Below are 115,343 nucleotides of genomic sequence, written 5' to 3' on the forward strand. Positions count from 1 at the left end.
TATCAACATAGAGACTTATTTTTTATTCAATATAATATATTCTTACAAGAAATGTACATAAAAATTATTCCAATACTCAAGGGAATCTTTCAAATTGTTTGAAAATAATTTAGACACCATAAAAGAATATTTCATTATTTTTTCGATTTTATTTTTTTTTGTTGTATAATTTGGAAATCAAATTATAATGAGAGGATTGGTTTTATGTTTTCTATGTTTTCAATTTATAAACGCATGACTAGAATTGGCTATAAAAAGCATAAAGGTCGAATGAGAGAAGAGATTTTAAGGATTATTGATAATGATAGTTTTCTTTTAAGTGAAAGCTCCTTAAGAACATTGGGGGGGGGGGGTGAAACATTAAAAACACGTATATTAGAACTAACAACACCCATCAGTGATATACAAAAGCAAAAGGATATTTTAAAGCGAAATCTCATGCTAGTAGAAATAGAAATTGCTTCATTTTGTAATAGGAAGTGTTATTTTTGTCCTAATTCTTTTGTTGATAGAAGCAATAACATCGAGCTAGATGAGGGAATTTATCTTAAGATTTTAGGAAATCTAAAAGAGATTGATTATGACAAGGGGCTAAATTTTCATCGCTTTAATGAGCCTTTAGCTAATAAAGAATTGATTTTAAAACGAGTGAAACAAGCAAGGAGTTACCTGCCAAAAGCTCGATTTACTATCTTTACAAATGGTGATTATCTGACAAGGGAATATTTAGATTTACTAGCAGATGCCGGGATAAACAACATGATAATGTCATATTATTTTCCTAAGACACAGGAGTTTGATAGATTGTCTTTAAAAGATTCTATGCAGAAGATGGGTAAAAAGTTAGGTTTAGAATCTACGATAATACAAGATGATAATGCAAGGTATGCGTTACGACTTATATATGAAAGTATCAATATAACCTATCAGGCATGGAATCCAAAAGAAATTGCCTGTTCACGTGCTTCATCAGTAAAAGTGCGGAGTAGCAGAGCAAAACCAAACCTAGAATCTAGTTGCTATCAATCAAGTTTAGCTTTATATATAGATTATAATGGATTAATGATGCCTTGTTGCAACACACGAAGTGATGTAGATTTGCATAAAGACATGATATTGGGTGATTTACAAAAGGGCGATGTATTTAGTTTATTTTTTAGTGAGCATTATACAAATATGCGCAGACAGCTACTTTTTCAAACACCGCAAATATGCAATGATTGCAGTGATAGATGGAAAAATCTCTTTAACGATACCATGACATCAATATACTTAAACGATTGAGGTTGCATTGATAACAATCTCAACTACTTTAGATTTTTTTTGATTTTAATCAATATAGTCTTTTATTTTTTATAAAATATAAATTGAAAAATAAAGATTAAAAAATTTTAAAAGATATTTGAAATAAATAATAGTTTGCATAAGTTCTTTAATGTTTAATTGTTACTTGCAAAACCACGACAAAAAAATCCATAATGATTCATTCAATCCAAATACTTTTTACGATACATTTCTATTTGTATTTTAAAATTAAAACCATATTAAAATATCTTGATAGAACAAATACCATAAAGATAAAATCAAAAAAATACCAGTAAATTATGGAATCTAGAATCAAATCCCTTAAAATTAAAAAAGATTCCATAAACAAACCAAAAATACCTTTTAAAAACACATTAAAATATTATTTTGTGGTTTTAATCTTACCATATAATTCAAAGTTCAAACAATCATCATATAATTATAAAAATTATCACATGGACAACCTTTAAAGATTCTTTTGTAGTATCATATTTATCTTAATAGCAATGAATATAAAAAATAGTCAATATTGAAGTGAAATTACAATTTATTTTTTAAACTACAATAAAAATCAACTTTCTAAAAGAAACTCTAAAGCTTATCAATTAGCCTTTGCCATTTTAAAAACAGACAACAAATCCTCAAGTAGCCAATTTGGACATAATAAAAATTAAGTATAATAATCCTACAAAGAATTACTAAATTTACTAAGAAATAACTGAAGTGTTTCATTCTACTTTTATGCCTCTTCAATTGGAATTAAACGTGATTCCATATTATTATTTTTTTCAAAATCTATAATTATTTCACGTACGCGTTCACCTTCGATTACTTCTTTGTCTAAAAGCTCATTTGCCATAGCTTCGATTGCACCTTTGTAATCTCTTAAGGTTTGTTTAACATGAGTATAATGCTCTTCAAGTTTATTTTGAATATATGCATCAATCTTTTGTGCAGTCTCATTGCTATATTCTCGTGTATTACCACCACCTCCTAAAAATCTATTGCGTGCAGTAAAATCTTCTAATACCATAAGTCCAGACACATCTGTCATACCATAATAAACAATCATGTTTTTGAGAATGCCTGTAGCACGACGCAAATCATCTGAAGCACCATTTGATACCTCCTCCAAGAACACTTCTTCTGCTCCTCTTCCTCCTAAAAGGACATCAATTGTTGCCAACATTTCATGCTTTTGTTCTAAATGACGATTTTCCTCTGGAGTATGGAGCGTATATCCCAAAGCTCCCATACCGCGCGGAATGATAGAAACCTTATTTACACGATGTGCACCTTTTGTAACTTCACCCATAAGTGCATGTCCACTTTCATGATACGCCACAATACGTTTTTCTTTCATTGATAATCGACGCGATTTCTTCTCCAAACCAATCATTGTTCTTTCCATTGCTTCCTTAAAGTGTTTGTGAGAAACTTCTTTTTGATTCTCGCGTCCAGCAAGAAGAGCTGCTTCATTAATGATATTTGCTAAATCTGCCCCAGCCAATCCCGCAGTAAATTTTGCAATTTCATTTAAATCCACATCTTTTGCCAACTTGACACCTTTAATATGAACTTTTAGAATCTCGATTCGCCCTTTGAAATCTGGAGCATCAACTAAAACTTGCCTGTCAAATCTACCCGGTCTAAGCAGAGCTGGATCAAGCACCTCAGGTCTATTTGTTGCAGCCAACACAATAACAGGTGCATTACTCCCAAACCCATCCATTTCTGCTAAAAGTTGATTGAGTGTTTGCTCTCTTTCATCATTTCCACCAACCATAGAACCTGCTGCACGACTTTTTCCAATTGCATCAATTTCGTCAATAAATATAATACTTGGTGCCTCTTTCTTAGCCTTGTCAAAAAGATCACGCACACGACTTGCACCAAGCCCCACAAACATTTCAATAAAACTACTCCCACTCATTGAAAAAAATGGAACATTTGCTTCACCAGCCACTGCTTTTGCAAGGAGTGTTTTACCAGTTCCAGGAGGACCTACAAGCAAAACACCTTTTGGAATCTTTGCGCCAATAGCAGCATATCGTTCAGGATATTTTAAAAAATCCACCACCTCAACAACTTCTTCTTTTGCCTCTTTATTCCCAGCCATATCATCAAAACGCACATTAGGTCTTTCTGCGTTGATTAATTTGCTTGCATTACCTAATCCAAACATGCCACCACTCATATTTTTTTGCATACGACTTGTTAAGAAAATCCAAATTGCCATGATAATAAATACTGGCATAAGCCAACCAATCATATCTGTAAAGAAATTTTGTTCACTGAAACCACTATATTTCACTCGTTGCTCTTCTAAGAGCGGAATTAGTGTTTGATCTTGCACTTTTCTTGTTGTATAATAAATTATGGGTGTTGTATTTTTACTCACACCCTTAATGAGAGTTTGTCCGATAGAAACATTTTGAATTTGACCACTTTTTATAAGTTGTTTGAACTCAGAATACTCAATTGTTTGACTTATGCTATTGCCTCCCAAACGCCCAAAAAGACTTGAATCATCAGGAGAAAAAAGCTTAAATAAAAATATTCCCGCAATTCCTAAAGCTAAAAAAATAAGGATAGGATTTCTTGGATTTGGAGTAGGTTTTTTATTATTTGTATTATTATTGTTAATCATATTGCCCTCTTTAAAAAAATACTAAATTCTCAATTATATTATTTTTTTATAAACTTAAAGCTTATCCATTCATCAATTTGTTGTTTTTCCATCAATTTTAAACTAGAAAAACTTTCAATAATATCTTCCGAATATTCCTGCAAAATTCCAGAAAGAATAAGGATACCACCTGCATTAAGATACTTTATGAAATCATTTTTCAAAATCAGAATTATAGAACTTACAATATTTGCACAAATACAATCATATTTTATGATATTTGTTTCTTTTTCACAATTCCCTATACTTCCACACCAGATATGTTGATATGTTAAATGATTATTCTGAAAATTTATTCTGCTTTGCTGACACGCATAAGAATCTGTATCACATGCATAAACATTTGCCTCTAAACTCGCGGCTACAAGAGATAAAATTCCACTTCCACAACCAACATCAAGAAAATTTTTATTCTTGAGTTCTAAATCACTAAGAAAATGGATGCACATTGCTGTTGTTGCATGATGTCCACTACCAAAGCTTAGAGAAGGGTCAATCACAAGATTAGAGAAATTAGGATTCGTTCCATACCAACTTGGACGAATATAGAAACCACCGCATACAATGGGCTGGATACTTTGTTTATAGTCTTCAATCCAGTCTTTGTTTTGACAAACAAAGACATTTGTATTCATGAAAATATATACTGATTTTTGTGGATTTTTTTCTATTATTGTAGTGCAATCATCTTGTCGTTGTATTTTTTTTGTTTGCGATTGAATCGCACAAAAACGTTTTAAGCGATTAGAAATAAAACGCATTTTTTTAAGATTTTGTTGCAACTTTTTGTGTGTAAGAAAATGAAATTTTCGTTGCATAAGTTGCTTTGTTGCTAATTTATCCTGATACGAATACATATAAGGAATAGAATGTATAGAATCTTCAATAATGGAACAATTATAGTGGTGCATATTGGATAGAAAACTATCGGAACTACAATTCGCTTGTTCTATTTCCTGAATACTTTTAGAAGATTTCTGTTGTAGAGATTCTCCATATATAGATGGTATTGTAGAATATGAGAAACTCCTACCAGAATTATTAGATTCTAAACAATCAGAATCTTGCAAAGAATGAATTGTATATGTATTGTGCAAAATATTGGGATTTTCCGTATTATATATATGAGAATTATCATTACTGAAGGGTAATTGGATATGCAAAGATTCTTTTGAAATTTCAAGATTTTTTGCAAGAGTAATTATATGATTTTTGATTTGTTCGCAAATTATTGCAATCTCATCAAATGATTTATTGGTACGCCAAAGAATGTTGTGATCTTGTGGCAAAATTTTATTTTTATCAATTTTTCTCCCTTGTATTCTATAAGCAAGTTTTGATTTTTCCATAAAAAACCTTTCTATAAATAATGTCTTAATTGATTGAACTATGTCTATCCAAATTGAAGAGTAAAATAAAATCTGTCGTGATTAGAACACTATAAATTCTTAAATTTATATAAAATTATAATTCTTTTGGTTTCTTCCAAATACCACTTTTAAAAATCCAATAAAAAATTACTGCACGAATATAAGTCTCTAAAAAAATAATTAAAAAAAGTATATATAAACTCATCGCAAAACTTGAACAAATCCACATTGGCACAAGACGAAAAACTGAAATGCTTATTATATTGATTAATAATGGGATTTGCGTATAACCTGCACCACGTAACGCACCATCATATACAAAACAAAGAATTAATGGGGTTTGTGAAAGTCCAACAGCAAGGAGATAAACAATAGAAATCTGCACTGCTACAAAATCTTGCTGAATAAAAATATCTGATAAAGGTTTAGCAAAGACAGCTAATATTATGCCACATATTCCGAGCAATATGCTTGCTATTGTAGCAGAAAGTTTAGTATATTCATCTGCTAGTTTATAATTTTTTGCCCCAATGCTTTGTCCAACAAGACTCATAACTGCCACCATAAATCCAAAACCAGGAACGAACGAGAATCCTTCGATTTTTGTCCCCGCTTGGAATCCTGTCATTGCACTATCACCATACATATTTGCATATTGTCCAACAAAAATAAGCACCACATTGAGTGCAAGAATACTAAATGTGCGTTCAATTCCAGTTGGAATCCCAACTTTTAAAGCACTTATGAGAAATTTCCACTGAAATTGTATAATTAATTTTAGTTGAGTTTTTACAAAATAAGGCAAAAGTGATAGAATAAAAAGTTCAAGGTATGAAATTATAAGTGTTACATACGCTGCACCTCTTAATTCAAGTGCTGGAAAGCCAAATTTACCATCAATAAATATAAAATAACCAAGGATACTAAAACAAGTAAGCACTATTTTGATATAAAAAGGTCTTTTAGTATCTCCTGTGGCAGCAAAACCCGATATAAGAACATTTTTAATCATAATTGCTGGAATAGCAAAAAGAGTTAATGATACATACGAATAAGTAAGGGAGTAAAGCTCCTCGCTTAAATTAAATGTGTGTAGGTAAAAAGACAAACAAGCGAAAGCAAGAAATAAAACTGGTAGTGAAAAAATACTTGCAGCATAACTCATGGTAGAATACACAATATTCATTTCAGTATAATTTGTTGCCCCATATCGCCGTGACATAAGCACATTTGTGCCAATTCCAAAAATCGCACTAAGTGGGTAAAAAACGATAATATAATTTGCCCCTACTCCAAGTGCTGTAAAATTGAGTGGTGAAATATTACCTAGAAAAAAGAGTGCGATACCCATGCTAAGCATATCAAATGCAGATTGTAATCCACTAGGAATAGCAATATTTAATATTCGCTTGATTTTTATTCGTTGATGCAGTCGTAGAACAAACATTTTAATCCTTATTCTCTATTCTCTTAAAGCAAATATATGCTAAGTGTAGATTAAAAATATCTTGATATTGTAATATAAATGATTAAAAATTTGGTTTTTATAGAATCTGGTTGCAAGGTAAAACAAGAAACCAAATTGTATTTCAAGTAGTTAACTTAAAAGTTACACATAATTTGATTGTGAAAAGATTTTAAATATCGGTTATATTCTATACAAAGAGAAATTAATTACTTCCTTACTAACAATCATATAAATAATGATAATACTTGAATACCATTAAACAAAAGTAAGAATTTTCTATTTTCATGTTATTATTGCATATCTTAATCTTACAATAGAATCTCGTATGAATAATTTTTTATCAAAAAATATTCTTAAAAAAATGTTTTATTTTTTTAAGAATATTTATTATATTAATATTAGACAACAAAAAAATAATTATTTTTCTATACAAATACCATTTATACACTATTGTATTTCTTTATTGATATTGGGCTTGACACTATGCGGAAATCTTTATTATAAATACACTATTTTTATAGATCTTAAACAAGGCAGAAGTTTTGAAGCAACAATCATAAATCACTATCCAAAAAGTAAAGTGAGCGAAAGATTTAAATTTCAAGATTCTAACAGCAATGTATTTTATGGCACTTATCGTGGAAAATTTAAAAATATTATTGGAAAAAAGGCACAAGTATATGGAAAGATTTATCATTGTAGTTTTTTACAATTTTTAAAAAGTTGTAATATTTATAACTCTACTTTTTCTCTTCTCCCTATAGATAATGTAAAAAGAACCGCAACAAATTTTATTATGCAACAACACGAATATTTTTATGCGGCAAATCTTTATAATGCACTCTTTTTTTCACAACAACTTGCTAAACCAGTTCGTGACACATCAGTAGCGCTTGGTTTGGCACATTTAATAGCAATTAGTGGTTTTCATCTTGCTGCTTTAATGATAATATTTTATGCTCTTATTTCTCCGATTTATTTCTTTTTTCATCGTTTTTTTTGCTATCGTAATGCAATATTTGACTTGGGTTTTTTAGGACTTCTCTTTGCATTTTTCTATCTTGCATTAATTGATTTTGAACCAAGTTTTTTACGAGCATTTATTATGGCTTGTGTAGCATATTTTATAGTATTTAGTGGATTGAAAATTTTTAGTTTTATGAATCTTTTTCTTTGCGTTTTTCTCGCTTGTGCAAATAATCCGAGTCTTATTTTTCATATAGGATTTTTGCTTTCTGTAAGCGGTGTTTTTTATATTTTTCTTTTCGTGCAACATATAGAACCATATCTACGCTTACAAGGAATAATAAAAAGGATATGTATTGGTATTTTACTCTTTAATTGCATTATTTTTTTACAAATGATGCCTATCGTGCATTATGTTTTTCCATATTTCTCTCCTTATCAACTTATTTCAATTCCCTTAAGTATTGCATTTTTTCTACTCTTTCCATGTTTAATTTTCCTACATATTATTGGGCAAGGTTCATTATTTGATTCTCTTATTCTTTTAGTAGTAGAACATAAGTTTTTATTGTCTGAAGTTTATACACCGCTCTGGTTACTTCTCATATATATTTTTCTTACTTTATTATCTATTCGTTACAAAACTATATATTATATGACTATTATTCTTTCATTATTATTTTATTTTTGGAATCTTAAAATATTTTTTTATTATTTATTTGAATGATTTAAAAATCCTTTTGGTAACGATATAGAATTTACATTATGTGAAAAATCTCTAAAAATAAAACTATTTTTACCTATGCTGTTATTCTATAAAATAAACAAAAAAACATAATTTATACGCCATTTATACACTCTTGCTACTATTTCATGACAATTAGACTAAAAATGTATTATAACTACCACATTTTTTTTTGCTTAATTAACTTAAAGATAGAAACCATAAAGTATGATAAATATATCATACTTCAATATCATGATGTTAAGGAAGAATATGGAATCATACAACAATCAATATCTTCAAGACAATAAAGATTCTATACAATCAGAGGTTGTTACCAACACTAAATCTCAAGAAAAACTTAAAGAAAGGTTATTTTCATATTTACCAATCTCGCTTTTTGGTTCTGTCATGGGGCTAAGTGCTATGTCTATTGCATGGTATCTTGCAAAAGAAACTTTCAGCTTTCCAGAATCTCACCTCAAACCTTTTATTGAGAATTTTAGTATTTTTGCTTCTTCATTTTTTGGAATCCTAGCTATTCTTGCTTTTATAGTATTATTTATTGCTTATGGATTAAAGATTCTAACAAGCTTTCAATCCTTTAAGCAAGAATTTCAAAATCCTATTACGCGTCCATTTTTTGGCACTTTCGCTATTGCATGTTTATTGTTACCTATTGTATTATTACAAATTTGCAAGATTTTTCTTCAATACTTTTCAGTTACTGAAGTAGATAATATAGATCTTTTTGTTACCTCAGTGCTTACTTTTAGTATTCCATCGTTAGTATTGTGGGGATTTGGTATAATTCTTATGTTAAGCTTTGCCATTCATATATCAAGTTTTTGGATTTGTCATAAACATGAGATTACCCATATTACACCAGCATGGATTGTTCCTGTTGTTGGATTACTTGATATTCCTTTGGCTTTACCTTTTTTATTCAAGTCTGAATTTTTAGCATTTCAAGAGAATCTCACGATGTTGTGTCTTGCTGTTGGATTATTTTTTGCGATAATTTTAATTCCATTAATTTTAGCAAGAATTATATTTTTTGAAAAGCTACCTGACAAACTCATGCCGACACTTTTTATCTTACTTGCTCCATTTGGTGTGGGCATAAGTACTTATGCCATAGCATTTGGAATAGATAAGTTTGCTACAATGCTTTTCTATATAGGTTTATTCCTATTTTTTGCACTTTTACCTCAAATTTTTAAAGCTTATAAATGTTGCCCATTTAGAGTTACTTGGTGGGCTATTAGCTTCCCTTTTGCAGCTATGAGTATCGCCGCCTTAAAACTTACAAATCAAGCAAGAATAGAATATATCAATGGCTTATGTAAAACTCATACTCACGAAACATGCAACATAGTTCTAAACTATTCCAACATTAATTTTAATACAGCACTTTATAGTATCTTATCTCTATTTTTTATAATATCTTGTACTCTTGTGTTTCTATGGCTTATTTTTAGAACATTGCGTGGTATATTAAATGGAGAATTGCAAAATATGAGTTAAAAAGAGAGTTTTTATTTCATATATTCCACACAAACGAATAATTCCAAAAGATTTTTAGAAATTAAAGTTCATTTTAGTATTATTTCGATACAATTTATACCTGAGTATAATTATTGAAGTTTTTTAATCTTAAGAATATAAAGATTCTAAGGGAAAATATGGAAACCCTAAAATATAAAGATTTTGGTGTAGATATTGATTCTGGCAACGATTTTGTCAAAATATTAAAGCCACTTGTGCAAAATACTTTTAATCCCAATGTGTTGGGTGGACTTGGTGGATTTTCTGGTTGTTTTGAGATTCCAAAAGGTTATAAAAATCCGATTTTATGTGCAGCAACAGATGGTGTGGGGTCAAAACTAAGTTTAGCAATTGAATACAATAAATTAGAATCCATTGGTATTGACTTAGTTGCAATGTGTGTGAATGATTTAATCTGTGATTTTGCAAAACCAATGTTTTTCCTTGATTATTATGCAACACACAAGCTTATTCATACTGATGCTATTAAAGTATTAAATGGCATTGTTCAAGGTTGTAAAATGGCGGATTGTGCCCTTATAGGTGGTGAAACTGCGGAAATGCCAAGTATTTACCAAAAAGGAGATTTTGATCTTGCTGGGTTTGCTGTGGGCATCGCAGAAAAATCCGATATACTAAAACGTCAGAATATTCAATCTGGAGATATTATCTTGGGATTTGCTAGCAGTGGATTCCATAGCAATGGTTTTTCTCTTTTACGAGGCATTATTCAGAAAAAAAGTATCAATATGTTACAAAAAATTGGAGGTCAAACACTCATTGATTTAATTTTAAATCCTACAAAAATTTATGTAAAGGATTTTTTGCAACACAAAACAAAAATAAATGCTCTAGCACATATTACTGGTGGTGGAATACAAGAAAATCTCATTCGCATATTACCTGAGAATATGTGTGCTATTATAGATTCTGCGAGTATCCAAACGCCTGATTTTTTTAATATTTTTCTGCCTTATGTTCAACAAGACGAAGCTTTCCGTGTATTTAATATGGGGATTGGTATGGTAATTATTACTCCAAAAGAATATGTAGATTCTATTCTTCAAAACTCTATAACAGATAAATCACAACCATATATTATTGGACATATAGAAGAAGGCAAAAAAGAAGTTATTATAAAGCGATAAACATGAATTTCAGAATAGATTATAAACTTTATTTGTTCCTTATTGTTGTGATCTTTATAAGTTGTATCTTATATTTTTTGGTTTTTGATTCAATTAATCAATATCAACCAAATCGATTTACAACAATCATAGAAGATGGTAGTCTGCAAGCTGATAAGGATTTTGAAAACTTGGTAGAACAAATGCGTATGCAAGAAGAGTTAGAAAACATTAAAAATAGTGCCACTCAAGACTTTATTTTAGAAGCTTTTTCTAAAAATTTAAAAAGAATTGAAAATATTGAAAATAAAAAACAAGAACAAAAATATAATTCTCAGCCAAAAAGAAAAGAAGTAGAAGTAAAGGTTACAAATACAATACCCAATATAACACCAAAGACAGTTCCTTATCGTATGATACATACACACGAAATTAAAAATTAAATAGAATAGATTTAAATATACTCTTTCAACAGAGAAACTATTCCGCAAATAGAATCCAATTTCCATAAAGGCTTAACTTTGATTGATAATTGTTCGCATGAAGAGTAAAAATCAAATAAACCTTAAAACATTCTCTATTTATCTAAGCCCTTTTTTATCTTGTTTAAGGTTTTTGATTTGCCTCATTCACTTTCAGAATTCGACCCAAAAATGTTTCACCATTTAATGTGGCAATTGCTGTATTAGCATTTTCATCTTCCATTTCAATAAATGCATACCCCTTAAATTTTTTTGTAACTTTATCATTAATCATTACACTTGATAAAACTTCTCCAAATTGAGCAAATAAATCACGTATTTCCTCTTGTGTCGCCCTGTAAGGTAGATTACCAACATAAATACTTTTCATAGGATTCCTTCCAAAATAATAAATATAAATACACTAATTTCAACCAATATGAAACATTTTAGTTATATTCAATAAGTATTATACATTAAGTTTCCCACTTTATTCCTTTTTCTTTGATAAGAATCTTATATTCTTAATGTAGTAATTGTATTTATATTAATTTATGCCACTGATTATACGATATTCACATTTGCATTAAAGTAACATAATAATAAATAGAGGATACTGAATTCTTGTATAGCCCTATAAAATTAAAAAATTCGGAAATAGTGATACAATAAAACAAGATTGAACAAAGAACTAAAACCTATATAAAATTGAAATATCACTCTGCACATTCACTTCATAATATGAAAGCATATAAGAAATATTAGTTTTTGCTAAAATATGGAAGTTTTTATATTGTAGAATACCAATATTAATTTCAGCAAAGATTCCATTACTCATGCCCCCTTTATCATAAACAATTGTGCTATTACCAAGTATACCAACACTCGAACCAGAAACATTCAAATCACTTAATGCTCCAAGCAATAATCCACACTCAATCCATGGTATGTCCCAGATATTTTTTACTCCAATAATAGCATTCATGCCACCATCTATATAAGAATCTATACGATTTACGACAGGAAAAAATACATAGCTTTCAACACCAATGTATGGCATAAAAGAAAATTCACCATACTTAAGACTTCGTTTCCAACTATAACCATATTCAAAATTTAAAAGCAATGAATGCTCATTAAATTCACTATTCTTTTTACGTGGGATTCCAGCTCCATAGCCAATGTCTATGCCAATAGTATGATAACCTTTCAAAGTCTGACCAAATAAAATATCAAAATGCACAAATGTTCCAATACTAGCACCTTTGTCAATAGCACCAGAATTTTTACGCATTGTAACATCTGCAAAATTTATTTGGTAAGTAAAAATTGTATCAATTGTCTTTGCATTTTGCAAGATTCTATTATATTCAATACTTGCACCATGCAACAAAATATTAAAATTAGAATGACTCAGAAAAGAGTTAAGATAATGAAGAGAAAATCCAGATTTTGCACGTTCTTTATTGTTGGTATTTTGTTTTAAATTATTCAAAGCTTTGTCTATTCTTTGTAAAATCGGAGATTCTATAGAATCTACATCAAATGCCTCATCATGTAATGGCACAATAATATCAGCCCCCATAATGAAAGAAAAAGAGAAATATGTCATCATTGTCCCATTTATCAATTTATAAGAAACATTTGACTTCAAAAATAATCCTTACAATAAAATGACCAAAACTACATTCTAATAAAACATTATTGCATAACTTCAGAGATAACTTGATAAAAAATTAGAATCACAGCCTATATTCCTGTATTGCGAGAATATACTGAATTATTTTTTTTAAATTATTGGAATCTAAATTATTTGTAAAATTTTCATCAATTTATGGTTTATCCCAAAATCCCAATATAATTGATTTTACATTATTTCTTCTTATCCATTAAAACCATTCTTTGAAAAAGTTTTTTCCAAAAATTCCTCCAAATTATATTTATTGCGATGATTCTCTGTAAAGATATGCACAATAATTTCTCCAAAATCTACAATAATCCAATCTTCATTGTCTTCATCTATAGCATAGAATCTTACTCCCTTTGGCTTTAAATCATCTTTTAAATAATTTAATAACGATAAACCATGCTTTCCTGCCATTGATGTCGCAATCACTACAAATTGGGACAAATAGCCTTTATTTTGCAAATCTATAATTTCAATATGAGTTGCTTTCTTAGAGTCTAAAATTTCTACAATTATATTCACTAAATTTTGCCCTGATATTTCCTGTTTTTTTTCCATTATTATCTTCCTTTTTTTAATGGCTATTTGCTTTAAAATTATTCATTACCTCATCGCGAATTTCTTTGGGAATATTTTGTAAATACATATTTATATTTTGCATAATATGCGTTGATGAAATATGTTGGTTAAAATAAAAATATTGCATAATAATACCATGTTTGTTTGCAAAATCATAATACTTATCAGAATCTTTGTGTAGTGAATTTTGCAAACTAGATTCACTACATTGCACACATTGTTCCTTATATTTATGCTGTATTGCTTGTAATTCTTTATTATATTCGCAATCGCATATTTCTCTCTGAAAAACAAGAAATTCGACCATATTCTTTAATGCTTCAAACTCTTGCCATTGTGGTAATAAAAACAAATTATCAGCACCAATCACAAAAAAAATCCTCTCTGGACTATAATACTTCTGAAAATATCGAACACTTTGAATGCTTGGAGTTGATTTACCTTGCAAAATCTCATAATCACTACACAAAACTTTTGTATTATTTTTAAAAATCTTTTTAAGCCATTCTAAACGCTTTGAAGCTTGGAATCTATAAACTCTTTTAAAAGGATTGAGGTATGCTACAAGAATAATAAGTTGGTCTATATATGATTGTTTCAACAAAAACTCAACAATCTCTATATGGGCATTATGTGGAGGATCAAAGCTTCCACCAAAGATAGCAAGATTCACTTATTTTGTTCCTTTTGTTTAAGATTCTTTGCTTTTTTTGAAAGATAAAGAAAAATAAAAAATGAAATTCCAACAACGATGATAATTGTGCTAAAAGCTTCAAAATATGAAAATGGTTGGCTGAAATCAAATATTTTTTTTCCAAATACATCAAGATTCATCATTACTCCTTTGTTTTAAGATTTTTTGATTTTTGAGAGATTTTTGTTTAATATTATCTATTTTTGGCAAAGATGTTGATTTTTTTTGAATGATAAAAAATAAAACCAAACCAACAAGCATCATAACAAAACTAAGAATCTGCCCCATACTTAAATGTAGAAAATAATATCCCATTTGCGAATCTGCTTCTCTAAAATACTCCGCAACAAACCTCGCAACTCCATAACCAAAAGCATATACAACGATTAATAAACCATCTTTATGCAGTTTTTTTGATGCGTAAAGCACTATAAAAAACACAACAAAACCCTCTAAAAATGCCTCAATAAGTTGGCTTGGGTAACGCAATGCTCCATCAACAAAGATTCCCATAAAATGCAAAGATTCTTCTTCAATCGCACGACCAACAAGTTCTTTATTTAAAAAATTACCAATTCTACCAAAAATATATGCTAAAGGCACACTTAATGCAACTAAATCAAGTAAAATAAAAATATTCACTTTTTTAACATAACTAAAAATAAATGAAGCAAGTAAAAAACCAAAAACACCGCCATGATAACTCATGCCCGCAATACCTATAAATTCTCCATCAATATAAGGATTAAATGCTTCCCATGGATGTGTTAAATAATACAATGCAGAATCTGTATAAATAAAAAGATAACCAAAACGTGCACCAAGTATAATACCCAATTCAACCCACAAAAAATAACTGTCAATCATACTTGATTCTAAATTTTTAAAACGAGGTATTCTCCTTGCAAAATATTTTGCAAGAAAAAATGCAATTAAAAGTGCAGAAACATAAGCTAGAGCATACCAATGTATACTAAAACTACCAATTTGAAACGCTATTGGGCTAAAATGGGAATAGATTTCATTCCAAAAATTCATAATGCTATCCTAAAACTTCAAATATCAACTTCATATCAATATAAAAATCTTGTGTTTAATAAAAAATAGGAATCTCTCTTGTAATAGAAATTTCAATAGTAAATTTGCAACTAAATTTTAAGTTAAAATTATACAAAATATTCCAATATCTTTAGCAAATACCATAATCAATTCCGTAGAGTTTCATATTTTTTTAATTTTAATTCATTGCACTGATACAATCACTCCGTGAAATAAATCAAAAATCCTTGCAAACCTTAACTTGCATACTTATCAAAATTTTATTTGCTATCTATCCATTTATGGCATAACAAATATTTTAGAATCCATCATTGGTAATTCTATAATTCCCTCCAAGACGCACTATTACAGGCTGTGGTGGACGTTTGAGATTCTTTGCTGATAATTCAACAACCTCTCGCATAGAATCATCTAATGCTTCAAAACCAGTTGAGGTAATAATTCGTATTGCATCAATATGTCCATCTGGATGTAAACGAAACTCAATGATGCCCTTGCCTTGCTGTTTGAGATACATTGCTAGTTTTGGATACCCCATTCTATCAGCAGTTTGCTGGAACACTTCACCATTAATAAAATAACTTTCAGCAAGATAGTCTTTTTGCTCTTTACTCATGTTGTTTAATTCTGTGCCATAAAGTTTTTGTAGCTCACTTTGAATACGATGTGGTAAATTATTTAATTTTTTATTATCAGCCTCTTGTTGAAGGCTTTGTGTAAGGCTTGGTTGTCGCATAGTTGCCAAAGGATCAAAACGAATATCTTCCTGCGGTATGTTTAAAGATTGCAAATCAATATCTGTACTTGGAGCAGTCTGTAATGTTGATTGTGGTTTTGGGATAGCCTGTTGTGGGTTATGTTTAATTTGTGGAGTTTGTGTTGGTATATTATGTGATTTAGTTGGTCTAGCTTGTGAGCTTGATTGAGATTGTTGTTCTTGTTTCATAAAAGATTCTATACTTTTATTTTGTGATTGCAATACACCCACAGAAATTGGACGCAATGCAACATGTTTTTCTGGATTTGGAAGTAAATAAAAAAAAAATAAAACAAGAATGTGAACAAAGATAGAAACACTTAATGAAAGAAAAAATCTATCTTTATAGATTCGATAAGCCATAGTCATTGTAGCCATTATATTGTCAGGACTCTTTCTTAGATTCTGCAATATTACATAATTTTATATCTGTTTGATGCTGTTTAACAGTATCTTTATTTTGCGACTTGAAATGCGATGTTTTAACATTTAAATCTTTTTGCTTATGTTTTGATTGTAAAAGAAGTTGGAAAAAATTTGTGTGAGAATCTTGTTTTGTAAAAATATCATCTTGAGAATCATATTGCGAAGAAGAATTTTTACTCTCAACAGATTCTAATTGTATCCTATCAAGAAGTGCTATACCATTAGGATTTAAACCAATCACATAACGCGTATTACCATAACGAATTACCGCGACTTTATTTTTAGAATCAAGAATCTTTGCCTGCTCAAGTATGATATTTGAAATTTGCTGACCTTTATTCTGCCGAATACGGACAATATATAAAATGGCTAACACTGCGAACATAACAATGATAACAACAAAATACCGCCAAGAGCTTATTTCGTATGGTATATTCAAGTTTGTATCATATTGAGATAGGGAATCTCCAAGAACATTATCAGATTCATGATTCGATTCCTGTAACACACCTTTTGTTGCAGTATTTTCGCTAGAAATATTGTGACTAGAGATTTTATCGTTTATATTTGCAATATAAAAACTTTTTTCTAAAGAATCTTTTTGAATAATTTGATCATTATATTCCATTACACATGCAGTGTTAAGAATAAAGTCTATATTTGCATTGCAATTCTCTCTTCCATCTCCCACCAGGATAGAATAAGCAGAGCATATAAAACTATTAAAAATAAAAATTAATGTAACAAGGAACACAAATACTACATGTTTTTGATTACATAATGTCATGATTACCTCATAATTACATTTTATTTTTTCTTTTAAAAATTATGACAAGAAATAATGCTTAAATAATCTAATCTTGATCAGAAACCTCTCGTGCAATATAATATACAATCGCATTAGAATCTAAAATCTCATTAATACGAATCGCAAGATTTCGTTCATATACCATAACTTCTCCCTTGCCTACAACACGATCATTTACGAAAATCTCCACACTTGCACCAGCAGGTTTTTGCAAATCAATAATAGAACCTTTTTCATAACGCAAAATATCTGATAGTGGTATCTGTGTTGTCCCCAAGTCTGCACTAAAAAGAATCTTCATATCAAGTAAATCTTCATAATTACTCATCATATCTTCAAGATATGATGCAAGTTCAATCTCACGAGGAGTATGCACTTGTTTTTTATCTAGTATATCATATCGACTTTCCTTGTTTTGTGTTGCAGCATTTGAATTATCTAGTGCCATTTCTCACTCCAAAAAGATAATGTATGTATTATATACTATTTTCATAAACCCTTTACACAGATTTTACCTAACAATACGGAAAAACTATAAAAAATAATAAACTTACCTCATTGTATTATATTTTCCTAATAATTACCCAAAAAAATCAGTTTTACACACAATCATGACATTTATGAGATATAATTCAAACAATATATTGTTGTGCAATTTACTTTAACTTAAATTTTTTCTTAAATAATTATAAAATACAAACTATCTTAAGGATATCACTAATGTTCTATTTTCAATTTTATAGAATCCAAATATTCTTTATATTCTTGACATTCATATATATATTCCTCTTGGTTAGTTGTGCTTCTTCTACCCAAAGCATTCAAGATAGAGATAATCAGATACTTGCTATTGAAGATAAACTACAAAATTGGGAATTAAGCAACACATTTCTTGCATGCGATGATTGTAATTTTTACATACAAGAGGGGATTTCAAAACGTTCAGAAAAAGTACACGAGGGACATACAGGCGTTACTCGCACAGAATCTGGTGTTAAAGTATATCGTTTCGAAAATACCAATCTTGATAACGCATTCTTAACACTCCTCAATTCTAATATCTTTGCGGAACGTATGAATAGGCAACTTAAAACACTTTTAATAGAATCAATACAAACAAATAAAGTAGATTTTAATGAAAAAAATGGCACTGATGAGATAAACTTTAAAGCTTTTTATTCACTCTCTTATGCAAAACGATTAAAAAATAATTCTTCACTGCCACGAGCCATGCTCGATTCTGTATCAATGACACAAAAAAGAGCTCACACACAGAGATTTAGCGATTCATTAGAAGGCTATATTGTGGGAGATCAAATTGTAATTTTGCATTTTTATAGTGAAGGGCAAGTGTGGAAACGCGAATAATTTGAGTAGTTACAAAAATTTTAAATTATTGAATCCCAAAAACCTCAAGACTACTAAACTCTTAATAGTTTTTAAACATAAAAAACTCAAAAGTATTATAAAAACATTTAAATCTTTTTATTAAAATCAAATTATGTCATTTTACTAAAAATCATAAAAATTTATTATAATGATAAATTTTTATGATTGCTTTAAACAAATTTTACAAAATACCATCATGAAGAGGAATAAAATGTATTTTGCACAATATTTTATAATTTATCCGATTTTTATCTTAGGTATATTTGTAATGGTTGGTTGCAATCAAGGAATAACTCACATAAAAACACAAAATCATACACCAATAAATAGTGAAAAAGTAAATTATAATAACCAATCCCAAAATTTTCAAATTTCACAAATGGAACCAGTCAGAGAATCTTTTGACACAAATACAACGCCAGAAACACCTCATGATACAACAAATAAAAATCAAAATACTATTAGCGTAAATAAAGATTCAAAACAATTTTCCCAAGCAACACAACTCGTAAATACAAAACAAGATTCTAAAATACATTCAAAAAATACAAAAAATCAAATACAAAATAGCCAGCAAGAAATCATGTTCTCATATATATCTCAATCAAAAAATCAAAAAGAGCAAAAGATAGCACAGCAACAGATAAAAAAACAGAAGCAAAATGACAAAAAAAATGAAAAAAATCAGTCTTCAAAAATTTTAAAACAAAATAAGAATGAATCAACAAAGAAACAACATACTCCACAAGAATCATCGCTACTTACGACACAAAATAAACCACAAAATTCTCAAGCACAACAAAGAAATAATATTACAACAAAAGTAGATTCGCAAAAACAAACAAATATGAATCCCATAATTAATGAATTTTTTAAAAATCAAGAATATATAAAATACATAACACAATTTATACAAAATAATACCCTTACAGAAATCCTTACGCAAAAAAATACAAATCTTGATAAAAATCAAGCCAAAGAAACCAAACCTACACAAAACTCCAAGAAAAAAGATAAACAAGAAAACACAATTTCTAAACAACCTTTAGAATCTACTCCGACACAAAATCTTCAAATGGCTAAAAATACACATCAAATACTTATAGGTCAAAAAGAAAATACAGAATCTAATGTGCATAATGCAACACAGAATGAAATCAACATGAAATCCCCCAAAAATTTAAATGAATCAAATAATACAACAACGCAACAAGATTCTGGGACCACAAAATCAGACAATCAACAAGCTACACAGATTCAAAAAAAATCAACTACTTCTACTAAAAAAGACATAAAAATTTATTTTCCAAAAAGCAAAAATGAACTTAAAAAACTTGTTGATGACGCAAAAATTACCTTGGGACACATTGACACAAGCCTAATTACTGATATGAGTGGGCTTTTTAAAAATACAACAAGGGAAGACTTTAGTGGTATAGAATCTTGGGATGTCAGCAAGGTTGAGAATATGTATAGTATGTTTGATAAAGCAAAACACTTTAATCACCCAATTCATACTTGGAATGTTGGGAAAGTGAAAAATATGGATTTTATGTTTGCTGATGCGATTAGCTTTAATCAAAATATTAATAGCTGGGATGTGCGAAATGTCGAATCAATGAACGGTATGTTTTCTCATGCATTTGAATTTAATCAACCATTAAATAATTGGGATATGAAAAATGTCAAATATGTCAATGCAATGTTTTGGGGAGCAGAGTACTTTAATCAATCATTAAATGAATGGAACACACAAAGTATTGTAAGTATGCGAGAAATGTTCTGGGAGGCAAAATCATTCAATCAACCTCTTGATAAATGGGATACTTCTAATGTTGAAAATATGAGCTATATGTTTCATGATGCGATTAGCTTTAATCAAAATATTAATAGCTGGGATGTGCAGAGAGTAAAAAATATGCAGAGTATGTTTGAAAATGCACAAAATTTTAATCAACCATTAAGTGATTGGAATGTTGGGAAAGTTGAAAATATGAAAAATATGTTTAAAAATGCACAAAATTTTAATCAACCATTAAGTGATTGGAATGTTGGGAAAGTGAAAGAAATGAAAGCTATGTTTGAAAATGCAAAGAATTTTAATCAACCTATCAATTCATGGGATGTGAGACGTGTAAGCAGTATGAATGCGATGTTTAAAAATGCAACTGCATTCAATCAACCTCTTGATAAATGGGATACTGAAAATGTATGGAATATGAGTGAAATGTTTGCTAATGCACAAAATTTTAATCAACCTTTGCGTTTTTGGCGTGTAAGTGATGTGCAATACATGGATAATATGTTCGAGAATGCAAAGAATTTTAATCAATCTCTTGATTACTGGGCTGTTGGGAGCGTAAAAAGCATGCGAAATATCTTTAAAAATTCTGGTATGCACAATCTTCCAAATTGGGCAAAAGGTAAAAATAACCCATATCTTGATTCAAAATAACCACAACAATTTAGTTCCTTATTCATAAAATAATCATTTGAAATCTGAAAATATAAAGATACATGTTTTAAGAGTTATACACAATAATAAAGTATATTTTGTAACATTATAGTTGATATATATAGAATTAAACTACAATTAGTTTTTATATTGTTATAATCTTGTATTTTTTAATGAAAAGAGGTGCAGATGATAAAGCTTTATAAATCGTTGTTCTATCTTGGTTTATTCATATTCTTTTTAAGCTTTATTGCTAGTGATTTAGGACAACAAGCTAACTTTTGGGGTGTTGCTGCATTCTTTATACTTGTATCTACTTTCTTAGAATTTTCAATCAAAAGACAAAGTAAAAAAGTAAGAATAGTTTTATTCTCTTTAGGAATATTCTTTTTCTTTGGAATCCTTTATGATATATATATATATATATATATACCAAATTCAGAAAACTTCTTTCTAGGTATCTCTTTTTTATCATTACTACCTTGTTTGTTGTATAAAGTAAGGGGTGTTTGGAAGTCAAGACAAAAGAACAATGATTATAATATCGTATCAGCACATTATATCTCTCATACAATAAAAAGTAAGCGTGATAAAATAAAGCTAGCTATGCAGTGTATAAAAACAAAAACATATCTTGATAATATAGATAAATTTTATCTTTATGAATTAGTCATAAAAGATTGTTATACAAAAAAAGATACAACACTTTTGCAACATTATTTCAATGAATATAGAAATGATTTAGATAGTTATGTAGAATCTTTTAAAAATGTTGAAATTTATAAACAAATGATTCTTAAACTTCAAAACAAAGAATTAGATAATACAGCAATAGCAAGATTTTCACATTTTAACGATTTAGAGAATTGGGATTTATCTAAATTTAAAGAGTTTGAAACATATTGTGATATGTCTAAATTCTCATTACAAGACTTTGAAGCAATAGATATATATTTAAAATTTTTAGGCAATACACAAGAAGCTATACATATATGTGAGTTAGCAAAAAGTATCTATAAAAATAATAGTAACTTTGGAGATTTAGAATCACAAAGACTTAGTAAATACAATAAAAAAATACAAGATATTGAGAAAAAAATAAATGAAAACTCTTAGCCTTTTTCTGCTTCTCTCCTCTCTCTTATATGCTAATCCTACTAACTTTGAAGAGTCTAAAAAACTCTTAAAGATAGCATGGAAACAACATAACTTCAACACTGAATTTTAAAAACTATCAAATCAGTAATAAATTATGTATTTATGCGGTATATAAAGACAAAAACATATTCTCGATAATATAAAATCATACTATGACAATATCAGAACTACCTTAAAACTTTTAAAATAGTTCTCAAAGAATATAAATGTTCACAAAATTTTTACTTGCCAACATATACTTGTCTTGGACGAGTAATTCTTACTGATGGATTTTTTACATGCTCTATTAAGTTAGCACACCAACCAGGCATTCTACCCAAAACAAATATTGGGGTAAAAAGCTCTGTTGGAATCTTTAATGCAGTAAGAATAATGCCACTATAAAAATCAACATTTGGATAAAGTTTGCGTTCAATGAAATAACTATCGTTTAATGCAACTTCTTCTACTTTTTCCGCTATTTCACTCAAACGCATGTCCATTTTGATACCTCGTTTGTTCAAATCATCTTTGAGTGCCTTAAGTGTTTTTGCACGTGGATCATAATTCTTATACACACGATGCCCAAATCCCATCAATCTAAAAGGATCATTTTTATCTTTTACCTTTGCAATATACTTATCAACATTTTTAACATCGCCTATTTCATTTAGTTGCTTTAACACAGCTTCATTTGCACCTCCATGTGCGGGTCCCCAGAGTGCAGCGATGCCAGCGGAAATAGCAGCATACGGATGCACACCAGTCGAAGCAACATTACGAACAGTTGTTGTTGAAGCATTCTGCCCATGCTCTGCATGAAGAGTTAGAATCTTATCAAGTGCTTCAATTTCTACTGCTTGGATTCCCTGTTCTCCATGTAGAGTTTGTTTAAATTTGCCATGAGGATAACCACGCAACATATATAAAAAATTCTCAACATAACTCTTTGAAATATCGGGTTCAATAAAAGGTGCACCAACACTATGTCGATAGCAAAAAGCTACCATTGTAGAAGTTTTAGCAATAATCCTTCTTGCCATTGTTTGATAATCATCTTCATCGCCCATTTCTTTGTGGTCATAATATAAAGTTGCTAATATGCTCACAAGTGCCGATAAAGTTGCCATTGGATGCGATTTATCTGGAAAAGCATTAAAAACACTTTTTAATCTTTCATGCAAAAAACCCCTATGTCGCAGTTCGAGATCAAATTCATTAGATTCTTTGTCGTTCTTTGGTAGTCCTTCTTCTGCAATAAGTAATCGACATACATCTGTAAATTTATATTTCGCTACCAAATCTTGGATTGGATACCCTTTATACAACAGTTCTCCATCTTTTCCATTAACAAAACTAATTGTAGATTCACAACCAGCAGTGCTACCATAACCGGGATCATAAGAAAAAATCTTTGCGGTGTCAAAAAGTTTACTAAAATTAACCGCCTTTGGTCCTCTTGTGCAAGGTATCAAATCAAACTCAAAACTCTCATTTGTGCTATTGTTTATTAGCGTAACAGATTCTTTTGCCACATTATATCCTTTAAAAGTAGTCAATCTAGTGTTATAATATTACAAGAAATTCACTAGAATATACTCATTTTATCTTGTTATTTTGATTTTGTCTAGTTATTATGTATTATTTTTGTGCAATTCCTATTATGTTACAAAAATTCTAGCAAAGAAATAGACTTAGCGATTGGTAATTTTTTATGATAAAAAATTGTCGCACAATACAGAACAGCATAAAACATTGTAGCGACAAGAAAGGAGGTTAAAACATCAATTTAAAATTTAATACTATAAAGGAAAGAAAAATAAAAAGTGGCTCCGGATGCAGGATTCGAACCTGCGACCAAGTGGTTAACAGCCACCTACTCTACCGCTGAGCTAATCCGGAATACAATTACTAATATGTTGTATATTGTAACTTATGGCTACAATAAAAATAGAACTATATCGTTATTTTTTTTAAAAGTCAATACTTTTTAGTAAAAATCATAGTTTTATGCTTTTATTTCAAAATTTCTCCTATAATTCTACTTAATACAAAACCTTATGGGAGATTAAAAATGTTTTATTTCAGGTTGTTGAAATAACCTTTGACACCTCTACAAACAAAATAATATACCTTATAGTAACTGCTTTTGCTTTTCTTATGAAGAGGAATCGTGGGATATTGTATGAGGATTTTTTTGATTTTCCTTTTTGATAGAATCTGGCAAGCAAAGATTCTGCATTAAAGGTTGCATTATCTCTTCATCTCCTTGTGTGTATAATTTTGACATTAAATTATCAAGATTACGCACATAGCTCGCCATTGATCCCTTACCACGCAGTTGAGTATTCGCATCACTATAGGCACTTTTTGCACTCTCCAATGCTCTCTCTATTTTGTCCATATTTTTTGTAAAATTATCAAATTTCCTTATGAGTTTCATGCATTCATCAAGAATTCTATAAATATTTTTATCTTTCGCTTCATTGCTCCAAATATGATGAATGAGACGTAAAATTACCATAAGTGTAGCAGGTGAAGAAAGAATAATACCTTTTTGATACGCTTCTAAAAAAAGATTCATATTTTCTTTTAACAGCAAATTATATGCACCCTCGATTGGCATAAACATAATCACGAAATCAAGCTTACCACCAACGATATAATTTTGATACTGCTTGCTTGCAAGAGACTTAATATGATTTTTCACACTTTCAATATGTTCATTAAGAAATATATCAGAATCTGTTTCATTCACAAGTTTTTCGTATGCACTCAAACTTACTTTGGAATCCACAACAACAAAGCGATCATTAGGAAGTTGTATGACTATGTCTGGACGCAGATTCTGTTGTAATTCATTCTTAATATTGAATTGAGTAAAATATTCACGATTCTTTTGTAATCCACTCTTTTCAAGCAATCTCTCCAAAATCACTTCGCCCCATTGCCCCTGCATTTTAGAATCTCCACGCATAGCATTTGCAAGATTACTTGCATCTTGCGAAACCTGCAAACTCATATCACGCAAATGTTTAATCTCTTCTTTTAATGCAATCTGTTTTTCACTATGCTCTTTTGTATTTTGTGCTATTTCATGTTTAAAACGAATAATCTCCTCATGCAGTGGCTTAAGGCTTGTGTGTTGCTGTTCTTGGAATTGCTTACTTTTTTCCTCTAAAAGCTCGTTACTTAAATTACGAAAAGCCTCTTTCATTAAAACTTCTTGCTTCTCTCTCTCTGTGCGTAATATTTCTTGAATCTCTTGTTGTTTTTGAATTATTTGGAATTGAAATTTTTGCTCTTGTTCATTTAGTGATTCTTGTATTTTTTTTTCATACTCATTTTTTAGTATTGTTATTTGAGAATCTTTTGCAAGAGATAAAGATTCTAACTCTTTTATCTTGTCTTGCAATGTTGTTTCAAAATATTCATTTTTCAATCGAAGCTCTTGAATCTTAAGATTATATTCATTCTCTTGCTTTGTGCATTGAAACTGAATATCATGGAATTGCTGTTGAAGTGCGTTAATATATCTTTTTTGCATTATAACCCGCAGGAAAAAAAATCCTGCAAGGATACCAAAGATTCCAAGTAAGGCATAGAGAATCATTGACGATTTTCCTTTTCTTTATTCATTACGTAAAACTTGTAAAACATCAATTTTACTTGCTTTTTTTGCTGGATAATATGATGAAATACACACGATTACACATGCTCCAATAATTGTCCATAACAAATCACTCCATAATAACTCCACAGGAAGCTTTGATGTGCCATACACATCAGCTGGAATTGAGATAATATCAAAAGTTTTGAGAATCCAAATAACAATAAATGCACCAACAACACCAAAAACAATACCACCTCCACCAATCACACTCCCAAGACGAAAAAATATTGTTTGGACATGCTTCTTGCTCGCACCAAGAGAAATGAGTAATGCAATTTCCTTTCTTCTATTCATTACAACCATTAGTAAAGAACTAATAATATTTAAACTTGCCATTAGGATAATGAGCATAAGCACAAGAAATAAAGCTTTTTTCTCTAATTCCATTGCAGAAAAGAAATTCCCATTTTGTTCCCACCAACCTTCTGCACTTGCGTATATTTCTTCTTTGGTTATATCTGTATATTCTTGTAAAGCTTCTCGAATAGATACAATATCTTTCATTGGACTTTGTGAAAAAATATGGAATCCATCATATACGATCTTTTGCAACCCTCGTATTGCACGTATTGCCTCAAAAGAAGTATAAATGATGGAATTATCATAATTTCTCAAACCACTTGAGAAAGTGCCATCAATACTAAATTTTTTCATCTTTGGTGTGAGTGCTAAGCCGGTAGGTGCAAGATCAGTAAAAATCAATGTGATTTTTTCATCTTTTGCAAGGTGAAGCGTATAGTAAAGTGCCTCGCCTAAAACTGCACCAAATGGATTATTGATATCTTGAATTGCTTTACTCTTTTCTAATACAGAATTTACTAACTTTTCCCTTTCAAGATCAACACCATAAATGACAAGCGGAAACATTTCTGAGTTCATACGCACGACAGCTTGAGTTTGCATGTATGGACTTATTTTCAGGTTTGGAAATTTTTTCTCTAGAAATTCATAAAGATTTGGATTTAAACCACGACTAGAAGTTGAAAAAATCGTAATAGGATAGTTCATAATGAAAAGCTTATGCTCAAATTCTTTTATCATACCATTCATAATGCTCATAGCCACCAAAAGCACCATAACACCGACACCGACACCTAAAAATGCTAAAATGGCTGTAATAGAGATAAAAGGTTGTGTTTTATCAAATTTCAAATAATGCCGCAAAATAAAGGAAGTAAGACTTCTCTTTTTCATAAAAATCCTTTTAAAGAATAATTTTATATTGTTGAGTGTTTGTTCCCTTGGGAAATAAAATTTTTATGTAAAAATACTCTAAAAATAATATTATACCCAAAATAAAGGAATGAAATAGTAAGATTCCAAAAACAGCATACCTTGATGACTGATTTTAAAGTAGTTGTTTAGAAATATAGAATCTAAGTCTTTATTAGATTGAGATTCTGATAGCTTACAATAACTACAACACTAACCATGGGTAAGAATAGATTTATATAATTTGCTATAAAAAATATTAATAAAGTAATGGGCAAAGCATAAATTGATGATTTATTGATTTATATTGTTAAAAACTAACAATTATAGAATGTTATACCACGACATAGAAAAATAATAATCATAGCAACAACAAAGTTTCTTTAGTAACCAAATTAACACACAGAATCTTTCTATGCAATAAACTATATTCTGGTAATAATAAATCCATAATTTAGAATTAGGATTTTAGGATAGATAATGAGATTTTTGCAAAAAATATTCAAGAAATTAGCCGTTAGAAAATATTTTTACACTTAATTTAAAAAATATAAATTCAGAAAAATTTATTATCTTAGCTCTATCTCAATACACTGTGCCTCACCTCTTCTTAAAGCTATTTGTGTGCCATATACACTAATACTATATGTATTATGCATTGCGGAAATATGCTCAAGCGTAATCATATTACCCTCATAGATTCCCATGGAATAGAATCTTTGTAATAAATCCTCATCTTGACAACAAATTCCTTTAATATAATATTGATTTCCTTTTGCAGAATCGATTAAAGTCATTTTCTTAACTCCATTATAAATTTGATAAAAAATTACAAAATAGTAACAGAAAAATATAAATTCTCAATCTTATATGCTACAATACCTAATTTATTCTCAATACTTAAGAAAATCTTAATAGGATTACAAATGAAATTTCATCAATATATACACGATTTACCTACTTATGAGGTTGGTAAGCCTCTTGAGCTTGTTATGCGTGAATATGGTATCCAGCCAGATAGAATTATTAAATTAGGAAGTAATGAGAATCCGCTAGGTGTATCTCCTAGTGCAAAGCAAGTCCTTATGGAATCCGCAAGTCTCGCTAGTATTTACCCTGATGATTCTTACCATGAGTTAAAAAATTCCCTTTCTGACCTTTATGGAATTCAACCTTCAAATATCATTATAGGAAGCGGAAGCGATCAAATTATAGAGTTTTGTGTGCATGCAATATGTGATAATACAACAAAAATTTTAATGGCAAAAACAACTTTTGCAATGTATGAAATCTACGCAAAACATTTTGGTGCTAAAGTTATCCGAACAAAAGATTTTTTACATAATTTGGATTCTATGCTAAGCCTCTATAAAAAGCATAAACCATCTATGATTTTTTTATGCACTCCAAATAATCCTTTGGGCGAAGCCCTACCAAAAAAGGAGGTAATGGATTTTATAACACAAATCGATAAAGAATGTTGTATTGTATTAGATTGTGCATACATGGAGTATTGCCGATATAAAAATGAAGAATACGCAATCTATCCAAAAGATATTATAAATTTCCCGAATGTTATCTACCTAGGAACTTTTTCAAAGATTTATGGATTAGGAGGTATGCGTATAGGATATGGCATCGCTCATGAAAAAACAATTTCCATGTTGCATAAATTACGACCACCATTTAATATTACAACACTTAGCCTTAAAGCTGCTACTGCGAGTTTAAAAGATAAAGATTTCTTAGAACAAACACTTGCTAATAATTTTACTGAAATGCAAAGATATATTTCATTTGCAAAGCAAAAATCTTTACAAATTCTAGAATCTTATGCAAATTTTATCACTTTTTTATTGCATAATAAGCTAAATTCTACTAAAATAGGGATTTTACTCTTACAAGAGGGTATTGTTGTAAGAAATTTGGAGAGTTACGGCTTAAATGCACTACGTATTACAATTGGGACTCCTGAACAAAATCAAATTGTGTTAGAAAAATTATCAACAATTATAGAAAAATAAAAAAATATAATAAAGAAAACATTAAGGAAGGTGAATTTTGGATTTTAAGGCAATATTTTCTCAACTGCAAAATCTAATAACCAAATTAAATAGAAAACAGCAAATAGTCATACTTGTAACCGTGATTATTATTGTTGCTTTTTTGTCTTATCTACTTGTGTCGTCTCTGGGTTCAAAAACCAATGAAACCAACGATGGCTATGGTATATTATTTTCAGCAGAAAGCCCAAATGACGCTGGAAGTGCTGTTACATATTTAAAACAGCAAAATATCCCTTATAAAATGGTCAATGAAAATACAATTGCAGTGCCTCAAAATCAAGTTTTTGCCCTACGCAATGAACTAGCCTCCCAAGGAATTATTAAAGGTAGAGTAGATTATAGCATCTTTGATGATAACTCATTTGGACAAACTTCAGAAGAGCTAAAAATTAAACAGCTTCGTGCGAGGCGAGGACAATTAGAAAAAACTCTTATGGCACTCGCACCAATAAAAGACGCTCGTGTTGAGATTGCTGAACCAAAAGATGATGTTTTTGTTTCAAAACAAGAAGTTTCGCGTGCAAGTGTCGCTTTAACTCTACATGAAAACATGGGACTTACACCAAAACAGATTTTTGGTATCAAAAATCTTGTTGCAAACTCTTTTAATGGATTAACACCTGATAATGTATTTATTGTAGATCAAAATGGTAGTCCTCTTGGGACACAAAGCCAAGAAGATATTGAAAATGAACAAGCATTTAAAAACCAACAATATAAAAATAGAGCTGAGCAAGACATGGCAGACAAGATACGACATTCACTAGGAAAGCTTGTTGGTGGTTCAGATAGAATGACTGTCAGTGTTACCATGGAATATGACTTTGGTAAACAAGAAAGTGTTGAAACGATTCATAGCAAAGAGTCTGCAGTTGCAAGTGAAACAGGTGAAGAAATCCTACGAGAAGGAAGAGCTGAAAAGGACCCGGGTGGTGTTCCGGGCGTTATTAATAATATTTCAGAAACCCCTGACCTTGATTCCAAGAATAAAGAAAAATATCAAAAAAGTGCATTTGTAAAGAATTATTTGCCAGATAAAAAGGAAACTACTACAAAATTGCAAACCCCACAATTAAAAAGAATGAGTGTTGCTGTGATTGTTGATGGAAACTATGCGGAAGAGCTTGATGAGAAAACTGGACTAATCACAATGAAATATTCTCCAAGAAGTCCAGAGGAACTTGAAGGAATTAGAAAAATTGTAGAAGCAGCATCAGGCTATCAGCCAGATAGACAAGATGTTGTTAATATAATGGCTGGACAGCTAAATGCGATTGGTGCTGGTGTACCTCCATTGTCAAATTTTGAAAAAGTGGCGAAAGCTGTTGAAAAATACCTTGGTCCATTTATGCCACTCTTGCGTTATGTTTTAGTTGTGATTGTTCTCTTTTTCTTCTACAAAAAAGTTATTGCTCCATTTGCAGAAAGAATGCTTGAGGTACATGATGACGAAGAGACGGATCAACAACCACTCTTTGACTTCGATGATGATGATGATACACTGAACCGTGCAAATGAAATGCGTAAAAAAGTCGAGGAACAGCTCGGAATTGGTAGCGGATTTAACGAAGATGCTGTAAAATATGATGTATTGCTTGAAAAAATTAAAGAAGCAATTAAAACAAAACCCGATGAAGTAGCAGGCTTGTTTCAAGCCCTTATTCGTGATGAAATAGAAATGAAATAGTTATTGTAAGGAGTATTGTATGGCAGCAGTATTAACGCAAAAACAAAGAGCACAATACGATGAACTCTCTATGTCCGAGAAAGTCGCGATTTTACTTATACAAGTAGGTGAAGAAATTACAAGTGAAGTATTTCATCATCTTGATATAGAATCTATCACTGAAATTAGTAAGCATATTATGCAACTTGGTGGAACTGATAAGGCGGTTGGAGCAGCAGTATTAGAAGAATTCTATACTATTTTACAATCTAATCAATATATCAATTCTGGTGGTGTAGATTTTGCAAGAGAATTGCTCATTAAAACTCTTGGTCCTGATGTCGCGAAAAGAGTGCTTGATAAGCTTGCAAAAACAATGCAATCAACCAAAAACTTTGGTTACTTGGATAAAGTTAAACCACAACAGCTTGCAGATTTTATTGTAAATGAACATCCTCAAACTATTGCATTGATTTTAGCACATATGGATTCTGGTGGTGCAGCAGAGACTTTAGGCTTTTTTACTGATGAATTGCGTGCGGAAATCTCTATTCGTATGGCAAACTTGGGCGACATTTCACCTTCGGTTGTAAAACGTGTTTCTGCTGTGCTAGAACAACAAGTAGAATCTCTTACAAGCTATAAAGTTGAAGTTGGTGGTCCTCGTGCGGTTGCTGAAATGTTTAACCGCATGGGACAAAAAACAGCAAAAGCAACACTTGCTCAAATCGAACAAAGAGATGAGCAACTTGCAAATGAAATTAAAGAAATGATGTTTACATTTGAAGATATGATCAAGCTTGATAAATCTGCTATTATTGAAATTTTAAAAGTAGCAGACAAAAAAGATTTGGCACTCGCATTAAAATCAAGTGCTGATGAGCTCAAACAGAAATTTATGAGCAATATGAGTTCAAGAGCAAGTGAGCAGTTTGCTGAAGAGATTCAATTTCTCGGTGCTGTAAAAGTGCGTGATATAGAAGCAGCACAACGCAAAATTATTGAAATTGTTCAGAATCTATCCGAACAAGGTTTAATCCAACTAGGAGAACAAGACGATGTTGTCTCGTAACCATAATTTAATTCAAGAAGAACAGATTGGGGATCATATTGTAAATAAATATGAATTTAAATCAATTGAGCAAATGAATACCCAGCCCTTACGTCAAAAAATGGAAATTTCAGCATCTGAAGAAGCTACAACTGAAATCACTCAAAATGGTCAAACTACCACTCTTGTCAATTCTCTAGAAAAAGAATTAATAGAAAAATTACTACATAAAAGTGATGAATTATCTGGAAATCTTGCAAAACTTGAAATGCAAGTTGAAAAGTCTCAAACAGCCATGCAAGAAGCAGTTGAAAAAGCTAGAGAAGAATCTTATAAACTTGGGGTTGAAGAAGGAAAAAATGAACTTCGTGAGACTTTAGAAACCGAAATCAATCAGGAACGCGATAAAATCATTCAATCCCTCATCACACTCGAAAATACACTCAAACAATCACAAACTCATTTAGAAGCATTAGAAAAAGAGTTAAGCTCCATAGCAATTGACATGGCAAAAGAAGTCATTGTGAAAGAAATCGAAGAAAATTCACAAAAAGTTGCACTTGAGCTTACAAAGGCATTACTCTCTAATATTATGGACGCGACACAAGTTTCAATCAAAGTAAATCCAATTGATTATGTATATTTAAAAGAGAATCTTAAAAACAGAGAAAAAATTCAAATTGAAGCAGACAATGCAGTTTCTCGTGGCGGTGTTGTGATTACTTCAAACCTTGGTAATCTTGATGGCAATGTCATGTCGCGCTATAAGATGCTAAAACAATCAGTTTTAGATAATTTACAAGACTGAAATAGGGGATAATTATGGAAATTTTTCCCGCCATTGACTTGTTAGATTCTAAAGCTGTAAGATTAACAAAAGGGGACAAATCAAGTGCAAAAATTTACGGAAATGCACTTGATTTTGCAAAATATTTTGAAGATTGTGGTGCAAAATGGTTGCATGTTATTGATTTAGATGGGGCATTTGAAGGTAGTCCTAGAAATCTCAATACTATAGAATCTATTGTAAATAATACTTCATTAAGAGTCCAAGTGGGCGGTGGTATTCGAACAGAAGAAACCATTATTAACTATATGCGGACGGGTGCAACTCGAACCATACTTGGTTCTATTGCCGTTCAAGATAGTGAATGGTGTAAGAATATGGCATTACAATACCCTATTGCAATTAGTATAGATTCTAAACATGGAAAGGTTGCAACACATGGTTGGGTAGAAGTAAGCCAAATTGATGCACTGAGTTTTGTAAAACGGTTTGCAAACTCACAAATTGAAGCTATCATTTGCACAGATATTAATCAAGATGGACTACTCTCTGGAATGAATCTCAGATTAACCCAAGAAATTGCATGTGCGAGTAACATTTTTACAATCGCAAGTGGCGGTTTCTCAAATATCAAAGAGTTAGATGAAATAAAAAAATACTCACAAATTGGTGGTGTCATTATAGGGAAAGCTTTTTACGAAGGAATAGTTGATTTTAAAAACATAAAATTTTAATTTTAGTTATTAAAAATATGCTATAATACCAAATACGATAAAATTAAGTTAATTATAAGGAGTAGCAATTGAAATTGATGGTAGTTGATGATAGTTCTACAATGAGAAGAATTATAAAAAATACACTTCAAAGATTAGGTTATGAAGATATTTTAGAGGCAGAACACGGTTTAGATGCATGGAATCAGATGAGTACAATAGAAGGTATAAATGTTTTAATAACAGATTGGAATATGCCAGAAATGAATGGCTTAGAATTAGTCAAAAAAGTTCGTGCTGAGGAAAAATACAAAGACATACCAATTATTATGGTAACAACTGAAGGAGGAAAAACAGAGGTTATTACGGCTCTCAAAGCTGGTGTTAATAACTATATTGTAAAACCTTTTACTCCCCAGGTTCTAAAAGAAAAACTTGAGGTAGTGCTTGGATTAAATGAGTAATGTTCTTGTAGTTTTTTATTTATTTCATTTTGTTCTGTGTTATTTTATCTGTAAATATAAAAACTTCTGTCAATATTATTATATAAAATTATTGGTATCCCAACCATCTTAAATTTTTAAAACTCATTTTAATCATCGTAATTTAGTAGATAAAAAATAAACAAAAAAATATAGATACAGAGTAAAAACATTCCTAGAAAACGAATTTCTATGTCTTTAACTTCCCCTTGGATTTTATATTTATAACATATACTCTGATATATTCTTGTTTGTATTGCTTTAGAGTACAACTGCATTAAAGTTTTACAAGAGATTTGCCAACACAAAGCTTAGTTTCTGTTATAACTCATTTTATTTCTATAACGAGCATTATCAATATAAGTGACTTTGATATTATTCACTTTTTATTACTGCAAGGACTTTGAATTTATCGTTGCCAATAAAGCAATACTCTTTCTTTATTGCCCATCATTCGTCTTATAAAATTCCGGAGTTTTGGACTCTTCATCAAGTTGCGTGAGTTTAAAAATCACAGGACGCACCCCATCATTACACGAATTTATTGCAACCTTTGGCTTTGTAATCCAATCTTTGAAATAAAAAATCTCATTTTCCCCCATGTGTGCTAGGGCAAAAACATATTGATAAATCGCTTTCCAAGCCTCATCGCAAAAATTTTCAGGCTTATCAAAACCATTACTGATAAAAACTTCACCTACCTTGTGTGCGGGGCAAGGACTTTTGACACCATATTCTTTAGCCAAATCCTCATCAAAATGTGTCTTAATAACTTCAATTTGAATTTTTTTCATCAATCTTCCTTTTTAAGCATTTGCAACATAATGCAAAATTATAGCACTTATTGCTCCAAAATCTCGCACCACCGCTTCACATTCCTGCGATAATGGGGATAAGTGAAGTCATACTTGCATAGTTTTTTTGCATTTTTATGGAAGATTCTATCAAGGCATTTGAGAGATTTTTTTGCTTCTTTTTTTGCTCCTAAATGAAAACTTTTGTAGAGATTTTTGCGCGACTTTTTAGAGAGATGTTGCGGGAGAAACTTAGAATGTTTCCCGAGTGAAAAATGAAAATGATAGGCGAGTGAGTTTTTGGGATTATGAGAATGAGGATTCTTAGAATCTAGCGTATCTTGCAAGGTTTTTATAGAATCTAGCGTCTGATGAGCAATATTTCTATGTTTTAAACATTTCTTATTTTTCATCGTTTTTAGTCCTACGCGCCATGAGAGCAGGATTAGCAGAGTTTCCCTCATCGCGTTGAGATAGAAATTCGCACTTAGAATCTCATCTCTTATTATCTCCTTAAAGGCATTGTGATAGAGCCAATAAAATTCATTACAACAATCCTCAAAACTCCTCTGCGTAAGTGGCGGTATCCAAAAGTCGCTATCACTCGCCACAAGCCCATTAGGAGCGAGATTATCCTTATCAAGCAAGACGCACACAAGCTTATCGTGAGTAAAATAAAATCCCACATCATCAAGCGGAATAAGCGTCAAATCAATTCGCACCCCATCGCTAAAAAGCATGAGATAACTCAACCAACCCTCACGCAAATCAGGCGGGAAAAGCTCCATAGATTCGGGCTTTTGCATCATAACACATTCGCCAAAATGCTTAAGCCACCCCTCATCAGTTTTGAGCATTTCTATATCACTAGGAGTGGCAAAAAACGAAATATCATAATCTTGGAATCTATCTTTTTTGATATGGCTATTAACACGCGAACCCTCTAGGGTAACGAGCCGAACTGCTTTTGTCGCATTTGCAAATTCTAAAATCATATAAAAAACTTCTTCTTCACTTCGCAAGATTTTTGCTCCTTATCATCATAAATTATTGATATTGTAGCTGGAATATTTATACTATCTACTGGATATATAGAATCCAAAATCAAAACACTCTATCTTTGATAAATCATACTCGATTGTTGGCTTTGCTCTTCTCAACTTTGGCAATATAATAATCAGAATGCACACAATCCCAACAATTATAGCTAATAATTCTTCCATTAATGAATCCTGATAATTTTATTAAAATTAAAACATTTCTACCTATCAGTGATGACAATTATTGGTAATTAAAAGTTTTTATAATTTTTAAGTCTTATGGTGAGCTACAATTCTTAGATTCAAGAGGCTTTAGCCACTAGGAATCGAGCAAGTATAAATCTTAATGTATAAACTACTCATTATGATTGTGTCTCGTTTGCAATACAAGCAATTATAGAGTTTCTATCCCCAATCACTCAAACAAATGCGAAAGCACACTATCTTTCTTTGCAAATTCACGCAACTCTACAAAGCCAAACTCAAGCTCTATCGCCCCCATTACATACGGGGCTATTTCATAGACATTATAGATAAATGTAATGCCTTTTGGACTTATGCGAAAGCTTGAGGGCAAGACATTGAGAGGCTCATTAGGTTTGAAAAGCATACTTGTATCTACCTCCTTATCCTTGAGCCTTGCTTCAAGCAATCCTAAAAGCTCCTTTGGCTCGATAAATACATCGCTTAAGCTAAGCTCTACATCTCTTTGCCCTGCTATATCATAGAATCTGCTTGTATAAAAAGGCACGCCATGCGCCCCACCCATAAAGGTGTAAAGAAATCTATCAAAGGCGATGATTTGAGAATCGATATAGCCGATATTCATCTCATCGATAAACTGCGAGCTAAAGTCTATCTCATTGCGAGCGGCATATATCTCTGCATTTGGTAACACATCTATGCTTTTGCCTCCGCATACACTCTCATGACAAATCCCTTTGATAAAATCTGTTTGTGTGTAAAATATAGAATCTATACTCATATCGCCATTATAGGAGAGAGGGAGCAAGAAAGCGTTGAACTTCTCCGCCTCCTCGAGGCTTAGCATACTATCATATTCCATTTCTGCTCTCATTTTGTCATGAGAGAGGGCAAGGTCATCAAATATCTTTCGATAATCTACAAAAGGCACACTGAATCGATGAATAAACTCTGTGGGATAGGATTCTCTATTATCTTTTACATCACTTTCATTTGAATGCGTAGCATCTGTTGCATTTTGGGGCAAATTATTTGGCAAACGTTTTTCTTGCAGGTCCAAATGAGCAAAGTAAATATGACTAAAGGGCGTATTGCTCTCACAAAAATAAAATCGCTTGCCATTGAGAGAGGAGGTGAGATTCTGAAATGTTGGACTTTCTTGTATGTCCTGTTCTACACCTTCTTCTACATATCGTGAATCTTGAGTATTGATAAGCTCATTGCTCTGCCATATCCCTTGTGCTTCAAAGCCCCTGCAAGTATCCAAACCAAAGAAATGCACTTCAAGTTCGCTGATAGAATCAAGCTTGTGTTTTTGCTCTTCTTTTGTGAGTGTGCTACGCGATTTGCTTTCTTTGTCTATCTGGCTTAGCGGAGTAAGTCCAAAAGGAAGCTCCAAACGCACGACTTTCGTGCCATTGATCAGCTCATAATACGCCCATACTCGCACTTCGTTGATTGTCTTTTCGCCTGTTTTGCTTTCGCCCTCTATGAAGCCATCAAGCTGAAAAAAGCTACTCACATAGCCCTTTTCTTTGACTTGTGTCTTTGCGATGACTTTATTTCTTGCGGCGATATTTTCTTTGCTGTAATATTCCTCCTCATTTTCTTCACTCTCATTGTAGCTCCCATCAAGCCTTGTGCGCTCTATATCGCCATAAGTTATCTTATCATCGTATCGCTTCTCATGCATATCCATACCCTCGACTTGCTCGTATCGAGTGGCTTTTGTATGCTCACCTACCAAAGCAGACATTGAAGCGACTTTAGAATCAATATGTGCAATAGCGTGAGAATCAGCCTTTGAGGTTGCTTGAGAATCCTTGAGAATGGGGGCTTGAGATGAGCTTTGCAAAGCTTGAGATTCTATATCCTTAGAATCTTGGAGATTTTGGGCTTGTGAATCTCGCGTGGCAGGATTAGAATCTGATAAGTGAGATTCTCTATTGTGTTGAGAATTTGCTTGAGATTCTATCATCTTTGATTGCTCACTTGCTTCTTTTGTATCTTGTGAGTTTGTTTGTGTGCGGGGCTTTGCAGATTCTGTATTTTCTTTGATTTGTGCTTCATCTTTGGTATTTTGAGTTGCTTGATTTATTGAAGAATCTGATTGATTGTCTCTATCGCCACACGCATTGAATAATAAAGCCATACAAACGCCTAAAAACAATCTTTTCATCTTTTCTCCTTTTTTGTCTTTTTGTGCTATTGTGTTATCCTCATCAGCCCTCAAAGCTCCACAAATCCCCCATCTCAAAGAGTCATAAAATACCTTGACTTGTTTTTTTTTTGTAAAATCACTTGTGCGGTTAAGATACTTTTGAGTTCCAATAGCACTTAAGCACTTCGCATTACATCTTTGTTTGAGAGAATGTAGAGATAGAGAATGCCATATTGCTATGGCAATTATACACTCTTTAAGAGAGTGCGAAGAAAAAAGAAGGATAAAAATATGGAATCTCACAAAGCACATAGAGATTCTCAACATTTGACATTTCCTTGCACGAGCTGTGGGGAATGCTGCAAACATATCACGCATATTGAAGCATTAAGTGATTTTGATATGGGTAATGGAATCTGTAAATTCTTAGATATGCACACAAATCAATGTCTCATTTATGAGACTAGACCTGAAATATGTAAGATAGATACAATGTATGAAAATTATTTTCGTGCAACATATACTAAAAAAAGATTCTATACACTCAATGCAAATGCTTGCAATCTCATGCAAGAAAAAGCAAATATACATTCTCAATATAGGGTGCATATACAATAAGGCAAAATGAAGGACTTTGAGAATCATAAAGCAAAAGAGTCTTTCATTTGCCTTAGGCATATATTTTAACTTAAAGGAGGCATTATGCCATTACCATGGATTGTAGGGGGAATAGCAGTAGCTGGAGGACTAGCTGCATTATACTCGTGGTTATCAGATGACGATGACAAAAACACAGACCAAAACACAACTCGAAAACCAACAAAAGATACACTACTTTTATTGGGTGAAACAGCAGCGGGGAAAGATACATTGATACATATCTTAGCTGGAAAAGTGTTTGCTAATGACTATACCGCAACAGCTACACATGATAGAACAGGTGTCCATATAAATAATTTACTTGTGCATAACACTAGTGGTTCGACTATGGAAGCAGTATTAAGAAGTAAAGAGGAACTCAAAGATGAGTTACAAAGGTACAAAGACAAAGTATTCCTTGCGTATGTATTTAATGCCGATGAATACAAAACAAATAAAAAGATTCATTATGGGATAGGAAATTGTATAAATGAAACAAAAGGTAGGGGGTTTAAGAGATGTCTTGCTATTGGGACAAGAGGTGATAAAATATTAGCAGGAGAAAAAACAAAAATTGAAAATGAAATAAGACAAAGAGGATTAGAGTGTAGCATATTTGATATGACAAAAAGTCCAAAAAATGAAATTAAAGATTTTATACAAAAGGTCGTTAAGCAATGATAGTAATAACAATACAGGGTCAAGAAAAGGGTGGTAAGCATGTAACTGCCCTAAATGGTAGAATCGTGCAAGAAGAAAACGAAGAAAATAGTATCATCACACAAATACTCAAAGCCATCGAAACCATCAATGTGCAAGATGAGCTATATACAACGCTTGATAATGGGCAACTTTTTTGTGCTATAAAACATCCAGAGCTAGATATATATGGACGCAAACGAATCGCACTCATACTTTTAGATAATAATGAAAGTGAAGAAAATATCAAAGCAACATGTGATGTTATGGGATTGTCATATAAGAGATTCTTAGAGTTTAAAGAAGAGTTTAAAGAAGAGTTTAAAGAAGAGTTTAAAGCTCAATCAAATAATGGTAAGATGTGCAATAATGCGATATATATTGGGATAGGCATAGTTGTTATTATCGCATTAGGCATATATTTTGCATTAAAAGGAGAAAAATAATGGGTAATAAAATATTAGCAATACTCGATCCGCAAACTGCATATAATTTAGAACAAAATCCAAGTCAGAGAGATAAATTGTTCCCCAAAAATAAGTATGAAATAATTGCAAACGATGAATTAGAAAATTCAGGATATAAGTTTAAGAATGGCAATAAAGTGCTAACTATACAGGAAATACAAAAAAATGGTAATCAAGTGGCATTACCACTTGAGCCACATGATAATATGTATGACTTTGGTAATATAGATATATATGATTATAAGCTTCAAATTATAAGAGAGTTGCTGTTTTTTATGGGGGCTACAGACATTAAGGAAGTTCATGCAATGAGTTCTTCATCTAGTTCTAAGAGTAAAAGTAATATAGGAGGAAAATTGGATGTTAGTTATCGTCTACATGGTGGAGGCATCAGTGCAAACAGGGAGTCTCAGGTGAGCAACAAAGAAGCCAATAGTATGCAACAAACAGGAAGTTTTTCTGTTGAGCCTAATAGTGCAAAAAAATCTCCACAAGATTTACAAAAATGGATAGAAGCAGAACATATCAATACGGGTATGCTACCCAATCAAATACGGAGTGCTTTGACGACATACAGAGAAGGTGGGACACTACAAGCATTTGAATTTGAAGTAAGTATTTCCAAAAGTATAGAGGAATACCAATCTACGCTATCACATTTAAAAGGTAATTTAAGTGTAGCGGGAGGATTGTTTAAGGCAGAACTAGAAGGGATGTTGGAGCAAACAACACAATATCAAAAACAAGAAAATAAACACATGAAATATATTGTGAAATTTTAGTATTCTAAAGGCTTATGAGTCTAGAATCCTCGTTTGCAGATTATAAAAAAGCCATAGCAAACAACGATAATAACAGAATCTATCATGCGTTAAATAGTATCAGTTTGCTTTATGGAAAAGAACTTGAGATAAAAACAATAGATAATGTCAAAACTCTATTGCAAAAGCCAAATCGCACAGGCAAGTTGCAGTGGTAAGAAAGTATATATTTAAGGCATTCCTTGATTCTATGCTCTGTGTCTAATTCTCTATTCTTTGATATGAGCAATATGTTTGTAGCATTTCTCATGGCTTTGCAAAGAAAAGATTCTTTAGCCTAGATTCTCATCTCTCATCGCATACTGCAGTATCCTCTCCCATTCCAAGTGTCTTTAGCATAGAGGGTAATAGTAACTTCCCATTCGCACATCGACCATTTGCTGCCGTGCCTACACCATAGAGAATCTCATAGCGGTATTCGCCCTCTTCATTATAATACTTCAGCACACCTTCTCGCTCATCATTTGTGTATGGCACTTCCATTTTGAGTTTGCCATTTTCGTGATAGTGCTTCTCTACACCCTCTATCTTGCCATTTTTACCATTAGTTTCTAGCATGAGCTTCCCATTTGGATAGTATGCTTTCATTACGGCATTATCATACGCATCAATCAATAGCTCATCTTTTAAGTTACCATTTTTATAATAACCCCTCCCCCCCTCGTAATTTCTCATTTTTGTAGTATGTTTCTTCTTTTAGTGTGTCATCGCCATAATATTCTTTATGCACACAATCTTTTATCTCCTCTACATCTTCCTTACACTCGGGGAGAGAAGCAAAATCTGTATGAGAAACTCCTTGATTTACTTCTTTAGAATCTGCTCTATTTTTAGAATTCACATTTGTTTGTTTGCCACCTTTGTTGCCCCCACTTTTGTTACACGCATTCATACCTATCATCACACTCGCTATAACAAACGCTCTTATGATCCATTTGAGATTCATTGCCCCTCCTTGATATAAATTTTCGTTTCTTTGGTGTGCTACATTGCTTTTGCAATAAAAAATAATCGCTTAAATTGCAGTAAAACACTATTAGTTAGTAATGGATTCTGTAATGTGGAGTCTCCTTCCCGACTACCCACAAAAGACATATTGATAGGGATATAAAAAGGTGCAATAGCCGCTAAAAGCTCACTTTCAAACTCTGCTTTTGCTTCATCATTTAAGGCATTGAAATAAGGGCGGAGTTTGGTGGATTTGACCCATTCAACCAAAGAATAATGTGAGGGCATAGGGTGATAATAAATACTTTCCCAAACCTCAAACTTACTTGTAAATTGTGAAAGAATCTCAAAGTATCGTTGAAATGGGAGTGTCTCATTTGTCTCGATTTCTAAGTGATTAAAGCCCCATTTAGGATTTGCTATCATCATCTCAATCACACGATAAAGTGGCTCATTGCTATTATTTGGCATTTGCACCGCAAGTGTGCCATTGCTATTAAGTCTCTCAAGTAAAAAAGGGAGCAATATGTGGTAATTAGGAATCCATTGCAATGAAGCATTTGCGAATATCAAATCATATTTACCATCTATCTCATACACATCACAAAGGTAAAAGAAAATATGCGGGTAATGTGTCTTTGCTGAATCTATCATTTCTTGCGAACTATCAATTCCCATAATCTTCGTATTTGGGAATAAAGAATATAAAATTGCTGTGCTATTACCCGGTCCACAACCAATATCAATGATATTTTGTGGATGAGAATCTTTGAGGCGATTTGCCAAATCAAGTGCGGGTTGACTTCTTTGTGCTTCAAAAGTAAGATAGAGATTTGCGTTCCATTTACCCAAATTAATGCTCCTTAGAAAAATAATGAGGGAAGTTGTTTATAGAAAACATGATAGCATAAAAATTGTATAACAAGACTTTTCATACTAAAATTCATTTTAGAATCCAAAAAGTGGCTTATTCTTGGAAGTCTTAGTAGAATATAATGTATTTGAAGATAATTATTTTTATTTGAGTATAGAAACAAAGCAGATTCATTACAAAATTTTAAAAATGAACAATTAAAACATGTATTTTAATGAAATTTTGTTACAATGCACAATATTCTATAAATTTTGAGGAGAAACTATGGTAAATAAAAATATTGTAAATATAGCTGTATCGGGAATAGCTGTATCGGGAATATTAAGCATTTTTATGTTTAGCAATATCGCACTAAGTGCAGAACTTGATACTTCTAAAACAAAGACAACTTGGACCGCATATAAATTCTATGATAAAACTCCGGTCAGTGGAACATTTGGAGATATTCAATACACTTGGAACAAAAGTGGTGAAAATCTGACAGATGTGCTTCTTGGAGCAAAAGCTGTTGTTAATGTAAAAAGCGTTGATTTGCAAGATGAAGTAAAAAATGCAAATGTACGCGATGGGTTTTTTGCTTTATTTAAAAAACAAACCATCGTTGCTACAATAAATAAAATTGTGCCAGATTCTGTGGATAAAAATAAAGGAAGACTTGAACTGACCATTGAAATGAATGGTGTAAAGCCTATCCCAGTATGGATGCCCTACGCAATCAAAGGGGGAAATTTCGTTGCAAATGGTGTTATTGATTTTTATGATTTCAAATTAAACTCTGCTTTAAAAAAGCTAAGTGAAGTATGTGAGAGTGTTCATAATGGTAAAACATGGTCTGAAGCTATGTTAACCCTTGAAATACCAATAAAGAAAAATTGATATTTTATAACTAAGGATAGAAAATGATTCAGATTTTTTCTATACAAGATAGTGATTTTACAAAAAAATTTAATGTTTTATTAAGTCGTGCAAACACTGATATGCACACAATTATCCCACAAGTTTTAACAACTTTAGAAGATATTAAAACAAGAGGTATTGATAGTCTTTTGGAACTTGTAAGGCAATATGATAGATGGAATCCAAAGTGTTTTGGTTGTTTAAAAATTGATAATAACCAAGCTGAAGAGGCATATCGCAAACTTACTCCTAAGCTACGAGATTCCTTACAAATAGCTTATGATAGAATCTATGCTTTTCATGACCTGACAAAACCAAAAGGCTTTCTTCACACAGATAGTTTAAATAATATTTTAGGGCAACATGTTTTACCTGTGCAACGTGCAGGGATATATGTACCTGGCGGGAAGGCTTTTTATCCTAGTTCATTACTCATGAATGCAATACCAGCAAAGGTTGCTGGGGTAAAAGAAATTATCATGACAACCCCTACTCCAGATAACCATATCAATGAACTTTTACTTGCGGCAATGCATCTTTGTGGTATTACAGAAGGATATAAAATTGGTGGCGTAGGTGCAATTGGTATGTTAGCCTATGGTATCGGTAGTAATTTATGGCATAAAAAGAATCAAGAAATAGCCAACGAAGATTCTGATGTGCTTTTTAAAAAAGTAGATGTTATTACAGGACCGGGAAACATTTTTGTAGCAACTGCAAAAAAACTTGTTTTTGGTGAAGTAAATATTGATATGATTGCAGGACCAAGTGAAATCGGAATTATTGCTGATACAAGTGCAAAAAGCAACTTACTGGCTATTGATATGCTTGCACAAGCAGAACATGATGAAATGGCAAGTTCTATCCTTATTACCGACAATATAGATTTAGCACGAGAAGTAGCCATTAAAATTGATGAGAAACTAGCAACTCTTTCACGGAAAACTATCGCAGAAAAAAGCATTAATAATCGTGGTGCAATTATCATAGTAGAGAATCTAATCCAAGCAAGTATGCTTATGAATGAAATTGCTCCAGAACATTTAGAAATTGTAACAAAAGAGCCTTTGAATCTCCTTCCTCAAATTAAAGCTGCTGGTGCTATTTTTCTAGGACATTACACTCCTGAAGCAATTGGTGACTATCTTGCAGGACCTAATCACACTCTCCCAACAGGAGGAAGTGCAAAATTCTTTTCACCATTAGGCGTAGAGAATTTTTGCACAAAAAGCTCTATTATAGCATTTTCACAAGAGGGCTTACAAAATCTTAGTGAAGCATGTGCAACACTTGCAGATACAGAAAGTCTAGAAGCACATAAACTTTCAGTTTTAGCGAGATAGCTTTAATGTAGAATTACAATAAAGACAGAAGTAAATATATTCTAAATAAGTTTTGTATTACAAAACTTATTTTTGCTTTTTTTCTTTCCAGGCATGATAAATAATTTTTATAAAAATAGTAAAAAAGATTCCTTCAAATATTGCGGCAATGATTAATGAATAATATTGCGACTGATTGATGGCTTCAATTTTTAAACCAAGTGTCGCAATAGCAACCAAAAAAGTCAGAGGCATACAATCACTAAGAGCAAATAAGCTTGTATTTTTTAGGCTTTTGAAATATGATCCAAAAGCTATACTTGCGGAAATTAAACGCACCAAAAGCATAGCACAAGAAATATAGATTCCATGTAAAACAATATTAATATCATGCAAAATTTCTTGTAAATTGAGTGTAGAGCCAACATAAATAAAAAATAAAGGCACAAAAAATCCAAAGCCAATATCGTTAAGTTTATGCACCATACCGTATTTATACGCAAAAAAGGTTGCTACAACCATACCCGCTAAAAATGCTCCTAAAACATCCTCTATGCCCATAAGTGTAGCTACCCCAATTAATACAAAAAATAGCATAAAACTAAAACGAATATCTTGATTATTGCTATCATCATTGGGCATAAACCATAACTTAATCGTTGGCTTCCACCAAAAAATTACTTTACCTATTCGGAAAAGTAGGACAAATGCTAAGACAAAAATACCAAGTAAAACCAAAGCTTTATAAAAGCTCCATGTATATTGACTTCCTTGTGCATACCCATTCTGGACAACAACAAGTGCGGTAATACTTACCAGCTCTCCTACAATGCCAATTTTCAAAGCAATATTTAACCACTCCTGATTCTTCCCATAATCACGCAAAAGGGTAACAATCATTCCAAGACTCATAACGGGAAATACAGCAATATATATCCATTCAAGATCGAATACTAAAACAAGCAACACGGCGAGTCCATAGAGACTAATAAAATACAATACCGCTTTTCTATAAAATACCTTACCTAATTTACTAAATCCTCTTAAATCTACTTCCATTCCCGCTAATAGCATAAGATATAAGAAACTTACATGGGCAACAACTTCTAAACTTGTTGTCCTCTGAAATAACCCTGAATAACATGCAATTGCACCCAATATAATTTCAATTACAGCAACAGGAATGCGTGTAATACGACTACAACTTGGTGCAATGACAATTAAGACTGCAACAATACTAAAAGAAATTAAATCTGCATCATGCATATTTTACCTTTATCTTAAAATCTAATTATAATACACTTGGAATTATTACAATATAAAATCTTTAAAAAATTAATTTATTTTTTATATTCAATCATTTTTAAGAATAAGCTTGAGTAAAAATATCAAGAAATGTTGGTAAAAACCATCATTGCAACCTAAAAAAGAATGTTTTTGATTTGTGTTTCAAAAGATTCTAAATATATTAAATTCCATTAAGATTTATATCATCAATTCCTTTTTCATTGAACTCATTCACGATATTTTATTGAAATACCTTTATGCAATCTTGCCAATCCATCATGCAGAGAGGATTCTGGACAAGCAATATTCATTCTAAAAAATGTTTTTGCATTTTTACCAAATGCTAATCCACTTGAAAGATAAAGTCCTGTATCTTTACGTAATGTAGAACAAAAAATATCTGCATTATCTATAATCTTTGAGCAATCCACCCATAAAAGATAAGTTGCATTAGAAGGGATTAAGAAAAGTTCCTGTAAATGTGTTGTAAAGAAATCTTGAGCGATTGCTCGATTATTTGCAAGATATTTTAAAAGAGATTCTAGCCACATTTCACCCATACTATATGCTAGAATGCTTGCTTTAATCCCAAAGACATTGGGATTATTTACATATTCAATTTTATAAACTCGTTCTATTTCATCGTGCAATTCTTTATTTGCAATCACAACAAAAGCTGTATGTAAATCAGCAATATTAAAAGTTTTGCTAGGAGAAAATGTGCTAATGCTATTTTGTGCACAGATTGTATCAATACTTGCAAATGGTGTGTAACGCTCATTATAGGTAACATCACAATGAATCTCATCTGCTATTACCAAAACATTATATTTTGCACATAAATGCCCAATCTTTTGCAATACTTCTTTTTCCCAAATTTTCCCAATTGGATTATGAGGATTGCAAAGAATCATAATTTTTGTTTTCGGATCACTTAGCTTTTGTTCCAAATCATCAAAATTAATGCTATATACACCATTTTCAAAGCATAATTCATTCACAATAACTTGTCTATTATTCTCTTCTATACAACGATAAAAAACATGATATACTGGTGATTGGATAAGAATCTTATCTCCAATATCACTTTTTGTGCGAAGAATTGCACCAATAGCTGGCACAACGCCTGTGGCATAAAGTATCCATTCTTTCTGCATACAAAAATTATAACGTTTTTTCCACCAATCAATAATGCTTGTATAATATTCCTCTGGAATCACACTATATCCAAAGATTCCATGTTGAAGAACTTCTTGTAATCCACTATGAATTTCTGGTGCTATTTTGAAATCCATATCCGCAACCCACATAGGCAATTCATTCTCACTAACATGCCATTTTAGCGAATATGAATCTCTGCGATTAATATAAGTGGAAAAATCATATTGCATATCCAATCCTTTCTACAATCTATAAAATATTTCTAATTCTACGACATATTTTATAGAATTTTTATAGATTCTTGATTAAAAATTAAAATTTTATGCTATCAGAAATAAATAGTAATATAAATTCTTTTTATAGGATTTCTCTTTATTTGATAAAAAAGATTGTGAATAAAATTTTAATGTTTTAAAAACTGAATCAGCTTTTCTGTATCAAGTGTGATAGTTAGCATCTGTTGATTAGAAAAGAGATTCTGTGTTGCATGAAAAATAATGCTAAATCGTGCTTTCAAATACACATTCTTATATTCCCAATACAACTCTGTGCGATTATAAAGATTTGATTGATAAAATGGCAAACCCCAATACAGATTCTCGCCATATTCATTAAAATATTTCATTTGTCTCTGACCATAATATAAGCTATTAAAAATGCCAAATCCTTTAAATTGTGCTTGTATATCAAATTGCCCACCAAGACTATGCGAGAATGGATCTACCCCTGTGGATTCTCTTCGTTTTCTCTCCACACTAGCAAGAATACCAAGTCTTAGATTCATTGCATCCATATAGGGCATCAGGGTTTGAAAATCTCCGCCTATAAAGACATTATAATAGAATCTATCAAGTAAAAATACATCGAGATTAGTAGCATTAGGATTTAAAATTTCTGGATTTTTTGTATGAAAAAGTAAGGCGGAACCACCAAGAAAAAATTTTTCACCAAAAAAATCTTTTCGTAAAAATGTTTGGACTAGAAACTCATCAATACGTTTTTGTAGATTCCCACCATACCAATCAAGCAAAAATTCTGCCTTAAAGCCCTGTTCCTTTGAATCATACTGGAAAAGCATACCGTTCATAACAGGATTAAAAAATTTAAAGTCTTGGCGATAATACAATGCGGGATATTTACCGAGCCAATATTTTCGTGGCAAGATTCCAAAATATCCCTTAAAATTTTTATAACTTGTATCATAATAAAGAGTAATTCCCATACGATTATCTTTTGGATTAGGAAATTTCTCTCCCATATTTGCTAAGAAATATCCCCCTACACGCACTTTATGCCCATAAAAACTCGCACCAATTTCTGGAAATACTCCGGCAGTAAGAAGAGTTCTTGTAGCCCAATATAACGCCGAATCTTCAAGGTTATCAGCAAAAAAATCAAAATCAAAACCATAAATAAACTTGATTTGTTCATCCTTTGTTTGTTGTATCTTTGTGATTTCTTGTATAGAATCTACTTGTTGTAGCGATTGTGCCTCATGGGAATTTATGGCATAAATATATCCACAAATTATCCAACATAATAAAAAAACTCTCTTCATAATTTTGCCTTGATAATATTTATAGTATTAACAATAAATGGTATATCTCATTATTTAAGTAAGAATAAAAATTTCTTAATTGTAGCAAGAATTTTTGCAAATTTTTGGAGAAAGTATCAAAATAAGATTCTACTTTTTTGATTATGAAAATTTTATTCCTTTCACTCGAAAGAATTCATATCTCTTTTTTACTACATTGTAAAATATCTTTCCAAAACTATCATATGAATTATAGAAATGTATTTTTTATAGAATCTTGCAATAAAGAATATAAGTTATACTGAATATTTTTGCTATAATTCTAGCTTCCATACAACCAAAATACTATCTAATATCAATAAAAATTATAAGATTCTAGTAACCATTTTTAGGGTTATTTCTCTCATTACAATCCTTATAAATACAGAATCTTACAATAAAGGAACAATATGGTTATTGCAATCACTGGCGGAGGCACAGGAGGACATTTATCAATAGCAAAAGCATTTGGACAAGAATGTAAAAAAATGGGAATCCACACACTTTACATCGGTGGCACAACAGGACAAGACAAACAATGGTTTGAAAACGACACACAAACATTTGATGACATTATTTTTTTAGAATCTACTCCCGTTGTTAATAAAAAATTTATAAAAAAATTTAGTGCATTTTTTCAGAATATTAAAGAATCTTTTAAAGCACGAAAGAAAATGAAAGCACTAGGAGTGCAAGCATGTATTAGTGTTGGTGGTTTTAGTGCAGCAACAGGTGGATTTGGTGCGATTTTTGGTGGCATACCACTTTTTATTCATGAACAAAACGCATGTATGGGCTCACTTAATATGCTCTTAAAACCTCTTGCAAAAGCATTCTTTTCAGGTTTTGAGTTTCGCAATGCACACATCATGCCCTACCCTACCAATGAAATATTTTTTGAAAAACAACGCATACGAAAAAAACTACGATACATTCTTTTTCTAGGTGGATCACAAGGTGCAAAGGCAATCAATGAATTTGCATTAAAAATTGCCCCAATCTTACGAGAAAATAATATTATAATTTTACACCAAACAGGGAGGCTTGATTATGAAAATACTACTATGCAATATAAGAACATGGGATTTGAAATCACCGAAAAATTAGAAGATATAACCATACAGCAAAATTTACACAGCGAATCATGCCTCGATAAAGATTCTTATAAAATCTTAGTATTTGCCTTTAGTAAAGATATGCCAAATATTATGCAAACAGCAGATTTTTGCATTAGCCGATCTGGCGCTTCAAGTCTATGGGAAGGGGCGAGCAATGGTTTACCAACACTTTTTATCCCATACCCTTTTGCTACCAAAAATCACCAGTATTTTAATGCTAAGATTCTAAGCGATAAAGATTATGCACTGCTTTACACACAAAAAGAAATCGAGGAATACCAGCCACTTCCTTCACATCGCTATTCTAGATATAATATTCCCAAAGACACAACACAGCAAGATTTAGAATACAACAATATATATATGTCAAATGACAACCAAAAAAGAGAAAGTGATGATATTTTGGAGAGAATCTTTACACTCAATCTCACACAAATTTCTCAAGAATTAATCCAATATACACAAAAAAATGGTGCAAAAATGATACTTGATAAAATCATTACCATCTGTGAAAAGAAATGATATATCTTGTTATATGACTTCAAACCACCCTCACAAATCAGTCTCTTTTTCACTCAATATAATCTTATGCAAATACTTTTTATTTTTATAGCATAACCATAATTGAGTTTATTTTTGATTACAAGAGAGCAACATACATAAAAGACATATTGAATTGCAAAAATGCGAACTTTGAACGTTAATAGGAATCTCAATGCTGATATTATATTGGTTAAAAAATGATTTTTATAAGTATTTGTCTTGAAAGAATTTCTATAAAACAAAGATACTTTATCATAATGAAATAGTAAGTATAAATGTAATATTTTATTAAAAAGTAATTTCAATAAAATTGAGAATAAAGAGTAGAATATGCAAACAACTCTCAAAGCATTCGCATATCTTAGTTAGGCTACAATCCTGTAACCTAGCAATGAAAATTTCGTTTTCTTGAATGATAAATTCTATTTAATATATCATCAAAAAACTAACTATTTCCCACGCACTTCCACCGTTTTGCTTGAATAAATCAAGATATTAAAGTATTTATAATCAACTGATTGAATCTGTGAAAGCTTCCCATTTTCTGCTGCTTTTCCAATTGTGCATTTCCCAAATGGGATAAAAAATATTGAACGACAAGCTGCTTTTCCAATTTTTGCTTCCTCTGGCTTTACATCAACGCTACTAATAAGACCAGGACCATAAGAACACCCAGCCATAAATGCCAATGAAGCAACGCTGACACCAACCAACAATACTTTCTTAAGAATATTCATTCTTGCTCCTTAATTAATAATTATGCAAATAATTGCACGGAAATTTTACCAAAAAAAAAAAAAAACAAGTCAAGGTATTTTATCTTTTTTAGACTAAATTATCTATCAGTAATAGTTATTAATGAAGCAATATTTTTTATGTATCTCTATGTATCTTATTAGATTCAATAAAAAGTAATTACAATAAAACGATGCCAAGGAGTCTCTTTTGGATATATGAAAATCCTCTTTATTAATATACAAATATATAATTTTAAAAAACTTTTCTAATTTTTCTCAATGTTTGTAAATTCTTAGCTTAAAAGAATAATCCGGCATATTAAGACAATTAACAATCAAAGTTTCTAAAAGATTCCGTTCTGATTTACAGAGTGTCATTGAAGTTTTGCTAAAATTATTCTTATCTTTTAATCTTTCATCAACACTATGAGAAATAAAATACACTGCTTGAAATAATTAAGAGAATCTTCATTTAATATGGAGTCTCTTGTTTTATTCGGATTTCGCAATGAACATTTGTATTGAGAAAAAAGCTTTAGGGAAATTTCATAGACTTGGCAATAGATGAAGCATTAAGAGATTAGAATTCCAAATTTTTAAATCCTTATGATATGTTGTTATCAATATAAAAAATTACACAAGCAGGAATTATCTTGAGATTCACTACGATTATTTGTTCATATCTTTTTTTTGCACTTTTAACATTCAATGCTTTTGCACTTTTAAGTTCAGAGTTCTTCCCTCTTTTCTCGCAAGTTTTTATGTTGCTTACACAAGATGGGCGAATATATAATGTATTTTCGCTGATTCTACTAGGACTTGCTATCTTTATGGTATTAATCAATCCAATTAAAATCTATAGGAGCAAAAATATATTTGGGAAAACCGCACCTTTTGTAGTTTCACTTTTTGGTATCATAACTCTAAGTATTTTAATTATCTTATTTTATTGGATATTCAATAAATTCAATCAAGATCTTCCTCTTTTTTCAAAAACAGATCAAAGCATAATAATGCTCACACATGAAAACTACTATCTTTCTATTGAATTTTTTATTACATTACTATGTTGGATATTCTTTGTTTTTATTCCATTACTTTACAGAATATTATCATTAAATTTTAATATTGACAATCGCCTAGCAAAATCTCTCTTTATCCTTGAACCTAGCCTTACTACAATCATTATAACAATGAGTGCAACCGCATTTCATCCATATTTTTCTGATTTACCAAGCCGTCCTTTTAACTTTTTACTTTTCTATACATCATGTGGATTATTAATTTATCTTTTACTGAAACGAGAGAATAAATTAGGATTCTATGAATACGCAAATATGATATTTTTATCATTCATTATTCTCTGTTACATATTGTGTAGTGAGAGTATATTACGAGGTATTTTTTTTAATGCACAAATCACACTTTATATGCTTGCTCTTTTATCATGGTGTAGTGAATGGATGCAAAATAAAGATGAGTTGCAAAATAAAATTATTTAGCTATAATATTAGGAATTTACAAATCTTATTTCTTAGCAAGGGAGAAGTTATGAAAAAGAGTTTTGTCATAATATTATTATGTTGCATCTTTCAAATTCTTTATGCAAAACAAGAAATCTATGAGGATCTTATAGGTTATGTTTATCGACATGCAAATCCTGAACTAGCACGCGAATACTATGCAAATGCAACAACACAATGGGAATATAATCAACCAGAAGCAGCTGTGCAACGTTATAAAATGTCATGCGATCTTGGATTGGGAACTGCATGTGCAAAGTTAGCCGATATTTATGAAAATGGATTAAAAGGGATTCCGACTAATGTCAAATATGCTGAAACTTTTTCGGCACTCGCATGTGCGTTGGGTGATTTACCTTCATGTGAAAAACTGAAATAACTAAAAGTTCTGTTTTATTAAAAAATACCTCATAAATTACTTAATATTTTTTGAGGCAATATCACACAAAAAATAATTGTTCCATAAATTATTATCTATGATTTTATGTTTTTAATCGTTTTTCTAAGTAATTTCCTAAATATGCAAATGGATAACATAAGCAAAAATAAATAACTAAAATCCCACCATATACAATAAAACTTATATTGTGATCATTTTTGCCAAAGACTTCTATAAGCTGATGTCCAACTTTAAGCAACTCCACAACACCAATAAGTGATAACAATGAGGTTGTTTTAATAATTCTACCAAAAAGATTAACTGCCGAAGGAATGAGAGCTTTAAGAGCTTGTGGTAAGATTACAAATATCTCAATTTGGAATGCGTTAAAACCAAGTGCTAAAGCAGATTCTCTTTGATGTTTTGGGATACTTAAAATGCTTGCACGAACAAGATCACCCATTTCAGCGGTCCCCCACATACTAAAGACAATAATTGCACTCATAAAAGCGTTTATATGAATATTAAATGTGCTTGGAATACCATAAAATATAATAAAAAGCCACGCAATCAGAGGAATCACACGCACAATTTCAAGGAACAATTTACAAATTACATATAATAGTATATTTTTGACAATCATTACTCGCCCCATAATCAATCCGCAAAAAGTTGCAATAAAAATACTTAAAAATGCAACAAAAAGAAGAACAAACACACCATCAAAAATACGAGAAATTGTTGTAAAATTTAATAGCTCTATCATATTAAACCTGATTTGATATAAATTTCTATTCATATTATAACAATGTTTCTCATGAGAATAGAATAACAAAAGAGATTCCAAGAAGAAAATTCTCTAAGATAATGAATATATAAAATTAAGTTACATACCAAACTATTTAATATAGGGAATATGATATTATTTGAAATGAAAATGAAAAAACCAAAATTAACTTTGAGATTTCACTAAGAGATAAAATAAAGAGAAAAAGAGAGTAAAACATATTGATAGTTTCCTAGATTTTTGATAAGTTTTGCTATTATATAAAGTATTCTATTTGGAAGAGAAAGAGGAAAAATGAATATCACTTCACTAGATTGTCTTTTGCAATCTTGCAAGAAAATAATAAAACAACATATATTTTTTTGTATTATTTGGGGGATTTTACCTTTTTGCATGGGTTTCTTAGCTTATAGTATTTTTTTTCATAGTATTCCTACAAATCTACCAATTGGTATCGTCGATAATGATAAAACTACACTGAGCAATAACCTTGTATTTAACATAGAATCTTCTCCAGCACTCTCTATTTCTCAATATTATACTTCACTTCATGAAGCAAAACTTGATTTAAATGATGGAAAAATTTATGGTGTTGCTGTAATTCCGCATAATTTTCAAGCGAATATACGAAAAGGTATTGGGGCAGATATTGGAGTATATTATAATGCACAATTTGTGCTAATTGGTAAGGCAATAAATAGTGCTTTTTTACAAGTTTTAGCAGTATTTAATGCTATAAGTGATGTTGGTAAAAATCTTGCAAAAGATGCAAATATAAATATTGCAAAGGCAAAAGCAATGCCTATTCTACCTAAGATTCAAGCACTTTTCAACCCACAAAATGATTACGCACAATTTCTTTTGACTATCATTTTACCTTGTATGTGGCAAATTCTTGTTGCACTTGGTATGCTCAATCTCATCAATACGACCCCCAAAAGTCTTAAAGAATTACTTTTAAAATTCTTTTTCAATGTTGGGATTGCTGTTGTATGGGGTAGTATTATGTTGGCTGTTTTTGGTACTCTTGGCTATCCACATGAAGGAAGTATGGGGATTGTTTTACTAGGAATGTTTGTTTTTGCTGGAGCAATGTCCGGGCTTGTAATATGTTTCCAATCAATCTTTCAACATTCAAGTAAATCAATTAGCATAATAGCTGCTTATAGTGCACCATCTCTTGCATTTGCTGGGATTACTTATCCACAAAATAGTATGGAAGTTTTTGCATCATTCTGGAGTCAAATTCTTCCCATTTCATATTTTATGAAATTGTATTTACAGCAGGCAAATTATGGTTTAGATGTATCATATAGCTTAGGAATTATTGTGCAAATGTTGCCATTTTGGCTTTTTTTATTGCTTGGATTAGTTATTTATTCTCTAAGAATCTCCTCCTTTCAACACCATAAAGCATTCATAGATAATTGACTAAAAATATTTTTTATGGTAATATTCCAAAAATAAAAAATAAGATTTTTACTTATAAATTTAGATTCTTGATACTACAATCAGAGACTAAAACATATATCCATATTGGCAAGGTTATCGATGCTTACAAAAATAAAAAAATCAAAAGGAATGAGAATCTTTTGGGAACAAGGATTTTGCAAGGGTATAAAATACCATATCAATAGAGGTATCAAATCAGTGAATAAAAGGATGTATCACATTAAAATATATAGAAATATTATAAATCATCTTTTTCCTTTCTTGATCCTTAACCGAAAAGATTATGAAACTTTTTTACTCTTGCGAATGAAATTTAAAGAAAATTATGAAAATATAATTTACACAGATCTTTTCTTTTTTATGAAGAATCTCAATGCCCATATTGCATGGGTTACTTCGGATAAATTTCAACAAGAATATGGGGATTTTTTATCATTGTGCAGTCAAGAAAATATCAATTCTCCTGTAAATACTATCCACTTTACCCCCCCCCCCCCCATTATATCTCAAAATAAAAATGTAGATTCTAAAACACAAGATAGCCTAGATTCCTACTTACTAAATCAAAATATTGCTCCCTATCCACCGCTCTTAAATCCAAAAGAGATTGATTATGAGAGGATTAATCCTGAAATAGCATGGGAGATCAATCTTCCACTCAAAGATGAATATCTTTTTTATTTTCGCTCACAAGCCGTTTCCGCTCATGATGCTGTTCTTGATATGTTTCGATCATGTGGTATTGAAAGTGCAATGCACCATAACTTTAGTATAAAAGATTTTTTTGTGCAAAATTTTAAGCTTATACAAAATAAAGATATAGCTTCACAAAATAAATTGGTCTTTTATATCTTATATCATAATTTATTATCGGTTGATAAAATACAGAATGTACAAAAGTTTTTTTCTCTAACATATCATAAACATAAAAAAGTAATTTATCTAGTAAGAGACCCTATTGCAAGAATGAGATCACTAATTAATGATAGCTGGAGTAAGGGACTCCTTAAGATTTCCCTAGAATGTAGTATCATAGAAGCTTTAAAGGATGGTATAAAATATGGTGGTTGGGGTAGAGAATTTAACTTTATGTCAAAAATTGATAATCTTGGTTTTCCTCATTATGCAATGGATTCTTTAGTGCAAATGATGGATTACAATGCCAATATACATTATTTAGATTTTGAAGAAATATTACCAAAAAATGCTTTCTCTACTTTTGAAAAATTATCCAAAAAATTTCATTTTGATCCCCCATGTCATGAAACTTTTCCAAATAGTGTTAAACATGATACACAGCTTAAAAAAATTTTACCTATAGAACTTGTAGTTAATGAAAAAATAAAAATTCTTATTTATACAACTTACTATCAAGATGATCAAATCAATATAACAAATCTTTTACTTGAAAATTGTGAATATGAAAATTTAGGATGCTTTGTAGAGAATGAAAGTATATATGAAACAATAATAAACAACAAAGAATTGTTAATACAACTAAAAGAATATTTTAAAGTATTTATGCAACATTTTAAAAAGAAAGTTGAAATCGAGAAGGATAGAGATATAAATGAGCGAGATATACTTCAATATTTACAACAAAATCCAGATACTAGGAAAAAAGTCAAAGAAATGTATGATAAAGAACTCGTGCATATTAAGACACATCGTCCAGACATCGTCGCTTCGTGGAAATATTATCAAGAGTTTGAGAAAATCTGCACAGAGGAGGGGATAGGATAGGATTATTTCTCAAGGTATTGTGGGTGGATTCTATGCGTTGTATCGTGATGGCAAACACTTTGTGAATCTAGTAATTCATTATTGTGAGCTTCATTGAGAGGTGTGGCAATCCACTTTACAATATTCGTCATACTGAAGCGAAGCTGAAGTATCTATCAAGATAGATCTAGGAAATTTCAAGATATAGATACTTCAGGTTAAAGTCCTTAGTATGACACTTTGCTTTATTGCTTCACAGAGAGTAAAAGCAAAAACTTTAATCGAAAAGGAAAAACAATGAAACAAGGTAATTTTACAGAAATCGCAAAACATTATCACAATCGTCCTGCATATAGCCCAATGTTATTGCAAAAGCTTATTGCATGTATCAATGACAATCATAAGTCATTAAAGGATTTGAAAGTGGTTGAAGTTGGTGCAGGGACAGGAAAGCTAACCAAAATGCTAAGTGATGATTTTGGATTAAATGTCATAGCAGTTGAGCCAAATGATGCAATGAGGGCAGAGGGCAGGAAATACACAAAAGATTCTAACATAGTATGGAAAAATGGTAGTGGAGAAAACACGGGAGTAGAATCTAACTATGCAGATTGGGTAATTATGGCAAGTTCATTTCATTGGACAGATCCAACCAAATCATTGCCCGAATTTTCTAGAATCTTAAGTAATGAAGCTTCTCACACATCTCCCACAACAACATATACGGGGGGGGGGGGGGAAAGCCTCCTACTTCACTGCAATATGGAATCCGCGTCATATAGTTGATGGTTCGATATTTTATGAGATTGAAGAAGAGATTAAGAATATTGTTCCAGAGCTTAATCGTGTGAGTAGTGGTGTGCAAAATACAAAGAAATGGGAGGAAATTCTCATTTCAACAGGACATTTTAGAGATTGTGTATTTATGGAATGCGATTATATCGAGGTGATGAGTAAGGAACGATACCTTGGTGCGTGGCATTCTGTAAATGATATACAAGCACAAGCAGGAAGCAGATGGCAAAAAATCCTTGCGATGATAGAATCTAAAATTGGGCATTTACAAAGTATAGAAATTCCCTACAAGATTCGTGCATGGAGTGTGCGAAAAGCGTAAGTTTTTAAGCCTTTTGTGTATGCTTGTTGCATTTTATGAAAGGCTTAAAAATATGGAAAAAATAGTAGAACAAGTATGGGATTATACAAAACATGCAAAATTTTATAGTTATCGACCAAATTATGCACCAAAGAGTATCGATATGCTAACTTTTTTAGCAAAAAATAGTAGTCATCAGGACAGAGTTCGTGTTGCAGATATTGGTGCAGGAAGTGGCAATCTAAGCATTATGCTCCTAGATCGTGGTTGCGAAGTCGTGGCTGTCGAGCCAAACGACGCTATGCGTGAGATAGGTATCGAGTGCACCAAAGGAGAAAAAATAGAATGGGTTCGTGCCACAGGGATAGATTCTACACTGAAAAGTGAGGATTTTAATTATGTAACTTTTGGGAGTAGCTTTAATGTAATGGATAGAAATTTTGCTATGCAAGAAGCACATAGACTTTTGAAAAAAGATTGCTATTTTTCATGTATGTGGAATCATAGGGATTTGGACGACCCAATCCAGAAGTGTGCCGAAGAAGCAATAATCCGCTTCATTCCACACTATGATAGAGGTGTGAGGCGAGAGGACCAAAGAGGGGTAATAGAATCTCGCAAAGATTTGTTTGATAATATTATCTATCTTGAGGAGGATTTTTATTTTCATCAAACACTTGAAAATTATCTTAACGCATGGAAAAGTGTGAAAAACCCCTATTGGGACCTGGAAACTCAAGAGGGTAATGAATTGTTTGAAAATATTAGCAATGCAATGCGGAAAGTCTTACCAAACGAGTTTGGCATAAAATATACGACGCGTTGTTGGAGTGCAAAAAAGATTTAAATCAAAAGATAGAGAGAGAATATGGAACAATTAAGTTTTCAAAGTAAAGCACAGAATCTTGCTCAACTGAGAGGAAGACTAAAAAGTGCAAAAGTGCTTGAGCTTTGCATTGTGAAAAAAAATGAGCTTGATTTCAACATAGATACTATCATTACGCAAATTTTAAACTTGAATGCGACTTCTTTCATCGTGCGTAGTTCCTCTCTTAACGAAGATTCTATCACGCAATCAAATGCAGGGGCATTCCTTAGTCTCTTTAATATAAAAAGAGAACCTGAAGCAATTACTTCAGCATTATTAGAAGTTGCACAATCTTTGCCAAACGATAATGATGAGATTCTAATCCAGCCATATTTGGAGAATATCACGCTTTGTGGTGTTGCCTTTAGTGTGGATAAGGATAATTTTTCACCATATTACTGCATCGAGTGCGATGCGAGTGGTTCAAATAATGCAATAACTGATGGAAGTGCTAAGAATAAAATTAGCTATTTTTCACATAGAAATTATGAGGCAGATCATAGCGATGAACATTTTGCAAAAATTATTGCATTAGTAAAAGAGCTAGAGATTCTTTTTGACTATACTTTCCTGGATGTTGAATTTGCTTTTACTAAAGTTGATAATACTTTAGAATTATATTGTCTGCAAGTGCGACCTTTAGTAAGAGGCAACATTAATTTATTCCATTCTCTTCCATATGAGGCACTTTATAGATTTAATAAACGTTTTGATAGCTTTTGTAAAAAGACTCCAAATATCTTAGGTAATAGGACTATTTTTGGCGTAATGCCTGATTGGAATCCTGCTGAAATCATTGGACTTCGCCCTAAACGATTGGCTTTGAGTTTATATAAAGAAATTATCACTGATAATATCTGGGCATATCAAAGAGATAATTATGGATACAAAAGTATGCACTCCCACCCGCTTATGCATTCATTTCTTGGGATACCTTATATCGATGTACGCGTGTCATTTAACTCATTTATTCCAAAAAATCTTAACAATATGATTGCTGAAAAGCTCGTGAATTACTATCTCAATAGGCTAATAAAACACCCTGAATTTCACGATAAAGTTGAGTTTGAAATTGTGTTTTCATGCTATGATTTTACCATGCCAAGTAAGCTTAATCGCCTACTAGATTCTGGTTTTAATGCTAATGAAATAAAACGTATTGAATATTCTTTGCTTGAGCTTACAAATTCAATTATCAATGCAGAAAATGGCTATTATACAAGAGATTTAAAAAAGGTAGAAAAGCTAAAAGAATCTTATGAAAAGATTTTGCACTCTAATTACTCGCTCATTGATAAAATATATTGGAGTTTGCAAGAGTGTAAAAGGCTTGGGACTTTGCCATTTGCAGGAATCGCAAGAGCTGGATTTATTGCAATGCTTATGCTGAACTCTTTGGTTAAAATTGGATTCTTCAGCAAAGGAGAAAGGCAAAACTTTCTCAATTCATTAAATACTATTAGCAAACATTTAAGTTATGCGACAACAAATCTTACCGCGGAAAATAAAAATAAATTTTTAAAGCAATACGGACATCTACGTGCGGGAAGTTATGATATATTATCGCCCAGATATGATGAGGACTTTGAAGCATATTTTAGTCTTAATTCCACACATAGTCCATCACAGGCATGTAATTTTGCCTTAAGCGATGACAAAATGGCACAGCTAGATTTACTCCTTGAAGAACATGGATTGCATATCAATTCTAAGCAATTTTTAGAGTTTTTGAAAATTGCTATTGAGGGCAGGGAATATGCTAAATTTGAATTTAGCAAACTACTTTCTTATACGCTTGTGTTAATCGGTGAGTTGGGTGTGCATTATGGAATCTCCAAAGAAGATATGGCACATTTAGATATTAGCGACATTCTCTCACTTTATTCTACACTATATTCAAAAAGCCCAAAGCAAAAGTTACTTGATGAGATAGCACGACATAAAGAAGAATATGCACTTACTCTTGCTATAAAACTCCCTGCTCTTATTAGCGATAGAAGTCAAATTTTTGCTTTTAAAAGCGAACAAATTATGCCAAATTTTATCACACAAAAGAGTGTTAAGGCACAGATTGCACAAAAAGATGATGAAATTTTAAAAAATAAAATTGTATTAATCTATGCTGCTGACCCAGGATATGACTATCTTTTTAGTAAAGGTATTGCGGGATTTATTACTTGCTATGGAGGAGCAAATTCACATATGGCAATCCGTGCTTCTGAACTAGAACTTCCTGCTGTAATCGGTGTAGGTGAAGAGAATTTTAAAAAATATTGCAAGGCAAAATACCTCCACATAGATTGTGAAAGCGAACAAATAATATGTTTTTAGAATCTGAAAAAAAATTTATTGCCATCACTCAAAGACTTGATAATACAAACACCTATAATGAGGAACGGGAAGTATTGAGCACAGATTGGGGTATATTTTTTAGAGAATATTTAAGTGATTTTCTTATGCTTCCATTGAGTTATGCTTGTGATATTACAGAGTATCTTCCTAACATTAGCGGGGTAATTTTTAGTGGTGGGAATGATTTATCTCTCTTTAGCGATAATCCACTCTCACAAAAAAGAGATAAATTTGAACAAGAACTTATAGAATCTTGTATGAGAGATTCTATCCCTATACTAGGGATTTGCAGAGGAGCACAAATGATAGGAAGTTATTTTGGCTCACAACTTACACATTGCATGAATCACACAAAGCCACATGTTGTATTCCAAAATAGTATGACTAAAGATTCTAATAAACGAGATTCTACACACTCTACCATACCAAAAAAGACAAGCTTTATGGTAAATTCCTTCCATAACTATGGTATAAAGAAATTAGGAGATGCACTTATTGGACTTGCAACAAGTCATGATGGGTTCATAGAGGCATTTAAACACAAAAAGTATCCTCTATTTGGGATTATGTGGCATATCGAGCGAAAGGGAGGTTTAGAAAATACAGAAATTTTTGATAATTTCCTCACAAATATAAAGGAGAAAAAATGAGAGCACTTATCCTTGCAGCAGGTTTTGGTTCACGACTTATGCCACTCACAAAAGATATGCCAAAATGTATGGTAGTATATCAAGGTAGAAAGATTATTGATTATATTCTAATAGCATTGGAAGAAAATGATATAAAGGAAATCAGCATTGTTGGTGGATATAAGATTGATGTGCTAAAAGAGTATCTAAAAGGTAAAACAAATCTCACATTTTATGAAAACAAGATTTATGAGAAAAGTAATATGCTTTACACACTTTTTTGTGCAAAAGAATTTTTGCGTGAATGCGTAAGAGATAAAAAGGATTTACTTATATCATATGCAGATATTGTATATTTTAAAGAAAGTGTAGAAAAATTAAAAAATTGTGGCTATGATTTGGGTATTATTGTTGATAGGAGATGGAAAGAACTGTGGGAAAGACGATTTAGTAACCCATTAAGTGATGCGGAAACACTTAAACTACATGGAAATACCATTATTGAACTTGGGAAAAAACCAAAGAGTTATAATGAGATAGAGGGACAATATATCGGGCTTTTTAAAATATCATCTGAATTTCTCTCTAAAGTAATTGATTTTTATGAAAATCTTAGTTGTGATATACTCTATGATGGCAAGGATTTTCAAAATATGTATATGACCAGTTTTTTGCAACTTTTAATTGAAAGATTCAATAATGCGACTATGGTAGAAATTTTCGGGAATTGGTGTGAGATAGATTTCAAAAGTGATTTAGATGTAGAATATATAAAGGGATAAAATGCAAGGATTAATCTTTATCACAGGACTTAGTGGGAGTGGGAAAAGCACACTTTCGTATGCACTTATAGAGAGATTATATAAGAATCTTGGTATCAAAGCAATTTTGCTTGATGGTGATTCTTTGCGTGAATGCGTGGGGAACACGGATTATAGTAAAGAAGGCAGAGAAAGAATGTCAATGTATTATATGAAAACAGCACAAATGCTTGTAAATCAAGGATTTATCGTTGTGCTTGCAAGTATATCTATGTTCGAAAATACTCGTCAATTTGGAAGGCACAATATCCCTAATTATCTTGAAATATACTTGGAAGTTTCAAAAGAGATTCTCGCTTCTCGCGATAGCAAGGGTTTATACAAAAATAATGAAGCAAATATTGCAGGAATAAATCAAAATATAGAGTTACCTACTTCAAGTGATATTGTGCTAAAAGATAAATTTGATAGGGAGAATGTACTTAAGATAATTCTTGCAAAAATTAAGAAATTTAAATAGAAAGGAATTATAAAGGCAACACAATGATATATAATCAATTTAAAAATATGCTCTATGAGGTGCTCTCTATTGCTATTAATGCAGGAAGAATTATTATGCGTCTTTATGGACAAAGTGATTTTAGCACTAAAGATGATAATAGCCCACTCACACAAGCGGATTTAGAATCTCACACATTCATCATACGCGAATTAAGCAAGCACTATCCGTACAAAATATGTTCCGAAGAAGCAACACTAACACATAATGAACGTAAAGATTTAGAGTATTACTGGCTTATTGACCCACTTGATGGGACGAAAGATTTTCTTGCACAAAATGGTAACTTTACGATTAATATCGCTTTAATCCACCGCAATATCCCGATACTTGGTGTTATCTATGCACCAGCATTACATGAAGCATATATGGCTTTGAAAGGATTTGGGAGTTATGGTTATAATATTACAGATTTGAAAGAAGCAATTAGGTGTGAAAAACTAGATACAATATGGCTTGATTCACATAAGATACCATTACGGCGAAAGAATCTAATCCATATTTATGGAGAAAATCTCCACCTTTTCCAAAATATGGATTCCAAAATACATGAAATTATCCTAAAGAATTACAATAACATGTTCGCAAGTGAAAAACAAAAAAGTATTCTCATTGCCTGCGATTCTATGTTTCATAGCACCAAAGAAACAAGAGATTTTATAGAATCTTTGCAAGCTACTACATTAAAAAGAGGTTCATCACTGAAGCTTTGTGCTCTTGCCAGTGGTTTAGCAGACTTGTATCCGCGTTTTAATGGCACAAGTGAATGGGACACTGCCGCCGGACATATAATTTTGCACGAAACAGGAGGAGATATTATTAACATTGAGACAAAAAAGTCTTTGTCTTACAATAAAGCAAATTTCCGCAATAGTCATTTTATCGCACTAAGCAAAAAACTTATTGATGAGAAATTTATTGGCAGAATCTTTGAACATAACAATACATGATAATACATCACAAAATACTAATGGTTATTATCAATAAATAAGAGATTGAAACCCTCTTAGATGGCAATTATTGATGTGTGAAAAATGACAAGGTAAGACAAAAGTAGTATCAATCGCTAAGAATAGTGAAACAAGTGAGAAAGATTTTAAGCAAAATAGGATGTTAAAAAAGTGCTAAATTTAGACAAAAAGATTCAATAATAAACAACTTGAAGCAAACATAAAAACCTCATCTCTATCAATAGATAGTATATAAAAAATTGTATCATCTCTCAACTACATTATTTTAAAAAGAGAATCTGAATATACTAAACTACTTGAATAATACCAAATGAAACAATATTGACTACTTGAAGATAAAAATATTAGACCCCTATCAAGACTTTATTACTTCAAATAAAAGTAGATATTTTCTTTCTGCATTCAAGTCTCAGCAAGACAGCAACTATTATTCCTGTAAAAAATATTATAGATAATAAATTTTATATAGTATTAATTTTTTATTAATAAAAATTGTTTATATTGTCATTATATTTTAATTTTAAAGGATACAATATGGCATTTAAGTCATTAACAACGACAACTGGTAAATTAGTTGCAGATAATCAAAATGTAATGAGTGTAGGACCACGAGGACCATTACTCTTGCAAGATACTTGGTTTTTAGAAAAACTCGCAGCATTTGATAGAGAGCGAATCCCAGAACGTGTCGTGCATGCTAGAGGTAGTGGTGCACATGGGGTATTTGAAGCAACAGCAGATATTAGTCACTTCACAAAAGCAGCAATATTTAAAAAAGGCACAAAAACTCCATTATTTATTCGCTTCTCTACGGTTGCACCAGAGCAGGGAAGTGCTGATGCAGTAAGGGACCCTAGAGGATTTGCAGTAAAATTCTATACAACAGAGGGGAACTGGGATTTAGTAGGTAACAATACACCGATATTTTTTATCCGTGACCCATACAAATTCCCAGACTTTATCCATAGCCAAAAGAGGGACCCAAAGACACATGTCCAAGAACCACAATCATGGTGGGACTTTTGGTGTCAAACCCCAGAATCTCTTCACCAAGTAACCTACCTTATGGGTGATAGAGGTATTCCAGCAAGCTATCGTAATATGAATGGATATGGAAGCCATACTTTTAGCCTCATTAATGCAAAAAATCAGAGATTTTGGGTGAAATTTCACTTTCATACATTACAGGGGATTAAGAATCTTACCAACGAAGAAGCAGCGAAAATTAAAAGTGTAAATATGGATTCTCATCAACGAGACTTATATGATTCTATTGCAAGAGGAGATTATCCGCGATGGAGGCTATCTATCCAAGTTATGCCAGAATCTGATGCTAAAAAATACAAGTTCCACCCATTTGATGTTACAAAAGTATGGAGTCATAAAGATTATCCACTTATCGAAGTGGGAATAATGACCTTAAATAAGAATCCAGAAAATTATTTTGCCGAAGTTGAGCAAGCTGCATTCAATCCTGCAAGTATCGTGCCAGGCATTGGATTTAGCCCTGATAGATTATTACAAGGCAGACTTTTCTCCTATGGTGATACACAAAGGTATCGTTTAGGTGCAAATCACCACCAACTCCCTATTAATGCACCAAAAATTCCCATGAATAGCTCTGTGCGAGATGGTTATATGACAAATGGTGCATATGGTAGCACAAGAAATTATCAACCAAGCGTGTTAGATGGTTACACTGATACTTGGAATCTCAAAGAACCTATCCTTGATCCAATGCACTTTGAATCTGAAACAAGATTAGGGCAATGGGATTATCGTGAAGATGACAAAGATTATTACACACAGCCTGGCGACCTCTATCGTCTTATGAAAACTGATGAGAAAGAAAGACTATGCCAAACTATCGCAGACACAATGAAAGGAATAGATTCTAGAATTATCAAGATTCAACTTGAACACTTTACTAAAGCAGACCCAAATTATGGCAAAAGAGTAGCAGAACTTTTGAAGTAATAATAAAGGATTAAGTATATGGAAAATATTAATGCAAAAAGAAGAACCTTTTTAAAACAAGGTTGCATAGGTGCTGGCTTACTTCTAAGTCAACCTGTGTTTGCAAGCATAACAAGCAAAAATTTGAATGTGAAAAAAGCATCACTTTATCTTGCTCATAATGTGAACTTTGCAACACAAACAGAGCTTAATCTCTATATCCCAATAGCACTAAAGAATGAATTTCAAAAACCTTATAATATTAAAGTAAACGGGAATTACAAAACTTATACCTTAAATGATAGGAGAAATATACATTTTTTACAAGCTTTATGGGAAAATAAATCACACTCAAATAACAATATAGAAGTATCATTTGATGTTGATATATCTCCCATTAAAGATGTAATAAATATCAAAGAGAGTGAAATATCTCTTGAAAGTGAAAGTAATATTCTTATCGGTGAATCTCTCTATAAAGTCGCTAATAATTTAAGTGGTAAATTTCATAATCAAGAATCCCTAGCAAAAAGTCTTTTTATATGGGTAGCACATAATCTTCATACGAAAGAAGCACAATATGTCGATGGCATTAGAAGTCTATTTTCCAAAGATGGTGATATGCTTTTACGTGGGCAAAATCTCAGTGCCTCATCGGTATTTGTTGAGCTTTGCAAACTTGTAGGGATTCCCGCCATAGAAGCATTTGGGATTATTGTCGATAATGATGGGTATAATTTCATTGCAAATGAGCGACAAAATTATACGCGAAGTGTTATTAAAATTGGCAATAAATGGATTCCAAATGATATAATTTTAGCTATCGAAGCAAAGAAATCTCATAAACCAAAAGTAATAGAAAATGCATTTAAAGAATGGGGGAATAATTGGGTATTACTCAATTTTGCTCGAAGCGTAGAGGTAGATTCTACATATTTAAGCACATTTAACATTGCTTATGGTGAGGTGAATGGTATCAAACTCAGTAGTTACAATGCCAATCATTTCTCCCAAAAAATATTTGCATGATAAGATAAGGATAAGTTATGAAACTAAGCGAACAAGAGTATCAAAAGCTGGAAGAATTTGTCAAAATGTCTTTTGACTTTGCACGCAATAATGATGTAGATTCACTGCAAATTATGCTTGATAATGGATTAAATCCCAATATTGCAAATCATAAGGGAGACACTCTCCTTATGCTCGCAAGTTATCATGACTCTCGTGATGTTGTCAAACTTCTTTTGGAAAAAAATGCTGATATTGACAAGCCCAATGATAGAGGACATACACCGCTTGCAGGAGTGTGTTTCAAGGGTTATTTTGAGGTCGCAAAGCTCTTGCTTGAAGCCGGAGCAAATCCCAATGGAGGTAATGGCTTATTAAGCCCGATAAATACAGCTCTTATGTTTCGACGCAAAGAGATTCTCAAACTTTTACTCTCATATAACAAAAAGAAACTTAATTTTTGGCAAAAAATTATGAAAATATTTTAATTTTTTACTTTAAAACATCACGATTGTAAAAAATTGATATTATAAAAGTTTTTGCGTATTGTAAATTGTGGATAACTTTAGAAAAAACTATCTCTTATCTAAAACTTCAAATGCAGGAAGGATATTCCCTTCTAAAAGCTCGAGACTTGCCCCACCACCTGTTGAAATAAAACTCATATTATCTCTTTGTCCGGCTTTATCAATCGCATCAGCAGTATCACCACCACCAATAAAGCTGAACGCATAAGTATTTGCAATCGCATTTGCAATATTAAATGTCCCTCTTGAGAATTGATGAATCTCATAAACACCTAATGGACCATTCCAAATAATCGTTTGTGAAGCAGTTACAACCTCACTAAAAAGTTTTACACTTGCAGGACCAATATCAACCGCAATGAGATTATCTGGTATATCTTGTGATGGTGTAATCTTAATATCTTTTGGCATATCAATACTATCGGTGCTTACAATATCAACAGGAAGGTAAATTTTTACTTTTTTCTCCTTTGCCAATTCCAAAATTCTAATTGCATCATGAATCAAATTGTCTTCTACAAGACTTTTTTGCATATCATAGCCCAATGCCTTTAAAAAAGTATTGCTCATTGCACCGCCTATAATAATTTTATCTACAACATCAAGAACATTTTGCAATAGACTTAACTTAGAACTCACTTTACTTCCACCAACAATTAGAAGTAATGGACGTAATGGATTATGCATAACTTTTGCAAAAGAGTCAATTTCTTTTTTTAATAAAATTCCAGCAACTTTTTGAGAAGCAAACTTTGCTACTCCGTAAGTACTTGCATGTGCTCTATGACTTGTCCCAAATGCATCATTTACATATACATCACATAAATCTGCAAGTTTTTTACTTAGTAATTCATCGTTATTTGTTTCCCCCTCATAGAATCGAATGTTTTCTAAAAGAATAATTTGATTTTGATTGGAATCTTGTTGTGCTTTTGCAGATTCTATAGAATCTGCAAAATATATGCTTTTATTTAATAACCGTTCTAATCGTTTTATGACATGTTTGAGAGAAAAATCTGTACTTCTACTTTTTGGTCGCCCCAAATGACTTACCAAAACAACACTTTTTGCTTCAGAATCAATACAGTAGTTAATTGTAGGGAGTGCTTCACGCATACGAGTATCATCACTAATATTAAAATCTCTATCCATAGGAACATTAAAATCAACTCGTATAAGAATTCGCTTATTTCGTATATCAACATCTCTTATGCTCTTTGCTTCTTGCATAAGAATAATGCTTGTGGCTTTTACCATAAATTACCCCTTAAATTTGAATTAAAGTTAAAATATTGTAACATAAATAATTTAACTACAAATTAATACATAAAGAAGTAAGAATTATAATAAATGAAACACTCTGAATTAGGTAATTAATAAATTTTGCTCAAGGAAAAAACTATTTCTTAACTTTAATTTTCGCAATCTCATCTTTGAGTGCTTTACCTGGTTTAAATTTAGGGACCATTTTATCTGATGTCTTATATTTTTTATCGCTTCCTGGAACTTTCCCTTCTTTCCCCTTTTGTAAAGCATTTTCAAACTTACCAAAACCAACAAGCTCAACTGTGCCATTAGTTTTTAATACTTTATATATTGCTGCAACTACAGAATCAAGTGCTTTTTCGGCTTCTTTTTTTTCTGAATATCCACCAACTTCTTTGATGGTTTTAACAAAATCATTCTTATTCATAACTGAACTCCTAAAATCAAAAAGAATATCTTTATCACAAGACGATAAAGTTAAAACGCATTTTATTTGATTTTTCTATGAAAATCAAGACTAAAAACAAAAAAACTAAAAGTTTTTGATACAATTTTATTATTTAGAACAAGAATCGATAAAAAAGGAAAAAATATGAGCATAAAGCTAGCTATTAATGGGACGGGTAGGATTGGACTTTGTGCAACAAGAATTGCAGCTCAAAGAGATGATATTGAATTGGTTGCAATTAATACAACAACCGATATAGATACCCTTATTCACTTACTTAGATATGATTCTGTTCACGGAGTAAGTGATGTTAAAAAAGTAGATTCTCAAACACTTTGTATTGGTAAAAGTCATCAAATCAGAATCTTGAGCGATAGAGATCCTACAAAGTTGGATTTTGGTGAAGCCATCTGTGTTGTTGAATGCACAGGGAAATTTAATTCTCTTGAAAAGTCGAGTATCCATATAAAAAATAATGTAAAAAAAGTTATTATTTCAGCACCAGCAGAGAATGCACCAACTTTTGTTTATGGGGTAAATCATAAGAATTATGATGGTGAAAGCATTATTTCAAATGCATCTTGCACAACAAATTGCCTTGCTCCTCTTGTAAAAGTTATTGATGAGGCATTTGGCGTTGAAAATGGTCTTATGACCACCATTCATAGTTATACTAATGACCAAAATCTCCTTGATGTAAAACATAAAGATTTAAGACGAGCAAGAGCTGCAACACTTAATATGATTCCAACAAGCACAGGGGCAGCAAAAGCAATAGGACTTGTGCTACCACACTTAAGTGGCAAACTTAGTGGAATATCTGTTCGTGTGCCAACGCCAGATGTGAGTTTGGTAGATTTTAATATAAATTTAAAAAGCTATGCTACTACCGAACGCATAAATGAAGCATTTTATAAAGCACAAGATTCTAATATGAAAGGACTTATTTTAGTTGATGATAATCAGAGGGTTTCAAGTGATTTTATTGGGTCAAGTTATAGTGCAATTCTTGTGCCAGATAAAACTATTGTTGTTGGAGAGAAGAATGCGAAAATATTAGCATGGTACGATAATGAAATGGGATATACTCATCGTTTAATAGATATGAGTACATATATTTGCAAACATTAAAATAATTTTTTGGTTTTAGGATAAGCTAGAAATTCGATCATCTTTGAACGATTCTTTAACGATAAATGAGCATTCAAACATAAAATTATTCATCCATAAAAGTTTATTATAAAAAATAATTATGTCGCGAAATATATGAATCAATATTTTATAATTTTTATATTTTAATTATCAGATGAAGCTTTATATGTTACTCAACTTCTTATTATTGCAAAAAGTTATCTCTATAAATCTCAATCTCATCAATCCCCGTTTTCATACCTTAGTGCATTAAGCCCATGGATTTCTTTTTCTCTAACTACAAACAAGGTGTGTGAGGATAAAAATAAAATTTGTTTATCTCAAACTTAAGTTTTCCACAAAAAAGAAATAGGAAATCTAAAATATAAAATCTTAAATTCTAGTAAGTTACTATGAAAAATATGAAATTGTTATGATACACAAAAAATTAATATTATAGAAATTGTTTCTATCCTATTTTCCCTTAGCCCTTTTGCGCTGATTTGGCTCTAGGATTTTCTTGCGGATTCTAATATTTTTGGGTGTAACTTCTAATATCTCATCATCTTCAAGCCACTCTAGTGCGCGCTCTAGCGTCAAATCACGCGGTGGAACAAGCTTAATTGCATCATCACTCCCACTAGCACGCATATTGGTAAGATGCTTAGCTTTTATAGGATTGACATCTAAATCATTATCGCGACTATGCTCACCGATAATCATTCCCACATATACTTTGGTTTGTGGGGTGATAAAAAGCACTCCTCGCTCTTGAATATTAAAAAGTGAAAACCCTGTTGCTTCGCCGTTTTCCATACTTATCAAAGCCCCATTTTTACGAGATTCTACACTCCCGCTAAATGCACGAAACTCTAAAAAACTATGATTCATCACACCCTCACCTTTGGTATCAGTCAAAAACTCACTGCGATAGCCGATAAGCCCACGCGCTGGAATCTCAAACTCCAAACGCGTATAGCCATCATTCATCGGATTCATCGCTTTCATCTCCGCCTTGCGTTTGCCAAGTTTTTCAATAATCGCCCCGCTAAAATCCTGTGGTGTATCAATCACTAAATGCTCAAAAGGCTCTGTTTTCACGCCATTTTCTTCTTTGACAATCACTTCAGGGCGAGAAATGCTAAACTCAAAATCCTCTCGCCTTAGATTCTCTGCTAAGATAGTGATTTGCAGCTCTCCGCGTCCGCTCACTTTGAACTTGCCCTCACCCATTTCCTCACATCTCATAGCAATATTAGTTTGCATTTCTTTAAGCAATCTGTCTTTAAGTTTATTCGCTGTTACATGCTTACCCTCTAGCCCTGCAAGCGGACTATCATTCACCGCGAAATACACGCTCATTGTAGGCTCTTCTAGGTGCATAGGGTCAAGCGGCATAGGATTATTAGGATCAACAATAGAATCTCCAACATCAACAGCATTGAATCCTGCGATAGCAACAATATCCCCTGCTTCTGCAGATTCTATCTCTGTGCGAGCTAAGCCTAAGAATCCAATAAGCTTAGTAATCCTTCCGCTTTCTTTTTCGCCATCAGACTTTGCCAAAAGCACATTTTCACCTTTTTTGACCTTGCCATTAAACACGCGTGCGATACCGATTTTGCCCACATAATTATCATAATCGAGCGTAAAAACCTGCATTTGCAAGGGATTCTCACTGCTTCCACTTGGTTCTGGGACATGCTCAATAATTGCCTCAAAAAGTGGCTCTAAACTCTTTTTCTCATCTTCTAATTCTTTTATCGCGTAGCCATCTCGTGCCGCCGCATAAATCACAGGAAAATCAAGTTGAGAATCTGAAGCACCCATTGCGACAAACAAATCAAAGACTTCATCGACCACTCTATCTGGTTCGGCAGCTGGTTTGTCAATTTTATTCACCACAACAATAGGGCGGATTCCAAAGCCTAATGCTTTTTTGACGACAAATTTTGTTTGGGGCATAACGCCTTCTTGCGCATCAACAAGCAAAAGCACGCCATCAACCATTTTTAGCACTCGCTCGACTTCACCGCCAAAGTCTGCGTGTCCGGGCGTATCGATGATATTAATCTTTGTGCCTTTATAGTTTATGGCTGTATTTTTGGATAAAATTGTGATTCCGCGTTCGCGCTCCAAATCATTGCTATCCATAACGCGTTCATCGATTTGGTCGCGCTCACTAAAAGTGCCAGACTGCGTTAATAATCCATCGACTAAAGTCGTTTTACCATGATCGACATGGGCGATAACAGCGATATTTCGTATTTTTTGCATTTCTTTCCTTACAATATTTAGGTAAACTTTTTGACTTTCAAGCGTGGATTCTAACACATACAAATTAATATTTTACAACTTTGATATTATTTTAAAGTTAAAAAACATGGATGAGTTAAAAATTTTTTGAATGCAGCAATCTTGATTCTGTTGGTTATTTTTTATAACTAGATTATTTAAGTTCGTGTACCAATTAAAAATTAACTATATAATTTATCAATAAAAAGGTTGAGATGAAACTTCGAAAACATCTATAATGTTATACTTGATACTTTTAAAAAGATTGTGGATTATTGTTTCATTTTTAATTTAGCAAAAATTATTTGTTAGAACTTAATTACTATTGTAGAAATACAATTTTAAAGATATAATAGTAAAAAATATTTTAATTAGAGTTATTTTGATTTTATTTTACTGTAAATAATGTAAATGCAAAATTTCTCAATTCATATACTTTTGGTAGGATTGCTATGGTAAAAAAGATTTTTTTTGTAATTTTTCTATTTTTGTATGGATTTTTACCAATTTTAGCAGATTCTACAAATAATATTTTACTAAAACAAAATAAAATTAATAATACACAAAGCTTCATTACAAGTGGAGATTTTATTACAGAGAAGGAATATGGTAAATATTTATATCAAAATCCGCGTGGCATTAGTTGCAAATCATGTCATGGAGAATATGGGGAAGGTTCGCTTTTAGCAACTTATATAGATAGAAATCAAGAAAAGCAGTTATATGCTCCAAATATCACTAATCATACCATTCAAGATTTTAGTAAAGCAGTGAAATATCCAAAAGGGGTTATGCCAACATATTATTTAACAGATATAGAAATTCAAGCTATTTATCAGTTTATTACTACCCAATAAATCTTTTATACTATAAAATATTAAAAATTCATTGTTACAATTTCATATAAAGATTCTGAAATAATCTCATAAATAAACAAATTTAAAGTTAAAATAATGCAAAAAGAAATACAATCACATAAAGACAATAATCAAAAATACCTTATACACAAAGAAGGATATTATTATACTTTCAATCCCTCAAAATGCAGTGAGTGTGGTGGGAAATGTTGCTATGGAGAAAGCGGTTATATTTTTGTAACAATACATGAAATGAAAACTATAGCAAAATTTTTAAATATAAGTTTAGAAGAATTAGCTCTAAAATATGTAAAAAAAGTAGGTTATAGATTTTCTTTTATCGAAAAGGATTGTCAGGAACAATTCAATGGAGTAAGTTGTATTTTTTTTAATGAGACAACAAAAGAATGTAATATTTATTCTGTCCGCCCAAAACAATGTAGAACATTCCCCTTTTGGAATATATATCAAAAAAATAATCGAGATCTATTACAAAGATGTATTGGTGTAATATTATTACAAAGCGATCGCAAGGAGACATAATGCATAAGAAATTTTTACGAACATTATTTGTGAGTGTAACCCTCAACATAATGAATCTTGTCTGTGCAGAATCTTTAAATGATGATTTACGTGTTGATGACATAAATGCAAATATCCAAAATAATAAAGTATCAAATGAAGATATGAAAATGATTGAAGCAGCCAGTTTCATGACACAAGGAGATTTTGCGAAAGCAAGTGAAACCTATCAATATCTCTATAATACAACAAAAGATCCATATTTTTTAAAACAGATTGCACTCGCACAAAGTCAAGGTGGAAACTTTGATACTGCCGTGCAATATGCAATGCAATATCAAGAACTAAGCAAAGATAATGAAGACTCTGAAACAAATCTTATTATTGCTGAAAATCATGTTCGCAACAGAGAATATAACCTTGCTATTATTTTACTTGAAAAGAATCTTAGTATCAATCCAACATTACAAACACATTATATTTTAAGTAATCTCTACATGCGAGAAAAAATGCCAGAAAAAGCACTTGAACATTTTATTGTTGTCTATAATGATGAAATGAGTGTAGGAACAAAATTTCGACTTGAAGCATTCAATCAGATTGTAACAATTTATCTTGAACAAAACCAGATAGACAAAGCACTTGAATATTTGAATAGTTTTATTGCGAGCAATGAATATGAAATTAATATACAAAATTTTGTTATACTCTATGCAAAAATGAATAAACTTGAAATTTTAAAAGATAATTTACAAAAAAGATTTCTAGAATCTCAAAATATTGAAAATGCGAGAATGTTGGTTGGTATTCTTGTGGAACTCAAACAATATGGGGAAGCAATTGGTATTTTACTTGACAATCAGTCTTTGTTGGGGACCGATGGACAAGAAATACTTATGTATGTATATGCAGAAATTAGTGAATTTAAAAATGCAAATAATATTGCAAAATATCTTTATAAAGAAACAAATCAAATCCAGTATTTAGGGCTAAGTGCTGTTTATGAATTCGAACTACTTCCAGTTAAAGATAATGCAACACTACAACCAACAATTACAACATTAAAATTTGTGATTGATGAACGCAATAAACAATTAAAAACACAAAATAAAAAACTTGGTCAAGATGAAGCATTTTATTATAATTTCTTAGGTTATCTTCTAATTGATTATGATATTGATATTAATGCTGGATTGGAATACGTAAGCACCGCACTTGCCATTACTCCAAATTCTGTCGAGTATTTAGATAGTCTTGCTTGGGGATTCTATAAAAGCAAAAATTGTAAAAAAGCACAAGAAACAATAAGACTCATTCCTGTGGAGAAAATACAGAATCTTCAAGAAGTGCAAGAACACTACAACCTTATCCAGCAATGCTCATAATAATTAATAATACAAAATATTTCACTTGATAAAATGTTTATTCCAAAAGAAACGAAAGATTCCAATAATTTCTATTTATTTCAAGAGTTTAAACTTTTCATTTTAATAATCTTAAAACCTGTGGTTTGTTTCGCACTATGATTTATTTTGAACATCGTTGCATATACATATTACAAAAAAATATCAATCTTAAGCTATTTAAAATCTTTTAGTAAAAGCTTTTGAGTATCCATAACACCAATTCCTTTGTCTAATGTATCAGTAGCAATTTTTTGTGCATTTGAAAGTGAATGCATTTTAGCAGTTCCACATTGATAGATATTTAACTCTGGAATCTGATTTTCATTCTTGAGACGCAAAATATCACGCATACTTGCCTCCCATGCTTCCTTCACTTGATATTCACAAGGATTTCCGATTACGCTCATATAAAAACCCGTCCGACACCCCATTGGTGAAATATCGATAATTTCAGTTTTTGAATCATTTAAATGATCTCGCATAAAACCAGCAAATAAATGTTCTAAAGTGTGGATTCCTTTTTCATCGAGAATCTCTGCATTTGGCTTACAAAATCGTAAATCAAATACACTAATTTTATCTCCATGTGGTGTTTCCATACTCTTTGCCAATCGCACTGCTGGTGCAGGCATAATTGTATGATCGACTTTAAAGCTATCAAGTAATGGCATAATAATCTCCCTAAAATAAAAATTTTGCAAATTATAGCAAATTTATTGTAAAATACTGGAACATTTTTATTTTTTAAGGAGCATGAAATGTTAAGTATAAAAAAAAGCATTATGGGTGTTGCGATATTAAGTTACATTTTTGTTGGATGTGCTGATAAATCAGAAGTTGAGCAAAGTAACTCTATGCAATGCAATACATACAAAGATTATGCAAGTGCAACTTTTGAAGTTGAGGGTGATCTTGCAGAACAAATTGAAAAAATTGCTAAAAAGGCATTAACAAAAACTTGTTTCAAAAAAGCAGAAAATAGCACAACAAATATACGCGTAAAAATACAATCCAAACAAACTCTTCATACTGAAAGTGGTTTTATTAAAGATAAACATGATAATACACTTACGCTTACTATCACAGCAATTATGCTTATTCCTACAAATGAAGGTGGTTTGACAACATTAACAAGCAAACAAAATGCAACCTTAAATTTAAAATCTTCCCCAATCGCAGATTTTGGAAGTAAGTCTGAACTCTCTGAAAAAGAAGTTGTTCCATTTGTAGAGCAAAATGTAGGAGTTGCATTAAATAATTTATTTAAAGAAATGCCTTAATGCTACTAAATTATATGTAAAAAATATAAATAAAGAATCTATGATTTTCAAAATGATTTAATCAAACAGAAAGTTTGTTGAATATTCTTCATTTTGGAATATTTTATAGAATCTTGCGAAAGTGGCATCAACTTTAAAGCAATAAATTTTTCAACATAATAGTTAAAAAATGTAAAATTCCTATCTAATTCTTAGAAAGATTACCAAAAGAAAAAGAAATCTTTTGATACAATTCTCAAATTCATTATGATGTCATTCACAAGGAAACTAGATGCAATATACTATCAACAAGCAATTATTGAATCAATTTACAAACACTCACAATTCAGATTCTGATATTAAAGCATTTCGAACATATACGAAAACATGTCAAGATTTTAATATCTTGCCACATTATCAAATCATAGAATCTTCTACCCCATTTTACAACCTTTCCAAACAATATGATATTCTCATCGCGACCACACGGGAGGAATTGCACAATGCAATCGCATATAAAAAAAATCAATACTATATGTTTTTGCATAAGAAAAGAGATTCTGAAATATCAAAATCTTGCCACATAATAGAATCAAACAATGAAGCCTTATCTTTACTAAATAAAGCACAACAACCATCCCCAACCATTGGCTTCACACCAACTATGGGAGCGTTACATAATGGACATAAAAGCTTAATTACTGCAAATGTTGCACAAAATCACATTTCTATTGTCTCAATCTTTGTGAATCCAACCCAATTTGCACCAACAGAAGATTTAGATAAATATCCTCGCACAATAGAAAAAGACATTGAATTATGTGGAAATAATGATGTAGATATTCTTTTTATCCCAACAAATGAAACAATATATCAAGAAAATGATGAAATTACTCTCAATCCACCAAAAAAAATGGGATATATCCTAGAGGGATATTATCGACCAACACATTTTGCTGGAGTATTGCAAGTCGTTTTAAAACTTTTTAATCTCATCATGCCTACACACGCATATTTTGGACAAAAAGATGCACAACAGCTTTTAATCATACAAAAAATGGTGCAACATTTATGTCTTCCTATAAAAATTATTGGTATGCCCATTGTCCGAGATAGTGATAATCTAGCCCTTAGTTCGCGTAATGTATATCTTAACACACAAGAACGAAAAAAAGCTCTTGCAATCCCTACAACAATCTTTCATCTGCAAACACGAATTGTAAATGATGGTATGAGAAATAGAAAGATACTAAAACAAGAAGCAAAAGAGATTCTTAAAGATTTGGAAATTGATTATATGGACTTTTACACATATGATTTACAATTTGCAAAAGAAGCAAGAGAATGTATTTTTCTCCTCGCTATCCGAATGGGGGCAATACGATTGCTTGATAACCTCTGGATACAATAGTAGTTTTCTGTGATTGAAGTAGTATGCATTTGGGATGTAAAAAGCTTAACAACTTCCGAAATAATATCCTTAAAAGATTCTCAGAGTAAAATAAATATTTAAAGCGAAAGGAATCTCATAAAAAAGTTTATCATTACACTATTTATCACTATTATTTGTATGGAATCCGCAGAATCCACAAAGTCAAACGAAGAGATAAAGCCTAGTTTTGATTGTGACAAAGCTGCAAGTATCGTAGAAAAAACAATTTGTGCTGATGAAGAACTTGCGAGTGAAGATAAGTATATGACAAGTGTGTATCGTGGCAAAATGGGGCTTATTAATGATGAGGGCAAAAAAGAGCTTTTGCACACAAAGAGCATTTTTAAAGAATCTTAATAAATGTGGTGATAATAAAGAATGTATCAAAGAGATCCTCAATAAGCGAACTTTTGCAATACGAGGGCTCAAAAGTAGTGATAAAAACAATCCAAATCCCTATTTTATGACGGAAGAAATTATTTCACTTAAGAATGGCGAGGGCAAATGCTTGGGTGGGACAATCTGTGAAATAAGTATCATTGGCTTTGGGAATGGAGCTTCTCAAGGGTGCAATATCGGTGTGCAAGGCTCATTTGGCTATATTGATAAGTTTGGAATAGCCTTATATGGTGGATTTGAAGGGCTTAATGTCAAAAAAATCTCAAAGTCTCAAGCGATGAGAGAAATACCCTTTGTAGATTCGATAGAAGAATTTGAGAGTGGCGATTTTCATGGAGCAAGTAGCGCAATTAAAGTGCTAAAATTTGATGATGATTTTATTTTGTTTGGTATCGAAGGAGAGGGTTGTGGTGCGTATTGCACACAATTTTCAAGCGAAAAGTATTTTGAGATTGAGACATTGCAAGTGGCAAACCTAGATTCTAAAAAACTCCTTGCGAAATTCATCAATGATGATTTTTGCTCCAAAGGATTCGATAAAAAAGATAATTATAGTGCAAATGACAACCCGAAGCAGTGCTACAAGAGTATCAAAGAGGCGGAACAATACTTTTTCTCATCACAATTTCGCAATGCTTTTGGCAGTAAGCCCATTTATCTTAAGAGCGTTGATTTGTGGTTTGATACGCATAAGGGAAAATTACTTACAAGCGAAGAGTTTGAGAATCTTATCACAGATACGCCAGCACTAAGAGCTATGCTGACAAAGGCGATGGAGAGAGAATTTTGCCCTGAAAATAAAGAAGATTATAATGATGATGAGTATCCTATCTGTAAGATGGGCGATGAGGCACAGGAATGCTATTTTGGTCATGATGATTTTAATGAGGTATGTGGATTATTGAAAAAACAAGTGAATTTTGAAAAAAATAGTTTAGCAATGGAATTTAATTTTCCCCATGTGATTCGCTCACAGAATACAATAATATATTTTGATTATGAGATACTTAAGCCGTATGCAAAAGGAACTTTGAAACAAATCATTGAAAGCAATGGTGGATAAAAACTCCTCAAAATGAAGAGGTTTAATAAAATTTTGCTATAATTGAATGACTTTACATTCAAGAATCTTAAAGGAAAATCATGAAACAAAAATCACAAATTACATTAAAACAAGCTATGAGTCTCAAACAAGGAGAAATGGAAGAAATAAAACTTGATTTGCTTAAAAAAATAGAATCTACAAAAGAACTCAACGCATATATTCAAACACCAATAATGCAAGAAAAAGACAAAGGTAAGATTCCTATTCTTATTAAAGATAATATTTGCGTAAAAGATTCTGAAGTAACATGTGCAAGCAAAATTTTACATGGTTTCACTTCCCCATATAATGCTACGGTAGTAGAAAAGCTTTTAGATTCCAATATGTGTGCATTTGGTAGAGCAAATATGGATGAATTTGGTATGGGTAGCACAACGGAAAAAAGTTGTTATGGTAGAACGAAGAATCCATGTGATACAAGTCGTGTACCCGGTGGTTCGAGTGGTGGTAGTGCTGCTGCAATAGCCGCTGGAATAGCCATTGCAAGTCTTGGTAGTGATACAGGAGGAAGTATTCGCCAACCTGCGAGCTATTGTGGTGTTGTTGGGCTTAAACCAACCTATGGAAGAGTAAGTCGTTATGGTCTTGTTGCATATAGTTCAAGTCTTGAACAAATTGGTCCAATCACGCAAAATGTTGAAGATGCAAGTTTGTTGCTTGATATAATCAGTGGTAAATGCAATAAAGATTCTACTTGCATGTCATTAGAATCTACTTGCACTTTTTCGCAATTAAATCCTGATAAGAGTTTTAAAATAGCCATTTTAGAGGATTTTATCCAAGAAGCTTCAGAATCTGTGCAAAATGCCTATTCTCAAACTATAAAAATTTTAGAATCTATGGGACATACGCTTATCCCTAAAAAAATGCTTAATCTTGATTATCATATTACTACCTACTATATTATCGCCATGGCTGAAGCAAGTGCCAATCTTGCACGATTTGATGGAGTGCGTTATGGTAGTCGTCTTGAAGGAAAAAATCTTGCTGATTTATATTTTAATTCGCGTTCTCAATTTGGTGATGAAGTGAAAAAGAGAATCTTGCTTGGTTCTTTCGTTCTAAGTAGCGGTTACTATGATGCTTATTACCTTCAAGCACAAAAAGTTCGAACACTCATTAAACAACAATATAATGAGATTTTTCAAGACTGCGATATGATATTTCTACCTGTTGCACCAGATGTTGCACCAACATTTGATTCTACAAAAAGTTCACTTGAAATGTATTTGAGTGATATTTATACAATTGGAGTAAATCTTGCAGGATTGCCTGCTATTAGCATACCAGTGCAAAAAGATCCACTTCCTATTGGTATGCAATTTATCACAAAGAGTTTTGAGGAACAAAACATATTAGATATTGCTTTTGGATTAGAAAGAGAGCTTGGATTATAAAAATAATCCTAAGAAGACAATTTAAGAATACTCTAAATATATCATTTCATAAATCTCATCAAACAATAAAAATGGGTAAGAATATAAAGTAAATGTTAATACTTTTGACAAGTCTCATTATTACTAAAATATAAACTTTTATTTATTCATAACGCAATGCTTCAATGGGATCTAGTCTTGATGCCCTCATTGCAGGTAAATAGCCAAATACAATACCAACAATGGCAGAAAAACTAAACGCCCCTAATGCTACCCATAAATCAAATATAAATGGAATCTCCATATACATAGTTGCCCACCATGAAATAAAAAATGCCAATATGATTCCAATAATTCCTCCCAATGCACTTACCACAACAGATTCTATCAAAAATTGTAACAAAACATCACTCTCAAGTGCACCAATTGCAAGACGTGTGCCAATTTCTTTTGTCCGTTCTGTGACAGAGACAAGCATGATATTCATGATTCCAATCCCTCCAACAATCAAACTCACACCAGCAACAGCACTTAAAAAAATAGTGAGAATCTTGGTTGTTTGTGTAAGTCTTTGTTCTATCTCTTTTGTATCCATAACCTCAAAAGTATCTATTTGACCGGGCTTAATATGGCGATAATCCCGTAAAATCTCTTTTACTTTTGTAACCGCAACACTAGAATCTACCCCATCTTTTAGACTAATCATAATGCGATTAATGTTAAAAAGACTACTTATTCCAACAATATCCCGCAAAAAAGTTTTAAAAGGCAATAAAATAACATCATCTTGATCGTTCCCCATACCACCCTGCCCTTTAGATTTTAATACACCAATAACTTCACACATACTTTTACCAATACGCACTTTTTCCCCTAAAGGATTCTCTTTTTTAAAAAGTACACTCCGCACACTTTCACCCAAGATACAAACATTCGCGCTCATTTCATCATCTTTAAATACTCTTCCTAAAGACATTTCCCAGCTAGACACTTCAAAATACTCTTCTGTTATGCCATTGGCAGTTGTTTGTGTATTTAATCCAGCATATTGCACCGTAAGACTCGTGCTTGATATTGGAGCTATTTTATTGGCATATTGTAATCTTGTGTGCAACATCTCAACTTCTTGTTTTGTAAATTTTTTACTCATAGAACCACCACCCGTATTAAATCCACGAGCAGGAAAAACTATCAATAAATTACTGCCGAGACTAGCAATTTGCATTCGCACCATTTGTGTTGTGCCATTCCCCAATGCAAGCATAACAATAACAGATCCAACACCGATTATAATTCCTAGCATAGTTAAAAATGCACGTAGATAATTTCGTGAAATTTGCCTAAATGCAAGCAATACAGCATTCCAAATCATTGATATATCCTGAATTTATTTTGCTTTGATTATTTTAATCTCTTTTATAATTCTACCATGTTTATGAATACAATTAAAGTAAATAGTATTTAAAAGATTAAATACTATACTTTGGAATCAAAAGATTCTAAAAATCTCTAATAACTTTATTACATAGAATACAAATAGAAATTCTCCTCATAAATACAGATAGAATATGAAAAACTCAATAAATTATATTTTTAAAATCAAAGAATAATTCTTAAAGAATATAAAAAATATAATTAAAAATTTTGAAAAATTCTATTTTAAAACAATTTTATTGTAAAATAAATAAAAATTATTTCTTAAGGGTTTATATGTCATTTGCTGTAATTCTGATGGGTAGTAAAAGTGATTGGAGCATTATGAGAGAATGTGTTCTCACTTTGGAAAAATTTAGAATTCCCTATGAAATTCATATATCATCAGCACATCGTTCAGCACATCGCACGATTGAAATTATAAAAGATTCAGAATCTCGTGGTGCAAAAGTGTTTATAGGTGCTGCTGGTATGGCTGCACACCTTGCTGGTGTGATTGCTGCACACACAGTCAAACCTGTGATTGCTGTTCCACTTACTGGAGGGATGCTTGATGGACTTGATTCTCTTCTTTCTAGTGTGCAAATGCCAAAGGGTATCCCAGTTGCTACAATGAGTGTAGGAAAGGCAGGGGCAATCAATGCAGGATATTTTGTAGCACAATTATTTTCATTTTTACCACAATATTCACACCTTGCACAAAAATTGCAAGAAGAACGGGAAAATGAAGCAAAAAAACTTTTAAATGACACAGAACTTATCCAAGAAGAGATAAATCAGTCTATTAATAGAATTAATAGGTAAATAATGATATAATATCTTTAAAATAGCGAGGAAATCATAATACTCTTAAGGAAAAACAATGGCAGAACAAGACATTCAGTTGGAGAGATTAAAAACAATCCGAGAAATGCAAGAAAGTTTAGAATCTCGAAGTGCAAATATTGATAAAGATACATTGCAATCACAAATTGAAGAAACACAAAAGATTCTTGATGGAAAAGCTGATTTGGAAACAAAACAAATAGAAAAATCCCTTAATGAAACAAATGAAAATCAAGATTTTCCGAATCTTAGAAAGGCAAAAACCATTAAGGAAAGTATGGCGGATTGGATTGATGATGCGGAACAAAAAAATGAAGTAATCCCCACACAAACTTCTAATATTACATCGCAAAGTATAGTTAATAATACTCCACAAACAATAAATACAACTGAAGCAAACATTCCAAAACAACCGAATACATTAAGACAAAAGGACTCTAAACTACAGGGCGAATTACCAAAAGATATTGAATCTGGGCTTCATGCAATTGCAAATAAAAAAGTAGAAAGCGATATTGCAGAACTCAAACAAGAAAAATATCAACAGATTGTAAAAGCAAATCCTGTTGGGAGACAAGAAACTTGGCTTTTACTTGATGAATTTTTAAAGTTATCTGGACTAGAGAAAGAAAAGGTTGAAGAATTAATTAAAGATAAAACAATCAAAAGCAAACAAGAAGGTGGAAGAATTTATATTGAAGCCAGCACAGGAACATCTGCATTGATTAAAAAAGTAGAGAATAGACTCGTATCACTTGATATGAGCGGAAATGCTCTTGATCCGGTTTTTGTTGAAAAAACAATAGCTACAATCTTGGGATTACATGACAAAGTAATTAGCTCCAAAGATGAAACAATTTCTGCATTTAAAAGTGAAAACAGTTTTTTAAAAGAAGCATTAGTCTCTATGCAAGAAATTTATGATGATGACAAAAAAACTATTGAACTTTTGCGCCAACAATTACAAAAAACACAAGAAGAAGTTGAATTTGTAAAACGAAAATATAAACTTATGTGGGGGAGAGTAAGTAATAGTGCCACTTAAACAAAAGGTTGAAATTTTAAGACTATTAACTGTTCTCTTTTTGTGTCTTTGATTCCATAATTACAAAAAATTTCTATTAATTTTCCTCCTCTCTTTTATATCTCATTTTTTAATATTTTGAGTGTTAATTTTGCCGCTTCTTGTTGTGCATTCTTTTTACTATTACCTTTTGCCGTTGCATAAAACTTGTCTTGTATTTTTACTTGCATAACAAAATATTTATTATGATCTGGTCCTTCTTGACTTATCAACTCATAGGTTGGAATACAAGCAAAAACCTCTTGAGTATATTCTTGCAAAGCAGATTTATAATCTTGCAATAAAGAATCTTCATTAATATGAAATTCATTTTCCATTAACGGATAAAAAACTTTTTTGACTTCAAGAAGTCCAGATTCTAGATATATTACTGCCATAACCGCCTCAAGTGCATTACTCAAGATACTGGGTTTTAACCTTCCTCCATTATTTTCTTCTGACACAGAAAGATTTAAATAATTACCAAGTTTAATTGCATTTGCAAGTTTACAAAAAGAAACTTCATTAACAAGAGAAGCACGCATTTTTGAAAGTGAACCTTCTTTTTTATTTTTAAATTTCATAAAGAGAAACTCTGCTACGACAATATCCAACACAGCATCACCCAAGAATTCCAATCGTTCATTATTATAAGGTTTTTTAAATGACTTGTGCGTCAGTGCTTCTGTCAATAATTCTCTATCTTTAAATATATAGTTCAAGTCCTCTTCTAAAAACTTTATATGTTGTGCCTGTTGCAAAATAATACCTTTTCAAAAATAGTATTTTATATTTTACCAAAAAACTATGAAATTATTTTTATATTATTAAGTCGTATATTAAAATCATATATAATTTTATTATTACATTTTTATAAAGGCTATAATATGCAAATGCAAATTCAAGAACAGCATAAAAGAAGAGTTTTAATAAAATTTTCAGGTGAAGCTCTAGCAGGTAAAGGTGGATTTGGAATTGATTTAGAAATATTAAAATTTATCGCACAAGAAATCAAAAATCTTTATGAACAAAACTTAGAAATAGGTATCGTTGTTGGCGGAGGAAATATTATTCGCGGTGTAACTGCAGCACAGGGAGGATTAATCAAACGCACAAGTGGAGATTATATGGGAATGTTAGCAACCGTGATCAATGCTGTTGCATTGCAAGAAGCATTAGAAACATTAGGGCTTGATGTGCGTGTGCAAAGCGGTATTGATATTACTGAAGTTTGTGAAAGTTATATTCATAGACGAGCAATTCGACATTTAGAAAAAGGAAGGATAGTAATCTTTGGGGCTGGAACGGGTAATCCATATTTTACTACCGACACGGCAGCAACATTGCGTGCAATCGAGATTGAAGCAGAATTAATTGTGAAAGCAACAAAAGTAAATGGTGTATATAATAAAGACCCCAACAAATTTCCTGACGCCAAGCTCTTATCATTAATTAGCTATGATCAAGCATTGCACGATCATATTAAAGTTATGGATGATACAGCAATTGCACTTGCAAAAGATAATTGTTTGCCAATTCTTGTGTGTAATATGTTTAAGACCGGGAATCTAATAGATGTTATAGTACATCAAAAAGGTAAATTTTCATTGGTAAAATAAATTTCGAATAATCACAATTAAGATATAAAATATTACCTTTACCACAAATCACATTCTATATTTAGAAAAACATAAGAATCTAAAAATTTTTGATAAGAATTTTAAATAAGATTCTATAAAAACTACCTACAAAACTATTTGAGAATATTCTCACATAGAATTTCATTACCATTATAACCAAATTCACATGCTTGAATAAAATATTGTTGTGCTTGTTTTAAATTATTATCCTGTTTTTGCAGATTCCCAAGTTTTACACATGCAAGAGGGGATACATATTTTTCAAATCCAAGCCCAAAACTTTTATCCTCATATGTTTCAACATTTGCTACATCGCTCCCCAATGGCTCATCGCTTTCAGATGAAACACCAGTATATGAAAATGAAATTGTTGGATTCTGTGCTGAATGTATATCTAGCGGACATGCAACTTGATATAAATCTTTTGCCCTACCAAAATCTCTATATACGCCAAGTCCATACTCAAACATTCTTGCTAATCCATAATACCCACGAGCAGAATGCGAAACAGAATAAATCCTAGACGCATTGAGATAATTCTGTCTAACACCCAATCCATCTTCATACATAACACCCAAATAATAATAATCACTAGGAACCCCATACTTATAAATTAACTTATAAGTATCTAATAACTTCACATACTCTTTCGTATAAAAATATGCCATAGTAATAAGGTTGAGAGGTTCTATATCATTTTTTGCATTAAAGCTCTCCAAAGCCCAAATTGCTTCAGCATACTCCTGATTATTAAGAGCATATTTCGCAACTTCTATACAAATGGATTTCACTTTCTCTTTTTCTATATACTTACAAATTCCTTTATAAAATTCCATATTTTTTGAATCTTGTGATTGTAAATTTTTCATATTCTGTATTTGTGCTAACCCCAATGAATATGCACGCTTACATGCTTGTGCAACATCATACCGACAAGCTCGAATATAAAGCTGATTGCTCAACAAAGAAATTGCATGAGAATCTAATTCTTTGTTTGGGAAATTCGAAAGAGAAGAATTGGGTAACATTGCACTGTCGAAACGAATATTTTCTATATCCAACTTAATCTTCCCCTTATAATAAGAATCTTGCAATAACTCAAGCGTACTAGCAACTTGATAGCATGAGTTATAATTACCCATGAAACATTCTTGTGCAATATCTTTAAAAACTACTTGAATATCGCATGCTGATTCCAAACCCATCTCACATGCTTTACGATAATAAATCAATGATTTAGCATAATCAAGAAATTCATTTTCTTCCATCGTTTGAGTTTTATGTGAATAAATTGTATCTTGAGAATAGATATTAGCAAGAGCAAAATATGCATCCTCTTTATGTGGTTGATTATTCATCAGAATCTTATCATATATCTCTATTGCCTTGTTTATATCTTGTGGAAGCAAATCTCCGCGAAAATATGCTTGAGCAACCTTATTGCAACTTTTTACAGAAATATTTTCTCCCTCACATGCTTTTATATGCCATTGTATCGTATCTTTAGGATTTCCTTTATATTTCTCATATAAATTCCCCAAACGTCCGCAAGCACTACCACCATATTTAGCACTCAAACAAGCATAGCGATAAGATTCTATGGCTTTTTGTATATCTTGCTTCACATATTTACCTTCTTCATAACCAATTCCTGCATATTCACATACACCCCCATCACTTTGATTTTTTATACTCCAATTACATGCTCGTTGTGAAAAACTAAGAGATTTTTTAAGATCTTTTGCAACCCTCTTACCATCACGATATATATCTGCAAGCTCTGTGCAAGCTTCTATTACACCTCCTCTACACATTCTTTGTAAAAGCTTTATATACCGCTTCGTTTCTTGAAATAAGGGCAAGGAACGCAAAGCATAGCAACTCTGTAAATCACCACTATCACATGCAAGAGAAAGAAATTCAACTTTATTGCTTCCCTCAACATTACGACATGCTGTCATATTGTTTTTAAGTAAACATTCCTTTGCATTTTTATGTTGAAATATCGTATTTTCACAATGTTTCTTATCAAGTTTGCAAACTTTTTGCAACAAGTGTGCTGATTTTACAAAATCACTTTTATCCTCATGCCCTTGCTTATGTGATCCCGTGTAGTATCCTTGCGTATAATAAAGCATGGCACGCCAACATGATAAAGAATCGTTTTCTTCACATTTACGCTCTAAATCAGCAATATTTTCTGCAATTTCTTGTTGATAATTAGGATAAACATCAAGCAAATCGCAAGCACTTTCATTTTCAAGCATACATTTTCTTGTAGAAATATCCAATGCGAGATCAAATAATCTCTTTGCTTTGGGTCGATTCTGTGCTGTTGCAATCCCATATTCACTAAAATAACTCAAAAGCACACACGCTTGAACATTATCATTATAGTAACATGCGGTTTCTAAAAGTGGTATAGATTGCTCTTGATAGTGTAAAACTTTCTGTGCATTTTGCACAACAGAAAAAATCTGTAAGGTTGAATTTGAAAAAATTGATTCAGAATTACTTCTTTCTTTATTGGCAACATTCAACCCTTGAGAATTTACTAACTTTTGTGAAAAAACTTGCTTTGATTGTATTGTTTTATTTTTTGAGGAATCTGTATTGTCTTTCATAGCATTTGTCATTTGCGAAATATGTAAGGCGGTTTTCTCATCCCCATACATGTTCGCAAGCATAAGACATGCTTGAAAATCTTTTGCACAAGCTTTATCAAGCATATTAATCACTTTTTCTTGATAGAGTGCAAAATTCTTTGTATCTTTCAAGTCCTTTGCTTGCCACATAAGAGCAAGACAAGATTTTGAATAACCCTGATTGCATTCATTAATAAGATTTTGGCTATATCCATACAAACTAATTATCGAAAAGACAAACAAACAAATTAATTTTTTTTTCATTTCTATTCCTCGTTGTATTATGGATTCAATAAAGGGTCTAAAATTTCTTTATAGCAGTATTCGTTATTATCTTTACAAGCTATGGCAAAATATTTAATGGCTTTAACTTTATCTTTTTTGACACCTTTTGCATTTGCATAAGCACTTCCTACAATACCACATACAGCAAGATTATCCTCATGTTCATCAATAGCTTTTTGACACACCTTTAGAGATTCCTCAAAATATAATTCTATATCCGATTCTGCACTCATGAACTTTTTGCGAAAATCTTGTGCTTTTTTACATTTCGTATCAAAATCTAAAGAGCAAATCTTACCTAAAAGTGTATAAACATGCTCCTTGTCATTCTTGTTAGAATCAATTGAAATATTCTGCATAAGAATGCCTACTAATTTCTTACAAGATTCTATATGATCAAGATTGCAAGTTTGTTGATAAATTGCAATCAAGTCCCTTGTGTCCTGGTTATTATTGGGATTTTCACTAAGTGTAAGGCAGGCTTCTATGATATTTTTTTTACATGCAAGATTTAAAAAATACTCGGCTTTTATTTGATTTGATAGGATACCGTATCCTTCATAATAAGCTCTTCCAAGCAAATAACATGCTTCATAATCCTTTTGACTACATTGTTGATGCCATAAGACAAAATTCCCTTTAGAATCTGCAAGTTTAGAATGCACCATATTATTATAACCCACAGCATAGCTTTGATATGCAAAAAAGCAAAGATAAATAATACCCAACAGCAGAATCCGCATACTTCTTAATAAAAAACATTGTTCTTTATAACATAATTTCCAACGATAAAAGGGGGAAATTACACTCAAAGCTTTATGCTGCATAGTAATCCTTTCTGACTAAAATTGGATATTATAACCCATAAACTTCAAAGATTCTAAATAAATTCAATGAAAAAGAGATAAAACTGGGTTCTCAAATATTCAAATATATGGTTACTATAATTCTTTATATATACATTATATATACATTTGCGATTTTATGATACAATAAAACTTAGTATTTTGCCATACGAAAGATAAAAATCTGTAAAAATTTGATACAATAACAGAATCTTTACTACATAAAAGAGGAAACTATGCCTAACAATAAATCACAATATTCTAACGAATATGATTATGAAACAATAAATGAAATAGAAGTGGCATTACCAAAAATGCAAGAAATAATAATTTTTAATGATGACTATACTTCGATGCAATTTGTTATTGCATTGCTTATGGAGATTTTTGACAAAAATGAAATCGATGCACAAACCATTACCCAATTTGTTCATAACACAGGTGAAGGAAGTTGCGGAATCTACCCATACGATATTGCTGAACTAAAATATATAATGGCAATTAATTTTATACAAGATAATAAAATGCCACTGAGAATTGATAAACGAGATGTTTTATAAGAGGCGTAGTATAAAATAACAAATATATTATACATAAAATGAAATTGTGTAACCAGATACAAGACTAATTTACACTATATTAATAAAGAAAGCAGAACTACCATGAGTAAAATTGATGAAAATTTAGGTGGAATTTTTGAAAAAGCCTTTAATCTTGTTGAAGACATGCATCATAATATCATGACGATTGAGCATGTTTTTTACACACTATTACGCAATCCCGCAGGGAATGAATTAGTGAGTGCAACAGGTGCAAATGTAATACATCTTACGGAATCTATTATGGATTATTTAGAACGATATATTCCCAAAACAAAAATACCGAAACAAATCGGAAATACGGATGCATTAAGAACTCCAAACCAAACACCCGCTTTTACGCGTGTATTTGATCAAATGATTACACATGCAAGATTAGCACATAAAACAAGTATAGGGATTGGAGATTTTTTTGTAGCTCTCATGCATGAGGAATCATGCTATTCAGCAAGGTTGCTCAATGGACAAGGTATTAGCGTGAGTGAAGTATTACGAGTGGTTGTGGATTTTGATTATCATGAGAATAATAAAACAACAAAGATAAAAGATTCTGCAAATCAGCTTGAAAAATATGCAAAAAACCTTAACAAGCTTGCAATAGAAGGTAAAATTGATCCCCTCATTGGTAGAGATCATGAAATTAATCAAATTTCGCAGGTCCTCTGCCGTCGTAAAAAGAATAATCCAATCCTACTTGGTGAAGCTGGTGTTGGTAAAAGTGCTATTGTAGAAGGTTTAGCATTGCGTATTGTGCAAGGCAATGTTCCAAAAAAGTTACTTGATAATGTCATTTATTCAGTCGATATTAGCTCTGTTATTGCTGGAACAAAATATCGTGGTGAATTTGAAACGCGTATCAAAAAAATTCTTGCGGAAATTGAAAAAGATAAGAATACAATTATCTTTTTTGATGAGATTCACATGATTGTCGGAGCAGGACAATCTCATGGTGGAGGAATGGACTTCTCAAATCTCTTAAAACCGATGCTTGGCACAGGAAAACTTCGTTGTATAGGAGCAACAACAACAAGTGAATATAAAACTTCTTTCGATAAAGATAAAGCATTAGCAAGAAGATTTACACAGATTCAAATTGATGAACCAAACGAAGAGGAGTGCTTACAGATTCTACAAAAAATTGCTCCCCTTTATGAAAAATTCCATAATGTAACCTACGATCTGAATGCAATCAAAGCTTGCGTAACACTCTCAAGTAAATATATTACAGAGAAACATCTTCCTGATAAAGCTATTGACTTACTTGATGAGGCAGGAGCAAAAGCACAACTTAATGAGTATGGAAATAAAACTACAAAAGAATCACAACAAGAAATAGATCAAAATGCTATAATACCACATAGCCCATCAGAATCAAATTCTCAAAATACTTCATCTTCTCCTCATTCTTTGGAAGAAAAAAGTGAAAATCAAAACATAGAAAATATCCAACTTGCTTCCCACAAAATCATTACACAACATCATATTGAACTCTTAATGTCAGATATTACAAATATCCCAAAATCTACAATTAATGCAAACGAAAGTATGTTATTAAAAAATTTAGAATATTCTCTTAAAAAGCGTATATTCTCACAAGATAAAGCTATTGAAAAGATTGTTGAAAAAATAAAAATAAACAAAGCGGGATTAAGTGAGCTTAATCGTCCAATTGCAAGTTTTCTTTTTACTGGTCCTTCTGGTGTAGGCAAAACAGAGTTAAGCAAAGAATTGGCAAAGATTCTGGGTATCAAATTTGAACGCATTGATATGAGTGAATACGCAGAATCTCATAGTATTAGTAAATTAATTGGATCTCCTGCTGGTTATGTGGGATATGAAGAAGGTGGGTTGTTAATCAATAAAATTCGATCTCACTCACATTGTGTTTTATTACTTGATGAAATTGAAAAAGCACATAATGATGTATATAATATTTTATTGCAAATTATGGACTCTGCCATTTTAACAGATAATCAAAACAATAAGGCTGATTTTAAAAATGTCATTTTAATTATGACAAGCAATGCAGGAAGTAAAGAAGGCAATTCCGTGGGATTTTTTGACACAACAATTAATCGTTCTGATAGAGCACTTAAGGATACTTTCAGTCCAGAGTTTAGAAGCAGACTTGATGCAGTAATTACTTTTATGCCTCTTACAATAAATGATTTACAAAAAATTGCCCAAAAATATATTGCAGATTTGAATGCCAACCTACAAGAAAAAAATATTATACTAAAACTTACACAAAAGGCAGCAAAATTTATTGCACAACAATCCATCAATACCGAACTTGGTGCAAGAGAAACAAAGAGGCTTATCGACACATCAATCAAACTGCCATTAAGCAATGAAATTTTATTTGGTGATTTACGCAAAGGAGGAATGGCAAATATTATAATAAAAAAAGATTCTATTACCTTAGAAGTAGTCAAAGAAAAAACAATATAAAAATATAAACTTGAGATTTAATAATGCTATGTAATAATTCTATTTTTACTAAATATTACTACATTATTTATAAAAATTTTATATGAATAGTTCAATGATTATAACCACATTGAATTGGTAAAAAAGAATCATTAAATATCTAAAATCATAGATAAAAACTACAATTTAGTTTATTTGAATCTGCTATACTGCTAACATTAATCAAAATAGTTATAAGGATGAATATGCAAGTTTTGGATAAGAATTTTCAAATCATTGGTGGCATTGGTGTATGTTGTTTTCCAGAACATGGAGAAGATATGCTACAAAAATGCACAAACCATGTGCGATTGCATGGTATTTTACCTCAAGTTGTTTATTTAAAATCTGAAACTCCAAGTGATAAGAAATGGCTTGGTGGTAATACTGAAAAATTTTATTATAATGGAAGGAACATTGTAGAAGTAGATGAAAACGATTTAATGTAATTTTGTCCTGATATAATATTTATATAACCCTATGTAATTTTTAATGATGTATAAAAATTACATAGTAAAATGGTTATTAAGGAAAAATAAAATCCTTGATTTATAAATAATTAATCCTATTCAATAGGAAATAAAAAAATAACCAGAAATTAGTTAGCTAAAAATTCATTCTTAAAAGCAACATAGCGAGTTGCAGAATTTGCTATCTCTTCTATCTCTTCAGGTTTTAACTCACGAATAAACTTTGCAGGATTCCCAAGTATCAATGACTTTGGAGGGAATTTTTTACCTTTTGTTACAACAGCACCAGCACCAACAATAGAATCTCTTCCAATCTCTGCTCCATCCATAATAATACTTCCCATACCAATTAAGCAATTATCATGAATATGACATGCATGAATAATGCAACTATGACCAATTGTTACATTCTCGCCAATAATTGTTGGATAACCACTATCTGGATTTCCTGCCTCTCTATGCCATACATGCACCATGCTTAGATCTTGGATATTAGTATTTTTCCCAATCCTAATATAATTAACATCACCACGCAAAACACAATTATACCAAATCGATACATCATCATCAAGAAAAACCTCACCAATTACTTTTGCACCTTCACACAGCAACACATTTTTACCAATCTCTGGGGTATGATTTTTAAATTTAATTAACATATTTTCTCCTTATGTAATTCGACATATCTATTATACCATAATCTCTGATAACATAAATATCACTTTCTATTCACAATCTTTATAAAAGCAATGATAAAGGTTGAAAAGCTTTAGAAATATCTATATGACAATATCCATTTGGATTTTTTTCAAGATATTTTTGATGATATGATTCTGCTAGATAAAAATTCTCTAATTCTAAAACCTCAACAACAATTCTACAATCATAGTATGGTTGTATAAAATTTGTAATAAAATCATTTATTTCTTGCAATCCAGCAGAATCTTGCAAGTAAATTCCACTTCTATATTGCGTGCCAATATCATTCCCTTGCTTATTAAGTGTTGTTGGGTTAATAATTGAGAAGAAGCGTGATAAGATACAATCAGGAAGTTGTGTTATTCCATAGAAGTTATAGAGATATTCTTGCGAATCTACTTCAATTTGTGTTCCACTTTTTACTGCATCTCTCTTTTTTTGATTCTCATAATTTTCTTGAATATTCTTACTTTTTGCACCTATTTCGGAACAAAGCCCAATCAATGTATCCTCATACACAATTTCAATTACTTCTGCTGCATTTGTTATTCCAGAACACACTTGCTGATAACTTGGATTGCTAATATGTGAATTTGCATATCCCACACGAGTAGAAATAATACCTTGCAATAAATCAAAATAACCTTGCATACCCCAAAAACAACCACCTGCCAAATATACTATCTGTTTCATACTTATCCTTTACTCTTATTACCATAATTTCCCATTTACACTCTATCTTTTCATAATACAATAATAAATTTGCAAAATAACCCTATATTCTCCCTTGCTCATCTTTTAATTTGAAAACAGACTTCATTAAAATCCTTTAAACATCTTACAAAAATCTTTTCTAAGGATTCTATATCACTCAAAGACACACATTCATTAACTGCATGGATTCTATCATTGCAGACGCCAATCTCTACAACTTCTATCCCATATTCACTAAAAAATCTTGCATCACTTGTTCCACCACTTGTGCTAAGTTTAGGCATAATATTAATTTCTTTATATACACTCCCTTGTAATATTTCTATCAAATTAGAATCTGTTGTTAAGAAACTTTTGGAGCTTTGTTGTAACTCTAAATGATAAGGCAAACCATGCAAAACGACATCAATATAATCACGCACATTCTCCAAAGTAGTGCATGTAGAATTTCTTACATTAAACATGATTTTAAGATGGCTTGGTGTTACATTTGTTGTTTCAATTCCCCCACGAATATCTGTAATTACAAGTTTTGAGGGGCTAAAGAAATTGTCTCCACAATCCAAATCATGCCCAGCAAGTTTTCCCAATCTCTCACCCAACATTTCAACAGGATTGTCGCATTTCTCTGGGTATGCAACATGCCCTTGCTTCCCATCAATATAGATTACACCATTAATTGAGCCACGACGACCAACTTTAATTACATCTCCTGCATACATATCGCTTGTTGGTTCTGCCACAATTACATGTGTTGGCAACATATTCTTTTTCTTAAGAAATTCAAGCATATGTTTTGTGCCATAAATACCAGGACCTTCCTCATCACTTGTGAGCAGTATTGAATAAATTGCATTCTGCGTAAATAATTTAGGAGTTATAGATTGTTGTGGATTGTGATTCTTATTGTATATAGGGGATGATGAAGGATTGTGTTCAAAAAATATTTGTAATGCGGAAAGGAAACACGCTACTCCACCTTTCATGTCTTGCGCCCCTCTTCCATAAAGATGACCATCAAATAAAGTAGGCATAAATGGGGGGAATATCCATTGTCCTTTTTTTTCATTTTGCTCTGCTGTATTTATAGGAAATTGTATATTTGAATAATCTAACTTCTTTGCTTGTTCTAATACCATTTGTTTCCATTTTTCTTCTCGATCAAATGGTGCAATCGCATTTCCTCCTGGTGGCACAACATCTATATGTCCAGCAAAACAAAAATGCTGGAATGTTTGAAATGCAAAAGATTCTTCGCAACCATCTGGAATACTATATAAGAAAAGATTTTTCACTCCATTTTGCTCTGCACTGATGACTTTAAAATGGGGCAGTAACATTTTAATATATTCATACACATCACACTCGTTTGGAGTAATTGTTGGATACCAAATAAGATTATATAAAATAGATAATGCCCTTGTCATTGCTTCTTACCTTATTTCAAATTTATTTTCTATAATAATTAAAAACATGGTTGATAAAATACCATAAAAAGTTTGAAGAATGCAATATGAATACATAATTTATCTAAATTCTATCAACAATATTTATATAAAGTCATAAAATATATATATTTTTACGATACAATACCAGCTTTAACTATAAAGTTTTGACCCTTTCATCTAGTGGCCAAGGATACCACCCTTTCACGGTGGAAACGAAAGTTCAAATCTTTCAAGGGTCGCCATATTTATTTTTATCAAAAAATTTTATGAAAAAACAATAAAAACATAATTTTTTATTATAGATATCGCAACTTATTTCTCTTCAATCTTAATAAAATTTATAGAATAGAAAATATACTTTTACTGTAAACAAAAATATTTTAAATCTTTTTAATTTTCTTGATTAGATTAATACAAAATTAATTCTAACTTACTATAATCTTACTTCGTATTTTGATAAAATTAAATTTTACCTTACAAATACGAAATATTAATTTTTAATTCAATGAGGTTAGTATGACAATTGAAAATTTCGAAAATCAACTTAGAATATTGAAACTTAAGAAAAAAGAGTTTGCTGCAATGGTGAATGCTGGTTATACTGGTGTTGTAGGTTGGAATACTCGAGGGTCTACCCCGGAGTGGGTAGATAGTTGGCTAACTAATTATGCTAAAGCAAAAAAGTATGATGAAATTCGCAGAATCATCGAAGACAAACTTATTGCAGATGATAGGGAAGCTGATAAAGCACAAATCTATGGTGGTATGAATATATAATGTTAGAATAACTTTGATTGTTTATATGCTCATTTTACTCGTGTAGATGTTATCTTTGTTTACATCGAAAAGACATTTATTGCATTCTTTTGAAAATCTAGGATTTTTACAAATAAAATCTTATTGCTACAAGTTTATTGCATAAGTATAAAATTTAGGTATCTATATAATAAACTTTCACACAAAAATTTATATGTGTTATAAATCTCAATGTTACTTTCCTGTGCGATTCTGTGAAGTGATTTTTACTTCTAGAGAATCCTCATCATTTCCCATATACCCCACATTATAATAAATAATATATTGCGGAGACTTATCACCTTTTTTATCTTTCCAACCATGTCCAAAGTCTTCTAATACCTCTGTATAATAATTTGCCACACATCTTCTTGATCCTGTTTTGGAATCTCTTCCTTGAGCACGTATCTGGCTGATATGTGCAGTAAGTTTTGATATAACAAAATCTTGTGTTTCCTGCCATAGATTCATGAATCGTGTTTGAGCTTCTCGTCCTCGCACTCTCCCTTCTTCTTGCGAACGTATAAGTGCATGATATTCAAAACTAGCTTTTGCAATTTGCTCATGAACCACTAAGGCATCACATAAAGGAGGCTCTTTCACACTTTCTTTCATTGACTGCTGTTTTTTCATTTGAGCATGAAATGTTGCATAATCACTATTTGACTGTTGAATACTCTCGGCAATAATTCCAATTGTTGGTTTATCATTTTTACACGAAACACGATATACGACACTATATATAGGAGACTTATCGCCTTTTTTATCTTTCCAACCATGTCCAAAGTCTTCTAATACCTCTGTATAATAACTTGCATTGCAAGTTCTTTGTTTTTTATCTGTGCTCAAACCATATTCCTTAATATTACTCACATGCGAAGTAAGTTTGGGTAATATGGTGCTACGTGTTTGTCCCCATAATCTTAAGAAATCTTGTTTCGCACGCTCTCCTCTTGCTACTCTTTCCTCTTCTGCACGCACAAGAGCATGAGATTGCAGACTTGCTGCCGCAAGACTCTTTGAAATATTTAAATTGTTGCACACAGGTGCAACTTCACACAGCCCATTCTCTTGTTCCTCTTTTTGAGCAATAACATTACGCACATAAGAATCTTGTTGTTTATCTGAATTATCAAGTCGATGTTTTGTTGTTTCTTTGTTTTTTTGTTTGTCGTCATAAGTATTCTGATATGTTGCCCTATCTTTAGTAGCTACGCGATTGTCTTGTTGAGAATCTTTACTACCACTAGATTCTGTTGCTCTATTAGCTTCTTTTTTTTTATTCTTTTGCTGATTAGAATCTTGTATTAGCTCTTGTTGTTTTTCTGTCTTAACAACTTGTGTAACTTGTTGTTTTTCCTCTTTTTTGTGTTCTCCATTTGTAGCTTTCATGCCTGAATGTCTATTACCTTGTTTTGGATTATTTTCTTTCTTATTGGAATCTTTTTTTATCTCATCTTGGCGTGGCACATCTCTCTTTTCTTGTTTTGTAGCATTAGTCTGTATTACTCCTTGCGAATCTACAATGTTTTGGTTGATATTCTTTTGAGAATACTGTCTCTCATTGTTGGTAGTTTGTTGTGATTTTGTTTCTTGTTTCTTAATATTTTGTTGAACATTTTCTCTATCTTTTTGTTCTTGCATAACAGAATCTTTTTTTAATTGATTCTCAATATTATTCTGCTGAGATTTTTGATTTTTAGATTCATCAAGAACAAGTTGTTGCGAATTAACTTCACTTTCATTTAATGCAACTTGTGTTGTAACATTATCGAATTGATTATCAGACACTGAAGAAGTTTCTTGTGTAGCTTCGGGCATAGGCAAACGCACATCTTGTGTATTATCTTGCGAACAACGATATACAATCAAACCCAATGCAATTGCAACAATAATTCCTCCTATAATTCCTGTAACTTTTTTATTCATAACTTAATCCTTTAATTTTGTATGAAATTGCATATTATACTTAACATATCCTATAATTATGCTGAAAAAAAATTACTTTTTTTGAAAAAAAATGAACATAGTAATATTATTTTGTTTATATTTATAGAAAAATCTTGAAATAAAAAATCATAAAAATATTTTCCAAATTATATCACAATTCCGAAATATAAAAAACACAATATTATTTATTTTATTTCTGCAAAATTTTTTCTTTATATAGAATGCCCACCAATTTGTTTCTCTAGTCTTTACATTTTGAATTGTTGCATAAATTATATTGTTGTCCATTATCTGTAATAAGCACTGTGATGCAAACTTTTCATTTTATCACTTTCACACTATGAGAAAATAGGGAATATAGAATCAAATCTTTAAGATTCTCTATCAATAAAAACCTAATGTAAAACTTATTTTACACTTCGTAACAATACTTGTATAATCAAAAAAACTCTTTTAATTTTCCTATTCACATTCTATTTATTTTACTTGATAAATTCTTATAATCAAAGTATTACAACAACTTATCTTGTAAAATGAATAATATCCCTCTATTTCATTATTCTACAGAATTAATAAAAATCTGGTATAATATAAAATTTTAAATTTAAAATAAAAACACTATTAAGCAAATAATCAAAGCTAAGGTAAAATTATGGAAAAAGTAATAGATATAGTGAGTGCGATTGCATCAGAAAATGGGTTACCAGAAAATTTAGTTTTAGAGGCAATTAAAGAATCTATGATAAAAATGGCTCAAAAAGAGATTAATGAGGATGCAAATTTCGTTGTTCTAGAGGATTCTGATACAAAAGACCTACGACTTGCACAAAAAATGATTGTATGTGACGATAAAGATTTTGACAATACTATGGAATCTACACATATTTCACTCACTGAAGCAAGCAAACTTGTTGAAAGTGTAAATATTGGTGATGAGCTTGAATATCAAATTGATTTAGAAAGCATGAATAGAAATGCAGTCAATAGTATTTTTTATGAAATTAATTTTCAAATCCAACGACTCAATGAGCAAGAAATACTTCGTAGAATTGAAAAAAACATTAATCATATTATTATTGGTATTGTTGTCAATATTGATAATGATGAGAATACTACACTAGAGTTTGACGATACTCGAGGTATATTACCACTTAAAAATCGGATTAAAGGAGAAAAATTCAAAATTGGACAATCAGTTCGATGCATTTTAAAATCTGCACGCATTACAAGAAATGGTTTAAAAATAGAACTCTCACGCACAACACCAAAAATGCTTGAGGAATTGCTTATGTTGGAAGTTCCAGAAATTAAAGATGGTGAAGTTATCATACAAAAAATTGCCAGAATCCCCGGAGAAAAAGCAAAAGTTGCACTTTTTACAAATAACCCAAAAATTGATCCCATTGGCTCTGCAGTAGGATCAAAAGGAGTAAGAATTAGTGCAGTAAGTAAAGAGTTGCATGGAGAAAGCATTGACTGCATTGAATATTCAAATGTTCCAGAAATTTTTATTGCAAAAGCTTTATCTCCAGCACAAATTCTCTCTGTAAAGATTCAAAAAGAATATGAGAATCAAGATATAGAATCTGAAAGTCAAGAAAAAAAGCCTTTGGCAATCGTGCAAATCATGCAATCACAAAAGCCAAAAGCCATTGGCAGGCATGGTGTTAATATCCGTTTGGCAAGTATGCTAACAGGATATGACTTTGAATTAAAAGAGGTAATAGAAAAAGAAGCAAAAGAACAGAAAGAAAATATGAATGATGGGGATTCTAGAGACGAGAAAAAGCTTGGTTTGGAAGCATTGGAATCCCTGTTTAAAGGAAACTCATAATGGCTCTACTCTCACTTCTTGAGATTAGCAAACACTATAATACAAAAATCCTTCTACAAGAAATTTCATTTAACATCAACGAACATGAAAAAATTGCAATCATTGGAAAAAATGGGTGTGGTAAAAGCACACTCTTAAAAATCATTGAGGGTAGTATTACACAGGATTTTGGACAAAGAATTGTAAAAAATAATCTTGAGATTCTTTCTCTTCCACAAAACATTACTTTTTCTCCAAAACTTAGTGTTAAAGAAGTCCTAGAATCCCAACTCTATAATTTACAAACAGCACACAAACGATTGCAGGAAATAGCCCATATTCCAAATTTTACAGATAGTAAAGTACTAAGTCAAGAATACAATACACTTAATGATTATATTGATAGACATGATGGTTGGGATTTAGAATCTAAAATAAATCTCATTATGCAGCACTTTGAATTAGAATCTTTTGCCAATCGCCTTGCAATTTCACTAAGTGGTGGGGAGCAAAAACGCATAGCACTTACTAGCCTACTTCTTAAAAGTGCAGATATTTTATTACTTGATGAACCAACAAATCACCTTGATGTTGAAATGGTAGAATTTTTAGAAAACTATCTCAAACAAATGAAAGCTAGCATTATCTTCATTAGTCATGATAGATATTTTATTGAGAATATCGCAACGAGAATTATTGAGCTTGATAACGCCAAATTACATAGTTTTGAAGGTGGATACCTCTCTTATTTGCAAACAAAACGACAGATGTTAGAAAATTTAGAAAAAGAAAATGAATTATTAAAAAAGATTCTAAAAACAGAGGAAAAATGGTTGCAACGAGGTGTCCAGGCACGCAGAAAGAGAAATGAAGGCAGAAAAGCAAGAGTATTGGAGCTTAAAGCAAAAGTGAAATCCATACCATCTCTTGTCCGCAATATCCACCAAACACTTGAAAAAACATTGCATGATTTACCAAAAGATTCTATAAAAAATACCCGTAAAATGCTCTTTGAAATGAATGATTTTCATCTTTCTATACAGAATAAAAAATTAATCACTAACCTTAATATTCGTATTATGCAACAAGAAAAATTAGCGATTGTTGGTAAAAATGGAAGTGGAAAAACCACTTTTCTTTCATATCTTCTTCATACAAATAAAGCAGACCTAGAATCTAAAAATACCTCTTATAGTGGTATCTTCAAAAAAGGTGACATAACAATTGGTTACTTCGACCAGCATAAAAAAATGCTTGATGATTCAAAAACACTTATTGAAACTTTTTGCCCAAATGGTGGAGATAGGGTAAGTGTACGTGGAAAAAATATCCATGTATATGGGTATTTAAAAAGTTTTTTGTTTCCACAAGAAGATTTAGAGAAAAAAATCGGTTTATTGAGTGGTGGTGAAAAATCACGCGTGGCACTTGCTTTACTTTTTTCAAAACAATACGATTGTTTAATCTTAGATGAACCAACAAACGACCTTGATATTGCGACAATGAATATTTTAGAAGACTATTTGCAACATTCTGAATGTGCGATTATTTTCGTGAGTCATGATAGATATTTTGTTGATAAAATTGCCCAAAGACTTTTAATACTAGGACAATCTCTAGAAATTTCAGATTCTGTAAATAAAAAAATACAACAAGAAAAACTACAAAATTATCTTATCACTTATGCAAAATATAGTGAATTTCTTGAGATACAAAATGAGATAAAAGAGCTACAATCTTTCCAAAATATTCGACAAGATTCTAATAATAGTCTTACCACACAAAATATACTATCTCATACTGATAAAAAAGATTCTAATACACCAAGCAAAAATCCACAGAAAAAAAAATTAAGTTATAAAGATAAAATAGAATATGATGACTTAGAAGAACAAATACAAAATCTTGAAATGCAAATTTGTGAATTAGAACGACGTCTCTCAATACCAAGTGAATATGAAAAATATGGAATCCAAACATTAAGCCAAGAACTCGAAGAGACAAAAACAAATCTTGAAAAAAAATGGCAACGTTATGAAGAGTTAAGTATAAAACTTGAAAGTTAGAATCTCATAAACTTAATGGGTTGCAAATAATGCTCATTGGACTTATATCTTAAATCTTTACAATTTACTAACTTAATCTAATATTTTTATTTTTTTATAAATATTTTGGAATTACTTTACTCATATTGTGATAAATATTATATTTCGATATTGTGGTTAAAATCAGATTTATATCCATTATAAGCCAATAATATTATACAATAGTTGGTTTTAAGCTCCTTTTAAGTAAAACATAATTACAATTTTAGAATCAAGGCAAGATTAAGATACTATCAATAAACTTCAACCAAAAATTACACATACATACAATAATTTATAGAATCTTAGTCATTTTAATCAATAAAACAAGGAATAAAATGGAACAGCAACTTATGTCCCTAGCAATTCAAACCTACAAAATTACCCTCTTTTTGTCTCTGCCTGTTTTGCTTGTGGCACTAATCATAGGGCTTTTAATTAGTATTTTTCAAGCGACAACACAAATCAATGAAATGACTTTGGCTTTTGTTCCAAAGATTCTCGCAGTTGTTGCAATGATTATTTTTACAATGCCATGGATGCTCAATATGCTCATGGATTTTACAAAAATGGTTATAAACATGATCCCAACAATCATTTCATAAGTTTCTTATTGAAACTTTTTAATAATGTAATTAAAAAGCATATTTATGTATGAAGCAATAATTGATTTTTCAAAATATTCAAGCATTAAAATCGGTGGGCTAACTCATGTAAAAATATTTGATATTGGAGATTTTGGTGGATATTTTAAAGAATATACTCACAAAAATGAATTTAACAATCATCTTATGTTACCATTATTCACTCAGCTTAATCATAACACACATCAAACCACAAAATACACACCATTAGATACATTAGAGAATCCAGTCCCACACAATACCATCTCATCAAATATAAAACAAACAAATACAATATTTTTATCTAATAAAACCATTACATTTGACACAACCTTACAATCAAATAAAACATCATATATTAATTTTAATTCTCAAGAATTTCATATTATCGGGAAAGCAAATAATCTTCTTGTATCACCACAAGCACAAAATCTTGCATTACTTGGTAAAAGTTTTAATTATATTTCAATACTCCCTGATTGCATCGAAATGGGGGCTAGTGTAGGAAGTTTGCAAGCATTTTTATTTTTCAAGCAACATAATTTATTGGGACTTGAATTCATCAAGAATCTTCCTGGCAATATTGGTGCACTCTGCAATATGAATGCTGGAATGAAACAGTATGAAATGAGCAACATTCTCAAAAGTCTCAATATTAATGGGGAATGGATTGATATACAAAAAGCAAAATTACATTATCGCGGTAGAGATTCTCAAGGCATAATTCTTGCAGCAAGATTTGAAAAACAAACTGGCTTTCGCCATGAGTTGTTAGAAACTTTCTCTCAAATGAGAAAAACGCATCCAAAAGATCCTAGTTGTGGGAGTTGCTTTAAAAATCCCCCAAATGACTTTGCTGGGAGATTGCTAGAAAAAGCACAGATGAAAGGTTATAGTATCAATGGTGTTGCTTTCAGTCAGAAACATGCAAATTTTCTTGTCAATATTGGTATCAAAAATGGTACAAAACCAAGCTTTGAAGACGCATGTCATTTAATCAAGAAAGCAAAAGAAGCAGTCCATAATATAAGTGGTATCACGCTTGAATGTGAGGTGCAAATATGCAAATAGATTTAAGTGATGAAATGTCTTTTTTGTTCGATACAAAAGCCTTGCAAGATTGGGATCTTTTTAAAACACAAATCTTTCTGCCATTTATCTATCCAAAACTATTACAAAATTACAAACATTACAATGTTTTTAATCAAGAATCTCACAGTGTCACATTGCAAGAAAAAACCACGATAATATCAGATAAAAGACAAGATTCTCAAAAACAAATAATACAATTACATACCAAAGAAACACTAAATATTCCCATAAGGCAACAAACACAAAAAAACATAAAAGAAGAATTTTGTGCATATCTTGGGTTTTTAAGTGCATATATTTTCAAAGGTTTTGAAAAAAAAGCAAGAAAAGATGATATTTTCTTTGTTGAGTTGATTCTTGTAAATGATTGCAATATGCAACAAATTAACAAAGAATATATGCAAAAAGATTATCCTACTGATGTTTTAAGTTTTCCTCTTGAGATTTTTGAGATTCCAGAAAAGCAGTGTTTTGGTAGTATTGTTATGAATTTTGATGATGTCCAAAGAAAATCAGAAAGATTCAATCATAATCTCTATGCAGAAATCTCAATCTTATTTACACATGCTTTTTTACATCTTCTAGGATTTGATCATGAACAAGACAACGGAGAGCATAGAAAAAGTGAAAATTTCATTCTCCAATCTCTCAACTTACCAACAAGCTTAATTATAAGAAATTCATAAAATAAAAAATTTAAAGTTTTACTGCAAAACAAAAATATATTCATTACATTCTTGATCAACAAACACTTATTTTAGAAAACTATAACTACTTGTCCAATTACTTTAAAATCTTTACTTTTTATAATTTGCAACAGCATTTTCAAGAATCTTTTGAGCCTCATGTGCATCTTTAAAATCTGTAACTTTTACCCATTTTTCTGGCTCAAGCATTTTATAGGTTTCAAAGAAATTTTTAATTCTATCAAGTGTTAATTGTGGAAGATCCTTATAGGATTTAACATCTTTATAAGTTGGGTCAATTTTGTCTAAAGCAACAGCTAATAATTTCTCATCCATTCCACCTTCATCTTCCATAATTAATACACCAATTAAACGGCATTTAATCACACAACCAGCTTGCAAAGGGTATTCATTAAGCACTAAAATATCCATTGGATCATCATCATCAGCTAAAGTATCGGGGACAAAACCATAATTTGCAGGATAATATACTGCCGAACGCATAATTCTATCTACAACAACAGCACCAGAATCTTTATCAATTTCATATTTAATATCCGAACCAAATGGAATTTCAATTACAGCATTAATTTCATTTGGAATCTTACCTATACCAATTTTTGAAATATTCATACGAACTCCTATCTAATAAAGTAGAACAAAATTGTAACATATAATCATAAATAAAATATATGCTTTATATTACTAACTAAATGTAGAACTTTTATAACATAAGATAAAAATTTTTAGATATTATTACAAGATGTTTTTTATAAAAATATATTCTATACAAAGAATTAAAAGGTGAAAATATTTTGAAATATTTTAATGGCTTTGGAATGCAAAATGAATATGTTTTATTAAAATATTTTTTACAGAGTTTTAATCTACATATTAACCAATATGACATTATTGGATTTGATAGCGGAGCGATATTTGCCTTAAAATATGCACTCCAGCAAATCGAACAAGGGCAACGAGTAGGAAAAGTCATTTTACTTTCACCAAATCTTTTACCATTTCACATTGAATCTTATCAACAAGATAAAGCCTCTGCATTCCTACAAAATATTACAATTTCTTCCCCCATAACAAGAAATATTGACACCCAAAATAACAATTATATAAAGCCATTACATTCAACACAAGACTTAAATCAACAAAACTTTGAACAAGAAAGCTATATAAATAATAATTTGCAAAAAAAACCTTATAAGATTCTACAACCTATGCTTACACATGCACATTTCAATGAATTCTTTTTATATTATAAAAATAATCTTTCTTACTTAAAAATAAAAAATAAATTTATTACTATTTGTTTAAAAAATTATCAAAATAATAATAATTTATATATGAAAAATTTTTATGAATATTATGGATTAAAAGATTATGACAACCAACAAACACAAATCATACAAGATTCTACAATCCACAATCATATACCATTATTACAATCTCAACAATCCCTATGCAAAAAACAGAAAATATTATTTTTAGATAACAAACACCAATGTGGAATTTCTACACAGAGCGAAAATCTTTCTACTTTAAGGGATTTTTTAGAATATCGATGTCTAAATCTTGATAAAATCACAAAAAAATCAGTTTTTTTTGTAGCTTTTTTAACAGAAAATGATAGAATAATAAACTCAAAATTGGTAGCTGAATATTTATCGCAATTTGGTGTATGTATCATGTTAAAAAAATACAACCATTTTCTCATGCCAATACCATAAAAATAACATTTAAAATATATAAGACTAGAGGTTTCTCAATCAATGAAAAAGAGAGCATTCTCAGGAATCCAACCGACAGGAAAATTGCATTTAGGTAATTATCTTGGAGCAATTAAAAATTGGGTGAAAAATCAAGAGAGATATGAAAATATCTATTGTGTCGTAAATTCGCATGCAATCACTATTCAGAATAATCCAGAAGAACTGAAGCAAAAAACTTTCGAGCTTTTTGCGATGTTGCTTGCATCAGGCTTAGATTCCAATCATTCAAAACTCTTTATCCAAAGTCGCATTGATTATCATCCCGCACTTGCTTGGATACTGGATTGTAATATTCCCATGGGCGATATGAATCGCATGACGCAATTTAAAGATAAATCTAAGAAAAATCCAAAAAATATCAATGTTGGACTTTTTAATTATCCTGCACTTATGGCAGCAGATATTTTACTGTATCAAAGTGATTTTGTGCCTGTTGGTGAAGACCAAAAACAGCATTTAGAACTTACACGCGATGTTGCCATACGATTTAATGAAAAGTATGGTGAATGTTTTAAAATTCCTGAACCACTAATTCCTGAAGTTGGTGCAAGAATTATGTCGCTTGATGATCCTTACTCAAAAATGAGTAAATCAAATTCTTCAGAAAACGGCATCATTTATATGTTAGATTCTAAGGATATGATTATAAAAAAAATAAAACGAGCCACAACAGATAGTCTAAATGAAATTGCATTTGACAGAGAACGGGGAGGACTTTACAATTTATTATGTATTTATGAATGCTTAAGCAACAAATCAAGAAGTGAGATTGAGAAAAGCTTTCAAGGTTATGGTGATTTGAAAAATGCACTTGCCGAAGCAATCTTTGCAGAGCTAGAGCCAATTCAACAAGAATATACCAGACTTACTTCAGAAGGAGGATACATTCATGGATTAATGACACAAAATGAAGAATATATTAAAGATATTGCACGAACAACCTATGAAAAAGCAAAATCTTTAGTGGGCTTAATTTAATTTTGTTATTTATTGCAGGAGGTTACTTATGGATGATATTGTAAAAGAAGATATATCAACAATCATTGGACAAATTCAAGATTATTTAGATGAACTTGAAAGTCATTTTGAAAAATTAGAATCAAAGAGCGTTAAAAACTCTGAAGCTATTCACAATATGATTGAGGAAATGCGTTTAAACCTTGAGAATCTACAAGATTTCCAAGACAGTCATTGATATTATATTAGCCCTGTTAAATAGATCTTAAAATGCAAAAAGAACTATGAGCATTGCTAATCAATTGTAATTGGGATTCTATATAATATTTAGAAAATAAAAACCATGAAAATAACTATAATCTATAAAGAATTGTTATCATTGAGACACAAAGTTGCCGAATCGACTCTCTCAATAATTTAACCAAGTCTCTTCAAAATGTATCTATGTTTTCATGAGTTAATTTTAATATTTTAATTTCTATAAAAATGGATTGTTTAGATTTTAAATTTAATAGAATCTCTCACAAACACTACTTCTTAATTTTATATTTTTATGGTTTCAGCAATATTTTTGTATATTCTTTGAAAGAATAGTTTTTTATGTTTTAAATAACTTGAAATACAACAAAATATTTGATGAACAATTTTAATAGCAACATTATGATAATTTTGTATTAACCAAATATAGCAATAAGACATAAAAATTAGAAGGGATTGATAATGAAAAAACTCCAAAGAATAATAATATTCCTTACATTACTTTGTGCTATAAATAGCACAGTACGTGCAAATGCAGCATTTGAGCAAGTAGGCAATATTCTTACACTTGCACCATTTGGCATGTTAATTGTAAGTTTGGGTATGAAAGATTATGAGGGGGCATGGCAGCTTACTATAGCTTCTTTAGCAACACAAGGCACAATCGAAGTTATCAAAAAAGGTATGGAATATACATATAACAATGGTGGGGGGGATTCTCTATTGTTTGCCAAACGACCATGTTGTGCGGACTATAAAGGTATGCCAAGCGGACATTCAGGAGGTGCTTTTAGTGCCGCTGGATATGTATATTATCGATATGGCTGGAAACCCGCATTACCCATGATTGCCATTGGTGTCATCACTGCAGCTTCAAGAGTAACAGCGAGAAAGCATACAATCTTGCAAACCATTGTTGGAGGGGCAATTGCATGGGGGTGGGCGTATGTTTTCACAACAAAATACAAACCAAAATCTCGCTTTCTTATTACCCCTGAAGTAAGTCATGATAATCTTGGTGGTACTTTCTATGGAGTGAATGCTACTTATAGTTGGTAATTTTACTAATTATCCTAAATATATGATTATTAATTAGAACTTTACTGAAAATTTAGAAAACATAAATAGCACACAAATGACCATTTAAGATTCCATTTTTATATAAAAATAAAAATGGAGAGACCCAACAAAAAAATCTCTTGTTAATTCAATACAATAAATCGCAAAGATTCTAAAATGTGTTGATATTTTAAAAACTTTAAGGGCAATATCTATTGATATGCAATGATAATAATATTTATAAATTTTTAAAGTAATAATTATATTTTTAAATTCTAACTTATTTAAAGCTAATATTACATACACTATTCATGAAGTTGATAATAATTTTTCATATAAAATTTTTTTACTACATTATTAAAATATAAAATAAATTAAGTAAAACATAAAAAAGATTATAGTAAAATTTTAAATGATTTTACTATAAAAGGCAATATTGTGAAAATTAGTTTGTTATTTGGTGGAATAAGTTATGAACATGAAATTAGTATCGTAAGTGCTATTACACTTATCCAAAAACTAGGAAAAAAAGTGCAAATAGAAGCATGTATTTTCTTAGATTCTCAACATAATTTCTATTCCATTCATCTCGAAAATATGAAATCAAAATATTTTAGCACACAAGAATATAAAAAAGCAAAAAAGCTTGAGCTTGGCAATGGCGGATTCTACGAAACGGGTTTGCTTGGTAAAAAAAAGCCCGTTACTTCTAACCTCATCTTAAATCTTATTCATGGTGCAGATGGTGAAGATGGGGTTTTAGCAAGTTTATTTGATTTTTTTAACATTAATTTTATTGGTCCTAGACTAGAAGCAAGTGTATTAAGTTATAATAAATATTTAACAAAGATTTATGCAAAAGAATGTGGAGTAAATACACTACCTTTCACTATTTATCACAAAAAAGACACCATCCAAACACCATTTGAATATCCTATTATCATTAAACCAACTTGTTTGGGTAGCTCAATTGGTGTCAGTGTAGTAAATGATGAAAAAGAACTTGAATATGCGCTTGATTGTGCATATGAATTTTCTAACGAAGTAATTATTGAACCTTTTATTAAAGGTGTAAAAGAATATAATCTAGCAGGAGCAAAAATTAATAATGAGTTTGTTTTCTCAATTATTGAAGAGCCGGACAAAAAAGATCTTCTAAATTTTGAAGATAAATATCTTGATTTTTCTCGTACACAAGAAATTTTAAGTGCAGAAATACCAGACACTCTTAAAGTAAATTTACAGAATGCTTTTAAAAAAATTTATGCAGACAGCTTTAATGGTGCGTTAATCCGTTGTGATTTCTTCGTTATTGATGAAAAAATTTATCTCAATGAAATAAATCCTGTACCCGGTAGCATGGCAAATTATCTCTTTTCAGACTTTGAAGAAGTCTTAATAGGACTCGCAAATTCTCTTCCAAAAAAACATGCAATCAAAATAAATTACCAATATATCCATAAAATTCAACATATTAAAGGAAAATAATAAAATTCTCAGAAATCTCACTCACTTATCATAAATATTTTTTTATAAAAAAGTATTTATGATAATATATGTAGAGATAAAAATTTCTCATAATGTATAAGTTTATTATTTAACTTTTTACCGCATTGGACAAAGTCTAATCACTGCAAATATCAACATGCACACATTGATTCAAGTCATTCAACTTTCTTGCTTTTCAAATACTCTACAAAACAATATCTAGAGCAATATACTCATGGGTTTATTACACCCAAACAATCACAAGATAAAAATACTATCAAATATATAAAATAATATTCATTTTTATTTTTGTTTAAGTTAATTTATTGTAATATTTAAAAGTAGTTATGATTAGATTATTATTTTATATATCATTTTAATTGTTAATATTATTTCTAAATAAAATTTTATTCTGAACAATTCCTCTATTAACATTTAGAAAAACTAAAAATAGTTCATGATAACAAAAATAAATTTTGAAAATCTCAAAGTGTAGCTACTCCCTCAATTGTGAAGAATTTAAAAAAGGACCAATATGAAATTTAAAAAATGTTTTCAATATATATGTTCATTGTTTGCGATAAGTATAATGTTAGATGAGATCATCTATGCAAACGAAACTCCTGCTACCCTGCTAGCAACAAGTAATCCAGGTAGTGAAATTACAAAAATCTCTACTCAAAGACTCAATGTTATTATTACTTCTACCACTGGCTTTGATTTGCCACTCAAAGAAGAAGCAAAAAATATCTTACTCATCAACAAAGAACAACTATCCAATAAAGGCTATCAAAGCCTTGAACAAGCCTTGCAATATCAACCACTCCTCACATTCAGTAATAATGGCTTTGGAAACAATATTGACTTACGAGGACAAGGCATGGATGCTAATCGTAGCGTGAAAATCCTCGTCAATCGCGTCCCAATCAGCCTCCTTGATACAAGCCATGGCGTCCCTACATATAATAATATCGATATTGAAGATATAGAATCTATCGAGGTAATCCCGGGCGGTGGCGCAGTTGTCTATGGGAATGGCACGAGAGGTGGCGTGGTAAATATCGTTACCAAAGCTCCAAGCAAAGACTTCGTACGCATAGTGCTTAAAGCAAATAGCGGTAAGAAGGTAGGCTTGCAAGGTACCTCTCTAAGCGTGGCAGGTGGGAAGCGGGTCAATGATAATCTCTTCCTTAGGGCTGATATAAGTGGAGGTTATCAAGGCGGGGTGCGAAATACGCAAGGTGTGGATACGGCTGGAGGAATAATCAAGGCATTTAAAAATGACAATAATACCAATGTCTATGGGGCGTTTCAAGCCCTCTATGAGATAAATGCCAATCATAAGCTTGATTTTAATATCAATTATTCGCATTTATGGACGAGCTATCCGCGAGCGTATCTTACTATGGCAAACGATGTCGGGACTACAAATAATCCAATCTATGAGGACAAACCTCAAAGCGAAATCCTAAGCCAATGGAACACTCCAGATAAAGATACGATAAAGACACAATCAGATTCTACACAGGCTTCACTGAACTACACAGGGAAATTCAGTGAATCTCTAAGCTTTGATGCGCTTGCATTTTATCAGTTTAGCAAATTGCGATATACGGATTATGAGTTTGGGTCAGGAACTTTTGATGGCACTGCTTGGAGTGGTGGGACTATGGATATGGGAAATAACTCTGGATTCCAAAATCAAGGCGGTGGGCTGAATCTCAAGTTCAAACACGAGATAGAGAAAAATACGCTTATTATCGGGCTAGATAATATTGTGGAAAATTCAAAACGACAAAATTATATTTATCATACATTTTTACCAAAACCTTCTGGGTCTCAAAATCCTATGAATTATTATATAAGTGATACAAACAATATCGCTACGAAGCTTTCAAATTCGCTCTATATTTTTGATAATATCAAATTTACCAAAGCCTTTGAGCTGAGTGCTGGAGCAAGGGTAGAGTATTCAAATTATTGGACAAGCAATAATCAAACATATCAACAATCTATGACAATCCCAATACCCCACAATCCTACCATAAGAGTAACCAATGAAGCGTATAATTTCAACCTCCACACTTCGCGATTAGGCTATGCCGCAGAGATTACGCCAAATTTCAAATATAGCGATAGTGGCAATGTCTATGCGAAAGCAGAGCTAGGATTTATCTCACCATCGGCATTTCAAATGATTAATGCCGACCCAAATTCTACGCTCAATGTTGGCAATAGTGGCACGCTCAATCAAAACGAATCTAATGGTATCAAGCCCGAGCGATACCTTACCGGTGAAATTGGCTGGAGGGACGCATTTCGCTGGAGCTATCTCTCTGCGACTATATTTTATACCCATACTTTTGATGAAATCTTTGTCAATAGCATAGAACACGGCACGAGCTATGCTTATAGCAATCTCGGGCAGACACAGAGGGCTGGGATAGAGATAATGGCATCTCAAAGTATCGGGAGTAGCGATTGGCTGCGACTTAGCGAGGGGATAAGCTATCTCTATACAAATGTCTTAAAGACAAATATTGCAAACGCACATTTGAGGGGCAATTCCGTGCCTTATGTGCCATTTCTCAAAGCAACACTTAACATTGAAATAAGTGCTTATAAGAGTGAAACACGGAATCTCACGATATTCTGGAACAATGCATATGTAAGTCAAAGTCGCGATACGACAGCAGGTTCGCAAAATGGAGAGACTATCACAGATGGAAGCACACATATTATGAATAAAGGAGGATATTTTCTCAGTGATTTAGGGCTAATGTATGGCATAAGGGATTTCACAATAAATCTTGGTATAAGAAATCTTTTTAACTCTCACTATGCGACATATCAAAAGTATCCATATTATCAGCCCGCAATGGGGAGAAGCTATTTCTTGGAATTTCGATACAATTTGTAGATTGTATCTTGGACGACTGAATTTGCTATCACGTCTACATTTTATCCTTAGATCTCAAGTGCCTATAAGTTTTTTGTATCAGATAGGAACAAAATATACACTTTGCTTACATTACTCTTTTTTAGATTCTGTAATGCAAAAACTTTAATTATCATTATATTCTTTTATAATTTTTTTATTAATGTTCGAATCTTTAAAAAATATATATTTTTCTTAGAGAATCCTTATCTATGGTTTCATGCTACAAAAAACATATTTTACAAAATCGCATTCAATAAGAAATAAAACTTTATAATTATAGAATGCACACAAATTAAAAAACATTCGAACCCTTCTACAAAAAATTTAAATCATCCATTCTCTCTGGCATAGAATCTAATATTTGGATTATTACTATACTCTATAAATATGCTCTTATTTCCTTCAAAAGAATCTTGATATAAATATACAACATTCATTTTTTGTGTTATTTTTTTGTATCTATGAAAACAAGATTCTAGCCAAATCTTTTTTTGTAGAGCCAAAATGTTAGAAAACAAAGACTTATTCCAACTACATATCCCACAAGAAGAGAACCAAACATACTCGCACTTAAAAATCCAATAAGACTAATTAATGCAACACTACTAACATAAGGCAACTGTGTAATAAAATGACTCTGCACAGAACAACCAGCTCCTGCCGCAGATAAAATTGTTGTATCAGAAATTGGAGATGCATGATCGCCATAAACTGCACCAGATAATACTGCGGACATAATAAAACTAAATTCTAGTCCATGCAATCCTGCTAAGTTTGCCCCAATAGGCAACATAATTGCAAATGTACCCCAGCTTGTTCCAGTGCAAAAAGCAATAAATGACGAAATTGCAAAAGTAACCAAAGGAATTACGATATGGGGACTAATAAAACTATTATCAAGCCAAATTTTTGAGAGATTAGCAAGATAATACCCACTTTGCATATCATCTTTAATCACCGGACCTATACTCCATGCAAGTATAAGAATAATACAAGCGGGTGTCATT

At 31.4% G+C, this 115,343-nt stretch carries 104 protein-coding genes, 2 tRNA genes and 1 pseudogene (1 of these 107 running past the window's edge); 64 read left to right on the plus strand and 43 right to left on the minus strand.

The window, feature by feature from the left end:
* Positions 1-204 precede the first annotated feature (204 nt).
* Positions 205-1,284 carry a radical SAM/SPASM domain-containing protein gene (locus CQA53_RS01450; RefSeq protein ID WP_115542255.1) on the plus strand — a complete coding sequence of 360 codons (1,080 nt, stop codon included), beginning with the start codon at positions 205-207 and terminating at the stop codon, positions 1,282-1,284.
* A 760-nt stretch (positions 1,285-2,044) separates the two neighbouring features.
* On the opposite strand, the gene ftsH is transcribed toward CQA53_RS01450, so the two are convergent.
* The 3 genes from ftsH to CQA53_RS01465 form a co-directional block, all read right to left on the minus strand.
* Positions 2,045-3,955, minus strand: coding sequence for an ATP-dependent zinc metalloprotease FtsH (gene ftsH, locus CQA53_RS01455; RefSeq protein WP_181882312.1), 1,911 nt, complete (start codon positions 3,953-3,955; stop codon positions 2,045-2,047).
* 38 nt (positions 3,956-3,993) lie between these two features.
* Entirely contained in the window at positions 3,994-5,343 is a 1,350-nt protein-coding gene (locus CQA53_RS01460; RefSeq protein ID WP_115542256.1) for a 50S ribosomal protein L11 methyltransferase, read from the minus strand.
* 115 nt (positions 5,344-5,458) lie between these two features.
* Positions 5,459-6,811, minus strand: coding sequence for an MATE family efflux transporter (locus CQA53_RS01465; protein WP_115542257.1), 1,353 nt, complete (start codon positions 6,809-6,811; stop codon positions 5,459-5,461).
* 346 nt (positions 6,812-7,157) lie between these two features.
* On the opposite strand from CQA53_RS01465, the gene CQA53_RS01470 reads away from it, so the two are divergent.
* From CQA53_RS01470 to CQA53_RS01485, 4 genes are all read left to right on the plus strand, one after another.
* The gene (locus CQA53_RS01470) at positions 7,158-8,525 is read left to right on the plus strand and encodes a ComEC/Rec2 family competence protein (RefSeq protein ID WP_115542258.1); all 1,368 of its coding nucleotides are present in this window, start codon (positions 7,158-7,160) and stop codon (positions 8,523-8,525) included.
* A 270-nt stretch (positions 8,526-8,795) separates the two neighbouring features.
* Positions 8,796-10,049, plus strand: coding sequence for an SLAC1 anion channel family protein (locus CQA53_RS01475; protein ID WP_181882313.1), 1,254 nt, complete (start codon positions 8,796-8,798; stop codon positions 10,047-10,049).
* A gap of 158 nt (positions 10,050-10,207) precedes the next feature.
* The gene (purM, locus tag CQA53_RS01480) at positions 10,208-11,218 is read left to right on the plus strand and encodes a phosphoribosylformylglycinamidine cyclo-ligase (RefSeq protein WP_115542260.1); all 1,011 of its coding nucleotides are present in this window, start codon (positions 10,208-10,210) and stop codon (positions 11,216-11,218) included.
* Positions 11,219-11,295: 77 nt separating this feature from the next.
* A complete protein-coding gene (locus CQA53_RS01485) occupies positions 11,296-11,640 on the plus strand; it encodes a hypothetical protein (RefSeq protein WP_181882314.1) in 345 nt (114 codons plus the stop codon).
* 163 nt (positions 11,641-11,803) lie between these two features.
* Here the strand turns inward: CQA53_RS01485 and CQA53_RS01490 are convergent, their stop codons facing one another.
* The 9 genes from CQA53_RS01490 to fliN form a co-directional block, all read right to left on the minus strand.
* The gene (locus CQA53_RS01490; RefSeq protein WP_115542262.1) at positions 11,804-12,049 is read right to left on the minus strand and encodes an RNA recognition motif domain-containing protein; all 246 of its coding nucleotides are present in this window, start codon (positions 12,047-12,049) and stop codon (positions 11,804-11,806) included.
* Positions 12,050-12,349: 300 nt separating this feature from the next.
* Positions 12,350-13,312, minus strand: coding sequence for a hypothetical protein (locus CQA53_RS01495; RefSeq protein WP_115542263.1), 963 nt, complete (start codon positions 13,310-13,312; stop codon positions 12,350-12,352).
* A gap of 228 nt (positions 13,313-13,540) precedes the next feature.
* Positions 13,541-13,903 (minus strand): ribosome silencing factor, encoded by a 363-nt coding sequence (gene rsfS / locus CQA53_RS01500; protein WP_115542264.1) that lies wholly within the window; start codon positions 13,901-13,903, stop codon positions 13,541-13,543.
* 16 nt (positions 13,904-13,919) lie between these two features.
* On the minus strand, positions 13,920-14,597 hold the full coding sequence (gene nadD / locus CQA53_RS01505) for a nicotinate (nicotinamide) nucleotide adenylyltransferase (RefSeq protein ID WP_115542265.1): 678 nt from the start codon (positions 14,595-14,597) through the stop codon (positions 13,920-13,922).
* On the minus strand, positions 14,594-14,758 hold the full coding sequence (locus CQA53_RS12240; RefSeq protein ID WP_181882315.1) for a hypothetical protein: 165 nt from the start codon (positions 14,756-14,758) through the stop codon (positions 14,594-14,596). The genes nadD and CQA53_RS12240 overlap by 4 nt, the downstream gene beginning before the upstream one ends.
* Entirely contained in the window at positions 14,748-15,656 is a 909-nt protein-coding gene (gene lgt / locus CQA53_RS01510; protein WP_115542266.1) for a prolipoprotein diacylglyceryl transferase, read from the minus strand. Before lgt ends, CQA53_RS12240 begins: the two co-directional genes overlap by 11 nt.
* A 319-nt stretch (positions 15,657-15,975) precedes the next feature.
* Positions 15,976-16,812: a TonB family protein gene (locus CQA53_RS01515; RefSeq protein ID WP_115542267.1), complete on the minus strand. Its 837-nt coding sequence runs from the start codon at positions 16,810-16,812 to the stop codon at positions 15,976-15,978.
* 7 nt (positions 16,813-16,819) lie between these two features.
* Positions 16,820-17,647, minus strand: coding sequence for a flagellar biosynthetic protein FliO (locus tag CQA53_RS01520; protein WP_115542268.1), 828 nt, complete (start codon positions 17,645-17,647; stop codon positions 16,820-16,822).
* A gap of 67 nt (positions 17,648-17,714) precedes the next feature.
* Positions 17,715-18,116 (minus strand): flagellar motor switch protein FliN, encoded by a 402-nt coding sequence (gene fliN, locus CQA53_RS01525; RefSeq protein ID WP_115542269.1) that lies wholly within the window; start codon positions 18,114-18,116, stop codon positions 17,715-17,717.
* Positions 18,117-18,388: 272 nt separating this feature from the next.
* Between fliN and CQA53_RS01530 the strand changes: the two genes are divergently transcribed.
* The 3 genes from CQA53_RS01530 to CQA53_RS01540 all read left to right on the plus strand — a co-directional run bounded on the left by CQA53_RS01530 (position 18,389) and on the right by CQA53_RS01540 (position 22,628).
* The gene (locus CQA53_RS01530; RefSeq protein ID WP_115542270.1) at positions 18,389-19,036 is read left to right on the plus strand and encodes a hypothetical protein; all 648 of its coding nucleotides are present in this window, start codon (positions 18,389-18,391) and stop codon (positions 19,034-19,036) included.
* 232 nt (positions 19,037-19,268) lie between these two features.
* Positions 19,269-21,512 carry a BspA family leucine-rich repeat surface protein gene (locus CQA53_RS01535; protein WP_181882316.1) on the plus strand — a complete coding sequence of 748 codons (2,244 nt, stop codon included), beginning with the start codon at positions 19,269-19,271 and terminating at the stop codon, positions 21,510-21,512.
* A 189-nt stretch (positions 21,513-21,701) separates the two neighbouring features.
* Positions 21,702-22,628, plus strand: coding sequence for a hypothetical protein (locus CQA53_RS01540; protein WP_115542272.1), 927 nt, complete (start codon positions 21,702-21,704; stop codon positions 22,626-22,628).
* 263 nt (positions 22,629-22,891) lie between these two features.
* Here the strand turns inward: CQA53_RS01540 and CQA53_RS01545 are convergent, their stop codons facing one another.
* From CQA53_RS01545 to CQA53_RS01565, 5 genes are all read right to left on the minus strand, one after another.
* Positions 22,892-24,184, minus strand: coding sequence for a citrate synthase (locus CQA53_RS01545; RefSeq protein WP_115542273.1), 1,293 nt, complete (start codon positions 24,182-24,184; stop codon positions 22,892-22,894).
* A gap of 292 nt (positions 24,185-24,476) precedes the next feature.
* Positions 24,477-24,551 (minus strand) — tRNA-Asn (locus CQA53_RS01550).
* 256 nt (positions 24,552-24,807) lie between these two features.
* Complete coding sequence (gene rmuC, locus CQA53_RS01555) at positions 24,808-26,262, minus strand: DNA recombination protein RmuC (RefSeq protein ID WP_245945575.1); 1,455 nt, start codon at positions 26,260-26,262, stop codon at positions 24,808-24,810.
* Between the two features lie 18 nt (positions 26,263-26,280).
* Complete coding sequence (locus CQA53_RS01560) at positions 26,281-27,516, minus strand: ABC transporter permease (protein ID WP_115542274.1); 1,236 nt, start codon at positions 27,514-27,516, stop codon at positions 26,281-26,283.
* A 587-nt stretch (positions 27,517-28,103) separates the two neighbouring features.
* Complete coding sequence (locus CQA53_RS01565) at positions 28,104-28,331, minus strand: FeoA family protein (RefSeq protein WP_115542275.1); 228 nt, start codon at positions 28,329-28,331, stop codon at positions 28,104-28,106.
* Positions 28,332-28,460: 129 nt separating this feature from the next.
* On the opposite strand from CQA53_RS01565, the gene hisC reads away from it, so the two are divergent.
* From hisC to CQA53_RS01595, 6 genes are all read left to right on the plus strand, one after another.
* On the plus strand, positions 28,461-29,558 hold the full coding sequence (gene hisC, locus CQA53_RS01570; protein ID WP_115542276.1) for a histidinol-phosphate transaminase: 1,098 nt from the start codon (positions 28,461-28,463) through the stop codon (positions 29,556-29,558).
* A gap of 37 nt (positions 29,559-29,595) precedes the next feature.
* The gene (fliF, locus tag CQA53_RS01575) at positions 29,596-31,287 is read left to right on the plus strand and encodes a flagellar basal-body MS-ring/collar protein FliF (protein WP_115542277.1); all 1,692 of its coding nucleotides are present in this window, start codon (positions 29,596-29,598) and stop codon (positions 31,285-31,287) included.
* 19 nt (positions 31,288-31,306) lie between these two features.
* The gene (gene fliG / locus CQA53_RS01580) at positions 31,307-32,338 is read left to right on the plus strand and encodes a flagellar motor switch protein FliG (protein WP_115542278.1); all 1,032 of its coding nucleotides are present in this window, start codon (positions 31,307-31,309) and stop codon (positions 32,336-32,338) included.
* A complete protein-coding gene (gene fliH / locus CQA53_RS01585; protein ID WP_115542279.1) occupies positions 32,325-33,125 on the plus strand; it encodes a flagellar assembly protein FliH in 801 nt (266 codons plus the stop codon). Before fliG ends, fliH begins: the two co-directional genes overlap by 14 nt.
* Positions 33,126-33,139: 14 nt before the next feature.
* On the plus strand, positions 33,140-33,838 hold the full coding sequence (gene hisA / locus CQA53_RS01590; RefSeq protein WP_115542280.1) for a 1-(5-phosphoribosyl)-5-[(5-phosphoribosylamino)methylideneamino]imidazole-4-carboxamide isomerase: 699 nt from the start codon (positions 33,140-33,142) through the stop codon (positions 33,836-33,838).
* 68 nt (positions 33,839-33,906) lie between these two features.
* Positions 33,907-34,281: a chemotaxis response regulator CheY gene (locus tag CQA53_RS01595; protein WP_115542281.1), complete on the plus strand. Its 375-nt coding sequence runs from the start codon at positions 33,907-33,909 to the stop codon at positions 34,279-34,281.
* A gap of 458 nt (positions 34,282-34,739) precedes the next feature.
* On the opposite strand, the gene CQA53_RS01600 is transcribed toward CQA53_RS01595, so the two are convergent.
* From CQA53_RS01600 to CQA53_RS01610, 3 genes are all read right to left on the minus strand, one after another.
* Positions 34,740-35,093, minus strand: a complete 354-nt coding sequence (locus tag CQA53_RS01600; protein WP_115542282.1) for a TIGR04076 family protein — start codon at positions 35,091-35,093, stop codon at positions 34,740-34,742.
* A gap of 47 nt (positions 35,094-35,140) precedes the next feature.
* Positions 35,141-36,115 (minus strand): aminoglycoside 6-adenylyltransferase, encoded by a 975-nt coding sequence (locus CQA53_RS01605; RefSeq protein WP_115542283.1) that lies wholly within the window; start codon positions 36,113-36,115, stop codon positions 35,141-35,143.
* A 433-nt stretch (positions 36,116-36,548) separates the two neighbouring features.
* A complete protein-coding gene (locus CQA53_RS01610; protein ID WP_181882317.1) occupies positions 36,549-38,825 on the minus strand; it encodes an RsiV family protein in 2,277 nt (758 codons plus the stop codon).
* Here CQA53_RS01610 and CQA53_RS01615 point away from each other — a divergent pair.
* From CQA53_RS01615 to CQA53_RS01635, 5 genes are all read left to right on the plus strand, one after another.
* Positions 38,790-39,116 carry a YkgJ family cysteine cluster protein gene (locus tag CQA53_RS01615; RefSeq protein WP_115542452.1) on the plus strand — a complete coding sequence of 109 codons (327 nt, stop codon included), beginning with the start codon at positions 38,790-38,792 and terminating at the stop codon, positions 39,114-39,116. The two genes, CQA53_RS01610 and CQA53_RS01615, sit on opposite strands and share 36 nt — an antisense overlap.
* Positions 39,117-39,200: 84 nt before the next feature.
* Positions 39,201-39,818, plus strand: a complete 618-nt coding sequence (locus CQA53_RS01620; RefSeq protein WP_115542285.1) for a hypothetical protein — start codon at positions 39,201-39,203, stop codon at positions 39,816-39,818.
* Complete coding sequence (locus CQA53_RS01625; RefSeq protein WP_115542286.1) at positions 39,815-40,282, plus strand: hypothetical protein; 468 nt, start codon at positions 39,815-39,817, stop codon at positions 40,280-40,282. The genes CQA53_RS01620 and CQA53_RS01625 overlap by 4 nt, the downstream gene beginning before the upstream one ends.
* Positions 40,282-41,085 carry a hypothetical protein gene (locus CQA53_RS01630; protein WP_115542287.1) on the plus strand — a complete coding sequence of 268 codons (804 nt, stop codon included), beginning with the start codon at positions 40,282-40,284 and terminating at the stop codon, positions 41,083-41,085. The genes CQA53_RS01625 and CQA53_RS01630 overlap by 1 nt, the downstream gene beginning before the upstream one ends.
* A 14-nt stretch (positions 41,086-41,099) precedes the next feature.
* Positions 41,100-41,282 (plus strand): hypothetical protein, encoded by a 183-nt coding sequence (locus tag CQA53_RS01635; RefSeq protein ID WP_115542288.1) that lies wholly within the window; start codon positions 41,100-41,102, stop codon positions 41,280-41,282.
* 127 nt (positions 41,283-41,409) lie between these two features.
* On the opposite strand, the gene CQA53_RS01640 is transcribed toward CQA53_RS01635, so the two are convergent.
* From CQA53_RS01640 to CQA53_RS01650, 3 genes are read right to left on the minus strand one after another with little or no spacing between them, the layout of a single operon-like run.
* Positions 41,410-41,799: a toxin-antitoxin system YwqK family antitoxin gene (locus CQA53_RS01640; protein WP_115542289.1), complete on the minus strand. Its 390-nt coding sequence runs from the start codon at positions 41,797-41,799 to the stop codon at positions 41,410-41,412.
* Positions 41,765-42,070: a hypothetical protein gene (locus CQA53_RS01645; protein ID WP_115542290.1), complete on the minus strand. Its 306-nt coding sequence runs from the start codon at positions 42,068-42,070 to the stop codon at positions 41,765-41,767. Before CQA53_RS01645 ends, CQA53_RS01640 begins: the two co-directional genes overlap by 35 nt.
* A 38-nt stretch (positions 42,071-42,108) precedes the next feature.
* Complete coding sequence (locus CQA53_RS01650) at positions 42,109-42,924, minus strand: methyltransferase domain-containing protein (RefSeq protein ID WP_181882318.1); 816 nt, start codon at positions 42,922-42,924, stop codon at positions 42,109-42,111.
* Positions 42,925-43,210: 286 nt separating this feature from the next.
* On the opposite strand from CQA53_RS01650, the gene CQA53_RS01655 reads away from it, so the two are divergent.
* Both CQA53_RS01655 and hisD read left to right on the plus strand, forming a co-directional pair.
* On the plus strand, positions 43,211-43,822 hold the full coding sequence (locus CQA53_RS01655) for a YceI family protein (protein WP_115542292.1): 612 nt from the start codon (positions 43,211-43,213) through the stop codon (positions 43,820-43,822).
* A gap of 23 nt (positions 43,823-43,845) precedes the next feature.
* Positions 43,846-45,186, plus strand: coding sequence for a histidinol dehydrogenase (gene hisD, locus CQA53_RS01660; protein WP_115542293.1), 1,341 nt, complete (start codon positions 43,846-43,848; stop codon positions 45,184-45,186).
* Between the two features lie 66 nt (positions 45,187-45,252).
* On the opposite strand, the gene CQA53_RS01665 is transcribed toward hisD, so the two are convergent.
* From CQA53_RS01665 to CQA53_RS01675, 3 genes are all read right to left on the minus strand, one after another.
* Entirely contained in the window at positions 45,253-46,431 is a 1,179-nt protein-coding gene (locus CQA53_RS01665; RefSeq protein ID WP_115542294.1) for a cation:proton antiporter, read from the minus strand.
* Positions 46,432-46,679: 248 nt separating this feature from the next.
* Positions 46,680-47,843 (minus strand): MalY/PatB family protein, encoded by a 1,164-nt coding sequence (locus CQA53_RS01670; protein WP_115542295.1) that lies wholly within the window; start codon positions 47,841-47,843, stop codon positions 46,680-46,682.
* A 173-nt stretch (positions 47,844-48,016) separates the two neighbouring features.
* Complete coding sequence (locus tag CQA53_RS01675) at positions 48,017-49,171, minus strand: hypothetical protein (protein ID WP_115542296.1); 1,155 nt, start codon at positions 49,169-49,171, stop codon at positions 48,017-48,019.
* 428 nt (positions 49,172-49,599) lie between these two features.
* Between CQA53_RS01675 and CQA53_RS01680 the strand changes: the two genes are divergently transcribed.
* Positions 49,600-50,829: a glycosyltransferase gene (locus CQA53_RS01680; protein WP_115542297.1), complete on the plus strand. Its 1,230-nt coding sequence runs from the start codon at positions 49,600-49,602 to the stop codon at positions 50,827-50,829.
* Between the two features lie 470 nt (positions 50,830-51,299).
* Here CQA53_RS01680 and CQA53_RS01685 read toward each other — a convergent pair whose 3' ends face one another.
* Positions 51,300-51,587, minus strand: coding sequence for a TRL domain-containing protein (locus CQA53_RS01685; RefSeq protein WP_115542298.1), 288 nt, complete (start codon positions 51,585-51,587; stop codon positions 51,300-51,302).
* Positions 51,588-52,240: 653 nt separating this feature from the next.
* Here CQA53_RS01685 and CQA53_RS01690 point away from each other — a divergent pair.
* Together CQA53_RS01690 and CQA53_RS01695 are read left to right on the plus strand one after the other, a co-directional pair.
* Entirely contained in the window at positions 52,241-53,089 is an 849-nt protein-coding gene (locus tag CQA53_RS01690; RefSeq protein WP_115542299.1) for a hypothetical protein, read from the plus strand.
* Between the two features lie 49 nt (positions 53,090-53,138).
* Positions 53,139-53,489: an SEL1-like repeat protein gene (locus CQA53_RS01695; protein WP_147289984.1), complete on the plus strand. Its 351-nt coding sequence runs from the start codon at positions 53,139-53,141 to the stop codon at positions 53,487-53,489.
* A gap of 103 nt (positions 53,490-53,592) precedes the next feature.
* Here CQA53_RS01695 and CQA53_RS01700 read toward each other — a convergent pair whose 3' ends face one another.
* A complete protein-coding gene (locus CQA53_RS01700; protein ID WP_115542301.1) occupies positions 53,593-54,255 on the minus strand; it encodes an amino acid ABC transporter permease in 663 nt (220 codons plus the stop codon).
* Positions 54,256-54,570: 315 nt separating this feature from the next.
* On the opposite strand from CQA53_RS01700, the gene CQA53_RS01705 reads away from it, so the two are divergent.
* The gene (locus CQA53_RS01705; protein ID WP_115542302.1) at positions 54,571-55,707 is read left to right on the plus strand and encodes an ABC transporter permease; all 1,137 of its coding nucleotides are present in this window, start codon (positions 54,571-54,573) and stop codon (positions 55,705-55,707) included.
* 120 nt (positions 55,708-55,827) lie between these two features.
* The gene (locus CQA53_RS01710; RefSeq protein WP_115542303.1) at positions 55,828-57,471 is read left to right on the plus strand and encodes a DUF2972 domain-containing protein; all 1,644 of its coding nucleotides are present in this window, start codon (positions 55,828-55,830) and stop codon (positions 57,469-57,471) included.
* 2 nt (positions 57,472-57,473) lie between these two features.
* On the opposite strand, the gene CQA53_RS13500 is transcribed toward CQA53_RS01710, so the two are convergent.
* A complete protein-coding gene (locus CQA53_RS13500; protein ID WP_281271159.1) occupies positions 57,474-57,602 on the minus strand; it encodes a hypothetical protein in 129 nt (42 codons plus the stop codon).
* Positions 57,603-57,747: 145 nt separating this feature from the next.
* Here CQA53_RS13500 and CQA53_RS01715 point away from each other — a divergent pair.
* The 10 genes and pseudogenes from CQA53_RS01715 to CQA53_RS01760 all read left to right on the plus strand — a co-directional run bounded on the left by CQA53_RS01715 (position 57,748) and on the right by CQA53_RS01760 (position 68,138).
* Positions 57,748-58,567 (plus strand): annotated as a pseudogene (locus tag CQA53_RS01715) (class I SAM-dependent methyltransferase).
* 52 nt (positions 58,568-58,619) lie between these two features.
* The gene (locus CQA53_RS01720; protein WP_115542304.1) at positions 58,620-59,393 is read left to right on the plus strand and encodes a class I SAM-dependent methyltransferase; all 774 of its coding nucleotides are present in this window, start codon (positions 58,620-58,622) and stop codon (positions 59,391-59,393) included.
* Positions 59,394-59,414: 21 nt separating this feature from the next.
* Entirely contained in the window at positions 59,415-61,745 is a 2,331-nt protein-coding gene (locus CQA53_RS01725) for a PEP-utilizing enzyme (protein WP_115542305.1), read from the plus strand.
* Positions 61,736-62,416, plus strand: coding sequence for a gamma-glutamyl-CDP-amidate hydrolase (locus tag CQA53_RS01730; RefSeq protein WP_115542306.1), 681 nt, complete (start codon positions 61,736-61,738; stop codon positions 62,414-62,416). The genes CQA53_RS01725 and CQA53_RS01730 overlap by 10 nt, the downstream gene beginning before the upstream one ends.
* Positions 62,413-63,177, plus strand: a complete 765-nt coding sequence (locus CQA53_RS01735; RefSeq protein ID WP_115542307.1) for a phosphocholine cytidylyltransferase family protein — start codon at positions 62,413-62,415, stop codon at positions 63,175-63,177. Before CQA53_RS01730 ends, CQA53_RS01735 begins: the two co-directional genes overlap by 4 nt.
* A gap of 1 nt (position 63,178) precedes the next feature.
* Positions 63,179-63,676, plus strand: a complete 498-nt coding sequence (locus CQA53_RS01740) for an adenylyl-sulfate kinase (protein WP_115542308.1) — start codon at positions 63,179-63,181, stop codon at positions 63,674-63,676.
* Between the two features lie 23 nt (positions 63,677-63,699).
* On the plus strand, positions 63,700-64,665 hold the full coding sequence (locus CQA53_RS01745) for a 3'(2'),5'-bisphosphate nucleotidase CysQ family protein (protein ID WP_115542309.1): 966 nt from the start codon (positions 63,700-63,702) through the stop codon (positions 64,663-64,665).
* 555 nt (positions 64,666-65,220) lie between these two features.
* The gene (locus CQA53_RS01750) at positions 65,221-66,663 is read left to right on the plus strand and encodes a catalase (RefSeq protein WP_115542310.1); all 1,443 of its coding nucleotides are present in this window, start codon (positions 65,221-65,223) and stop codon (positions 66,661-66,663) included.
* Positions 66,664-66,681: 18 nt separating this feature from the next.
* Positions 66,682-67,671 carry a hypothetical protein gene (locus CQA53_RS01755; protein WP_115542311.1) on the plus strand — a complete coding sequence of 330 codons (990 nt, stop codon included), beginning with the start codon at positions 66,682-66,684 and terminating at the stop codon, positions 67,669-67,671.
* A 17-nt stretch (positions 67,672-67,688) separates the two neighbouring features.
* Complete coding sequence (locus tag CQA53_RS01760; protein WP_115542312.1) at positions 67,689-68,138, plus strand: ankyrin repeat domain-containing protein; 450 nt, start codon at positions 67,689-67,691, stop codon at positions 68,136-68,138.
* 87 nt (positions 68,139-68,225) lie between these two features.
* Here CQA53_RS01760 and CQA53_RS01765 read toward each other — a convergent pair whose 3' ends face one another.
* Both CQA53_RS01765 and CQA53_RS01770 read right to left on the minus strand, forming a co-directional pair.
* Positions 68,226-69,434, minus strand: a complete 1,209-nt coding sequence (locus tag CQA53_RS01765; protein WP_115542313.1) for a phosphoglycerate kinase — start codon at positions 69,432-69,434, stop codon at positions 68,226-68,228.
* Between the two features lie 142 nt (positions 69,435-69,576).
* Complete coding sequence (locus CQA53_RS01770) at positions 69,577-69,870, minus strand: HU family DNA-binding protein (protein ID WP_115542314.1); 294 nt, start codon at positions 69,868-69,870, stop codon at positions 69,577-69,579.
* Between the two features lie 165 nt (positions 69,871-70,035).
* Between CQA53_RS01770 and gap the strand changes: the two genes are divergently transcribed.
* Positions 70,036-71,022: a type I glyceraldehyde-3-phosphate dehydrogenase gene (gap, locus tag CQA53_RS01775; protein WP_115542315.1), complete on the plus strand. Its 987-nt coding sequence runs from the start codon at positions 70,036-70,038 to the stop codon at positions 71,020-71,022.
* 474 nt (positions 71,023-71,496) lie between these two features.
* Here the strand turns inward: gap and typA are convergent, their stop codons facing one another.
* The gene (gene typA, locus CQA53_RS01780) at positions 71,497-73,299 is read right to left on the minus strand and encodes a translational GTPase TypA (protein WP_115542316.1); all 1,803 of its coding nucleotides are present in this window, start codon (positions 73,297-73,299) and stop codon (positions 71,497-71,499) included.
* Positions 73,300-73,769: 470 nt separating this feature from the next.
* On the opposite strand from typA, the gene CQA53_RS01785 reads away from it, so the two are divergent.
* The 3 genes from CQA53_RS01785 (at position 73,770) to CQA53_RS01795 (ending at position 76,081) form a co-directional block, all read left to right on the plus strand.
* Positions 73,770-74,174, plus strand: coding sequence for a c-type cytochrome (locus tag CQA53_RS01785; RefSeq protein WP_245945576.1), 405 nt, complete (start codon positions 73,770-73,772; stop codon positions 74,172-74,174).
* A gap of 96 nt (positions 74,175-74,270) precedes the next feature.
* On the plus strand, positions 74,271-74,717 hold the full coding sequence (locus tag CQA53_RS01790; RefSeq protein WP_115542317.1) for a YkgJ family cysteine cluster protein: 447 nt from the start codon (positions 74,271-74,273) through the stop codon (positions 74,715-74,717).
* Entirely contained in the window at positions 74,717-76,081 is a 1,365-nt protein-coding gene (locus CQA53_RS01795; protein ID WP_115542318.1) for a tetratricopeptide repeat protein, read from the plus strand. The genes CQA53_RS01790 and CQA53_RS01795 overlap by 1 nt, the downstream gene beginning before the upstream one ends.
* A gap of 194 nt (positions 76,082-76,275) precedes the next feature.
* On the opposite strand, the gene luxS is transcribed toward CQA53_RS01795, so the two are convergent.
* Entirely contained in the window at positions 76,276-76,773 is a 498-nt protein-coding gene (gene luxS, locus CQA53_RS01800) for an S-ribosylhomocysteine lyase (protein ID WP_115542319.1), read from the minus strand.
* Positions 76,774-76,860: 87 nt separating this feature from the next.
* On the opposite strand from luxS, the gene CQA53_RS01805 reads away from it, so the two are divergent.
* The 5 genes from CQA53_RS01805 (at position 76,861) to gatA (ending at position 81,694) form a co-directional block, all read left to right on the plus strand.
* Complete coding sequence (locus CQA53_RS01805) at positions 76,861-77,382, plus strand: hypothetical protein (protein ID WP_115542320.1); 522 nt, start codon at positions 76,861-76,863, stop codon at positions 77,380-77,382.
* 565 nt (positions 77,383-77,947) lie between these two features.
* Positions 77,948-78,772: a pantoate--beta-alanine ligase gene (gene panC, locus CQA53_RS01810; RefSeq protein ID WP_245945586.1), complete on the plus strand. Its 825-nt coding sequence runs from the start codon at positions 77,948-77,950 to the stop codon at positions 78,770-78,772.
* A 159-nt stretch (positions 78,773-78,931) separates the two neighbouring features.
* Entirely contained in the window at positions 78,932-79,150 is a 219-nt protein-coding gene (locus CQA53_RS01815; RefSeq protein ID WP_115542321.1) for a lysozyme inhibitor LprI family protein, read from the plus strand.
* A complete protein-coding gene (locus tag CQA53_RS01820; RefSeq protein ID WP_115542322.1) occupies positions 79,095-80,255 on the plus strand; it encodes a hypothetical protein in 1,161 nt (386 codons plus the stop codon). The genes CQA53_RS01815 and CQA53_RS01820 overlap by 56 nt, the downstream gene beginning before the upstream one ends.
* A gap of 80 nt (positions 80,256-80,335) precedes the next feature.
* On the plus strand, positions 80,336-81,694 hold the full coding sequence (gatA, locus tag CQA53_RS01825; RefSeq protein WP_115542323.1) for an Asp-tRNA(Asn)/Glu-tRNA(Gln) amidotransferase subunit GatA: 1,359 nt from the start codon (positions 80,336-80,338) through the stop codon (positions 81,692-81,694).
* A 142-nt stretch (positions 81,695-81,836) separates the two neighbouring features.
* Here the strand turns inward: gatA and CQA53_RS01830 are convergent, their stop codons facing one another.
* Positions 81,837-83,045, minus strand: coding sequence for an ABC transporter permease (locus CQA53_RS01830; protein ID WP_115542324.1), 1,209 nt, complete (start codon positions 83,043-83,045; stop codon positions 81,837-81,839).
* A 338-nt stretch (positions 83,046-83,383) separates the two neighbouring features.
* Here CQA53_RS01830 and purE point away from each other — a divergent pair, with 338 nt between their 5' ends.
* Positions 83,384-83,911, plus strand: coding sequence for a 5-(carboxyamino)imidazole ribonucleotide mutase (gene purE / locus CQA53_RS01835; protein WP_115542325.1), 528 nt, complete (start codon positions 83,384-83,386; stop codon positions 83,909-83,911).
* A gap of 568 nt (positions 83,912-84,479) precedes the next feature.
* Positions 84,480-84,977 carry a DUF3972 domain-containing protein gene (locus CQA53_RS01840; protein WP_245945587.1) on the plus strand — a complete coding sequence of 166 codons (498 nt, stop codon included), beginning with the start codon at positions 84,480-84,482 and terminating at the stop codon, positions 84,975-84,977.
* A gap of 95 nt (positions 84,978-85,072) precedes the next feature.
* Here CQA53_RS01840 and rnc read toward each other — a convergent pair whose 3' ends face one another.
* Positions 85,073-85,756 (minus strand): ribonuclease III, encoded by a 684-nt coding sequence (gene rnc / locus CQA53_RS01845; RefSeq protein ID WP_181882319.1) that lies wholly within the window; start codon positions 85,754-85,756, stop codon positions 85,073-85,075.
* Between the two features lie 132 nt (positions 85,757-85,888).
* On the opposite strand from rnc, the gene pyrH reads away from it, so the two are divergent.
* Positions 85,889-86,614: a UMP kinase gene (pyrH, locus tag CQA53_RS01850; protein WP_115542456.1), complete on the plus strand. Its 726-nt coding sequence runs from the start codon at positions 85,889-85,891 to the stop codon at positions 86,612-86,614.
* Between the two features lie 134 nt (positions 86,615-86,748).
* Here pyrH and CQA53_RS01855 read toward each other — a convergent pair whose 3' ends face one another.
* A complete protein-coding gene (locus tag CQA53_RS01855; RefSeq protein WP_115542327.1) occupies positions 86,749-89,544 on the minus strand; it encodes a tetratricopeptide repeat protein in 2,796 nt (931 codons plus the stop codon).
* Positions 89,545-89,561: 17 nt separating this feature from the next.
* A complete protein-coding gene (locus CQA53_RS01860) occupies positions 89,562-90,392 on the minus strand; it encodes an SEL1-like repeat protein (RefSeq protein ID WP_115542328.1) in 831 nt (276 codons plus the stop codon).
* A 254-nt stretch (positions 90,393-90,646) separates the two neighbouring features.
* On the opposite strand from CQA53_RS01860, the gene CQA53_RS01865 reads away from it, so the two are divergent.
* From CQA53_RS01865 to CQA53_RS01875, 3 genes are all read left to right on the plus strand, one after another.
* Positions 90,647-90,970: an ATP-dependent Clp protease adaptor ClpS gene (locus tag CQA53_RS01865; RefSeq protein ID WP_115542329.1), complete on the plus strand. Its 324-nt coding sequence runs from the start codon at positions 90,647-90,649 to the stop codon at positions 90,968-90,970.
* Positions 90,971-91,072: 102 nt separating this feature from the next.
* Positions 91,073-93,460 (plus strand): AAA family ATPase, encoded by a 2,388-nt coding sequence (locus tag CQA53_RS01870; RefSeq protein ID WP_115542330.1) that lies wholly within the window; start codon positions 91,073-91,075, stop codon positions 93,458-93,460.
* A gap of 224 nt (positions 93,461-93,684) precedes the next feature.
* On the plus strand, positions 93,685-93,927 hold the full coding sequence (locus CQA53_RS01875) for a hypothetical protein (protein ID WP_245945577.1): 243 nt from the start codon (positions 93,685-93,687) through the stop codon (positions 93,925-93,927).
* Positions 93,928-94,076: 149 nt separating this feature from the next.
* Here the strand turns inward: CQA53_RS01875 and CQA53_RS01880 are convergent, their stop codons facing one another.
* The 3 genes from CQA53_RS01880 to dapE all read right to left on the minus strand — a co-directional run bounded on the left by CQA53_RS01880 (position 94,077) and on the right by dapE (position 96,788).
* Entirely contained in the window at positions 94,077-94,607 is a 531-nt protein-coding gene (locus tag CQA53_RS01880; protein WP_115542332.1) for a gamma carbonic anhydrase family protein, read from the minus strand.
* 79 nt (positions 94,608-94,686) lie between these two features.
* Positions 94,687-95,340, minus strand: coding sequence for a peptide-methionine (S)-S-oxide reductase MsrA (locus tag CQA53_RS01885; RefSeq protein ID WP_115542333.1), 654 nt, complete (start codon positions 95,338-95,340; stop codon positions 94,687-94,689).
* A 98-nt stretch (positions 95,341-95,438) separates the two neighbouring features.
* Positions 95,439-96,788, minus strand: a complete 1,350-nt coding sequence (gene dapE / locus CQA53_RS01890; protein ID WP_115542334.1) for a succinyl-diaminopimelate desuccinylase — start codon at positions 96,786-96,788, stop codon at positions 95,439-95,441.
* Positions 96,789-96,975: 187 nt separating this feature from the next.
* Between dapE and CQA53_RS01895 the strand changes: the two genes are divergently transcribed.
* Positions 96,976-97,051: transfer RNA gene (locus tag CQA53_RS01895), tRNA-Glu, on the plus strand.
* A 310-nt stretch (positions 97,052-97,361) separates the two neighbouring features.
* On the plus strand, positions 97,362-97,586 hold the full coding sequence (locus CQA53_RS01900; protein WP_245945578.1) for a hypothetical protein: 225 nt from the start codon (positions 97,362-97,364) through the stop codon (positions 97,584-97,586).
* Positions 97,587-97,799: 213 nt separating this feature from the next.
* Here CQA53_RS01900 and CQA53_RS01905 read toward each other — a convergent pair whose 3' ends face one another.
* The gene (locus tag CQA53_RS01905) at positions 97,800-99,533 is read right to left on the minus strand and encodes a hypothetical protein (RefSeq protein WP_115542336.1); all 1,734 of its coding nucleotides are present in this window, start codon (positions 99,531-99,533) and stop codon (positions 97,800-97,802) included.
* A gap of 673 nt (positions 99,534-100,206) precedes the next feature.
* On the opposite strand from CQA53_RS01905, the gene nusA reads away from it, so the two are divergent.
* The 5 genes from nusA (at position 100,207) to ybeY (ending at position 105,852) form a co-directional block, all read left to right on the plus strand.
* Positions 100,207-101,388, plus strand: coding sequence for a transcription termination factor NusA (gene nusA / locus CQA53_RS01910; protein WP_115542337.1), 1,182 nt, complete (start codon positions 100,207-100,209; stop codon positions 101,386-101,388).
* Positions 101,388-103,433, plus strand: coding sequence for an ABC-F family ATP-binding cassette domain-containing protein (locus CQA53_RS01915; RefSeq protein WP_115542338.1), 2,046 nt, complete (start codon positions 101,388-101,390; stop codon positions 103,431-103,433). The genes nusA and CQA53_RS01915 overlap by 1 nt, the downstream gene beginning before the upstream one ends.
* A gap of 356 nt (positions 103,434-103,789) precedes the next feature.
* A complete protein-coding gene (gene fliQ / locus CQA53_RS01920) occupies positions 103,790-104,056 on the plus strand; it encodes a flagellar biosynthesis protein FliQ (protein ID WP_115542339.1) in 267 nt (88 codons plus the stop codon).
* Positions 104,057-104,101: 45 nt separating this feature from the next.
* Entirely contained in the window at positions 104,102-105,145 is a 1,044-nt protein-coding gene (locus tag CQA53_RS01925) for a UDP-N-acetylmuramate dehydrogenase (RefSeq protein WP_245945579.1), read from the plus strand.
* Complete coding sequence (gene ybeY, locus CQA53_RS01930; protein WP_220272065.1) at positions 105,136-105,852, plus strand: rRNA maturation RNase YbeY; 717 nt, start codon at positions 105,136-105,138, stop codon at positions 105,850-105,852. Before CQA53_RS01925 ends, ybeY begins: the two co-directional genes overlap by 10 nt.
* 111 nt (positions 105,853-105,963) lie before the next feature.
* Here ybeY and ppa read toward each other — a convergent pair whose 3' ends face one another.
* Positions 105,964-106,485 (minus strand): inorganic diphosphatase, encoded by a 522-nt coding sequence (gene ppa, locus CQA53_RS01935; protein WP_115542340.1) that lies wholly within the window; start codon positions 106,483-106,485, stop codon positions 105,964-105,966.
* A gap of 182 nt (positions 106,486-106,667) precedes the next feature.
* Between ppa and CQA53_RS01940 the strand changes: the two genes are divergently transcribed.
* The 6 genes from CQA53_RS01940 to CQA53_RS01965 all read left to right on the plus strand — a co-directional run bounded on the left by CQA53_RS01940 (position 106,668) and on the right by CQA53_RS01965 (position 114,315).
* Positions 106,668-107,591 carry a hypothetical protein gene (locus CQA53_RS01940; protein WP_115542341.1) on the plus strand — a complete coding sequence of 308 codons (924 nt, stop codon included), beginning with the start codon at positions 106,668-106,670 and terminating at the stop codon, positions 107,589-107,591.
* 42 nt (positions 107,592-107,633) lie between these two features.
* Positions 107,634-108,611 carry a tryptophan--tRNA ligase gene (gene trpS / locus CQA53_RS01945; protein ID WP_115542342.1) on the plus strand — a complete coding sequence of 326 codons (978 nt, stop codon included), beginning with the start codon at positions 107,634-107,636 and terminating at the stop codon, positions 108,609-108,611.
* Between the two features lie 28 nt (positions 108,612-108,639).
* A complete protein-coding gene (locus CQA53_RS01950; protein WP_115542343.1) occupies positions 108,640-108,828 on the plus strand; it encodes a hypothetical protein in 189 nt (62 codons plus the stop codon).
* 482 nt (positions 108,829-109,310) lie between these two features.
* The gene (locus tag CQA53_RS01955; protein WP_115542344.1) at positions 109,311-109,907 is read left to right on the plus strand and encodes a phosphatase PAP2 family protein; all 597 of its coding nucleotides are present in this window, start codon (positions 109,311-109,313) and stop codon (positions 109,905-109,907) included.
* A 438-nt stretch (positions 109,908-110,345) separates the two neighbouring features.
* The gene (locus CQA53_RS01960; RefSeq protein ID WP_115542345.1) at positions 110,346-111,395 is read left to right on the plus strand and encodes a D-alanine--D-alanine ligase; all 1,050 of its coding nucleotides are present in this window, start codon (positions 110,346-110,348) and stop codon (positions 111,393-111,395) included.
* Between the two features lie 535 nt (positions 111,396-111,930).
* Complete coding sequence (locus CQA53_RS01965; protein WP_115542346.1) at positions 111,931-114,315, plus strand: TonB-dependent receptor; 2,385 nt, start codon at positions 111,931-111,933, stop codon at positions 114,313-114,315.
* 496 nt (positions 114,316-114,811) lie between these two features.
* On the opposite strand, the gene CQA53_RS01970 is transcribed toward CQA53_RS01965, so the two are convergent.
* A protein-coding gene (locus CQA53_RS01970; protein WP_115542347.1) for a Na+/H+ antiporter NhaC family protein crosses the window boundary here: on the minus strand, positions 114,812-115,343 show its final stretch. It continues 1,013 nt past the right edge of the window; only the last 532 of its 1,545 coding nucleotides appear in the window; its start codon lies beyond the right edge, outside the window; the stop codon is at positions 114,812-114,814.

Source organism: Helicobacter didelphidarum (assembly GCF_003364195.1).
Classification (GTDB): Bacteria; Campylobacterota; Campylobacteria; order Campylobacterales; family Helicobacteraceae; genus Helicobacter_A; species Helicobacter_A didelphidarum.

Excerpts from the sequence above, each read along its gene's own strand:
- CQA53_RS01450 (WP_115542255.1), top strand. The coding sequence starts at position 205 with ATGTTTTCTATGTTTTCAATTTATAAACGCATGACTAGAATTGGCTAT.
- ftsH (WP_181882312.1), bottom strand. The coding sequence starts at position 3,955 with ATGATTAACAATAATAATACAAATAATAAAAAACCTACTCCAAATCCA.
- CQA53_RS01460 (WP_115542256.1), bottom strand. The coding sequence starts at position 5,343 with ATGGAAAAATCAAAACTTGCTTATAGAATACAAGGGAGAAAAATTGAT.
- CQA53_RS01465 (WP_115542257.1), bottom strand. The coding sequence starts at position 6,811 with ATGTTTGTTCTACGACTGCATCAACGAATAAAAATCAAGCGAATATTA.
- CQA53_RS01470 (WP_115542258.1), top strand. The coding sequence starts at position 7,158 with ATGAATAATTTTTTATCAAAAAATATTCTTAAAAAAATGTTTTATTTT.
- CQA53_RS01475 (WP_181882313.1), top strand. The coding sequence starts at position 8,796 with ATGGAATCATACAACAATCAATATCTTCAAGACAATAAAGATTCTATA.
- purM (WP_115542260.1), top strand. The coding sequence starts at position 10,208 with ATGGAAACCCTAAAATATAAAGATTTTGGTGTAGATATTGATTCTGGC.
- CQA53_RS01490 (WP_115542262.1), bottom strand. The coding sequence starts at position 12,049 with ATGAAAAGTATTTATGTTGGTAATCTACCTTACAGGGCGACACAAGAG.
- rsfS (WP_115542264.1), bottom strand. The coding sequence starts at position 13,903 with ATGGAAAAAAAACAGGAAATATCAGGGCAAAATTTAGTGAATATAATT.
- CQA53_RS12240 (WP_181882315.1), bottom strand. The coding sequence starts at position 14,758 with ATGAATCTTGATGTATTTGGAAAAAAAATATTTGATTTCAGCCAACCA.
- lgt (WP_115542266.1), bottom strand. The coding sequence starts at position 15,656 with ATGAATTTTTGGAATGAAATCTATTCCCATTTTAGCCCAATAGCGTTT.
- CQA53_RS01515 (WP_115542267.1), bottom strand. The coding sequence starts at position 16,812 with ATGGCTACAATGACTATGGCTTATCGAATCTATAAAGATAGATTTTTT.
- CQA53_RS01520 (WP_115542268.1), bottom strand. The coding sequence starts at position 17,647 with ATGACATTATGTAATCAAAAACATGTAGTATTTGTGTTCCTTGTTACA.
- fliN (WP_115542269.1), bottom strand. The coding sequence starts at position 18,116 with ATGGCACTAGATAATTCAAATGCTGCAACACAAAACAAGGAAAGTCGA.
- CQA53_RS01530 (WP_115542270.1), top strand. The coding sequence starts at position 18,389 with ATGTTCTATTTTCAATTTTATAGAATCCAAATATTCTTTATATTCTTG.
- CQA53_RS01535 (WP_181882316.1), top strand. The coding sequence starts at position 19,269 with ATGTATTTTGCACAATATTTTATAATTTATCCGATTTTTATCTTAGGT.
- CQA53_RS01540 (WP_115542272.1), top strand. The coding sequence starts at position 21,702 with ATGATAAAGCTTTATAAATCGTTGTTCTATCTTGGTTTATTCATATTC.
- rmuC (WP_245945575.1), bottom strand. The coding sequence starts at position 26,262 with ATGATTCTCTATGCCTTACTTGGAATCTTTGGTATCCTTGCAGGATTT.
- CQA53_RS01560 (WP_115542274.1), bottom strand. The coding sequence starts at position 27,516 with ATGAAAAAGAGAAGTCTTACTTCCTTTATTTTGCGGCATTATTTGAAA.
- CQA53_RS01565 (WP_115542275.1), bottom strand. The coding sequence starts at position 28,331 with ATGACTTTAATCGATTCTGCAAAAGGAAATCAATATTATATTAAAGGA.
- hisC (WP_115542276.1), top strand. The coding sequence starts at position 28,461 with ATGAAATTTCATCAATATATACACGATTTACCTACTTATGAGGTTGGT.
- fliG (WP_115542278.1), top strand. The coding sequence starts at position 31,307 with ATGGCAGCAGTATTAACGCAAAAACAAAGAGCACAATACGATGAACTC.
- fliH (WP_115542279.1), top strand. The coding sequence starts at position 32,325 with ATGTTGTCTCGTAACCATAATTTAATTCAAGAAGAACAGATTGGGGAT.
- hisA (WP_115542280.1), top strand. The coding sequence starts at position 33,140 with ATGGAAATTTTTCCCGCCATTGACTTGTTAGATTCTAAAGCTGTAAGA.
- CQA53_RS01600 (WP_115542282.1), bottom strand. The coding sequence starts at position 35,093 with ATGAAAAAAATTCAAATTGAAGTTATTAAGACACATTTTGATGAGGAT.
- CQA53_RS01615 (WP_115542452.1), top strand. The coding sequence starts at position 38,790 with ATGGAATCTCACAAAGCACATAGAGATTCTCAACATTTGACATTTCCT.
- CQA53_RS01610 (WP_181882317.1), bottom strand. The coding sequence starts at position 38,825 with ATGTTGAGAATCTCTATGTGCTTTGTGAGATTCCATATTTTTATCCTT.
- CQA53_RS01620 (WP_115542285.1), top strand. The coding sequence starts at position 39,201 with ATGCCATTACCATGGATTGTAGGGGGAATAGCAGTAGCTGGAGGACTA.
- CQA53_RS01625 (WP_115542286.1), top strand. The coding sequence starts at position 39,815 with ATGATAGTAATAACAATACAGGGTCAAGAAAAGGGTGGTAAGCATGTA.
- CQA53_RS01630 (WP_115542287.1), top strand. The coding sequence starts at position 40,282 with ATGGGTAATAAAATATTAGCAATACTCGATCCGCAAACTGCATATAAT.
- CQA53_RS01635 (WP_115542288.1), top strand. The coding sequence starts at position 41,100 with ATGAGTCTAGAATCCTCGTTTGCAGATTATAAAAAAGCCATAGCAAAC.
- CQA53_RS01640 (WP_115542289.1), bottom strand. The coding sequence starts at position 41,799 with ATGAGAAATTACGAGGGGGGGAGGGGTTATTATAAAAATGGTAACTTA.
- CQA53_RS01645 (WP_115542290.1), bottom strand. The coding sequence starts at position 42,070 with ATGAATCTCAAATGGATCATAAGAGCGTTTGTTATAGCGAGTGTGATG.
- CQA53_RS01655 (WP_115542292.1), top strand. The coding sequence starts at position 43,211 with ATGGTAAATAAAAATATTGTAAATATAGCTGTATCGGGAATAGCTGTA.
- hisD (WP_115542293.1), top strand. The coding sequence starts at position 43,846 with ATGATTCAGATTTTTTCTATACAAGATAGTGATTTTACAAAAAAATTT.
- CQA53_RS01665 (WP_115542294.1), bottom strand. The coding sequence starts at position 46,431 with ATGCATGATGCAGATTTAATTTCTTTTAGTATTGTTGCAGTCTTAATT.
- CQA53_RS01670 (WP_115542295.1), bottom strand. The coding sequence starts at position 47,843 with ATGCAATATGATTTTTCCACTTATATTAATCGCAGAGATTCATATTCG.
- CQA53_RS01675 (WP_115542296.1), bottom strand. The coding sequence starts at position 49,171 with ATGAAGAGAGTTTTTTTATTATGTTGGATAATTTGTGGATATATTTAT.
- CQA53_RS01680 (WP_115542297.1), top strand. The coding sequence starts at position 49,600 with ATGGTTATTGCAATCACTGGCGGAGGCACAGGAGGACATTTATCAATA.
- CQA53_RS01685 (WP_115542298.1), bottom strand. The coding sequence starts at position 51,587 with ATGAATATTCTTAAGAAAGTATTGTTGGTTGGTGTCAGCGTTGCTTCA.
- CQA53_RS01695 (WP_147289984.1), top strand. The coding sequence starts at position 53,139 with ATGAAAAAGAGTTTTGTCATAATATTATTATGTTGCATCTTTCAAATT.
- CQA53_RS01700 (WP_115542301.1), bottom strand. The coding sequence starts at position 54,255 with ATGATAGAGCTATTAAATTTTACAACAATTTCTCGTATTTTTGATGGT.
- CQA53_RS01705 (WP_115542302.1), top strand. The coding sequence starts at position 54,571 with ATGAATATCACTTCACTAGATTGTCTTTTGCAATCTTGCAAGAAAATA.
- CQA53_RS01710 (WP_115542303.1), top strand. The coding sequence starts at position 55,828 with ATGCTTACAAAAATAAAAAAATCAAAAGGAATGAGAATCTTTTGGGAA.
- CQA53_RS13500 (WP_281271159.1), bottom strand. The coding sequence starts at position 57,602 with ATGACGAATATTGTAAAGTGGATTGCCACACCTCTCAATGAAGCTCAC.
- CQA53_RS01720 (WP_115542304.1), top strand. The coding sequence starts at position 58,620 with ATGGAAAAAATAGTAGAACAAGTATGGGATTATACAAAACATGCAAAA.
- CQA53_RS01725 (WP_115542305.1), top strand. The coding sequence starts at position 59,415 with ATGGAACAATTAAGTTTTCAAAGTAAAGCACAGAATCTTGCTCAACTG.
- CQA53_RS01730 (WP_115542306.1), top strand. The coding sequence starts at position 61,736 with ATGTTTTTAGAATCTGAAAAAAAATTTATTGCCATCACTCAAAGACTT.
- CQA53_RS01735 (WP_115542307.1), top strand. The coding sequence starts at position 62,413 with ATGAGAGCACTTATCCTTGCAGCAGGTTTTGGTTCACGACTTATGCCA.
- CQA53_RS01740 (WP_115542308.1), top strand. The coding sequence starts at position 63,179 with ATGCAAGGATTAATCTTTATCACAGGACTTAGTGGGAGTGGGAAAAGC.
- CQA53_RS01745 (WP_115542309.1), top strand. The coding sequence starts at position 63,700 with ATGATATATAATCAATTTAAAAATATGCTCTATGAGGTGCTCTCTATT.
- CQA53_RS01750 (WP_115542310.1), top strand. The coding sequence starts at position 65,221 with ATGGCATTTAAGTCATTAACAACGACAACTGGTAAATTAGTTGCAGAT.
- CQA53_RS01755 (WP_115542311.1), top strand. The coding sequence starts at position 66,682 with ATGGAAAATATTAATGCAAAAAGAAGAACCTTTTTAAAACAAGGTTGC.
- CQA53_RS01760 (WP_115542312.1), top strand. The coding sequence starts at position 67,689 with ATGAAACTAAGCGAACAAGAGTATCAAAAGCTGGAAGAATTTGTCAAA.
- CQA53_RS01765 (WP_115542313.1), bottom strand. The coding sequence starts at position 69,434 with ATGGTAAAAGCCACAAGCATTATTCTTATGCAAGAAGCAAAGAGCATA.
- CQA53_RS01770 (WP_115542314.1), bottom strand. The coding sequence starts at position 69,870 with ATGAATAAGAATGATTTTGTTAAAACCATCAAAGAAGTTGGTGGATAT.
- gap (WP_115542315.1), top strand. The coding sequence starts at position 70,036 with ATGAGCATAAAGCTAGCTATTAATGGGACGGGTAGGATTGGACTTTGT.
- typA (WP_115542316.1), bottom strand. The coding sequence starts at position 73,299 with ATGCAAAAAATACGAAATATCGCTGTTATCGCCCATGTCGATCATGGT.
- CQA53_RS01785 (WP_245945576.1), top strand. The coding sequence starts at position 73,770 with ATGGTAAAAAAGATTTTTTTTGTAATTTTTCTATTTTTGTATGGATTT.
- CQA53_RS01790 (WP_115542317.1), top strand. The coding sequence starts at position 74,271 with ATGCAAAAAGAAATACAATCACATAAAGACAATAATCAAAAATACCTT.
- CQA53_RS01795 (WP_115542318.1), top strand. The coding sequence starts at position 74,717 with ATGCATAAGAAATTTTTACGAACATTATTTGTGAGTGTAACCCTCAAC.
- luxS (WP_115542319.1), bottom strand. The coding sequence starts at position 76,773 with ATGCCATTACTTGATAGCTTTAAAGTCGATCATACAATTATGCCTGCA.
- CQA53_RS01805 (WP_115542320.1), top strand. The coding sequence starts at position 76,861 with ATGTTAAGTATAAAAAAAAGCATTATGGGTGTTGCGATATTAAGTTAC.
- CQA53_RS01815 (WP_115542321.1), top strand. The coding sequence starts at position 78,932 with ATGGAATCCGCAGAATCCACAAAGTCAAACGAAGAGATAAAGCCTAGT.
- CQA53_RS01820 (WP_115542322.1), top strand. The coding sequence starts at position 79,095 with ATGATGAGGGCAAAAAAGAGCTTTTGCACACAAAGAGCATTTTTAAAG.
- gatA (WP_115542323.1), top strand. The coding sequence starts at position 80,336 with ATGAAACAAAAATCACAAATTACATTAAAACAAGCTATGAGTCTCAAA.
- CQA53_RS01830 (WP_115542324.1), bottom strand. The coding sequence starts at position 83,045 with ATGATTTGGAATGCTGTATTGCTTGCATTTAGGCAAATTTCACGAAAT.
- purE (WP_115542325.1), top strand. The coding sequence starts at position 83,384 with ATGTCATTTGCTGTAATTCTGATGGGTAGTAAAAGTGATTGGAGCATT.
- pyrH (WP_115542456.1), top strand. The coding sequence starts at position 85,889 with ATGCAAATTCAAGAACAGCATAAAAGAAGAGTTTTAATAAAATTTTCA.
- CQA53_RS01855 (WP_115542327.1), bottom strand. The coding sequence starts at position 89,544 with ATGAAAAAAAAATTAATTTGTTTGTTTGTCTTTTCGATAATTAGTTTG.
- CQA53_RS01860 (WP_115542328.1), bottom strand. The coding sequence starts at position 90,392 with ATGCAGCATAAAGCTTTGAGTGTAATTTCCCCCTTTTATCGTTGGAAA.
- CQA53_RS01865 (WP_115542329.1), top strand. The coding sequence starts at position 90,647 with ATGCCTAACAATAAATCACAATATTCTAACGAATATGATTATGAAACA.
- CQA53_RS01870 (WP_115542330.1), top strand. The coding sequence starts at position 91,073 with ATGAGTAAAATTGATGAAAATTTAGGTGGAATTTTTGAAAAAGCCTTT.
- CQA53_RS01875 (WP_245945577.1), top strand. The coding sequence starts at position 93,685 with ATGCAAGTTTTGGATAAGAATTTTCAAATCATTGGTGGCATTGGTGTA.
- CQA53_RS01880 (WP_115542332.1), bottom strand. The coding sequence starts at position 94,607 with ATGTTAATTAAATTTAAAAATCATACCCCAGAGATTGGTAAAAATGTG.
- CQA53_RS01885 (WP_115542333.1), bottom strand. The coding sequence starts at position 95,340 with ATGAAACAGATAGTATATTTGGCAGGTGGTTGTTTTTGGGGTATGCAA.
- dapE (WP_115542334.1), bottom strand. The coding sequence starts at position 96,788 with ATGACAAGGGCATTATCTATTTTATATAATCTTATTTGGTATCCAACA.
- CQA53_RS01905 (WP_115542336.1), bottom strand. The coding sequence starts at position 99,533 with ATGAATAAAAAAGTTACAGGAATTATAGGAGGAATTATTGTTGCAATT.
- nusA (WP_115542337.1), top strand. The coding sequence starts at position 100,207 with ATGGAAAAAGTAATAGATATAGTGAGTGCGATTGCATCAGAAAATGGG.
- CQA53_RS01915 (WP_115542338.1), top strand. The coding sequence starts at position 101,388 with ATGGCTCTACTCTCACTTCTTGAGATTAGCAAACACTATAATACAAAA.
- fliQ (WP_115542339.1), top strand. The coding sequence starts at position 103,790 with ATGGAACAGCAACTTATGTCCCTAGCAATTCAAACCTACAAAATTACC.
- CQA53_RS01925 (WP_245945579.1), top strand. The coding sequence starts at position 104,102 with ATGTATGAAGCAATAATTGATTTTTCAAAATATTCAAGCATTAAAATC.
- ybeY (WP_220272065.1), top strand. The coding sequence starts at position 105,136 with ATGCAAATAGATTTAAGTGATGAAATGTCTTTTTTGTTCGATACAAAA.
- ppa (WP_115542340.1), bottom strand. The coding sequence starts at position 106,485 with ATGAATATTTCAAAAATTGGTATAGGTAAGATTCCAAATGAAATTAAT.
- trpS (WP_115542342.1), top strand. The coding sequence starts at position 107,634 with ATGAAAAAGAGAGCATTCTCAGGAATCCAACCGACAGGAAAATTGCAT.
- CQA53_RS01950 (WP_115542343.1), top strand. The coding sequence starts at position 108,640 with ATGGATGATATTGTAAAAGAAGATATATCAACAATCATTGGACAAATT.
- CQA53_RS01955 (WP_115542344.1), top strand. The coding sequence starts at position 109,311 with ATGAAAAAACTCCAAAGAATAATAATATTCCTTACATTACTTTGTGCT.
- CQA53_RS01965 (WP_115542346.1), top strand. The coding sequence starts at position 111,931 with ATGAAATTTAAAAAATGTTTTCAATATATATGTTCATTGTTTGCGATA.